The 114,682-nt window shown below is 46.1% G+C and carries 124 protein-coding genes and 5 tRNA genes (2 of these 129 running past the window's edge); 53 read left to right on the top strand and 76 right to left on the bottom strand.

Annotation, left to right across the window (positions count from 1 at the left end; all coding sequences use genetic code 11):
* The 6 genes from GT360_RS02030 to GT360_RS02005 form a co-directional block, all read left to right on the top strand.
* On the top strand, positions 1-711 hold the 3' end of the coding sequence (locus GT360_RS02030; RefSeq protein WP_164647279.1) for a methyl-accepting chemotaxis protein. 915 nt of this gene lie to the left of the window's left edge; only the last 711 of its 1,626 coding nucleotides appear in the window; the start codon falls outside the window, past its left edge; its stop codon occupies positions 709-711.
* A 231-nt stretch (positions 712-942) separates the two neighbouring features.
* Positions 943-1,018 (top strand) — tRNA-Phe (locus GT360_RS02025).
* Positions 1,019-1,072: 54 nt separating this feature from the next.
* A tRNA-Thr gene (locus tag GT360_RS02020) sits at positions 1,073-1,148 on the top strand.
* An 8-nt stretch (positions 1,149-1,156) separates the two neighbouring features.
* Positions 1,157-1,232 (top strand) — tRNA-Asn (locus GT360_RS02015).
* A gap of 51 nt (positions 1,233-1,283) precedes the next feature.
* Positions 1,284-1,359: transfer RNA gene (locus GT360_RS02010), tRNA-Thr, on the top strand.
* 8 nt (positions 1,360-1,367) lie between these two features.
* Positions 1,368-1,443 (top strand) — tRNA-Asn (locus GT360_RS02005).
* A gap of 274 nt (positions 1,444-1,717) precedes the next feature.
* On the opposite strand, the gene GT360_RS02000 is transcribed toward GT360_RS02005, so the two are convergent.
* The 8 genes from GT360_RS02000 to GT360_RS01965 form a co-directional block, all read right to left on the bottom strand.
* Positions 1,718-2,464, bottom strand: coding sequence for a 1-acylglycerol-3-phosphate O-acyltransferase (locus GT360_RS02000; RefSeq protein ID WP_164647278.1), 747 nt, complete (start codon positions 2,462-2,464; stop codon positions 1,718-1,720).
* Positions 2,465-2,525: 61 nt separating this feature from the next.
* Entirely contained in the window at positions 2,526-3,809 is a 1,284-nt protein-coding gene (gene murA / locus GT360_RS01995; protein WP_164647277.1) for a UDP-N-acetylglucosamine 1-carboxyvinyltransferase, read from the bottom strand.
* An 8-nt stretch (positions 3,810-3,817) separates the two neighbouring features.
* Positions 3,818-4,072 (bottom strand): BolA family iron metabolism protein IbaG, encoded by a 255-nt coding sequence (ibaG, locus tag GT360_RS01990; protein WP_164647276.1) that lies wholly within the window; start codon positions 4,070-4,072, stop codon positions 3,818-3,820.
* Between the two features lie 15 nt (positions 4,073-4,087).
* Positions 4,088-4,387, bottom strand: a complete 300-nt coding sequence (locus tag GT360_RS01985) for an STAS domain-containing protein (RefSeq protein WP_164647275.1) — start codon at positions 4,385-4,387, stop codon at positions 4,088-4,090.
* A gap of 2 nt (positions 4,388-4,389) precedes the next feature.
* Positions 4,390-5,022 carry an ABC transporter substrate-binding protein gene (locus tag GT360_RS01980; protein WP_394243690.1) on the bottom strand — a complete coding sequence of 211 codons (633 nt, stop codon included), beginning with the start codon at positions 5,020-5,022 and terminating at the stop codon, positions 4,390-4,392.
* Between the two features lie 5 nt (positions 5,023-5,027).
* On the bottom strand, positions 5,028-5,504 hold the full coding sequence (gene mlaD, locus GT360_RS01975; protein WP_164647273.1) for an outer membrane lipid asymmetry maintenance protein MlaD: 477 nt from the start codon (positions 5,502-5,504) through the stop codon (positions 5,028-5,030).
* A 4-nt stretch (positions 5,505-5,508) separates the two neighbouring features.
* Positions 5,509-6,252 carry a lipid asymmetry maintenance ABC transporter permease subunit MlaE gene (mlaE, locus tag GT360_RS01970; RefSeq protein ID WP_239502610.1) on the bottom strand — a complete coding sequence of 248 codons (744 nt, stop codon included), beginning with the start codon at positions 6,250-6,252 and terminating at the stop codon, positions 5,509-5,511.
* A 44-nt stretch (positions 6,253-6,296) separates the two neighbouring features.
* Positions 6,297-7,094, bottom strand: a complete 798-nt coding sequence (locus GT360_RS01965) for an ATP-binding cassette domain-containing protein (RefSeq protein WP_164647271.1) — start codon at positions 7,092-7,094, stop codon at positions 6,297-6,299.
* A gap of 191 nt (positions 7,095-7,285) precedes the next feature.
* Between GT360_RS01965 and GT360_RS01960 the strand changes: the two genes are divergently transcribed.
* The 12 genes from GT360_RS01960 (at position 7,286) to mgtE (ending at position 16,420) form a co-directional block, all read left to right on the top strand.
* A complete protein-coding gene (locus GT360_RS01960) occupies positions 7,286-8,251 on the top strand; it encodes a calcium/sodium antiporter (protein WP_164647270.1) in 966 nt (321 codons plus the stop codon).
* Positions 8,252-8,267: 16 nt separating this feature from the next.
* On the top strand, positions 8,268-9,239 hold the full coding sequence (locus GT360_RS01955; RefSeq protein WP_204274541.1) for a KpsF/GutQ family sugar-phosphate isomerase: 972 nt from the start codon (positions 8,268-8,270) through the stop codon (positions 9,237-9,239).
* On the top strand, positions 9,239-9,796 hold the full coding sequence (gene kdsC, locus GT360_RS01950) for a 3-deoxy-manno-octulosonate-8-phosphatase KdsC (RefSeq protein WP_164647269.1): 558 nt from the start codon (positions 9,239-9,241) through the stop codon (positions 9,794-9,796). Before GT360_RS01955 ends, kdsC begins: the two co-directional genes overlap by 1 nt.
* Positions 9,793-10,356: an LPS export ABC transporter periplasmic protein LptC gene (lptC, locus tag GT360_RS01945; RefSeq protein ID WP_164647268.1), complete on the top strand. Its 564-nt coding sequence runs from the start codon at positions 9,793-9,795 to the stop codon at positions 10,354-10,356. Before kdsC ends, lptC begins: the two co-directional genes overlap by 4 nt.
* Positions 10,337-10,834: a lipopolysaccharide transport periplasmic protein LptA gene (lptA, locus tag GT360_RS01940; RefSeq protein WP_164647267.1), complete on the top strand. Its 498-nt coding sequence runs from the start codon at positions 10,337-10,339 to the stop codon at positions 10,832-10,834. Before lptC ends, lptA begins: the two co-directional genes overlap by 20 nt.
* Before the next feature lie 3 nt (positions 10,835-10,837).
* Positions 10,838-11,563, top strand: a complete 726-nt coding sequence (lptB, locus tag GT360_RS01935) for an LPS export ABC transporter ATP-binding protein (protein ID WP_164647266.1) — start codon at positions 10,838-10,840, stop codon at positions 11,561-11,563.
* 46 nt (positions 11,564-11,609) lie between these two features.
* The gene (locus GT360_RS01930; RefSeq protein WP_164647265.1) at positions 11,610-13,091 is read left to right on the top strand and encodes an RNA polymerase factor sigma-54; all 1,482 of its coding nucleotides are present in this window, start codon (positions 11,610-11,612) and stop codon (positions 13,089-13,091) included.
* Between the two features lie 25 nt (positions 13,092-13,116).
* Positions 13,117-13,404: a ribosome hibernation promoting factor gene (hpf, locus tag GT360_RS01925; protein WP_164647264.1), complete on the top strand. Its 288-nt coding sequence runs from the start codon at positions 13,117-13,119 to the stop codon at positions 13,402-13,404.
* A 2-nt stretch (positions 13,405-13,406) separates the two neighbouring features.
* Complete coding sequence (gene ptsN / locus GT360_RS01920) at positions 13,407-13,853, top strand: PTS IIA-like nitrogen regulatory protein PtsN (protein WP_164647263.1); 447 nt, start codon at positions 13,407-13,409, stop codon at positions 13,851-13,853.
* A gap of 9 nt (positions 13,854-13,862) precedes the next feature.
* Positions 13,863-14,723, top strand: coding sequence for an RNase adapter RapZ (gene rapZ / locus GT360_RS01915; RefSeq protein ID WP_164647262.1), 861 nt, complete (start codon positions 13,863-13,865; stop codon positions 14,721-14,723).
* 3 nt (positions 14,724-14,726) lie between these two features.
* Complete coding sequence (locus GT360_RS01910) at positions 14,727-15,002, top strand: HPr family phosphocarrier protein (protein ID WP_164647261.1); 276 nt, start codon at positions 14,727-14,729, stop codon at positions 15,000-15,002.
* 62 nt (positions 15,003-15,064) lie between these two features.
* Positions 15,065-16,420, top strand: a complete 1,356-nt coding sequence (gene mgtE / locus GT360_RS01905; protein WP_164647260.1) for a magnesium transporter — start codon at positions 15,065-15,067, stop codon at positions 16,418-16,420.
* Positions 16,421-16,511: 91 nt separating this feature from the next.
* Here mgtE and pmbA read toward each other — a convergent pair whose 3' ends face one another.
* Positions 16,512-17,855 carry a metalloprotease PmbA gene (pmbA, locus tag GT360_RS01900; RefSeq protein WP_164647259.1) on the bottom strand — a complete coding sequence of 448 codons (1,344 nt, stop codon included), beginning with the start codon at positions 17,853-17,855 and terminating at the stop codon, positions 16,512-16,514.
* 109 nt (positions 17,856-17,964) lie between these two features.
* On the opposite strand from pmbA, the gene yjgA reads away from it, so the two are divergent.
* Entirely contained in the window at positions 17,965-18,489 is a 525-nt protein-coding gene (gene yjgA, locus GT360_RS01895; RefSeq protein WP_164647258.1) for a ribosome biogenesis factor YjgA, read from the top strand.
* A gap of 51 nt (positions 18,490-18,540) precedes the next feature.
* On the opposite strand, the gene GT360_RS01890 is transcribed toward yjgA, so the two are convergent.
* Together GT360_RS01890 and mpl are read right to left on the bottom strand one after the other, a co-directional pair.
* Positions 18,541-19,176, bottom strand: coding sequence for a flavin prenyltransferase UbiX (locus GT360_RS01890; RefSeq protein WP_164647257.1), 636 nt, complete (start codon positions 19,174-19,176; stop codon positions 18,541-18,543).
* Between the two features lie 3 nt (positions 19,177-19,179).
* The gene (mpl, locus tag GT360_RS01885) at positions 19,180-20,535 is read right to left on the bottom strand and encodes a UDP-N-acetylmuramate:L-alanyl-gamma-D-glutamyl-meso-diaminopimelate ligase (protein ID WP_164647256.1); all 1,356 of its coding nucleotides are present in this window, start codon (positions 20,533-20,535) and stop codon (positions 19,180-19,182) included.
* Positions 20,536-20,810: 275 nt separating this feature from the next.
* Between mpl and fbp the strand changes: the two genes are divergently transcribed.
* Positions 20,811-21,824 (top strand): class 1 fructose-bisphosphatase, encoded by a 1,014-nt coding sequence (gene fbp / locus GT360_RS01880; RefSeq protein ID WP_164647255.1) that lies wholly within the window; start codon positions 20,811-20,813, stop codon positions 21,822-21,824.
* 164 nt (positions 21,825-21,988) lie between these two features.
* Complete coding sequence (gene ppa / locus GT360_RS01875; RefSeq protein ID WP_164647254.1) at positions 21,989-22,516, top strand: inorganic diphosphatase; 528 nt, start codon at positions 21,989-21,991, stop codon at positions 22,514-22,516.
* A gap of 1 nt (position 22,517) precedes the next feature.
* Here the strand turns inward: ppa and GT360_RS01870 are convergent, their stop codons facing one another.
* The 4 genes from GT360_RS01870 to tamA form a co-directional block, all read right to left on the bottom strand.
* Entirely contained in the window at positions 22,518-22,916 is a 399-nt protein-coding gene (locus GT360_RS01870) for a DUF2799 domain-containing protein (protein ID WP_164647253.1), read from the bottom strand.
* A gap of 66 nt (positions 22,917-22,982) precedes the next feature.
* Positions 22,983-23,330: a gamma-glutamylcyclotransferase family protein gene (locus GT360_RS01865; protein ID WP_164647252.1), complete on the bottom strand. Its 348-nt coding sequence runs from the start codon at positions 23,328-23,330 to the stop codon at positions 22,983-22,985.
* A gap of 137 nt (positions 23,331-23,467) precedes the next feature.
* A complete protein-coding gene (gene tamB, locus GT360_RS01860) occupies positions 23,468-27,226 on the bottom strand; it encodes an autotransporter assembly complex protein TamB (RefSeq protein ID WP_164647251.1) in 3,759 nt (1,252 codons plus the stop codon).
* Positions 27,223-28,935: an autotransporter assembly complex protein TamA gene (gene tamA, locus GT360_RS01855; RefSeq protein WP_164647250.1), complete on the bottom strand. Its 1,713-nt coding sequence runs from the start codon at positions 28,933-28,935 to the stop codon at positions 27,223-27,225. Before tamA ends, tamB begins: the two co-directional genes overlap by 4 nt.
* 298 nt (positions 28,936-29,233) lie before the next feature.
* Here tamA and msrA point away from each other — a divergent pair, with 298 nt between their 5' ends.
* Positions 29,234-29,872, top strand: coding sequence for a peptide-methionine (S)-S-oxide reductase MsrA (gene msrA, locus GT360_RS01850; protein ID WP_164647249.1), 639 nt, complete (start codon positions 29,234-29,236; stop codon positions 29,870-29,872).
* Between the two features lie 28 nt (positions 29,873-29,900).
* On the opposite strand, the gene GT360_RS01845 is transcribed toward msrA, so the two are convergent.
* On the bottom strand, positions 29,901-30,095 hold the full coding sequence (locus tag GT360_RS01845; RefSeq protein WP_164649544.1) for a DUF1107 family protein: 195 nt from the start codon (positions 30,093-30,095) through the stop codon (positions 29,901-29,903).
* A 223-nt stretch (positions 30,096-30,318) separates the two neighbouring features.
* Between GT360_RS01845 and GT360_RS01840 the strand changes: the two genes are divergently transcribed.
* The 7 genes from GT360_RS01840 (at position 30,319) to GT360_RS01810 (ending at position 35,997) form a co-directional block, all read left to right on the top strand.
* On the top strand, positions 30,319-30,876 hold the full coding sequence (locus tag GT360_RS01840) for a YtfJ family protein (RefSeq protein ID WP_164647248.1): 558 nt from the start codon (positions 30,319-30,321) through the stop codon (positions 30,874-30,876).
* Positions 30,877-30,998: 122 nt separating this feature from the next.
* The gene (locus GT360_RS01835; RefSeq protein ID WP_164647247.1) at positions 30,999-31,295 is read left to right on the top strand and encodes a hypothetical protein; all 297 of its coding nucleotides are present in this window, start codon (positions 30,999-31,001) and stop codon (positions 31,293-31,295) included.
* 59 nt (positions 31,296-31,354) lie between these two features.
* Positions 31,355-32,017, top strand: coding sequence for a zinc uptake protein ZrgA (gene zrgA / locus GT360_RS01830; RefSeq protein WP_420825440.1), 663 nt, complete (start codon positions 31,355-31,357; stop codon positions 32,015-32,017).
* Between the two features lie 72 nt (positions 32,018-32,089).
* Positions 32,090-32,809 (top strand): ABC transporter ATP-binding protein, encoded by a 720-nt coding sequence (locus tag GT360_RS01825; RefSeq protein ID WP_239502572.1) that lies wholly within the window; start codon positions 32,090-32,092, stop codon positions 32,807-32,809.
* Positions 32,803-34,062 carry an ABC transporter permease gene (locus GT360_RS01820; RefSeq protein ID WP_164647245.1) on the top strand — a complete coding sequence of 420 codons (1,260 nt, stop codon included), beginning with the start codon at positions 32,803-32,805 and terminating at the stop codon, positions 34,060-34,062. The genes GT360_RS01825 and GT360_RS01820 overlap by 7 nt, the downstream gene beginning before the upstream one ends.
* 3 nt (positions 34,063-34,065) lie before the next feature.
* Complete coding sequence (locus GT360_RS01815) at positions 34,066-34,584, top strand: DUF3299 domain-containing protein (RefSeq protein ID WP_164647244.1); 519 nt, start codon at positions 34,066-34,068, stop codon at positions 34,582-34,584.
* A gap of 522 nt (positions 34,585-35,106) precedes the next feature.
* Positions 35,107-35,997, top strand: coding sequence for a TIGR03899 family protein (locus tag GT360_RS01810; protein WP_164647243.1), 891 nt, complete (start codon positions 35,107-35,109; stop codon positions 35,995-35,997).
* Positions 35,998-36,006: 9 nt separating this feature from the next.
* Here the strand turns inward: GT360_RS01810 and cysC are convergent, their stop codons facing one another.
* The 5 genes from cysC to cobA are packed head-to-tail and all read right to left on the bottom strand — an operon-like array spanning position 36,007 to position 41,669.
* The gene (gene cysC / locus GT360_RS01805) at positions 36,007-36,627 is read right to left on the bottom strand and encodes an adenylyl-sulfate kinase (protein WP_164647242.1); all 621 of its coding nucleotides are present in this window, start codon (positions 36,625-36,627) and stop codon (positions 36,007-36,009) included.
* Between the two features lie 15 nt (positions 36,628-36,642).
* Positions 36,643-38,367 carry an SLC13 family permease gene (locus tag GT360_RS01800; protein ID WP_164647241.1) on the bottom strand — a complete coding sequence of 575 codons (1,725 nt, stop codon included), beginning with the start codon at positions 38,365-38,367 and terminating at the stop codon, positions 36,643-36,645.
* A gap of 26 nt (positions 38,368-38,393) precedes the next feature.
* A complete protein-coding gene (gene cysN, locus GT360_RS01795) occupies positions 38,394-39,824 on the bottom strand; it encodes a sulfate adenylyltransferase subunit CysN (RefSeq protein WP_164647240.1) in 1,431 nt (476 codons plus the stop codon).
* Between the two features lie 17 nt (positions 39,825-39,841).
* Positions 39,842-40,750, bottom strand: a complete 909-nt coding sequence (cysD, locus tag GT360_RS01790; protein WP_164647239.1) for a sulfate adenylyltransferase subunit CysD — start codon at positions 40,748-40,750, stop codon at positions 39,842-39,844.
* Between the two features lie 58 nt (positions 40,751-40,808).
* Positions 40,809-41,669: a uroporphyrinogen-III C-methyltransferase gene (cobA, locus tag GT360_RS01785; protein WP_164647238.1), complete on the bottom strand. Its 861-nt coding sequence runs from the start codon at positions 41,667-41,669 to the stop codon at positions 40,809-40,811.
* 263 nt (positions 41,670-41,932) lie between these two features.
* On the opposite strand from cobA, the gene GT360_RS01780 reads away from it, so the two are divergent.
* Positions 41,933-43,897 carry a bifunctional 2',3'-cyclic-nucleotide 2'-phosphodiesterase/3'-nucleotidase gene (locus tag GT360_RS01780; protein WP_164647237.1) on the top strand — a complete coding sequence of 655 codons (1,965 nt, stop codon included), beginning with the start codon at positions 41,933-41,935 and terminating at the stop codon, positions 43,895-43,897.
* Between the two features lie 115 nt (positions 43,898-44,012).
* The gene (locus tag GT360_RS01775; protein ID WP_164647236.1) at positions 44,013-44,486 is read left to right on the top strand and encodes a GNAT family N-acetyltransferase; all 474 of its coding nucleotides are present in this window, start codon (positions 44,013-44,015) and stop codon (positions 44,484-44,486) included.
* Positions 44,487-44,494: 8 nt separating this feature from the next.
* Here GT360_RS01775 and GT360_RS01770 read toward each other — a convergent pair whose 3' ends face one another.
* On the bottom strand, positions 44,495-45,073 hold the full coding sequence (locus tag GT360_RS01770) for a LysM-like peptidoglycan-binding domain-containing protein (protein WP_164647235.1): 579 nt from the start codon (positions 45,071-45,073) through the stop codon (positions 44,495-44,497).
* Between the two features lie 173 nt (positions 45,074-45,246).
* On the opposite strand from GT360_RS01770, the gene GT360_RS01765 reads away from it, so the two are divergent.
* Positions 45,247-45,867 (top strand): BamJ family beta-barrel-assembly machinery protein, encoded by a 621-nt coding sequence (locus GT360_RS01765; protein ID WP_164647234.1) that lies wholly within the window; start codon positions 45,247-45,249, stop codon positions 45,865-45,867.
* 123 nt (positions 45,868-45,990) lie between these two features.
* Positions 45,991-46,470, top strand: coding sequence for a DUF2780 domain-containing protein (locus GT360_RS01760; RefSeq protein WP_164647233.1), 480 nt, complete (start codon positions 45,991-45,993; stop codon positions 46,468-46,470).
* An 89-nt stretch (positions 46,471-46,559) separates the two neighbouring features.
* Here GT360_RS01760 and rplQ read toward each other — a convergent pair whose 3' ends face one another.
* From rplQ to nsrR, 31 genes are all read right to left on the bottom strand, one after another.
* The gene (gene rplQ, locus GT360_RS01755; protein WP_031493230.1) at positions 46,560-46,946 is read right to left on the bottom strand and encodes a 50S ribosomal protein L17; all 387 of its coding nucleotides are present in this window, start codon (positions 46,944-46,946) and stop codon (positions 46,560-46,562) included.
* Between the two features lie 26 nt (positions 46,947-46,972).
* The gene (locus GT360_RS01750; RefSeq protein WP_164647232.1) at positions 46,973-47,965 is read right to left on the bottom strand and encodes a DNA-directed RNA polymerase subunit alpha; all 993 of its coding nucleotides are present in this window, start codon (positions 47,963-47,965) and stop codon (positions 46,973-46,975) included.
* A gap of 24 nt (positions 47,966-47,989) precedes the next feature.
* A complete protein-coding gene (gene rpsD / locus GT360_RS01745; RefSeq protein ID WP_164647231.1) occupies positions 47,990-48,610 on the bottom strand; it encodes a 30S ribosomal protein S4 in 621 nt (206 codons plus the stop codon).
* 27 nt (positions 48,611-48,637) lie between these two features.
* The gene (gene rpsK / locus GT360_RS01740) at positions 48,638-49,027 is read right to left on the bottom strand and encodes a 30S ribosomal protein S11 (protein ID WP_001118870.1); all 390 of its coding nucleotides are present in this window, start codon (positions 49,025-49,027) and stop codon (positions 48,638-48,640) included.
* Positions 49,028-49,045: 18 nt separating this feature from the next.
* The gene (gene rpsM / locus GT360_RS01735) at positions 49,046-49,402 is read right to left on the bottom strand and encodes a 30S ribosomal protein S13 (RefSeq protein ID WP_164647230.1); all 357 of its coding nucleotides are present in this window, start codon (positions 49,400-49,402) and stop codon (positions 49,046-49,048) included.
* 147 nt (positions 49,403-49,549) lie between these two features.
* Entirely contained in the window at positions 49,550-49,663 is a 114-nt protein-coding gene (gene rpmJ, locus GT360_RS01730; protein WP_000868186.1) for a 50S ribosomal protein L36, read from the bottom strand.
* Between the two features lie 39 nt (positions 49,664-49,702).
* Positions 49,703-51,037 (bottom strand): preprotein translocase subunit SecY, encoded by a 1,335-nt coding sequence (gene secY / locus GT360_RS01725; RefSeq protein WP_164647229.1) that lies wholly within the window; start codon positions 51,035-51,037, stop codon positions 49,703-49,705.
* A 20-nt stretch (positions 51,038-51,057) separates the two neighbouring features.
* Positions 51,058-51,492, bottom strand: a complete 435-nt coding sequence (rplO, locus tag GT360_RS01720) for a 50S ribosomal protein L15 (RefSeq protein WP_164647228.1) — start codon at positions 51,490-51,492, stop codon at positions 51,058-51,060.
* Between the two features lie 5 nt (positions 51,493-51,497).
* Positions 51,498-51,674, bottom strand: a complete 177-nt coding sequence (gene rpmD, locus GT360_RS01715; RefSeq protein WP_047047661.1) for a 50S ribosomal protein L30 — start codon at positions 51,672-51,674, stop codon at positions 51,498-51,500.
* A 7-nt stretch (positions 51,675-51,681) separates the two neighbouring features.
* Entirely contained in the window at positions 51,682-52,185 is a 504-nt protein-coding gene (gene rpsE, locus GT360_RS01710; RefSeq protein ID WP_005597103.1) for a 30S ribosomal protein S5, read from the bottom strand.
* 14 nt (positions 52,186-52,199) lie between these two features.
* Positions 52,200-52,553 (bottom strand): 50S ribosomal protein L18, encoded by a 354-nt coding sequence (gene rplR, locus GT360_RS01705; RefSeq protein WP_164647227.1) that lies wholly within the window; start codon positions 52,551-52,553, stop codon positions 52,200-52,202.
* Positions 52,554-52,562: 9 nt separating this feature from the next.
* Complete coding sequence (gene rplF / locus GT360_RS01700; RefSeq protein ID WP_164647226.1) at positions 52,563-53,096, bottom strand: 50S ribosomal protein L6; 534 nt, start codon at positions 53,094-53,096, stop codon at positions 52,563-52,565.
* Positions 53,097-53,108: 12 nt separating this feature from the next.
* Positions 53,109-53,501 (bottom strand): 30S ribosomal protein S8, encoded by a 393-nt coding sequence (gene rpsH / locus GT360_RS01695; RefSeq protein ID WP_164647225.1) that lies wholly within the window; start codon positions 53,499-53,501, stop codon positions 53,109-53,111.
* 29 nt (positions 53,502-53,530) lie between these two features.
* On the bottom strand, positions 53,531-53,836 hold the full coding sequence (gene rpsN / locus GT360_RS01690; protein ID WP_164647224.1) for a 30S ribosomal protein S14: 306 nt from the start codon (positions 53,834-53,836) through the stop codon (positions 53,531-53,533).
* Between the two features lie 17 nt (positions 53,837-53,853).
* On the bottom strand, positions 53,854-54,393 hold the full coding sequence (gene rplE / locus GT360_RS01685) for a 50S ribosomal protein L5 (protein ID WP_164647223.1): 540 nt from the start codon (positions 54,391-54,393) through the stop codon (positions 53,854-53,856).
* 26 nt (positions 54,394-54,419) lie between these two features.
* Entirely contained in the window at positions 54,420-54,737 is a 318-nt protein-coding gene (gene rplX, locus GT360_RS01680) for a 50S ribosomal protein L24 (RefSeq protein ID WP_164647222.1), read from the bottom strand.
* Positions 54,738-54,749: 12 nt separating this feature from the next.
* On the bottom strand, positions 54,750-55,121 hold the full coding sequence (gene rplN / locus GT360_RS01675; protein WP_006075569.1) for a 50S ribosomal protein L14: 372 nt from the start codon (positions 55,119-55,121) through the stop codon (positions 54,750-54,752).
* 162 nt (positions 55,122-55,283) lie between these two features.
* On the bottom strand, positions 55,284-55,538 hold the full coding sequence (gene rpsQ, locus GT360_RS01670) for a 30S ribosomal protein S17 (protein ID WP_164647221.1): 255 nt from the start codon (positions 55,536-55,538) through the stop codon (positions 55,284-55,286).
* Positions 55,538-55,729 carry a 50S ribosomal protein L29 gene (gene rpmC / locus GT360_RS01665; protein WP_164647220.1) on the bottom strand — a complete coding sequence of 64 codons (192 nt, stop codon included), beginning with the start codon at positions 55,727-55,729 and terminating at the stop codon, positions 55,538-55,540. Before rpmC ends, rpsQ begins: the two co-directional genes overlap by 1 nt.
* Positions 55,729-56,139 carry a 50S ribosomal protein L16 gene (gene rplP / locus GT360_RS01660; RefSeq protein ID WP_164647219.1) on the bottom strand — a complete coding sequence of 137 codons (411 nt, stop codon included), beginning with the start codon at positions 56,137-56,139 and terminating at the stop codon, positions 55,729-55,731. The genes rpmC and rplP overlap by 1 nt, the downstream gene beginning before the upstream one ends.
* Positions 56,140-56,150: 11 nt before the next feature.
* Positions 56,151-56,849, bottom strand: a complete 699-nt coding sequence (gene rpsC, locus GT360_RS01655) for a 30S ribosomal protein S3 (RefSeq protein WP_164647218.1) — start codon at positions 56,847-56,849, stop codon at positions 56,151-56,153.
* 16 nt (positions 56,850-56,865) lie between these two features.
* On the bottom strand, positions 56,866-57,198 hold the full coding sequence (gene rplV / locus GT360_RS01650) for a 50S ribosomal protein L22 (protein ID WP_164647217.1): 333 nt from the start codon (positions 57,196-57,198) through the stop codon (positions 56,866-56,868).
* Between the two features lie 10 nt (positions 57,199-57,208).
* Positions 57,209-57,487: a 30S ribosomal protein S19 gene (rpsS, locus tag GT360_RS01645; protein ID WP_004736729.1), complete on the bottom strand. Its 279-nt coding sequence runs from the start codon at positions 57,485-57,487 to the stop codon at positions 57,209-57,211.
* A gap of 21 nt (positions 57,488-57,508) precedes the next feature.
* Positions 57,509-58,333, bottom strand: a complete 825-nt coding sequence (gene rplB, locus GT360_RS01640; protein WP_164647216.1) for a 50S ribosomal protein L2 — start codon at positions 58,331-58,333, stop codon at positions 57,509-57,511.
* A 16-nt stretch (positions 58,334-58,349) separates the two neighbouring features.
* Entirely contained in the window at positions 58,350-58,652 is a 303-nt protein-coding gene (rplW, locus tag GT360_RS01635; RefSeq protein WP_164647215.1) for a 50S ribosomal protein L23, read from the bottom strand.
* Positions 58,649-59,251 carry a 50S ribosomal protein L4 gene (rplD, locus tag GT360_RS01630; protein WP_047047613.1) on the bottom strand — a complete coding sequence of 201 codons (603 nt, stop codon included), beginning with the start codon at positions 59,249-59,251 and terminating at the stop codon, positions 58,649-58,651. Before rplD ends, rplW begins: the two co-directional genes overlap by 4 nt.
* A gap of 17 nt (positions 59,252-59,268) precedes the next feature.
* Positions 59,269-59,898 carry a 50S ribosomal protein L3 gene (gene rplC, locus GT360_RS01625; RefSeq protein ID WP_164647214.1) on the bottom strand — a complete coding sequence of 210 codons (630 nt, stop codon included), beginning with the start codon at positions 59,896-59,898 and terminating at the stop codon, positions 59,269-59,271.
* 14 nt (positions 59,899-59,912) lie between these two features.
* Entirely contained in the window at positions 59,913-60,224 is a 312-nt protein-coding gene (gene rpsJ / locus GT360_RS01620) for a 30S ribosomal protein S10 (RefSeq protein WP_001181007.1), read from the bottom strand.
* A gap of 449 nt (positions 60,225-60,673) precedes the next feature.
* Positions 60,674-61,411, bottom strand: coding sequence for a 23S rRNA (guanosine(2251)-2'-O)-methyltransferase RlmB (gene rlmB, locus GT360_RS01615; RefSeq protein WP_164647213.1), 738 nt, complete (start codon positions 61,409-61,411; stop codon positions 60,674-60,676).
* Between the two features lie 15 nt (positions 61,412-61,426).
* Positions 61,427-63,901: a ribonuclease R gene (gene rnr / locus GT360_RS01610; protein WP_164647212.1), complete on the bottom strand. Its 2,475-nt coding sequence runs from the start codon at positions 63,899-63,901 to the stop codon at positions 61,427-61,429.
* A 101-nt stretch (positions 63,902-64,002) separates the two neighbouring features.
* The gene (nsrR, locus tag GT360_RS01605) at positions 64,003-64,425 is read right to left on the bottom strand and encodes a nitric oxide-sensing transcriptional repressor NsrR (protein ID WP_164647211.1); all 423 of its coding nucleotides are present in this window, start codon (positions 64,423-64,425) and stop codon (positions 64,003-64,005) included.
* Positions 64,426-64,554: 129 nt separating this feature from the next.
* On the opposite strand from nsrR, the gene hmpA reads away from it, so the two are divergent.
* The gene (hmpA, locus tag GT360_RS01600; protein WP_164647210.1) at positions 64,555-65,754 is read left to right on the top strand and encodes an NO-inducible flavohemoprotein; all 1,200 of its coding nucleotides are present in this window, start codon (positions 64,555-64,557) and stop codon (positions 65,752-65,754) included.
* Positions 65,755-65,861: 107 nt separating this feature from the next.
* Here hmpA and motX read toward each other — a convergent pair whose 3' ends face one another.
* From motX to kefG, 7 genes are all read right to left on the bottom strand, one after another.
* Entirely contained in the window at positions 65,862-66,497 is a 636-nt protein-coding gene (motX, locus tag GT360_RS01595) for a flagellar protein MotX (protein WP_164647209.1), read from the bottom strand.
* 221 nt (positions 66,498-66,718) lie between these two features.
* On the bottom strand, positions 66,719-68,035 hold the full coding sequence (locus tag GT360_RS01590; protein WP_164647208.1) for an adenylosuccinate synthase: 1,317 nt from the start codon (positions 68,033-68,035) through the stop codon (positions 66,719-66,721).
* A gap of 117 nt (positions 68,036-68,152) precedes the next feature.
* Positions 68,153-69,091 (bottom strand): isoaspartyl peptidase/L-asparaginase family protein, encoded by a 939-nt coding sequence (locus GT360_RS01585; RefSeq protein WP_164647207.1) that lies wholly within the window; start codon positions 69,089-69,091, stop codon positions 68,153-68,155.
* A 104-nt stretch (positions 69,092-69,195) separates the two neighbouring features.
* Complete coding sequence (slyD, locus tag GT360_RS01580) at positions 69,196-69,765, bottom strand: peptidylprolyl isomerase (RefSeq protein WP_164647206.1); 570 nt, start codon at positions 69,763-69,765, stop codon at positions 69,196-69,198.
* Positions 69,766-69,854: 89 nt separating this feature from the next.
* On the bottom strand, positions 69,855-70,049 hold the full coding sequence (locus tag GT360_RS01575) for a YheV family putative zinc ribbon protein (RefSeq protein ID WP_164647205.1): 195 nt from the start codon (positions 70,047-70,049) through the stop codon (positions 69,855-69,857).
* Between the two features lies 1 nt (position 70,050).
* Positions 70,051-71,856, bottom strand: a complete 1,806-nt coding sequence (gene kefB, locus GT360_RS01570) for a glutathione-regulated potassium-efflux system protein KefB (protein ID WP_164647204.1) — start codon at positions 71,854-71,856, stop codon at positions 70,051-70,053.
* The gene (gene kefG, locus GT360_RS01565) at positions 71,846-72,460 is read right to left on the bottom strand and encodes a glutathione-regulated potassium-efflux system ancillary protein KefG (RefSeq protein ID WP_164649542.1); all 615 of its coding nucleotides are present in this window, start codon (positions 72,458-72,460) and stop codon (positions 71,846-71,848) included. The genes kefB and kefG overlap by 11 nt, the downstream gene beginning before the upstream one ends.
* A 121-nt stretch (positions 72,461-72,581) precedes the next feature.
* On the opposite strand from kefG, the gene GT360_RS01560 reads away from it, so the two are divergent.
* The 6 genes from GT360_RS01560 to crp all read left to right on the top strand — a co-directional run bounded on the left by GT360_RS01560 (position 72,582) and on the right by crp (position 78,058).
* Positions 72,582-74,504 carry an ABC transporter ATP-binding protein gene (locus GT360_RS01560; protein ID WP_164647203.1) on the top strand — a complete coding sequence of 641 codons (1,923 nt, stop codon included), beginning with the start codon at positions 72,582-72,584 and terminating at the stop codon, positions 74,502-74,504.
* Entirely contained in the window at positions 74,501-74,977 is a 477-nt protein-coding gene (locus GT360_RS01555; protein ID WP_164647202.1) for a TIGR02444 family protein, read from the top strand. The genes GT360_RS01560 and GT360_RS01555 overlap by 4 nt, the downstream gene beginning before the upstream one ends.
* Positions 74,978-75,006: 29 nt before the next feature.
* Positions 75,007-75,984 carry a hydrolase gene (locus tag GT360_RS01550; protein WP_164647201.1) on the top strand — a complete coding sequence of 326 codons (978 nt, stop codon included), beginning with the start codon at positions 75,007-75,009 and terminating at the stop codon, positions 75,982-75,984.
* Positions 75,985-76,025: 41 nt separating this feature from the next.
* Positions 76,026-76,235 carry a YheU family protein gene (locus GT360_RS01545; RefSeq protein WP_164647200.1) on the top strand — a complete coding sequence of 70 codons (210 nt, stop codon included), beginning with the start codon at positions 76,026-76,028 and terminating at the stop codon, positions 76,233-76,235.
* 81 nt (positions 76,236-76,316) lie between these two features.
* Entirely contained in the window at positions 76,317-77,186 is an 870-nt protein-coding gene (locus tag GT360_RS01540) for a phosphoribulokinase (RefSeq protein WP_164647199.1), read from the top strand.
* Positions 77,187-77,425: 239 nt separating this feature from the next.
* Complete coding sequence (gene crp / locus GT360_RS01535; RefSeq protein ID WP_004410522.1) at positions 77,426-78,058, top strand: cAMP-activated global transcriptional regulator CRP; 633 nt, start codon at positions 77,426-77,428, stop codon at positions 78,056-78,058.
* Positions 78,059-78,150: 92 nt separating this feature from the next.
* Here the strand turns inward: crp and GT360_RS01530 are convergent, their stop codons facing one another.
* The 10 genes from GT360_RS01530 to GT360_RS01485 form a co-directional block, all read right to left on the bottom strand.
* Positions 78,151-78,954 (bottom strand): DUF1338 domain-containing protein, encoded by an 804-nt coding sequence (locus GT360_RS01530; protein WP_164647198.1) that lies wholly within the window; start codon positions 78,952-78,954, stop codon positions 78,151-78,153.
* A gap of 74 nt (positions 78,955-79,028) precedes the next feature.
* Positions 79,029-80,486, bottom strand: coding sequence for a succinylglutamate-semialdehyde dehydrogenase (astD, locus tag GT360_RS01525; protein WP_164647197.1), 1,458 nt, complete (start codon positions 80,484-80,486; stop codon positions 79,029-79,031).
* Positions 80,487-80,500: 14 nt separating this feature from the next.
* Entirely contained in the window at positions 80,501-81,520 is a 1,020-nt protein-coding gene (gene astA / locus GT360_RS01520) for an arginine N-succinyltransferase (protein WP_164647196.1), read from the bottom strand.
* A gap of 76 nt (positions 81,521-81,596) precedes the next feature.
* Positions 81,597-82,811: an aspartate aminotransferase family protein gene (locus tag GT360_RS01515; protein WP_164647195.1), complete on the bottom strand. Its 1,215-nt coding sequence runs from the start codon at positions 82,809-82,811 to the stop codon at positions 81,597-81,599.
* Between the two features lie 532 nt (positions 82,812-83,343).
* Positions 83,344-83,919, bottom strand: a complete 576-nt coding sequence (locus GT360_RS01510; RefSeq protein ID WP_164647194.1) for an aminodeoxychorismate/anthranilate synthase component II — start codon at positions 83,917-83,919, stop codon at positions 83,344-83,346.
* Between the two features lie 150 nt (positions 83,920-84,069).
* The gene (locus GT360_RS01505; RefSeq protein WP_164647193.1) at positions 84,070-85,545 is read right to left on the bottom strand and encodes a methyl-accepting chemotaxis protein; all 1,476 of its coding nucleotides are present in this window, start codon (positions 85,543-85,545) and stop codon (positions 84,070-84,072) included.
* Positions 85,546-85,547: 2 nt separating this feature from the next.
* Positions 85,548-86,399 (bottom strand): type 2 periplasmic-binding domain-containing protein, encoded by an 852-nt coding sequence (locus tag GT360_RS01500; RefSeq protein ID WP_164647192.1) that lies wholly within the window; start codon positions 86,397-86,399, stop codon positions 85,548-85,550.
* Positions 86,400-86,657: 258 nt separating this feature from the next.
* On the bottom strand, positions 86,658-87,620 hold the full coding sequence (gene pfkA, locus GT360_RS01495) for a 6-phosphofructokinase (protein ID WP_164647191.1): 963 nt from the start codon (positions 87,618-87,620) through the stop codon (positions 86,658-86,660).
* A gap of 277 nt (positions 87,621-87,897) precedes the next feature.
* Positions 87,898-88,806: a CDF family cation-efflux transporter FieF gene (gene fieF, locus GT360_RS01490; RefSeq protein ID WP_164649541.1), complete on the bottom strand. Its 909-nt coding sequence runs from the start codon at positions 88,804-88,806 to the stop codon at positions 87,898-87,900.
* Between the two features lie 129 nt (positions 88,807-88,935).
* Complete coding sequence (locus GT360_RS01485) at positions 88,936-89,439, bottom strand: CpxP family protein (protein ID WP_164649540.1); 504 nt, start codon at positions 89,437-89,439, stop codon at positions 88,936-88,938.
* A 202-nt stretch (positions 89,440-89,641) separates the two neighbouring features.
* Between GT360_RS01485 and GT360_RS01480 the strand changes: the two genes are divergently transcribed.
* The 7 genes from GT360_RS01480 to GT360_RS01450 all read left to right on the top strand — a co-directional run bounded on the left by GT360_RS01480 (position 89,642) and on the right by GT360_RS01450 (position 100,088).
* Positions 89,642-90,337 (top strand): response regulator, encoded by a 696-nt coding sequence (locus tag GT360_RS01480; RefSeq protein ID WP_164647190.1) that lies wholly within the window; start codon positions 89,642-89,644, stop codon positions 90,335-90,337.
* A complete protein-coding gene (gene cpxA, locus GT360_RS01475) occupies positions 90,334-91,710 on the top strand; it encodes an envelope stress sensor histidine kinase CpxA (protein WP_164647189.1) in 1,377 nt (458 codons plus the stop codon). Before GT360_RS01480 ends, cpxA begins: the two co-directional genes overlap by 4 nt.
* Positions 91,711-91,964: 254 nt before the next feature.
* Complete coding sequence (locus GT360_RS01470) at positions 91,965-93,179, top strand: tyrosine-type recombinase/integrase (RefSeq protein WP_164647188.1); 1,215 nt, start codon at positions 91,965-91,967, stop codon at positions 93,177-93,179.
* On the top strand, positions 93,176-95,269 hold the full coding sequence (locus GT360_RS01465) for a hypothetical protein (protein ID WP_164647187.1): 2,094 nt from the start codon (positions 93,176-93,178) through the stop codon (positions 95,267-95,269). Before GT360_RS01470 ends, GT360_RS01465 begins: the two co-directional genes overlap by 4 nt.
* Positions 95,266-98,049, top strand: coding sequence for a hypothetical protein (locus GT360_RS01460; RefSeq protein WP_164647186.1), 2,784 nt, complete (start codon positions 95,266-95,268; stop codon positions 98,047-98,049). The genes GT360_RS01465 and GT360_RS01460 overlap by 4 nt, the downstream gene beginning before the upstream one ends.
* Entirely contained in the window at positions 98,046-98,567 is a 522-nt protein-coding gene (locus GT360_RS01455) for a hypothetical protein (RefSeq protein WP_164647185.1), read from the top strand. The genes GT360_RS01460 and GT360_RS01455 overlap by 4 nt, the downstream gene beginning before the upstream one ends.
* Before the next feature lie 282 nt (positions 98,568-98,849).
* Positions 98,850-100,088, top strand: a complete 1,239-nt coding sequence (locus GT360_RS01450; RefSeq protein WP_164647184.1) for an ATP-binding protein — start codon at positions 98,850-98,852, stop codon at positions 100,086-100,088.
* Between the two features lie 87 nt (positions 100,089-100,175).
* On the opposite strand, the gene GT360_RS01445 is transcribed toward GT360_RS01450, so the two are convergent.
* A complete protein-coding gene (locus GT360_RS01445; RefSeq protein ID WP_164647183.1) occupies positions 100,176-101,252 on the bottom strand; it encodes an FRG domain-containing protein in 1,077 nt (358 codons plus the stop codon).
* 274 nt (positions 101,253-101,526) lie between these two features.
* Entirely contained in the window at positions 101,527-101,733 is a 207-nt protein-coding gene (locus GT360_RS01440) for a helix-turn-helix domain-containing protein (RefSeq protein WP_164649539.1), read from the bottom strand.
* 92 nt (positions 101,734-101,825) lie between these two features.
* On the opposite strand from GT360_RS01440, the gene GT360_RS01435 reads away from it, so the two are divergent.
* Both GT360_RS01435 and GT360_RS01430 read left to right on the top strand, forming a co-directional pair.
* Positions 101,826-102,371, top strand: coding sequence for a hypothetical protein (locus GT360_RS01435; RefSeq protein ID WP_164647182.1), 546 nt, complete (start codon positions 101,826-101,828; stop codon positions 102,369-102,371).
* Complete coding sequence (locus tag GT360_RS01430) at positions 102,365-103,744, top strand: DEAD/DEAH box helicase (RefSeq protein ID WP_164647181.1); 1,380 nt, start codon at positions 102,365-102,367, stop codon at positions 103,742-103,744. Before GT360_RS01435 ends, GT360_RS01430 begins: the two co-directional genes overlap by 7 nt.
* 68 nt (positions 103,745-103,812) lie before the next feature.
* Here the strand turns inward: GT360_RS01430 and GT360_RS01425 are convergent, their stop codons facing one another.
* The 3 genes from GT360_RS01425 to GT360_RS01415 form a co-directional block, all read right to left on the bottom strand.
* The gene (locus tag GT360_RS01425; protein WP_164647180.1) at positions 103,813-105,273 is read right to left on the bottom strand and encodes a hypothetical protein; all 1,461 of its coding nucleotides are present in this window, start codon (positions 105,271-105,273) and stop codon (positions 103,813-103,815) included.
* The gene (locus GT360_RS21800) at positions 105,224-107,782 is read right to left on the bottom strand and encodes a hypothetical protein (protein WP_204274540.1); all 2,559 of its coding nucleotides are present in this window, start codon (positions 107,780-107,782) and stop codon (positions 105,224-105,226) included. Before GT360_RS21800 ends, GT360_RS01425 begins: the two co-directional genes overlap by 50 nt.
* Positions 107,783-107,990: 208 nt before the next feature.
* Positions 107,991-108,455 carry a tRNA (cytidine(34)-2'-O)-methyltransferase gene (locus tag GT360_RS01415; RefSeq protein ID WP_164647179.1) on the bottom strand — a complete coding sequence of 155 codons (465 nt, stop codon included), beginning with the start codon at positions 108,453-108,455 and terminating at the stop codon, positions 107,991-107,993.
* A gap of 162 nt (positions 108,456-108,617) precedes the next feature.
* Between GT360_RS01415 and GT360_RS01410 the strand changes: the two genes are divergently transcribed.
* The gene (locus GT360_RS01410) at positions 108,618-109,076 is read left to right on the top strand and encodes a tRNA (cytidine(34)-2'-O)-methyltransferase (protein ID WP_164647178.1); all 459 of its coding nucleotides are present in this window, start codon (positions 108,618-108,620) and stop codon (positions 109,074-109,076) included.
* 76 nt (positions 109,077-109,152) lie between these two features.
* On the opposite strand, the gene GT360_RS01405 is transcribed toward GT360_RS01410, so the two are convergent.
* The gene (locus GT360_RS01405) at positions 109,153-109,686 is read right to left on the bottom strand and encodes an FxsA family protein (RefSeq protein WP_164647177.1); all 534 of its coding nucleotides are present in this window, start codon (positions 109,684-109,686) and stop codon (positions 109,153-109,155) included.
* A 364-nt stretch (positions 109,687-110,050) separates the two neighbouring features.
* On the opposite strand from GT360_RS01405, the gene aspA reads away from it, so the two are divergent.
* From aspA to GT360_RS01390, 3 genes are all read left to right on the top strand, one after another.
* Positions 110,051-111,502 carry an aspartate ammonia-lyase gene (gene aspA, locus GT360_RS01400; RefSeq protein WP_164647176.1) on the top strand — a complete coding sequence of 484 codons (1,452 nt, stop codon included), beginning with the start codon at positions 110,051-110,053 and terminating at the stop codon, positions 111,500-111,502.
* A gap of 151 nt (positions 111,503-111,653) precedes the next feature.
* Positions 111,654-112,973 (top strand): anaerobic C4-dicarboxylate transporter family protein, encoded by a 1,320-nt coding sequence (locus GT360_RS01395; protein ID WP_164647175.1) that lies wholly within the window; start codon positions 111,654-111,656, stop codon positions 112,971-112,973.
* A gap of 125 nt (positions 112,974-113,098) precedes the next feature.
* Positions 113,099-114,682: the 5' portion of a protein-disulfide reductase DsbD gene (locus tag GT360_RS01390; RefSeq protein ID WP_164647174.1), read on the top strand. The gene runs 222 nt beyond the window's last position; 1,584 of the gene's 1,806 nt are visible here — the first part of the coding sequence; the start codon lies at positions 113,099-113,101; its stop codon lies beyond the right edge, outside the window.

Below are 114,682 nucleotides of genomic sequence, written 5' to 3'. Positions count from 1 at the left end.
ATGGCCTCTTCTGCTAACAACGTGGCTGACTCTGCGAGTGAGACTGCGCAAAATACCGATGAAGCCGATAAACAAAGTCGAGCAACTCAATCCTTGATTCATAATACCGTTGATAATATTGAAGGGCTTGCTACTCAGTTGGGCGCGGCTAGCCAAGCAGTATCTGAACTCGATAACAATGTGAACGATATTGTCAAAGTCCTTGATGTGATCGGTGATATCGCTGAGCAAACCAATCTACTCGCCCTCAACGCAGCCATTGAAGCAGCACGTGCTGGCGAGCAAGGCCGTGGTTTTGCCGTTGTTGCTGATGAGGTGCGAAATCTGGCAGGGCGAACTCAAGACAGTACTAAAGAGATTCAATTGATGATCAATAACCTTCAAGAGGGCTCGCGAAATGCTATCCATACCATGGACATCTGTGCAGAAACCAGTCAGAACACGGTTACTGTCTCGCAAAATGCCTCTCAAGCTCTACAACAAGTGGTCACGGCCCTTGAGAACATCACTGGCATGAGCCATCAAATTGCCACCGCTGCAGCTGAGCAAACACAAGTGAGTGATGACATCTCACAACGCATCAATATGATTGAAGGCAGTGGCAATGAGCTCAATAACGTTGTATCAAGCACTTACAGCAGTACACAAACGCTCACCTCGTTGGCAAATGAACTCGAAAACTGGGCAGCCAAGTTCAACGTACAGAAATAACGGCTCTCCCCCGTAAATAATAGTCACTAAAAGCACGCATTTTTGCGTGCTTTTTTATCGATTAAATTTAAATTGAATGAACATCAACCACTATCTAAGCCATACAAGCACTGTAATGAGTGATTTAAAGTGGCAAAAATAGCTCTTCGAGTATAGAAAACCATCAAACAGTATTTTTTTTGTATTTTAGTGTTGACCTAAAAGTCGAAAAACCGTTTAATACACCTCGTCGCCCGGATAGCTCAGTCGGTAGAGCAGAGGATTGAAAATCCTCGTGTCGGTGGTTCGATTCCGCCTCCGGGCACCACAATTTCTTAGTTGTTGGTGCTTAGCACGAACAGTGAGTAAAAGAATATAGTGTGCCGACTTAGCTCAGTAGGTAGAGCAACTGACTTGTAATCAGTAGGTCACCAGTTCGACTCCGGTAGTCGGCACCATTCTTTGTTCCCCCTTAGTTCAGTTGGTAGAACGGCGGACTGTTAATCCGTATGTCGCAGGTTCGAGTCCCGCAGGGGGAGCCATTTTACAACGAATAGCTTTTTAGCTGTTCTATATTTAAAAAGATAAAGCGTGCCGACTTAGCTCAGTAGGTAGAGCAACTGACTTGTAATCAGTAGGTCACCAGTTCGATTCCGGTAGTCGGCACCATTCTTTGTTCCCCCTTAGTTCAGTTGGTAGAACGGCGGACTGTTAATCCGTATGTCGCAGGTTCGAGTCCCGCAGGGGGAGCCATTTTTAAGAAAACCGTATCTTTAGATGCGGTTTTTTTTCGTCTGGAATCTGTGAACGGTGAATATGTCGCATCCGGATGGCCGGCCCGTTCGGGTCCCGCAGGGGGAGCCACTTTTAAGAAAACCGCATCTTTAGATGCGGTTTTTTTTCGCCTAAAATCCCTCAATAATTATTCCCTGCTCAACCTCTTCCCTTTACTCGTAATCCAGGCAAAAAAAAAGACAGAAGCACTTGCCAGTACTCCTGCCTTTCTTATCAACTTGTGCTGTTCGCGTTAAGCTTTTGCTTCAATACCTTCAGCTTTATTTCGCTGTGCGACTTCTTCATTCAGCGCATTGAGCTTAGTTTCCATCTCATTGCGGCACACCTCAGCAAGCTTGCGTACCTCGCCCTTGTCGTAGCCCTCAGAGCTAATCGGTGGTAGCATTTCGACGATCACATGCCCATTGTTCCAGCGATTAAGCTTAATACCGTCAGTCGAGCTACATACAATAGGAATAATAGGCAGCTCGGCTCCGATCGCAGCATGGAAAGCACCGGTTTTAAATGACAGCAAACCACGACCACGAGAGCGAGTTCCTTCTGGGAACATCCACACAGAAACGTCACTACTCTTCATCTTATTGATCACCTGATCAATCGTGCCTACCGCTTTAGAGCGATTGGCGCGGTCAATAAGAATATTGCCACTCAGCCAGTAAAGTTGACCAAATAGAGGCATCCAAGCAATGCTCTTTTTACCTACCGTCACGACTTTTGGCGTCACCGCTGAAGACACGGTAAACATATCCCAGTTGTTCTGGTGGTTAGCCACGTAGATGTGCTGCCCACGAGTATAAGCATCTTCTGGAATACGTAGCTCTAGTTTAAAACCGAAGATAGGTGCCATTTTGTTAAATAGGCGACCCACATTAAACACATTCTTTGGATTGCGTGGGCTCAGTAAGCAGTATCCACAGCCAAAGACAAACATCACAACCGCAAACACAGCGACGGCGAAAATACGAAATAGTGCTACCATTATTCTCTCCAGGTACAACACGAAGAAGCCGAAACAGAGTTTCGGCTTCTAACATCAAGAATTAAGCGTTTTCGCTTTCTGTTGCAGTGTTAGCAACACGGGTGATATTGGCACCCAGCGCAGACAACTTATCTTCAATCTTCTCGTAACCACGATCGATGTGGTAAATACGATCAACAAAAGTTTCACCTTGAGCAATGCAACCTGCAATCACAAGGCTTGCCGATGCACGTAGGTCTGTCGCCATCACTTGAGCCCCACTCAAGCTATCTACGTCACCACACACGACCGTGTTACCTTCGATCTCTGCTTTAGCTCCCATGCGCATCAGCTCTGGTACATGCATAAAACGATTTTCAAAGATGTTTTCGGTGATGATGCCGCCGCCTTTCGCCATCATATTTAGCAACGTAAACTGAGCTTGCATATCCGTCGGGAACCCCGGGTGTGGTGCGGTACGAATGCTCACTGCTTTTAACTCGCGATTGGTCATATCGACACTGATCCAATCATCGCCAGTTTCGACATCCGCTCCAGCTTCTTCTAGCTTCGCTAACACCGCTTCGAGCAGGTGAGCGTGTGTGTTGCGACAAACGACTTTACCACCAGAAACAGCAGCGGCGACCAGGAAAGTACCCGTTTCAATACGATCTGGGACGACAGAGTGCTTACCACCACCAAGGCGCTCTACACCTTCGATAGTAATGGTATCCGTGCCCGCGCCCGACACTTTCGCGCCAAGAGCATTCAAGAAGTTAGCAGTATCTACAATCTCTGGCTCACGCGCTGCGTTATCAAGTACCGTCGTACCTTCAGCAAGTGTCGCAGCACACATAACCGTAATGGTTGCGCCAACACTGACCTTATCCATCACAACGTGAGCGCCTTTCAGGCGACCGTCTACACTGGCTTTTACATAACCGTCTTCCAACACGATCTTGGCACCAAGCTGCTCAAGACCATAGATGTGCAGATCAACAGGGCGTGCACCGATGGCACAACCACCAGGTAGTGACACCTGACCATGACCAAAGCGAGCAACCAATGGACCAAGAGCCCAAATAGAGGCACGCATTGTTTTCACCAAATCGTAAGGAGCGCAGTACTCATCAATGCCACTCGCATCCACATGGACTGAACCGTTACGCTTAACTTTTGCACCCAAACGAGAAAGCAGTTCCATCGTGGTATCGATATCACGCAGCTTGGGTACATTGGCAACTTCAACAGGCTCTTCCGCTAAAATGGAAGCAAATAAAATAGGCAGCGCAGCATTCTTTGCGCCTGAAATGGTCACTTCACCACTAAGTGGTTTGTCTGACCCAACAACTCGAAACTTTTCCATTGTAAACCTTATAGTGACATCAACTTCTTATCACGAGCCCACTCATCTGGAGTGTAGGCCTTGATAGAGACCGCATGAATGTCATTGCGTTGGATATATTCCATCAGAGGTCCGTAGATTAGCTGCTGCTTTTTGACACGGCTCATGCCGTCAAAGCAAGCGTCAACAGCGATAACTTCGTAGTGGCTCCCCTCGCCCTTTACATGCACTTCCTCTAGTTGCAACGCGTCTGCTAACAGCTGCTGTACTTTTGCACTATCCACAATTCACCTCTAAATCTAATTCTGTATGTGTTTCGCGAGCAATTTATCCACATTGCTCAAGCGAAAGAGTGTGCCTAAGTCTTTTGGCACAAAGGAGAGCATTATATGGCAATTTTCCGTTTTTGCATGCTCTAATAAGTGGATTAACATCACCATCCCGGCTGAATCTACCCGCTCTACTCGACTAAGATCAACCAAGTAGCCTTTTTCTGTTGGCTTCCAAGATGAAAGGGATGCCCACAAATCCGGCACAGTGAAGCGATCGAGCACTCCACTAAAGCAAATAACACCAGCGTCAATCGACCAGTTACTCATGACTAGTTTGCTGCTTTTTGTACAGGCAATTGAGCCTGTCGAGCCAACTCTTTAGTCACCGCAGGTAGCCCCTGACGACGCACTTCCCCCAGCCACTCAGACTGTTTGCTCGATAATAAGCTCACACCTTCAGCGATGATATCAAATGCCGCCCAGTCACCACTCTTCTCTTTACGAAGCTTAAACTCGAGTAAAATATTGGGATTTGGTGCATCTAAAATAGTCACTTTCACCCCAGTAATTCTGTCCGACTCCGCCACTTGGGGTGGCGCACCAAACTGTACCTGTTGTTCAGAGTATTGAGTGAGAATCTGAGCGTATGACGTCACCATATAGTCTTTAAATGCCTCAATGAACGCCAACACATCCTCACGAGGGTTTTTCTTCACCTCTGAACCCAATAGCTTAAGTGCGCTGTAGCGATAATTGACGTAAGGCAACAGCTCTTCTTCCACTACCGTCTTGAGATGATTTGGGTCTTGCTCTATCAAGGACTGGTCCTGACGAAGTCGCTCAAAAGACTTGTCAGCGACGGTCACTATCATTTGATAGGGATCTTTACGATCCACGTCTTGGGCTTGTGTGGCAAAAGCCAACAGAAACAGCATCAACGTGATTACTCTTTTCATCTTAATCCCCTCTACGACTCATCACCGCCAACGCGATAGATCATTTGGCCAATCAAATCTTCCAGCACTAAAGCCGATTTCGTGTCTTCAATAAGATCACCATCAACCAGCATCTCTTCATCATCGAAAACAAACCCCGGCACGAGGCTTAGGTATTGCTCACCAATAAGCCCTGATGTCAGTACCTGTACACTGGAGGTATCTGGAAACTGGTCATAACGCTGATCAATCGCCATGGTCACGACAGGTGTTAAGTTGGCTGGGTCTAAATCTATCGCAGTAATACGACCAATCACTACACCGCCCACTTTGACGGGTGCGCGTACCCGCAAGCTGCCTATATTGTCAAACTTGGCTTTCAGCGCGTAAGTATCCGCCCTTCCGATACTCTTTACGTCAGCGATTTGAAAGATTAATACTAAAATTGCCACAACGGCTGCGATGACAAAGCACCCCACTGCGAACTCTGTTTTTCTTGTATTTCTCATAACATCAATTACCAAACATTAAAGCCGTCAATACAAAGTCTAGACCGAGAACCAATAAAGAGGCGTTCACCACCGTTTTTGTTGTCGCTTGGCTAATCCCCTCAGAGGTTGGAACACAGTCGTAACCATTAAACAGAGCAATCCAGGTGACAGCAAAAGCAAACACCACAGATTTAATCAGCCCATTACCGATGTCATAGCTCAACTGCACCGAGGACTGCATCGCCGCCCAAAAACTGCCTCGATCGATACCCTTCCAATCGACACCGACGACTTCTCCGCCCCATATACCCACCACGATAAAAATGGCAGCAAGCATCGGCATCACTATCACTCCAGCCCAAAAACGAGGCGCGATGACCCTTCTAAGAGGGTCGACCGCCATCATCTCCATGCTTGATAGCTGCTCGGTCGCCTTCATCAAGCCGATTTCTGCCGTCAATGCAGAGCCCGCTCTGCCAGCAAAAAGCAGCGCAGTCACCACGGGACCAAGCTCTCGCAGTAGGGAAAGGGCCACCATCTGGCCAAGGTTGGTCTCTGCGCCATAGTCCACCAGCACTACGTAGCCCTGAAGGCTCAACACCATGCCAATAAAAGCACCTGAGACCACAATAATGGCGAGAGATTGCACACCGAGTGCGTAACACTGTTTAACGACAAGAGGGAAGCTCTTCATAAACTGAGGCTTGGCAAATAGCACCTGCAGTAACATCAACATAGAACGGCCAAGTGTCTGCACCACATGCATGGTGCTATTACCTATATGCTCAACTGACACCCACAACCATCGCCTCATAAAAATAACCCCTGCTCAATCGGTGGCGCAGGATAAGCAAATGGAACTGGCCCATCCGCCGCCCCATCCAAAAACTGACGGACTTTCTCATCAACGCTGTCGATCAATGCCTTTGGGGTACCTTGCGCTATAATTTTGCAGTCCGCCAGAATGTAAGCATAGTCTGCAATTTCAAACACTTCCGGCACATCATGTGACACAACGATGCTAGTAATCCCTAACGTACGATTTAGCTTGGCGATCAGCTCAACCAGCACGCCTTTCGTCATGGGGTCTTGACCAACAAACGGCTCGTCATACATTACGATATCCGGGTCAAGGGCGATCGCGCGGGCAAGCGCGACACGCCGAGCCATCCCACCCGAAAGCTCACTCGGCATCAGCTCTGCCGCGCCTCGTAACCCCACCGCCTCAAGCTTGAGCAGCGTTAGGGTGTGAATCAGTTTCTCATCAAGCTGGGTATGCTCTCGAATAGGAAAGGCCACATTGTCAAAAACGGATAAGTCGGTGAATAGAGCCCCTGACTGAAACAGCATTCCCATTTTTCCCCGCAGCCGATACAGGGCTCGACGATTGAGCTCAGACAAGTCGTGTCCCTCAACAACAACTCGACCACTATCTGGCAGTAACTGACCGCCAATCAGCTTAAGAAGTGTGGTTTTGCCAATACCTGAAGGACCGAGTATGGCAGTAATTTTTCCTCGTTCGATATCGAGGTTGAGCCGATCAAAAATCACTCGCTCACCACGATAAAAGGTCATGTTATCAACCGAGATATAAGATTTATCACTCATATGAGCCTAACCGTTCCCTGTTTTGCGAACTCATGTTTGTAGCATAAACCCTTTTTTTATATTTAGCCTCTCGACTATTCAATGATTTACATAAGCTGAGTGAATCAGAAATTAATTGACGCGGTTGCTTCACTTTTGCCCGACAAACGTTCAAAATTAGGCGTTATTATTTTAAAAACTTAGGGAACATCATGATTGAAGCAGTTGCTTTCCTTGTCCTCGGACTGATTTTTCTAGTCTGGAGTGCAGACAAGCTAGTCTTCGGTGCAGCGGCACTCGCGAGAAATGTCGGTATTTCACCGCTAGTCATCGGCATGACAATCTTAGCTATGGGCTCTTCTGCTCCCGAAATGATGGTTTCTGCAACTGCCGCTTTAGAGGGTAAAACTGACACAGCTGTCGGTAATGTGATTGGCTCAAATATTGCCAACATCGCCTTAATCCTGGGTATTACTGCGATGATTAAGCCTCTTTCCATCAGTTCAGCAGTGCTCAAACGCGAATTGCCACTGATGATCGTTGTCACTCTGATCTGTGGTGCTATCGTCTGGGACGGCTACCTAGGTTTTAGTGAAGGTATTCTGCTTGTTGTCCTATTCGCACTGTTTATTCTTACCATGCTCTACATTAGCAAAAAAGAGCAATCTAAGGGCGATGTCCTGCTAGAAGAGCAGGAGTCTGAAATCCCGGATGGTGTCAGTAACGGTAAAGCCGCAATGTGGGTTGTGATTGGCTTGATTATCTTGCCGCTTGCCGCTGACACACTCGTCAATAACGCGGTCGTTATTGCGACTTACATGGGTATGAGCGATCTGGTTATCGGTCTCACTATCATCGCAGTGGGAACGAGTCTACCTGAGCTAGCCGCATCACTGGCCGGCGTAATAAAAGGCGAAGACGATATGGCGGTAGGTAATATCATCGGCTCCAACGTTTTCAATATCCTCGCCGTAATGGGGATACCTGGCCTTCTAAACCCATCTATGGTGAGCGAGCTCGTGATGGGGAGAGACTACTGGGTAATGCTCGCGGTAAGTCTGCTGTTAGTCGTAATGGCTTTGGGCAAGTCACGCAGCATCAATCGCACCGAGGGTGTGGTACTTTTCCTCATTTTTGTTGGCTACCAAGCCTACCTCATCATGAACATGACAGCCTAAGTTGGTAATGTATATTATGTCTCAATTTGATTACAAATCAGTGGCAAACAAGGTCATTGATATTGAGCTTCAAGCTATCGAGCACCTCAAACAGTACGTAAACGACGACTTTACAGCCGCTTGTGAAATGATTCTTTCTTGTCAGGGCAAAGTTGTCGTGATGGGAATGGGTAAATCTGGGCATATTGGCAAAAAGATTGCGGCCAGCTTTGCCAGCACAGGCACCTCTTCTTTTTTTGTTCATCCGGGTGAAGCGGCTCATGGTGACCTAGGTATGATCGAGTCAGGTGACATTGTGTTAGCCATTTCAAACTCGGGGGAATCAAGTGAAATTCTTAGCCTGTTCCCTGTGTTAAAAAGGCTCAACAACAAGATCATCAGCATGACAGGTAAGCCTAGTTCTTCAATGGCAAATCTGTCTGATATCCACCTGCAAATTACGGTTCCTCAAGAGGCTTGCCCACTCGGCCTAGCGCCAACATCAAGCACAACGGCAACCTTAGTCCTCGGCGATGCATTGGCAGTATCTCTTCTCGAAGCTCGCGGCTTTACAGCACAAGACTTTGCTCTGTCGCACCCAGGGGGCGCACTAGGAAGAAAGCTTCTGCTTAAACTCTCGGATATCATGCACTCAGGCGACAAGCTGCCCAAAGTCACGGCAGATACTCTGATTCGAGATGCACTACTGGAAATCAGCCAAAAAGGCCTTGGCATGACTGCCGTGGTTGATGAAAAGCAACGCCTAACGGGTATTTTCACCGATGGTGATCTACGCCGAATTCTTGATAAACGCATCGACATTCACACCACGCAAATTGGTGAAGTCATGATTGCCAATCCGACATCTGTCTCGCCAGATCTACTGGCTGCCGAAGGGGTCAATATCATGCAGGAGAAATCGATTAACGGTTTGCTATTATGTAATGATGATGGCGAGCTGGTTGGCGCGCTTAACATGCTTGATATGCTGCGTGCAGGAGTGATGTAATGAGCACACAAATAGAGACTCTCTACGGCCCTGTGTCTAGCGACATTATTGCTATTGCAAAGCAGATTAAGCTGCTTATCTGTGATGTAGACGGCGTTTTTTCTGATGGCCTTGTCTACATGGGCAATGATGGCGAAGAGCTAAAAACGTTTCATACTCGTGACGGCTACGGTGTAAAATCGCTAATGAGCGCAGGCGTTGAAATTGCCATCATAACAGGCCGCCAATCAAAGATCGTTGAGAACCGCATGTCGGCACTGGGCATCAAGCTTATCTATCAAGGCCAAGATGACAAAATCAAAGCCTATCAAGATATTTGCAGTAAGCTGGACATTGCTCCTGAACATACTGGGTATATTGGTGATGACCTCATTGACTGGCCTGTGATGGAGCGTGTGGCTTTGAAAGTCTGTGTCGCCGATGGACACCCACTACTCGTTCAACGTGCCAATTATGTTACTAAGATCAAAGGAGGCCACGGCGCAGTGCGTGAGGTGAGCGATCTTATCCTGCAAGCGAAAGGAGAGCTGGAGCAGCATAAAGGACTGAGCATATGACCTTATCTCGAGCAGCGCACATACTGCTGGTGATGATTATCTTTTTTTGCGGCTACTATCTGCTGCAAGAAGAGGAGGGTTACGACATTCAGGTTTCTCCCGATGAAGAACTGCCGCTCTTTAGCGGAAAGAACATGTCGAATACGGCTTATACCCAAGACGGTGTTCGCAACTACGAAATAACCTCCACTCACTTAGAGTATTACGCCAAAAGTGGCGATACCGTTTTTGAGAGCCCTGTACTGCGCATCTACAAAGACGGTCAAGTGCTCGAGTGGGAAATTAGTGCTCGTCGAGCCAAGCTAAATGAAGACCATGTTTTGGTTCTCTATGACAAGGTGATTGCAAAGAACTTGCTACCCACCTCTAGCTTTGACACTATGGCGACAGAAAAACTGAATATTCAGCTAGATGCGCGGGATTTTTGGGCTGATCAAACGGTCAGACTCAATGGACCTCAATTTATCACTCGAGGCCAAGCGATGAAGGGTAACTTCAAAGACAACACCGCCACTCTCTATGAACATGTGCAAGGTAGATATGAAACTCTCACACCTTAGTCTTATGGCTTGCTTGATGATATCAGCACCCGCTCTCGCCTTATCAACCGACAGCGAGCAGCCGATCTACATCGACTCAGACAGCCAACAGCTTGATATGCAAAGCAACAAAGTGACCTTTGCTGGTGACGTAAAGTTGAAGCAAGGCAGCATCAATATCAATGCTGACAGAATTATTGTCACACGCGACCCTGCCGATGGCGCGATTAAAGAGATTGAAGCTTTCGGTCAATTAACGACCTTTTCCCAGCTAACTGATGATGGAAACACCCTCTATGGCGAAGCGGAAGAGCTCAATTACAACATGAGAACGGACGAGTTGCTCATGCTGAAAAGAGCCATGCTTTCTCAAGATGGAAGTCAAATTAGTGGTGATAAGATACGTTACAAAATATCGCAGCAAAAGCTCATCGCTGATGGCGCACAAACAGGCGGTCGCGTATCTACCGTTCTTCAGCCACCTGCTAAGAGTGAATAGTTAATGGCAGTATTAAAAGCAGAACACCTAGCAAAAAGCTATAAAGCACGCAAAGTGGTGTCTGATGTAAGTTTACAAGTCGAGTCTGGACAGATTGTAGGTCTCCTTGGCCCTAATGGTGCAGGAAAAACGACCTCGTTTTACATGATTGTTGGCCTGGTTGCCCGTGATGAAGGTTCAATTACGATCGATGACCAAGATATCAGTATCTTGCCTATGCATAGCCGCTCTCGCATGGGTATCGGCTACTTGCCGCAAGAGGCCTCTATCTTTCGCAAGCTTTCGGTTGAAGATAACATCATGGCGGTACTAGAGACTCGTGATGAGCTCTCACGCGAAGAAAAACAAGACCGTCTTGAAGATTTATTAGATGAGTTCCACATTCAGCACATCAGAAAAAGTGCTGGTATGGCACTCTCGGGTGGTGAGCGACGCCGCGTAGAAATTGCACGAGCACTCGCAGCTAACCCACAGTTTATATTGCTCGATGAACCGTTTGCTGGTGTCGACCCGATTTCGGTGATCGACATTAAGAAAATTATCGAGCATCTTAAGGAGCGTGGCCTCGGTGTATTGATCACCGACCACAACGTACGCGAGACTCTCGACGTGTGTGAAAAAGCCTATATTGTAAGTCAGGGACGTCTCATCGCAGAAGGTACACCGGATCAAGTACTGAATAATGCCGAGGTGAAACAAGTTTATCTTGGTGAGCAATTCCGTCTATGATTACAAGGAAGGGCGATAAAAATGACAATAAGGTGAGCACGACTGAATGAAACCTTCACTACAACTCAAGCTAGGTCAACAATTAGCAATGACACCCCAGTTGCAGCAAGCAATACGCCTACTGCAACTCTCGACGCTCGATCTGCAACAAGAAATTCAAGAAGCGTTAGACTCAAACCCTCTACTTGAAGTAGAAGAAGGGGGCGCTGACGACACTTCGGATGCTAACTCGACAGATAACACCGAGGCAAAAGCAAGCAGCAATGAGAGCGATGCAACTGCTGATGTTTCCGAGCCTGAGATGAAGGACAGTTCAGACCTTATTGAAAAGTCAGAAATCAGTAACGACCTAGAAATCGATACCACCTGGGACGATGTTTACAGTGCCAATACTGGCAACACTGGTATAGCGCTCGATGATGACGCGCCAATCTATCAGGGTGAAACGACGGAATCTCTGCACGACTACCTATTATGGCAGCTAGACCTGACTCCTTTCTCAGATACCGACCGCTCCATCGCGTTGGCTATTATTGAAGCCGTTGATGACTACGGCTACCTAACACTATCAACCCAAGAGATCCTCGACAGCTTCGAGAATGAAGAGATCGAACTCGATGAGATTGAAGCGGTCAAAAAACGCGTTCAGCGCTTTGACCCGCTAGGCGTTGCTTCGGCGAATCTGCAAGAGTGCTTGCTTTTACAACTCTCAGTGCTGCCACAAGATACGCCTTGGCTCGAAGAAGCCAAACTGGTTCTAACCGATCATGTTGACCAACTCGGTAATCGCGACTACAAATTGATCATCAAAGAAACAAAGATCAAAGAGCCGCAACTAAGAGAAGTATTATCACTGATTCAACAACTTGATCCTCGCCCTGGCAGCCGTATCACGCCGACGCATGCAGAGTATGTCATCCCCGATGTTTCGGTATTTAAAGACCATGGTAAATGGGTAGTCACCATCAATCCTGACAGTGCACCTCGCCTCAAGGTTAATCAGCAATACGCAGGAATGGCACGCGGCAACAGTGCGGATAGCCAGTACATTCGGAGCAATTTGCAAGAGGCGAAGTGGCTAATTAAGAGCCTAGAAAGTCGAAACGAGACGCTGCTCAAAGTTGCTAAATGTATAGTTGAACATCAACGCGATTTCTTTGAGTATGGCGAAGAAGCCATGAAACCAATGGTACTTAACGATGTTGCCATGGCGGTCGATATGCACGAATCCACCATTTCTCGCGTCACTACGCAGAAGTTCATGCATACACCTCGCGGCATTTTTGAACTGAAGTATTTCTTCTCCAGCCACGTCAGTACTGACAATGGCGGAGAGTGTTCATCCACTGCAATCCGAGCCCTAATTAAAAAGCTTGTGGCAGCTGAGAATCCAGTAAAACCACTAAGTGATAGCAAGATTGCAGCCCTACTCGCTGACCAAGGAATCCAGGTCGCAAGGCGTACGATCGCAAAATATCGCGAATCGCTAGGTATTGCCCCATCGAGTCAGCGGAAACGCCTGCTTTAAAGGCCCTAACTGAGAAGGAAAGTCTATGCAAATCAACCTTAATGGCCACCATGTTGACCTAACCGATTCACTGCAAGACTATGTGAACACCAAGTTCGAGAAACTCGAGCGATTCTTTGATCATATAAACAATGTTCATGTGGTTTTACGTGTTGAAAAAAACCGTCAAATCGCAGAAGCTACCCTTCACGTAAATCAAGGCGATATCCATGCGGCAGCTGAAGACGAAAGCATGTACGCGGCAATCGATGCCTTGGTCGACAAACTTGTCAGACAACTCAATAAGCACAAAGAAAAGCTAAGTAGCCATTAATAATGCAATTAAGCGAAGTACTCACTCTGGACTGCACGAAAAGTGCAGTCCCTTGCACGAGCAAAAAACGTGCACTAGAACTCATCAGCGAACTGGTCGCTGAAAAAACTGGCATTAGCTCTACAGAGCTATTTGAATGCATGCTCAGCCGCGAAAAGATGGGCAGTACTGGCATTGGAAATGGTATCGCCATTCCCCATGCTCGTATGCAATCAACAGATAACGCCATAGCCGTTCTCATTCAGTGCCAAGACCCTATCGAGTTTGATGCCATCGACAATCGCCCTGTTGATATCCTGTTTGCCCTCCTTGTACCTGATGCACAGTGTAAAGAACATTTAAAGACATTGTCATCAATGGCCGAGCGTTTAAATGATAAACAGGTTCTAAAACAACTTCGTAATGCTCAAAGTGACCAAGAGCTTTACGACATTATGATCAGTGGTTAAAGAACCGTCATGAGACTCATTATTGTCAGCGGCCACTCCGGGGCCGGGAAAAGCGTCGCACTGCGCGTCTTAGAAGATATTGGTTATTACTGTGTCGACAACTTACCCGTAGATTTGTTGCCCCCTTTTGTGGAGTCCATTAAAGAGAGTAAACAGAATGTCGCGGTCAGTATTGATATTCGCAACCTACCGGAAAACACGGCCGATCTTGAAAAGCAGATCGACGCTTTCAAATCTCAAGCCGACCTTAATGTCCTGTTTTTAGATGCCTCTAAAAGCACGCTACTTAAACGCTATAGTGAGACTCGCCGACTACATCCACTATCGCAAAAAAGCACTCGCCTCTCTCTTGAGCAAGCAATAGACAAAGAGAAAACGCTACTTGCTCCCATCAAAGAGATGTCCGATCTTGTCATCGATAGCAGCGACAAATCACTGCATGAACTCAGTGAAACCGTTCGTCTGCGCGTTGAAGGCCGTGATCGCAAAGAGCTCGTCATGGTCTTTGAGTCGTTCGGCTTCAAATATGGCCTACCCTCTGATGCTGACTATGTGTTTGACGTACGCTTTTTGCCAAATCCACACTGGGTTCCAGAGCTGCGACCGATGACAGGTCTCGATGCACCAATCCGCTCTTTCTTAGAACAACATCAAGATGTGCTTGAACTTAAGCAGCAGATTCAAGGCTTTGTAGAGCGCTGGCTGCCTGCGCTGGAAATTAACAATCGTAGCTATGTAACTGTTGCTATCGGCTGTACAGGTGGCAAACACCGCTCCGTCTACCTCACTGAGCAGGTAGGTGAATACTTCAAGCAACTTGGTAAAACCGTACAAATTCGCCATACCTCGCTTGAGAAAAATACAGGTTAAACCATGACTCATACTCAAACCGTTCGAATTGAGAATCGTCTCGGCCTACACGCCCGTGCTGCGGTCAAGTTAGTCGAGCTAGCACAGGCTTACTCTGCTACGATTACCATTCGTAACCCAGAGGGCAAAGAAGCGATCGCCGACAGTGTTATGGGCCTGCTGATGCTTGAATCCGCACAAGGTCAAGACGTCACCATCATGGCTGAAGGCGAGCAGAGTGAAGAGGCACTCAATGCCATCTGCAATCTAATTCAGCACAAGTTTGATGAAGAAGATTAACTCTCTCAAAGAATTAAGCTAAAATTCAACGCATTAAAAGAATCTAAATTTAGGGGGAATCTATGGGCGAACAAATAGAATTCGACCAAGCTCATCAAACCCTCCAAGAAATCTCTGAAGCATTAGAAAACGGTCGCTTTGTTCATGTAAGACGTCAGCTACAGGACATGGAGCCGGAAGATATTGCCCACCTTCTTGAGGCCTCTCCACGTAAAAGCCGTGATGTTCTTTGGCAATTAACCGACCCTGAAGACTACGGTGAAATCCTCGACGAGCTGAGTGAAGATGTCAAAGATGCGCTTGTGTCCAAAATGGCACCCGAGACCCTTGCTGAAGCGACAGAGGGCATGGACACCGATGACGTTGCTTACGTACTGCGAAGCCTTCCTGATGATGTCTCACGTGAAGTCCTTGACCAAATGGACACAGCAGAGCGCCTGCGCGTTGAAACTGCACTGTCATACCCAGAAGACACTGCCGGTGGCTTGATGAACACCGACGTTATCACCATTCGTGGTGACGTTGTTGTGGATGTGGTTCTACGCTACTTGCGTATGAAAGGAGAGCTGCCGGAGGCCACTGATGCCTTGTATGTCATCGATGAAGAGAGCCTGCTGATTGGCCACCTTCCACTGACGAGCCTTCTCACCGCTCAGCCCGATACGCCAGTAACCGAGGTGATGGATGACGCGGATGAAGCGATTTCGGTGATCACCAGTGCCTCCGATGTCGCGAGTCTGTTCGAGCGACGCAACTGGGTTTCTGCGCCAGTCATTGATGAGAACTTACACCTCGTTGGCCGTATCACGATCGATGACGTAGTCGATGTTATCCGTGAAGATGCCGAGCACTCAATGATGAGTATGGCGGGTCTAGATGATGACGAAGATACCTTTGCACCGGTCGTTAAATCCGCCCGTAAACGTAGTGTTTGGCTTGGGGTAAACGTGTTAGCGGCGCTCGCGGCAGCCTCGGTTTCCAACATGTTTGAAGCCACGCTAGAGCAGATGGCTGCGATTGCCGTTTTGATGACCATTGTTCCTTCTATGGGCGGGGTAGCCGGTAACCAAACCGTTGCCCTAGTAATCCGAGGCCTTGCACTTGGTCACATCGGTGATGCCAACAAACGCGAGCTTCTAATGAAAGAAGCGGCTATCGGTCTTCTCAACGGTATATTGTGGGCGTTGATTATCGGTGCGATCGTGATTGTCTGGAAAGGGGAGTGGATGCTTGGGGGCATTATTGCCGCCGCGATGCTGACTAACCTTCTGGTTGCTGGTGTTGCAGGTGTGACCATCCCTATTCTGTTGAAGAAGATGAACATCGACCCTGCCTTAGCCGGCGGTATGGCCCTCACAACCTGTACTGATGTGATCGGTCTTTCCGTCTTCTTAGGTCTCGCGACCCTATTTATCTAAGGCTTTGATGCAATCAATCAAAAACCCCTGATAGTCACCTATCAGGGGCTCTCTTATTCAACTGCTCGACAGCCGCTATGGCTTTATACCATTATTCGCCTGCGATTTTCATCGACTCCAACAAAATTGAGCCAGTCTGAATTTGCGAGCGCTCTTCGACATCAGTGCCCACAGCAACGATATTACTCAGCATCTCTTTCAAATTACCTGCGATGGTGATCTCCGAGACAGGGTATTGGATAACGCCATTTTCAACCCAGAAACCTGCCGCGCCACGAGAGTAGTCACCTGTCACGGTATTCACGCCCTGCCCCATGACCTCAGTCACCAATAAGCCCGTACCCAGCTCTTTGAGCATCTGCTCGTAACTATGACCGGTCGATTTCACAAACCAGTTATGAATACCGCCCGCATGACCCGTTGGGTCCATCTTCATTTTACGCGCGGCATAGCTGGTAAGAAGATAAGTTGCCAATACGCCATCAGTGATGATCTGACGATCTTGAGTCACAACACCTTCACTATCAAATGGGCTGGATGCCAAGCCACGCAGAACATGTGGCTTCTCTTCAACTTGGAACCAATCAGGAAGAATCTTCTCTCCTAAATGATCGAGCAAGAATGACGCTTTGCGGTATAGGTTACCGCCACTGATCGCCATCACAAGGTGACCCATTAGGCCGGTTGCTACATCAGCAGCAAACATCACTGGGTATTCACCCGTCGGCACACGGCGAGGGTCAAGACGGTTAACGGTTTGCTCAGCGGCTAAACGGCCGACTTTTTCTGGCGACCACAGCGCATCTTTGTGGCGAGCGACGGTATAGCTATAATCACGCTCCATTTCACCACTGTCACCCTGGCCAATCACACAGCAACTAATGCTATGACGACTGCTTGGATAGCTTGCTAGCAGGCCATGACTATTGCCGTAGACCTTAACTCCATAGTGGCTATCATAGCTAGCACCATCACTTTGTTTGATCTTGCTATCAAATGACAGCGCAGCCTCTTCCGCTTGAATAGCAAGTTTCGCTGCGTAGTCTGGATCAGGCGTCTCTGGGTGGAAAAGATCAAGATCGGGGATCTCTTTGACTAAAAACTCTTTATCTGCCGGCCCTGCACACGGATCTTCCGAGGTGTACTGAGCGATATCAAGTGCGGCTAATACCGTTTGCTCAATCGCAGCTTCACTTAGATCTGAAGTAGATGCACTTCCCTTGCGTTGACCGCGATATACGGTAATCCCGAGCGCACCATCACTGTTAAACTCAACGTTCTCAACCTCACAGCCGCGCGTTGATACGCTCAGACCTGTTGACTTACTGATCGCAACTTCCGCCGCATCAGATTGCTTTGAGGCAAGCTCTAAGGCTTTGGCGACTGCACTTTCCAAGTGTTTACGTTGCTCGGCAACTTGCTGTTTTACATCCATCTTCATTTCATCAGTTTGCTTTTATTAATCCAAGAATAACAAGAATTTCGCTTTCTCCCCACGATTGTTGTTAAAATACCTCTATAGATCGATAAAAAAGGCATTGAACATGGCTCGTAAGAATCAAAAAGCGCCCTGGGAACCAGAAGAAGAGATTATCTGGGTAAGTAAAACCGAGTTGAAGCGTGACATGGAAGAGTTACAGAAACTAGGTGAAGAACTGGTCAACCTGAAACCATCAGTGCTGGAAAAGTTTCCACTGAGTGATGACCTTCGTGATGCAATCAAAGATGCGCAACGCTTCAATAAAGAAGCTCGCCGTCGCCAGATTCAATACATTGGTAAGATCATGCGTAATGAAGATCCAGAGCCACTGCAAGCCGCTCTGGACAAAGTGCGTAACAAGCACTCTCAAGCAACGGCTGAACTGCACAAGCTTGAGCTACTTCGCGACCGTGTTGTCGAAGAGGGTGACAGTGCAATCTCTGATGTGATGGCGCAGTTCCCATCGGCGGACCGTCAACGTCTACGTCAACTTGCTCGACAAGCGGCGAAAGAGAAGAAAGCAGACAAACCTGCTAAGGCATTCCGCGAGATCTTCCAAGTGCTCAAAGAGCTTAACGAAGACGCGTAATTATCCGTTCCCCGCTCACAACGCGGGGATTTTTTTGCCTAGAGTATGACTTCACGAGCGTTGACCGTAGCCCCAGCGAGGCACTAGCCCCTGTTCAACACCTAAATGATCTAAGATGCGTGCCACCATAAAATCAATCAGATCATCGATCGTTTTGGGCTGATGATAAAATCCAGGGGCAGCAGGCATAATGGTCACCCCCATTTGCGACAGCTTGTGCATGTTCTCAAGGTGTAAGGTCGAGAACGGGGTTTCTCTTACCACCAGCAGCAGTTGACCGCGCTCTTTTAACACCACATCTGCCGCGCGCTCGATCAGGTTATCCGACATACCATGAGCGATCGCCGCAACACTACCTACCGAGCACGGGCAAACCACCATCTGTTTCGGTGCTGCTGAACCCGAAGCAACCGGTGAAAACCAGTCCTCTTTACCACACACCACCAATTTATCTGCCGGGCATTTTAGATGTTCAACCAGAGCTTTGTGCGCCGCGTCGGGGCCACTTGGCAGCTTTAAGCCATGCTCAGTAGCCAGCACCACTCGCGCCGCTGAGGAGATGATCAGATAGACTTGATAGTCAGCGGCTAATAAGCACTCAAGAAGGCGCAGTCCATAAGGAGCGCCAGAGGCTCCTGTGAATGCGAGTGTGAGCGCTTTATTGTTTGCTTGAAATTGGGTTGTCACAAATTACTTCTCTTTTAGTGCGTGTAGGAGCTTGCCATGAATGCCCTCAAAGCCACCATTGCTCATCACTAGGATATGATCACCCTCTTGAGCTTTGGCAACAATCTGCGCCACAAGATGATCAATATTCTCACTGGTATAAGCCTCCTGTGAGCACTGCTGAGCCACATCGTCAACCGACCAATCGATTGAATCAGGCTGAAAGATAAAGACACTGTCTGCGGCAGAAAGAGAAGTGGCTAACGTCTCTTTGTGCACACCACGCTTCATGGTTGCGGATCTCGGCTCGAGTACTGCAATAATCTTATCTGCCCCGACCTTGTTACGTAGGCCGCCCAAAGTCAGTTCAATGGCTGTAGGATGATGGGCGAAATCATCATAAACCGTGACACCATTGACTTCACCCTTAAGCTCTAGACGACGTTTGGTGTTGATAAACTTGCCGAGCGCCTCACAGGCATGCTCTGCCGCGACCCCCACATGACGCGCTGCTGCGATCGCCATCAGCGCATTGTCCACGTTATGATCACCCACCAAGTCCCAATTGACTTGCCCAACAGTATCTCCCTGGTAAATCACTTCGAACTGACTGCCATCTTTCATCAGCTTGCTCGCCCGCCAATCACCTAGCAAGCCCGTGGACTCTGTTTCACTCCAGCAACCACGAGACAGAACATCTTCAATAGCGCTATCCGCTTTTGGTGCGAGTATGCGACCGTTACCAGGAACGGTGCGCACCAAGTGATGGAATTGACGTTTGATCGCTTCAAGATCGTCAAATATATCCGCATGATCAAACTCTAGGTTATTCATGATCAAAGTGCGTGGGCGATAATGAACAAACTTAGAGCGCTTATCAAAAAAGGCGCTGTCATACTCGTCTGCTTCCACCACAAAGAACATACTCTCACCCAGACGAGCAGACAGTCCAAAGTTACCCAGCACGCCACCCACCAAGAAACCCGGTTTGTAGCCACACTCTTCTAAGATCCAAGCAAGCATACTGGAAGTGGTAGTTTTTCCATGTGTACCAGAAACGGCTAGCACCCAACGGTCATGCAACAGAAACTCTTGCAGCCATTGCGGCCCTGAGGTGTAACGCAGGTTACGATCGAGCACATACTCGACACACGGGTTGCCGCGACTCATCGCATTGCCGATCACCACCAAGTCCGGTGCAGGTTCAAGCTGTGCTGGGTCATAACCTTGAATAATCTCAATACCCTGCTCTTCAAGCATGGTGCTCATCGGTGGGTAAACATTAGCATCTGAGCCTGTCACCTTATGACCAAGCTGGCGAGCTAGCATCGCCGCGCCACCCATGAAAGTGCCACAAATACCTAAGATATGAATGTGCATGATCGCCATCCCTGTCGATAGATTGAATTACAGCCATGATACGCGCTAATTCGGTATGAAAACGAACTCTCACCTAAAAATGGTAAACGCAAACGTTCAACTGCACAAAAAATAGACGAACAAACCAAATAATCATACAAATTGCAGGTTTGGGTAATTTATTCAATTCTCGTAATAAAAATTAAACTCTAATATTAACAGGTGAGCTTGATTCCCCATCAAGAGGCGACGCGGCTCCTCCATCTCCCCCTAAAATTAAGAGTTAAGGATCTAACATGTCAGGATTACGCACTTTAGGCGAATTCGTTGTCGAGAAACAGGCAGACTTTCCCCATGCCAGCGGCGACCTATCGTCTCTACTCGCGTCTATTCGTCTTGCTGCAAAAATCGTTAACCGTGAAATCAATAAAGCAGGCTTAGTTGATATCACGGGTGCAGTGGGCACAGAAAATGTTCAAGGCGAAGCTCAACAAAAGCTAGACCTTTACGCGAATGAGAAGTTCAAAGCAGCACTGGAAGCTCGTGACCAAGTTTGTGGCGTCGCAAGTGAAGAAGAAGATGAAACAGTCAGCTTTGACCGTGACAAAAACCAGCATGCAAAATACGTGGTGTTGATGGATCCACTTGATGGTTCATCAAACATTGATGTCAATGTGTCTGTGGGTACTATCTTCTCAATCTACCGTCGTGTATCGCCAGTAGGTACACCACCAACGCTGGAAGACTTTCTGCAACCAGGCCACAAGCAAGTGGCTGCGGGCTACGTGATCTACGGCTCTTCAACCATGCTTGTTTATACCACTGGTGCGGGCGTGAACGGCTTTACTTATGATCCTTCACTGGGCACTTTCTGCCTTTCTCATGAAAACATGATGATCCCTGACGTTGGCAAGATCTACTCGATCAACGAAGGTAACTACATCCGTTTCCCGAAAGGTGTAAAGAAGTACATCAAATACTGCCAAGAAAATGTGCCTGAAGATGGCCGTCCTTACACTTCTCGCTACATTGGCTCACTGGTCTCTGATTTCCACCGCAATCTGCTCAAAGGTGGTATCTACATGTACCCAAGTACTCAAAGCCACCCTGATGGAAAACTGCGTCTACTATACGAGTGCAACCCAATGGCATTCCTTGCTGAACAAGCGGGCGGTACGGCATCTGACGGCAAACGTCGCATCATGGATATTGACCCGAAAGAACTGCACGAGCGTGTACCCTTCTTCTGTGGTTCAAAAGAGATGGTAGCAAAAGTCGAACAGTTTATTGCAGAGAATCCTGAAGACTAATCTCCTAAAGACAAACTGCAGTTCTATGCAAGGGGCATCCAAACGGATGCCCTTTCTTTTATCTAGATGATCATCTTTGTGGTGAATTTGTCGCTCTAGTGAAATCTCATCTATAACTATCAGTACATGTTCATAATTCTACTGTTTGAAAAGGATGTTTCTCTATGAGCCTAAACCATGTTCCTGCTGGCCCTTCCCTACCTGATGACATCTACGTCATCATCGAAATCCCTGCTAATGCAGACCCAATAAAATATGAGGTAGATAAAGATTCCGGCGCGGTATTTGTTGATCGCTTTATGTCTGCACCGATGTTTTATCCATGTAACTATGGTTATGTGAACAACACCCTTTCACTTGATGGCGATCCTGTCGATGTATTGGTGCCTACCCCATACCCACTCATGCCAGGTTCAGTGATCCGCTGTCGTCCAGTCGGAGTGTTGATGATGACGGATGAATCTGGAGAAGATGCCAAAGTGTTTGCAGTGCCGCACACGAAGATTTCAAAAGAGTATGACGATATCAACGATGTCGGAGATATTCCTGCCCTTCTCAAAGCACAGATCACTCAGTTCTTCGAGCGCTACAAAGAACTAGAGGCAGGAAAGTGGGTCAAGGTTGATGGATGGCGGGATGCAGCAGCGGCAAAAGAGGAGATACTCACCTCTTTTGAACGAGCTAAAAAGTAGATCAGTAAAGTCTGCCGTGGGTGTTGGCGTTGTAACCCCACTCTGCGGCAGTCTGCCCTGATACATATTTCTGGTAATACTTAGGATCTATGTGGTCACAGACCCCCAGATAGGTGTTCCCACTTAAGCCAAGCTCAAAGGCACTTTGCTTACAGTATTCACTTCTGCCTTCCTCGTAGCCTTCACTGTATGCAGTGTAAAGTTCCGGAGTAAAATACTGATCATTGTCCAGCTCACTTAAGCGTTGCTGCGTCAGTTTGACCCAACCTTTTTCCCCCTGCTCTAGACCATATGCACGCCAGTCCGTTGCTTGGGAGCTCATCGGTGTTTCAAGTGCCGCACATCCCATGAGTAAGATAGACACCGCTAGACTCATTAACACTGAAAAACGAAATCTCATCACTAACTCTCCTGCACCTATTCAAGTATTTCCACAGAAACACTTACGTAAACACATTGCGATGGTTCATACTCGCTGAAACCAGTCTCCCGAAGCGATTTCAACATCAAGCTCCGCTGGCTGCTGATAAAGATAAATCCAAGCAAGCCCGAACGGCGTCATCATTGTTTCGCGGCGATACTCAACCGGCACATCCTCTAACAGATCAAGCTTGGCAAGCACCTCATCATCAACCCAATAGACTTCACCTTGTATACTGCTTCGGCCTGGCACAACTGCTGGGTAAGCACCAAGGTCATACAAGGCATACTCAGGCAGCGTTTCGCACATCCCAAGGTATTCACTCTGCTCGATAAAGTGGTGATTGCTTTCCCCTTTGCGTAACGTGCCATAAACAAAGACTAAGTGCTGCATACTGTTTTCCCTAACCCGCATCTCTGACTATTAAATCAACTATAGCAAAGTTTATCGGTTCAATAAGTCACAAGATTTATACCGCCATACGGCTCACTGTATCACCAAGTGAATGCGCTGCGTCTTAAGGCTCAAGCCTAATCAAACTCGAACTGATAGAGCACATCAACGGCACTATCTAGGCCTGATACTACCTCAATGTACAGGTCTTTCATTATGCGATATCGCACCGTAAACTCACCGACTGAATCAAAGATACCCACACCATATTTAACTTGTAAGCCAGGTAAGATATAACCACTCACCGTCACTTGTGAATCATCCCCAGTACCGGCAGTATCGAGTTGCAGATCTTGCACGCCAAAGGCTTCACCGATCTCACCCACCACTTTACCGCTGCGCGCCAAACTCAAGCCGATTAAGGTCGTTGTAATGGCGTTGCCTCCAGACTCACCATCGATATCTTGCCCACGTAGCAGGTAAGAAAGCGCGTTTGCTTGAGGCATCGCTGGCTCTGAGAAGATCTCCACCACAGGCTCATCTGCAGGACCAGTAACACGAATACCCGCAGTCACATCATCTTCGGTATTGTCAGGGTTTCGTATCGCCGTGATCACAATATAGGGCTGGTCAACCGGGCCATTCATCAAGATCTTACCCTCATCAATCAAGAGGTCTTGACCAAATGAGCGATAGTAACCATCCAAAATATTCACTTCACCATTAACCACGGGACCTTTGTCGCGCTGAGCAACATTAAGATTACCCACTAAGCTACCATTCAAACCAAAAGCAGAGAGCTTAAAGTCATCGCCGATATGGATATTGACATCCGTCTCTAGCGCAAATGGAATGGTTGAGTCCTCTTCTTCAGGCTCGAGGTTCTCATCAAGAATAACTTGATCGCTTGAGACACTCACCGCTGATTCAGGCAAGCTTTGTACATCGATTCGCGCCCATGGCAGATGAATATCCCCCTGAACCTTGGCTTGTTTCGGAGACATCGAAATCGTCATATCTGGCTCAACACGTACCTTGACCATGGGTGGTACCTCCACCACAAGGCCGTCGGCGAAAACACGAATGTCGCTGTGCCAATATGCGAGATCTTGCCAATCGGCATCTCCTTTAACGTTTAAATCGCCCTCTGCGGTCTGTATCAAGGCGTCGAGCGTGGCCTGATAGCCATTGAAGTTTAAGTTGAGCTGGCCTTGTTTGATGGATACAGGAGAGATCTCACCGCTGAGTGCCATTTGGTCCACCTTGAAATAGCCGTTTGCTCGCGGCTGCATCAATGGACCAGAGATTTTGATATCCGCCTCAATATTAGCCTTCAACTCACTATACGGACCAACAATCGGAGCGAGAAAATCGAGATTGAATGGCGTAAGTTTCAGCTCACCATCGAGAGTGCGATCATTAGCCAATACATCGGGAATGGTGACCTGTCCGGTAATATCACCATTATCCTCAATATCAATTTGCCAATCCGCATCTACACGATTATCAACAAACGTCGCATTAAGCGTCGATTGTTGCCACGCCACGTTTAAAGGCTCATCAAGCTTTTGTGTCACCGAACCCGGTGCTAGAACTACCTGTGCTTTAACCTGAGGCACTTTGCCATCATTCCAGCGAGCCTCAACATTTGCATCAACTGAACCGTTGAGTTCCGTTTCTTGCGGTAAGTATTGCGCGAGTTGAGAAAAGTCGAATTTATTCACCGATAAAGAGACATCACCCGCTTGCTTTGACACCTCAATATCTTTATCAAGACAAACTGACGAGGATGACTGCACCCAACAGTGATCACTTACTTTAGCCAATGCCGCACCAATATCAGCATAGATATCGACTGGCTGTTGAGTGCGCCATAGGCCTTGCTCTATGGTAACTTGAACATCATTCAAAGTGCCCTGCCAGGTGTTTGCTTGCTGGTTAAAATCACCCGAGAGGGCAAGTATGAGACCAACGACCTCTGAGTCTAGGTCCACATCGAGGCGATGCTCTGTGAGCGTGCCGTCCAAGTTAACGTCAAGTGAGGGTGCTTTAAAATCTTCGTAGGCCAAATCCTGTGCTTGTACACGCAAAGACACTGCTGGGTCACTTGCTGGTAACAAGCTCCCTTTCACCGACAAAGATTGCAAGCCAGCGAGGGTTTGCCATTGAACTGACTCTGCACTCAAATCCACGTTCACTTCTGGATTGGCGAGTTCACCACGCAGATAAACGTTCCCCTTTGCCGAACCTGTCAAATCAGGCACCGACTTTGCCAAAGTGGGCAACTGCAGGTCGATATCCAATGCCCAGTTTTTATCTAAGATCCCTTCGACACGCAATTGGTTCGGCCCGTGACCAAGCTGTAACCCGGGCGTATCTAGTTGATACTCTCCACTTCCTGCTCGATCTGATGCTTTCAAGCTGCCGAGTAACTCTAGAGGGTATTCTCGGATGATGCCCTGCACATCCAGTGTTGGTAAATCGATATACCAACCACCAGCATCTGTTAGCCCGCCAGTTGTCACTAGTTTACCAGATAAATTCCCTTCCGCTTCTGGCCAGTAAAGTCCGGGCTGAATCGTGGTTAAATCAACATCCGCTTGCCAAGCCACTAAGTCTTCCCACTGGCTAGCAACTTGCCCCTCAATGCTGCCGCCTAAAGTATCAACCTTGATGTAATTCAGATCGATATCAGACAGTGTTCCTTTACCATCAAGCGATACTGCAAGATCAGGAATACCGGTTCCTGTTACGCTCCCGCTGAGCTTTGCTTGGTAAGCTTCGAGTGTTCCTGAGCCTTGTAAGTGAGTAACCACTACGCTGTAGTCACCTTTTCCAACAAGTGGCCACTGAACATTGGAGTCTTTTATCTCTACAGTAAATGGCATCGTTGGTTCGAGTGGTTTAACGTCGCCATTGAGTTGGATGTTATTTTCCCCTTGTGTGGTTAATGAAAGAGCTAACTCTCCTACACTACCTTCGAGTGTCAGGCTGATTTTCTCGCCAGCCGCCATCTCCAGCTTGGCTGTCGCATCCAATTGAGCGCTTAAAGGGTAATCATCTTTGAGCTCAACGCTCGCTTGTAACTGTGCTTCAACCTCATCAATGTCCAGTGCCAGCTTATCAAGCTCTACGCTGTGCCCTTTGGCACGTCCAGCGAGCCCCAAATGATGCACCACAAACGGTGTCTCAGACTGCAGTGTAAAATGGTTGATGTCGACTTGCTCAATCACCACCTCAAGAGGAATCCAAATCTCTGGTAGAGAGATAGATTCCGTGTTTTCTTGCTCAGGCTGAGTCGACTCTGCAGCACTCTCACCTTCTGATTCAGCAAGCGTCACCGATGATTTTTCCAGTAACGTAGTCGTTAATGTCGCGACATCTCCCTCAAACGATGCACCTGAAGTAAACGTCTGCCATTCCACTTGCGTGCCATAGATATCGAGCTGAATGTTAGTAAGTGCCAACTTAGTTATAGTAATTGGTAGCGGCGTGGATACTTGTGTAATCGGATCGGAGGGTTCAGATTCAGGCTCTGGGCTTATGGCTACATCAGAGAGTGCTAATCGAAGTTCATCCGAACTCAGCTCATCGATGCAAATAGCTGGAGATAGAAAGCAGCGATGATCAATCGCAAGCGTAAGCTTGTTGGCGAAAAAGTCGACACCTAACTGCTCATCTTTAAACTCAACGCCCTGAAGGCTAAAGCGAGGAAAAAGTGTACCACTGGCCTGCTGTACTTTCAGCGCAGGCAAGGCTTTTTCCGCGCCCCATAAAATCGTGTTGAGGCCACTATTGGTGAACAGCAGAAAGCCCACTGCTGCGAGCGTAACAACGATTAAGCTAGTGATGGATACGGAAACCCACTTCGTCACCGTGACAGCTTTACGCATCATAAGTCTGGCCCCAGCGAGAAGTGAATTCTAAAATCATCCTTTGCTGACTCATGCAAACCCCAAGCAAAATCAAAACGAATGGGGCCGACTGGTGACACCCATCTAATCCCAACACCCGCACCATCGTGCCATTCTGGGGTATCATTAAAAGCATCACCAATATCGTAGAATACTGCTCCCCACCAGTTACCAGTCACCCGGTACTGATACTCTAAAGAGCTGGTCACTATGTATTTAGCACCGGTCAGAGCGCCACTGTCATCAGTGGGAGATACCGACTCATAACCATAGCCACGGATACTGTTGTCGCCACCCGCAAAGAATCGCAATGACGGAGGTAAGCTCTCAAACTCATCAGGGAAGTTGGCACCACCATCAAGACGGAATATACCGCGATGGTTTTTGCCAGCACTGCGAATAAAGGTCGTGCCAGCTAATAAGCGTACGACGCGTGTCTCCGACAATACGGCTGGATCACCATACTCTAGGGTTATCGACTGCTTGTCGCCCCAAGTTGGCATCGCACCACCTCGAACCCGTGTGCGTGTATAAGTCACACCTGGCAGTAGGAATTGACTGGTATCATCCTGCAAACCCTGGGTAAAGCGCTCATAAAGGTAGCGCACATAAGCGGTTCGGTGCCAGCCACCATCGAGTAACCAATGACGCTCTACCGATAAATTAGTCTCAACACTTTCAGTGTCTCGATTATCCAGAATCTTCATCCCAAACTGCAGTCGATAGTAGTCGTTTAAGACATCTTTGAGAGGAATGTTATACCCCGCAGTGACCGTCTGCTCGGGTACGGAAAGAGACACGCTCGAATCAAAGCTATGACCGCGTGAGTTCACCCACGGTTTACTCCATTTTACTGAGCCACGAACCCCGACATCGGTAGAATAGCCAAGACCTGTCTCAATTTTGTTCTTCGATTGAGGAGCAAGTGATACCTTCATGGGTATTTCTCGACCTTTGCCTAAATAACTCAATTCTGGCTCGACAAACACCGATGAAAACCAATCGGTATTGGATAAGTTTTGGTTAAACTCACCAACTTGTGTCGCTTGATAGGGCTTTGACTCTTCAAATGGCTGCAGAGAACGTACGCGCTCCTCATCAATTTGGCTGCCATTAATGCTTGTTGCGCCAAAATGGTAACGAATCCCACTGTCGAAATGCAGGCGAATAAACGCTTGGTTTTTACTCGGTGCCACCTCTAGGCGGCTGACCTTGTAGTCAGCATCAAAATAGCCTTTTTGCAGCGCAAGATTTCGAATGCTCGATTTCAACGAATCATATTGACCGTGATTGAGTTTGACACCAAGTTTAAGTGGCGAATTGCGGATGATATTCTTAAAGTCCTCGTCCTCGTTGGCCTCACCAAGCAGCTGGATATCGAGCTCTTTAATGCGAACAGGATTTCCCTGATCAATCGTTACGATCAACTCGTCTTTACCCTCATCGACGCGACTGGAAATAATCGGGTTATAGTAACCAAGGGCATTAAGAGATTCTGTCGCCATACTTTCCACCCGCGCGCGAAAGCGTAAATCAGTAGAGTACTCATCTTTACTGATCGAGCTTAAGTAGACCTCTAGATTGGTAAGCTCCTCACCTTTAAGGCCATTGATTGAAAGGCTTGCTGCCCAAGAGGGCAAAGAAAAAGCAAGCAGCGCAGAAAAAGACAGTATTACTCGCGACGATGTCATCCGGTTGAGCCCTAAAAGCGGAAAAATAAGACTAATGTTGATTGCATTTTATACATTTTATTTTTTGTAGCGCCTGGTACCAACACTCGTATGTAGTATTGGGTACATCAACAGCAACATGAGTTGCACTGAGCGCGTAATATAGTATCGTCTATAACATGAGAAGTCTGTAGTAAACAGGCCTCAAACAAGTAACATTCGGTAGTAACTTATTGTTTTTATAAATAGGTAATAATAAAAATATTCAACCGAGTTTCACTATCAGCCATTAAGCTTGCGACTCGCACAAGGAAGCACTATGTCGGACAAAACAGTAATGATCAGCCCAGAGAAAGCACTCCCTGGGCGCCCAACCCCGCTGAAAATCGAGGATATTCACTTTGTAAATCAGAGCAGTATGAGTGCAGATCCTACAGCAGAACAAGCAGAGGTTCTGGTGGGTATGGGCTGTTTTTGGGGGGCTGAGCGCCTGTTCTGGAATTTAGATGGCGTGGTATCGACATCCGTGGGTTACAGCGGCGGTTATACTGAAAACCCAACTTATGAAGAAGTGTGCTCAGGCCAAACTGGCCATGCGGAAGTGGTTAGGGTGATTTATGAGCCTTCAACGTTATCGCTCAAACAGCTTCTTACCCATTTTTGGGAAAGGCATGACCCAACACAGGGCATGCAGCAAGGTAATGACGTGGGTACACAATACCGCAGTGCGCTTTATGTATACGACCAGAATCAAATGAACGAAGCGTGTGATTCTAAAGATGAGTACCAATCTCTGCTTGGTTCAGATGCCACTAAGCAAATCACTACTGAAATATTGCCCGCTGGGAAGTATTTTTTTGCCGAAACCTACCACCAGCAATATCTCGCTAAGAATCCAGAAGGATACTGTGGTTTAGGCGGCACTGGTGTTTGCTTCCCGCCTTCGCTCGCAAATTAATTCTCAATTTGAGAAGAGTGATTGCTGACTACATGTCAGCAATCACTCCGTTGATCTCTTTGTATACCGCTAGTTTGTGGGAGTTTTTGACATCAGGCAGCAGCACTTTACCGTTATCAAACTCAAATCCACCCACACCTTGGATAACAAACTGTCCTTTGAACAGTGTCTTAACAAACCTTGCGACCTGAATCGGTCTATATTGTACAAACTCGCGCAACATGACTAACCTCAACTTCCTTATTGCCTCTGCATCTTGCATGTGCAGATGGACTGACCATTGAAACATCCAGCGACAACTCCTGCCGGACCTGTCAAACTATTCAAAAATCATTGTGCATTAATAATGCCAGTTTTTATTTTTCTACTATTTTAAAGATAACACCAGACGGATGTTATCAGATTTAACAAAACAATAGCATTTCTTTAATTAAAGGAAGAAAAGAATGAAAATCAAATCTTTGCTCTCTACCCTTTTGATCGCAGCCCCACTTTCTGTCGCTGCTCACAACCTTGAAGTTGATGGAACATTGCATGCTGTAAAGATCAATAAAGTGGGTGAGCTCCTACTCGATCAGGATAAGATCAAGTACCAGAGTTGGAACACGGAACAGATGCTAGGAAAAGTACGCGTGATTCAGGCAATTGCTGGCCGTAGTGCGGCTAAAGAGATGAATGCCCCACTCATGGCAGCAATCACAGCGGCTGACTTCCCTGAAAATAGCTACCAAACCACCACCATTATCAACCAAGATGATGCGCTTTGGGGGACCGGGTCATTTGTCAAATCATCGGCTGAGGACAGCAAAAAGGAGTTTCCTTGGTCATCTATGGTTTTAGACACGGATGGTTTAGCGGCTGCGGCCTGGCAACTGGAAGAGAAATCTTCAGCAATTATTGTTCAAGACAAGTCTGGTCAAATCCTGTTTGTCAAAGAAGGCGCATTGAGCGAAGCAGAAATTAGCACGGTGTTGACACTGATTCGAGAAAATCTCGAGGGTTAACACCTCCTGACAATTTAATCGACTATATGAATAGAATTAATATCAGACTTTCATCTTAGTGTATTGAAAAGGCGCTATCGTTATAATATAACGTTAGCGCCTTCTTTTTGAGATAACTCACTATGCCACATCGACAATTTGTAACCTTGCGTACAAAGCTGTTTGTCGTATTGTGTCTCTCGATCGTGTTTGGTCTCACCGCTTTGGTGATAGAGCACCATGCTCACCTAGAGGACCACGATCACCACCATTGTGAGCTTTTACACTGCGTCAAAAACCTTGTCGCCAGTCACTATACCCTGTTTACCCCCCCGACCAATCCGCCGATTGGGCCATCACTACTTCAACACTCTGACGCAATCGTTGTTCCAGACTCTGTTGCCAGAGCGCCGCCTCATTTTTACCTCTTTATGACTTGAGCGGATATTATCCGCAATTCTGCACTATATTTATGAATAAAATTATGGATTTAAAAATGATGAAGATGAAAAAACTCAACGCAATTACACTAGCAACGCTATCTTCTTGTGCACTGTTTTCAGTAGCAGCACAAGCCAACGATGAATTTCGCCAACATGGTGCACATGTTCATGGTGAAGTTGAGTTTAACGTCGCACAAGATGCCAATGAGCTCCTAATTGAAATTGTCGCCCCAGGAGCAGACGTTGTCGGTTTTGAACGTGCACCAGAAACCGATGCAGAGAAACAAGCTCTGCAACAAGCGATTGCGACACTAGAGCAACCAGAGCAGCTATTTAGTTTCCCTGCCAATGCAAACTGTGCTCTAGAATACAAATCGGTATCTCATACATTGGGTGGCGATGAGCATGATGGTCACGATCATGATGAGCACAAACATCACGACCACGATGAACACAAACATCACGACCACGATGAGCATAAGCATCACGACCATCATGACCATGACCATGACCATGACCATGACCATGCTCACGACGGACACGGTGAATTCACAATTGAATATCACTTCGAATGTGGAAACATCGAGAATCTAACCCAACTTGAAACAAGCTGGATGGAGAAGTTTGAACAAACACATAAAATTTCGGTCAATATCTTAACTGACCGTGTTCAAGGTGGTGCAACGTTAGAAGGCTCTTCTAACCGTTTCTCACTTTAATCGCCATCAGTCGCTATAAATGGGTGGCACTACGCCACCCTTCTTCTCATTGCTCTGTGTATAAGTAACTCAATGATGCCACAAACAACCACTGACCTATCCAATGTCATCGATCTGGAAAATGTGACCTTTCGCTGGTCTCCGGACGCAAAACCGACACTCCAAATCGATCAATTGGCCATAACTCAGGCTGAGCATACCTTTATCAAAGGCCCAAGTGGATGCGGTAAATCCACTCTACTCTCCTTACTGACGGGCATTAATGCTGCGGAATCAGGTAAGGTCGCGGTACTTGATAATGACCTAACTCAACAAAGTTCACGTCAAAGAGATCGCTTCCGTGCAGATCATATCGGCTATATATTTCAACAGTTTAATCTTCTTCCTTATTTGAGTGTGGTAGAAAACGTGGTGCTTCCATGTCAGTTTTCAGCGCACCGAAAGAGCAATATTCAAGGCTCTCTTGACGCAACAGCACGACACCTGCTTGAAAGGCTGCACCTGCCGAATGAATTACTCAATAAGCCCGTCATTGAGCTCAGCATTGGCCAACAACAGAGAGTCGCGGCAGCGCGTGCACTTATCGGCGAACCAAAGCTCATTATCGCAGATGAGCCAACCTCAGCCCTCGACTTTGAAAATCGCACCGCCTTTATCGAGCTATTGATGGAACAAGCGACCGAAGCACAATCCACACTGGTGTTTGTCAGTCATGACCCAACACTAGAGCCACTATTCAAACGATCTATTCAATTGCAAGATATCAACACAGCAGGAGAACGCACATGCTAGCAATCAGCACTCTTGCTTGGAAAAGCCTAAAAAATCGTAAAGCAACGGCCCTTCTCACCGTATTAACAGTCGCCATCTCGGTTATTCTGTTGATGGGGGTCGAGCGTATTCGTACTCAAGCAAAAACCAGTTTTGCCAATACGATTTCGGGTACCGATCTCATCGTTGGGGGACGTTCTGGGCAAGTTAACCTTCTCCTCTATTCTGTATTTCGCATTGGTAATGCCACCAACAATATTGACTGGCGTAGCTATGAAGAGTTCAGTCAACACCGCGCAGTAGACTGGACCATCCCCATTTCTCTTGGCGATTCTCATCGAGGTTTTCGTGTCATGGGCACCAATCATGACTACTTTACCCACTACCAATTTGGTAGCCGTCAACACCTTGAACTAGCCGAGGGCAGAGAGTTCGATGGTTTATTTGAGGCCGTTATTGGCGTTGATGTGGCGCGCAGTCTCGGCTACAAAATCGATGATGAGATTATCATTGCCCATGGACTCAGCGATGTCGCGTTTAGTCGCCACGATAACCTTCCATTTAAGATCGTCGGTATATTCAAACCAACAGGCACGCCGGTAGACAAAACCATACATGTCTCATTAGAGTCGATTGAAGCGATTCATGTTGGTTGGGAGTCTGGGGCCCTTCTTGGTCCAACGCCAACTAAAGCAGAGCTAGAAACCTTAGATTTTCAACCCAATCAAATTACCGCGATGCTTGTGGGTCTAAAGTCACGAATTCAGACCTTTGCTCTGCAAAGAGAGATCAATACATACCCACTTGAACCGCTCAGCGCTATTATGCCTGGTGTCGCCTTACATGAGCTATGGGGAATGATGTCTGTAGCTGAACAGGCATTAATGGTAGTATCCGTGTTTGTTGTCGTTGCCGGTTTATTGGGTATGCTGAGCAGTTTGCTTACTAGCTTACAAGAGCGACGTCGTGAAATGGCCATTCTTCGAGCAATGGGCGCAAGACCACGCCATATTTTGATGCTGCTGGTCAGTGAAGCAAGTGCGCTAACGTTCGTGGGCATCGCGACTGGCCTTGCGGGTCTTTATGCCCTTCTCGCGATTGCGGGACCGATTATCCAACAGCAATATGGAATCGCTATCGAACTGACCATGATCTCAAGTTACGAATGGATGCTATTAGGCTTTGTTCAACTTGCAGGTGTGATTATTGGGTTCATCCCAGCTATTCGTGCATATCGTCAATCACTCAGTGATGGTATGACTATAAAGGTATAGAAAATGCTTAAACAAATATCTGCAGCTCTGCTGTCTCTAACAATACTGTTCGTTCCCGGCTTAGCTTCTGCTGCAAGTAGTGAAGAAGCACTGACCCTAGACTGGCTTGATCTGGTTCCAGAGGATGAGCGCCAACAGTTTTCAAATATGGGCATGCCACTGCCTGCACACGACGAGTCGTCACCATTGGCAGCCCAACAACAAAAAATTGGTAGCGTTCGCCCTGAACTGAATGGTAGTAAGGTACGCATCCCTGGCTTTGTCATCCCACTTGAGGGAGATGCCAATAAGGTGACAGAGTTTTTACTCGTTCCTTATTTTGGGGCTTGTATTCACGTACCACCACCACCACCAAACCAAATCATCTACGTAAACTATCCTGAAGGGGCACCTGTTCAGCAACTATGGGATGTCATTTATGTGGTTGGCACGTTAAAAACTGAAACCGTCGACCATGAGTTAGCAGAAACGGCGTATGTGATTGAAGGGATGGGTATTGAAGAGTACGACGACATGTATTAAATCTCAGTAACTGTCAACCTGAAACCTAAAAAGCCTCATCAAAATGAGGCTTTTTGCTGTCTGGTGCTAGTGCTGTTGCGTCTAGTCATATTTAGTGATCGTTCACTTACTAAATAAGTACTGAGACAGAAATGCTAACACCAGTACATAGCCAATGATTAATAGCGCCACTGACATAGAGCGGCGCACCTTATGCATACTCGGTATATTCATATCGCCCCCTCAATCCTGTTAAATTTTAACAAAATGTTATCATTTGAGCCAGCCGTAATTTTGCATAACATGATCTATCAAACCATGGAGCAAAAGGCCTGAGTGCAAATCTGAGTAACCTGAGAATGTTCTTCCGCACACTTCACTCTACACCAATGTTAAATGGCTGTTATAAGTGCAGTTTTGTATCGTTAGCCCAGATTCACCTTTAGATGCACCGATAGAGCAAATAGCGATATACTGGTGCTCAATTGTTCAACATGAAGCATAATTGCCCATCCGGGTCGATAGCTCAACGAGAAGGCACCAATGAGCCAAGACAGCAAAAATATCACCGTGGTGGTTGAAGAAACCAAAGCCCAAGATAAAAAGAAAAGTTATATCAAAGAGAGTGGTAAGCAGATCCTGGCTATTGCAGAGGAGCATGGGCTTGATGCTCAGTTGAACAACGAGCAAATTGACACAACAGCACTTGAACGTGCTTTGCAAAGAGAAAGAAAGCGCAGAGAACTGCGTCAAAAGAACCTCGAAAGTATCATGAAAGCAGCCTACGGTAGCTGTAAAAATGAAAGTGCTGGGCAGCCTGACCCTGATTGGTTACACCGTTTCTTCGACATGGCACAAGAAATACATAGCCCTATGATGCAGAAGTTATGGGCTCAAGTGCTAAAGCGCGAGGTAACAAATCCAGGATCGACATCGATGAAGGCACTGCAAATCTTGCACGACATGAGCCCGAAAGAAGCGCAAATCCTTCAACGAGCCGCATCGCTCGCTTGCAGCTTTGGCAGTGACTCGAGCAAAAAGTTATTCATCGGGGTAAAAACTAAGGGGAGCATTTTTACTCTTGGTAAGCGTATTTCAACCCACACTGTCAGTTTAGGGGCACATCAACTTCCCTACTCCAGCCTGCTCGTGTTAATGGAGCTTGGTTTAGTTCATGCTAGCGAACTGGAGTCTGGTGAAATAGAGATGGCAGCTCCGCTCCCAATCCTCTACCAGGGGCGACAAATGACCCTTCAAACACATCAAAAGTCGACTACCTTGCTCTACTATCGCTTCACTCCAACCGGAAATGAGCTGTGCCGTCTATTAGGTAACAAACCTAATAACGATTATTGGGAACAGGTCACTTTGCTATTGCAGCAGACCTTTGCTATCCATTCAGATAACAAAGGTAGCGTAAACCACAGCGCCTAATTGGCGCTATTAAAGTCTAATAATGCCTTTTTGATCCAATGACTCAATCATCAAGTCCACCAGCAGGGCAACATCGAGCTCACCGGCCGGTAGGTCAATTTCAGGAGACTCTGGCGCTTCATACAGCGAATCAATACCGGTGAAATTTTTTATCTCGCCCGCTCGTGCTTTTTTATACAAGCCTTTCGGGTCGCGCTGCTCGCAAATCTCAAGCGGTACATTAACAAACACTTCAATGAACTCCCCCTCTGGCAGCAACTCTCGCACCATCTGACGTTCACTGCGATGAGGTGAGATAAAGGCTGAAAGAACAATAAGACCAGCATCAGCCATAAGCTTAGCCAACTCACCTATTCGGCGGATGTTCTCTTTGCGGTCACTGTCTGAAAAACTCAGGTCTTTACATAAGCCATGACGCACATTGTCGCCATCCAGTAAGTATGTGTGATAACCCAGTTGGGCGAGCTTGGTTTCTAGCGCACCAGCAACGGTCGACTTGCCCGCTCCTGAGAGGCCAGTAAACCAAAGTACAGCAGGTTTCTGTTTTTTAAGGCCTGATCTAAATGCCTTGTCGATAGCATGCTGATGCCACACGATGTTTGCATCTTGAGTTTCAACAGTTGCACTCATTTATCTTAAATCCTTTTAAAATGGGAAAAACATAGGGATCAACGCTAACACCAGCACGGAATACACCAGCGAGATGGGAAGCCCTATTTTTACGTAATCAGTCAACTTATAACTGCCAACGCTATACACTAATAGATTCGTTTGATAGCCATACGGAGAAATAAAGCTGGCACTCGCACCAAATAATACCGCCATAATAAAAGGCATTGGATCAACGCCATAGCCAAGAGCCAGGCTATACCCAAATGGAAAAGCCAATGCCGCAGCCGCATTATTCGTGATTAATTCAGTCAGTATCATGGTCACCAGATAGGTGGCAACCAATGCCCCCATCGCTCCATATCCATTAAATACTTCAATGAACATTTCACCAATACGTTCCGACAATCCGGTTGATAGCATTAATTGCGCGATTGATAGTGCCGCCCCCACAATGATCACAATGTCACTAGGAAAACGGCGACGAATATCACTGACCTGAATGGTTTTAGTCAGTAACAAAGCGATGAGATAAACACTCAACCCCTTAATAATGGGCAGAACATTAAGCAGTGCAGCGGCAATAACTCCAGCAAAGCCCAATAGCACCATTGCAGACTTATTTCCGTCCATCTTTGCAGATGAACCAAGCTCTTGAACAAAAACAAACTCTTTACGGTGAGCCTTGATCTCACTCTCAAAGCGTTTTCCAGGTACCACGATTAAGGTATCACCAGCGGTAAGCTCCACAGAGCCAAGACCGCCCTCCAACCTTTCATGGCCACGACGAATCGCAACAACGACCGCGTCAAAACGATCACGAAATCGACTGGATTTTAGCGTTTTACCACAAAAGCTTGCTGACGAACTTACCACCAATTCATTGAAGTTCTGACCATTCAGGTGGTGTTGGCCAAACAGTGTCATACCAGGAATTTCCGTCAGTGTGGCAACGCTCTCTACATCACCACAAAACAGCAACCTATCCCTAGCCTCTAAGATGAACTCAGGGTTAACCGAAGGCACGCTTTTCCCGTCGCGAATCACCTCCGCAAGGAAAAGCTTGCGCAAAGCTCGTAGGTTATTTTCGCTAATGCTACGCCCAACCAGTGGTGAGCCAGGCTCGACTCTCGCTTCCAAAAAGTAGGGCAAATCATCTTGACTGTACTCATCGTAATCAGGCAATAAATAGCTCAACGGAATTAAGATACCAACGCCACCTACCAATACTGCTAAACCAATGATGGTCGGCGAAAAAAAGCCTAAGCTCGGCAAGCCTGCATCTTCAACAAAACTATTAATAATTAGATTGGTTGAAGTCCCTATCAACGTCAGAGTTCCACCCAAGATTGCAGCGTAGGAAAGTGGAATCAGTAGCTTCGAAGGCGCATGTTTGCGGTTGCGTTTAATTGCCCCAATAAGAGAGACAACCACCGCTGTATTATTAGTAAACGAAGAGAGCAGTGCGGTTGACACGCCAAGCTTAGCGACAACGGTGCCTAGCCCTCCTTCAGAGATACTGTGGCTAACCCAACTGATTAGCCGCGTTTTCTCTAGTGCAACCGACGAGAGAATCAACAACACAAGTGTGAGCAAAGAGGGGTTGGTAAAGTTGGCTGCCAACGACTCCACATCGATCAAACCGAAGATAAACGCTAGGAACGCTGCCCCAGCGAATATATAACTTGGTTTGATACGAGTCACTAATAGGCAGGTGACAATCCCCAGTAATACTGATAGTACAAATCCTTGCTCCCACATTAGCTATCCCTCGCCATGCACCTTTACTAAGACTTCAACAGCTTGCTGATGTCTTGTGCGCCCCAATGAGGGAAGTGTTTACGAATCAGAGTATTGAGTTCGACTTCAAAAGCTGAAACGTCACCTGCTTGTTGCGTCACTGCATCCAAACTTTCACGAACAAGACCCGCACCGACTGTCACATTGGTCAAGCGATCAATAACGATAAAGCCACCTGTGTCTGCGCAAGACTGATAAGCATCCAGCGCCACTGGCTCAGTGAGTGTCCATTCGCACAAGCCGATACCATTGAGCGGCAGCTTCTGGGCATCAAAGCTCGACAGGTTATTAATATCGTATTGATGACGGACTTCAATAAGCTGACCCACCGTTTTTTTGCCGGCAATCTTAAGGTCATACTCACGCCCTGGCTCTAAAGCACTTTCGGTCATCCAAACAACATCCGCTAGCAGATGGTTGGTTGACGTCACTTGCGCCTTATCAAGAACAATCAGATCACCACGACTAATATCGATCTCATCTTCCAGTGTGATTGTGACCGCTTGACCTGCATAAGCCTGCTCAAGGTCACCATCAAACGTTACGATACGTGCCACCTTAGACTCTTTGCCTGATGGCAGTGCTTTGATGGCATCACCAACTTTGACTGAACCTGATGCAATCGTGCCAGCAAAGCCACGAAAATCGAGGTTTGGTCGATTCACATATTGTACAGGGAAGCGGAACGCACCCTGCTCGAGTGATTTGTTCACTTCAACCTTTTCAAGCAGATCGAGTAGTGATGCGTCCTGATACCAAGCCATCTTATGGCTTTTATCCACCACGTTGTCGCCCTCTAACGCTGAAATAGGAATGATCTGAATATCAATATTGCCACTCAAGTTTTCAGCAAAGGCCAAGTAGTCACGCTTGATCTGCTCAAAAGTTTCTTGAGCGTAGTCCACCAAATCCATCTTGTTTACCGCAACAACAAAGTGCTTAATTCCGAGTAAATCAGAGATGAAAGAGTGACGGCGTGTTTGATCCAAAATCCCTTTACGCGCATCAATCAGGATAACCGCAAGATCACACGTTGAAGCACCTGTCGCCATATTACGGGTGTACTGCTCGTGTCCGGGCGTATCGGCGATAATAAATTTACGTTTTTGTGTAGAGAAGTAGCGATACGCGACATCAATCGTGATCCCCTGCTCTCGCTCTGCTTGCAAACCATCAACCAACAACGCAAGGTCCGGCCTTTCACCCGTGGTTCCCACGCGTTGTGAGTCAGAGTGAACCGCCGCTAATTGATCTTCATAAATCTGCTTTGAATCGTGGAGCAAGCGGCCAATTAACGTACTCTTGCCATCATCGACGGAACCACAGGTCAGAAAACGCAGCAGCGATTTGTGTTGGTGTTGGGTAAGATAGCCTTCAATTCCTAGCTCGGCTAGCTGAGCTTCTACAGCACTGTTCATTGTCTTTCCTTAGATCCTTAGAAGTAACCTTGACGTTTTTTCAGTTCCATTGATCCTGATTGATCGTGGTCGATCGCTCGCCCCTGTCGTTCACTGGACGTGGCGACTAACATCTCTTCAATTATCTCTGTCAGGGTGTCAGCCTCAGATTCAATCGCGCCAGTTAATGGATAACAGCCAAGCGTTCTAAAGCGCACGCTCTTGTTCTCCACTTTTTCATCTGGTTGAAGCTTCATTCGATCGTCATCAACCATAATCAGCATGCCGTCGCGCTCGACCACAGGGCGTGGTGCAGCAAGGTACAGCGGCACGATTTCAATGTTCTCAAGATAGATGTATTGCCAAATATCCAACTCGGTCCAGTTTGATAATGGGAAGACACGAATACTCTCTCCCTTGTTAACCTGACCGTTATAAGTGCGCCATAACTCTGGTCGCTGATTTTTTGGATCCCAGGTGTGGTTCTTATCACGGAATGAATAAACTCGTTCTTTTGCACGAGATTTCTCTTCATCACGGCGAGCACCACCAAAGGCTGCATCGAAGCCATACTTATTTAATGCTTGTTTCAAGCCCTGAGTTTTCATGACATCCGTGTGCTTTGATGAGCCATGATCAAAAGGGTTGATGCCAAGTGCTAAGCCTTCAGGGTTTTTATGTACCAAAAGATCAAAACCATATTTCTTCGCGGTGCGATCTCGAAACTCGATCATTTCACGGAATTTCCAGTCCGTGTCGACATGCAGCAGTGGGAAAGGGATTTTCCCCGGATAGAAGGCCTTGCGCGCCAAGTGAAGCATCACTGATGAGTCCTTACCTATCGAGTACATCATGACCGGGTTGTCGAACTCTGCAGCAACTTCACGAATGATGTGAATGCTCTCTGCCTCGAGCTGTTTGAGGTGTGTTAAGCGTTGTTGATCCATAACGTTTCTTCCTTGTAAGCCAAAAGGCCTAGTGACTCTCTAAATCGTTAGTCAAAAATTATAATGAGTTGGCAATCGCACTATTGCTGAAGCGAGTACCAAATAAAAACCAGTCCAACTTTTGAGACAGACTGACCACCTCACCCACCACAATCAGGGCTGGAGAGGCCGCATTTTTTGCCGTTGTTGAAAGTTGGTCGAGCGTGCTGACCCAAACTCTCTGCTCTTTTTGAGTCCCCCTTTCTATAATGGCAATCGGTGTACTTGCACTGCGGCCATACTCTATTAACTGTTGTGAGATATAGTCAGATTTCATCAATCCCATGTAGATCACCAGAGTTTGATTGCCTCGAGCTAGCGTCGACCAATCCAACTGATCATCTTTGTCTTTGAGATGTCCCGTAATAAACATCGCCGATTGGGCATAGTCTCGATGAGTTAACGGGATCCCTGCATAGGCCGTCGCACCGGCCGCTGCGGTAATACCAGGGACGACTTGGAAAGAGATTCCAGCGTCAGCTAACACTTCTAGCTCTTCTCCACCACGACCGAAGATGAAGGGGTCACCGCCTTTAATCCGAACGACTCGATAATTCTGCTCGGCAAAGTCAACCAACAGCTGATTGGTTCTCTCTTGAGGCACACTATGATGCCCGGCTCGTTTTCCAACACAGACCAAAATAGCGTCACTGGGCACAAGCCCCATGATCTCATTCGAAACGAGATAGTCATAAAGCACGACATCCGCTTGCTGAAGCAAATTCATTGCTTTTATTGTTAACAGCTCTGGGTCACCTGGTCCCGCCCCGATAAGGGCGACCTCTCCGGGCTGTAATTGAGTAGCAGCAATGCGCGGCTGCTCATGATTAGATACCAGCTTTAATAAGCCAGAAGAGATACTCGACTGTTCCGTTGCCATGTAATTGCGATCCGTTGCTCAAGAATGGCTCTCATTATGGCGATGTCTTTATATTACCTGAAATTCTAAAATTTCATTTTTTATACATAAAGATGATAAGAGAAGAGAGATAGAGATAAATGTTCTTCATTTAATTCACAAATTTTTGCCTTCAAGACGATCTTGTTCACAATAAAAACTGCAATAGACACAGATCCAGCACTAAAATTGGTACATTACACGCGTTCCAAACCCTTCCCTTCTTATTTTGCTTGGAGGCAATAATGACACTTGCAGCAAAACCTCTTTCTATCGCGGTCTTGACCGGTATGCTGACTATGGCTGGCCCTGCGATGGCAGATACGATCAAACTGCGTATTATCGAAACGACTGACATCCATACCAACGTTATGGACTACGACTATTATCGTGATGCTCCATCAAAACAGATCGGTTTATCTCGCGCAGCGACATTGGTAAAAGAAGCAAGAGCAGAAGTAGAAAACAGTGTCTTAGTAGATAATGGAGACCTTATTCAAGGCAGCCCAATGGGTGACTACATGGCGGCTAAAGGGGTAAAACCTGGCGACATCCACCCAGTATATAAAGCGATGAACTTGATGGACTACGATGTGGCAAACATCGGTAACCACGAGTTCAACTTTGGTCTAGACTTCTTGGCAGCAACGCTTGAAGGCGCGAACTTCCCATACATCAGTGCTAACGTTTACGATAAAAAGACTGGGGAGCACTATTTTAAACCTTACCTCATTCAGCCATACCAGTTCAAAGATGAGAATGGTAAAGAGCACAAGGTAAACGTTGGTTACATCGGTTTCGTACCACCACAAATTATGGTTTGGGATAAGGCGAACTTGGAAGGCCAAGTGCTCGCTCAGGATATTAAAGAGAGTGCTGAGCAGCTTGTTCCTGAAATGAAAGCGCAAGGCGCTGATGTCATCATCGCGATCCCGCACTCTGGTATTTCGACAGATCCTTACAAGCAAGGGGCTGAAAACTCGACCTTCTACTTGTCTGAAGTGGAAGGGATCGATGCGATCGCCTTTGGCCACGCGCATGCCGTATTCCCAAGCAGCGACTTTGCCAATATTCAAGGCATTGATGTTGAAAAAGGACAAGTTAACGGCGTCACTGCGGTAATGCCTGGTCGTTGGGGTAGCCATGTGGGTATCATGGATCTCGTATTGAAACAGTCTGATGGCAGCTGGTCTGTGGTCGATGGTCGCGCAGAAGCACGTGCTATCTACAATAAGTCTGAGCAAAAATCATTGGCTGCCGCTGATCAAGCGATCGTTGCAGCAGTTGCTGATGATCATAAAGGTACACGTGATTTTGTGAACCAACCTATCGGTAAGGCAAGTGATGTCATGTACAGCTTCCTAGCACTAGTTCAAGACGATCCTACCATTCAAATTGTTAACCTTGCTCAAACAGATTATGTTGAGAGAATGATCCAAGGCGACCCAGATCTCGATGGTATTCCTGTTCTCTCTGCTGCCGCACCATTCAAAGTGGGCGGACGTAAAAATGATCCAAATAACTTTACCGAGGTTGAGTCAGGTCAGCTGACTTTCCGCAATGCGGCGGACCTTTACCTCTACCCAAATACACTAGTCGCACTAAAAGTGACGGGTCACGAGGTAAAGGAGTGGCTAGAGTGTAGTGCAGGTCAGTTCAATACCATTGATGCTAACTCTAGAGATCCACAAAATCTGATCAACTGGGATGATTTCAGAACCTACAACTTCGATGTCATTGATGGTGTTGAGTATCAAATTGATGTGACGCAGCCTGCAAAGTACGACGGTGGCTGTAATGTCATTAACGAAGCCTCTGAGCGTATCGTAAATCTGACCTTCCAGGGTAAGCCTATCGATACTAAACAGGACTTCATCATTGCGACCAATAACTACCGTGCGTTCAGCAATGCATTCCCTGGCACCGGAGAAGAGTTCATAGCCTTTGAAGCGCCAGATGAGAACCGCACTGTATTGTCAAACTACATTTCTCGCGTGAGTGCAGAAAAAAGTGAGGTGGTACCAAGTGCCGATAACAACTGGTCATTTGCGCCAATTAAGACCGATACCACACTTGATATCCGCTTTGAAACTTCACCAAGTGAAAAAGCTGCGAAGTTCATTAAAGAGCGCAGCGTCTACCCTACCAAGCGTGTTGCAACTGATGAAGTCGGTTTCGCTATCTACAGTATCGACCTGACGAAAGAGTAAATCCGCTACATGTCGTAGTTTCTTCTGTCAAAGAAGCTAAATCGAAAGCAGTTCGGCTTTTGTCGAACTGCTTTTTTTATTACCCTGAATTTAAACTTCTTGGTACCTAATGAAGATGGAAAAAAAAATTAACCTCAAGTGGCAAACGTTAAGTTTTGAACAGCTCGACACACACTCCCTATATAACCTTTTAAAATTAAGAGTTGATGTATTTGTTGTAGAGCAGAACTGCCCTTACCCAGAACTGGATGACAAAGACCACCATTCTGAGGTAAGACACCTGATAGGCAGGATAGACGATGAGATTGCGGCTTACTGCCGAATATTACCAGCAGGGGTGAGCTATCCCTCTCCAAGCATTGGCAGAGTGATTGTCGCAGAAAAATATCGTGAGTTTAAACTTGGCCATAGCCTATTAGAAAAAGCAATCAACGCTATTGGCCTGCTATGGCCGCAATGCAACACCATCGAGATAGGAGCGCAGCAGCACTTAGAGGCATATTACCAAAAGCACGGTTTCAAGCGGTGCAGTGAAATGTATTTCGAAGACGGTATCCCACACATTGACATGGTGAAACACCAGGGGTAATTGGATGTCTACTTGCTGCGACCAAAGCCGCCATCAGAAAGCCGGAAAAAGATCACCGCCCCCTTTGATGAATCAAGCTGAATAATATCGAGCTCACCCTCTGGCGTGCGTTTAAAGCGAACCAACTGCCCTTGTCTCAAACGACTTAGAGGCTGATCTTCACCCTCGATTTTTACCAACGCGTTGAGGTCAGCCATTGGAAACCCTTGATTACGGAACACCGCAGCGAGAGTATCCCCCTGCTTCACCGTATAGTCCTGCCAAGCGGGCTCAACACCTTGCTCTGCAGTCGCTTGCTCTCTGGTGCTTAAACTCTGGGTATTTATGGGGATCTCCATACGACTTGCTGCGGGCATCACCACCGTTTCAGAAGCATCCTTTGAGCCTGATGGCAATAACAACAGGACAACCACGAACGGTACCAAAACCATCAATACTCGACGATGTAAGAGTGGCAAACGCATCCATAGAGGCTCTATACGCTGTTTAGTCGATACCAACTTAGAGCGCCAATCAAACGATTGAAGCCTTTGCTTTACTGATTCTAATGGATCTTGCTGTTGGCGCTTTTTGCGACGACGATTCATCCCATCTTTTCCCTAAAACTACCGCCAAACCAAATCGGCTTATATCCTGTCAGTATATCCAAAGATAATCATCAAAGTCACCTCTGATAGTTTGAACTTAGCACTGTTTCACGCTTGATTGACACAAGATACCTGTTATCCTTTTCGGTTCAACTAACAAAGAGAGTGACAGAATGTCTGAAGTTAAATTTGAAACTGTAGAGCAAAAAGCTAGCTACGGTATCGGTCTTCAAATGGGCCAACAACTTGCTGGTTCAGGTCTAGAAGGTCTAAACGTTGATGCAATCGCAGCAGGTATCGCTACTGCGCTAACTGGTGACATGCCAGCAATCGAAATCGATGAGATCAACAATGCACTTCAAGAGCTTCACACTCGCGTAGAAGCAGCACGTCAAGAAGCAGCAAAAGCAGCGTCTGCTGACGGTGAAGCGTTCCTAAAAGACAACGCTCTACGTCCAGAAGTAACAGTACTGGAGTCAGGCCTTCAATACGAAATCATCACTGAAGGTACAGGTGAAATCCCAACTTCTGACAAGCAAGTACGTGTTCACTACCACGGTGAGCTAACTGACGGTACTGTTTTCGACAGCTCAGTTTCTCGCGGTCAACCTGCAGAGTTCCCAGTAACGGGTGTTATCAAAGGTTGGGTTGAAGCTCTACAACTAATGCCTGTTGGTTCTAAGTGGAAACTATACATTCCTCAAGACCTAGCATACGGCGAGCGTGGCGCAGGTGCTGCTATCCCTCCATTTGCAGCTCTAGTATTCGAAGTTGAACTACTAGACATCCTGTAATCATTCACAGGTCTTTCTAAAGCGACGCTATTGCGTCGCTTTTTTTTGTCTAAACTGTAGAAACAACTCTAACAACAACAGCGTCAGACAAAAATCATAGGCGTAAGCCATCAAGGAGAGACCATGAAGAAGACAACTTACCTGTGTGCATCCCTGCTCATTGTATCAACCAACAGTTTTGCATTTCTCGATTCTCTTGAGAGCAGCGATGAAGACAGCACCAGCGATTTAATGGGCATGGCCAGCAGTGCAATGTCCGATAGTGCGTCATCCCCCCTCGCCGATCTATTATCCGATCAACTGTCTGTTTCTCCAGAACAAGCCGTCTCTGGTTCAGGCGCGTTACTCTCTCTGGCACAGAGCCAACTCTCGTCAGAGAACAGCAGTGAGCTCATGTCTTTGATCCCTGGCTTATCAGATATGGGTGGTATCACCAATATGCTGGGTTCGATTGAGAACCTCGATGCGGTGAATAGTGCGTTTGAAGCGGTAGGCTTAGATTCATCAATGGTCAGTCAGTTTGCGCCGGTGATTCTAAGTTATCTGACAGAACAAGGGGCAAGTGAAGGATTGCTGAGTGCGTTAGGGGGCTTATGGCAATAGTGTATCTTGCTGATAAATTTCTTCATCATTCACAGGATACAAAAAAGCCGAGCATAAATGCTCGGCTTTTTAGCTAAACGAAACTGAGATTACTCAGCTGCTGCTTCTTCAGATGCTTCTGGGCGATCTACAAGCTCAATGTAAGCCATTGGAGCTTTATCACCAGCACGGAAACCAGCTTTTAGGATACGAGTGTAACCGCCCTGACGAGCAGCAAAACGTGGACCTAATTCGTTAAATAGTTTTGCAACTACTTCGTTATCACGAGTACGTGCAAATGCTAGACGACGGTTAGCAACACTGTCAGTCTTAGCTAGTGTAATCAAAGGCTCAACTACACGACGTAGCTCTTTTGCTTTTGGCAAAGTAGTCTTGATAACTTCATGACGTACTAGAGAGCTAGCCATATTGCTGAACATCGCTTTGCGATGTGAGCTGTTGCGGTTGAGTTGACGACCACTCTTACGATGGCGCATGACCTAATCCTTCTAACTAGTATCGATTAATCTTCAGCGATAGACGCTGGTGGCCAGTTTTCTAGGCGCATGCCCAGAGAAAGACCACGTGATGCAAGTACGTCTTTAATCTCAGTAAGAGATTTTTTACCAAGGTTTGGCGTTTTAAGTAGCTCAACCTCAGTGCGCTGTACAAGATCACCGATGTAGTGAATCGCTTCTGCTTTCAGACAGTTAGCAGAGCGAACTGTTAGTTCAAGATCGTCTACAGGACGCAGTAGGATCGGATCGAATTCTGGCTTCTCTTCCTTCTCCTCAGGTACACGTACATCACGAAGATCTACGAACGCATCCAATTGCTCAGCAAGAATAGTTGCTGCGCGACGGATAGCTTCCTCAGGCTCAAGAGTACCGTTCGTTTCCATATCGATAACAAGCTTGTCCAAGTCAGTACGCTGTTCAACACGAGCTGCTTCAACCGCGTAGGCAATTTTGTCTACTGGGCTGTAAGTCGCGTCTACTAGCAGACGACCAATTGGACGCTCATCTTCTTCAGTATGGATACGAGCTGAAGCTGGAACGTAACCACGACCACGTTCTACTTTGATGCGCATAGCGATCTCAGCATTGTCATCAGTTAAGTGACAAATTACGTGTTCAGGGTTTACGATCTCTACATCACCATCATGGGTGATGTCACCTGCAACCACAGGGCCTGAGCCTGATTTGTTCAACGTAATAAACACTTCATCTTTGCCTTCGGCAACGCGAACAGCAAGACCTTTAAGGTTAAGAAGAACTTCAAGAATATCTTCCTGAACACCTTCTTTAGTGCTGTATTCGTGTAGTACGCCTTCAATCTCTACTTCTGTTACAGCACAACCTGGCATAGAAGATAGTAGAATACGGCGAAGTGCATTACCAAGAGTATGGCCGAAACCACGCTCTAATGGCTCAAGAGTTACTTTTGCGTGAGTCGTGCTGATTTGTTCGATATCAACAAGACGTGGCTTAAGAAATTCTGTTACAGAACCCTGCATTGTGTCCTCTCTTTAGTTTAAACCTTACTTAGAGTAAAGCTCGACGATCAATTGTTCGTTGATGTCAGCAGATAGATCTGAACGCTCAGGCATACGCTTGAATGTACCTTCCATCTTACCAGCATCTACTTCAATCCAAGTTGGTTTTTCACGTTGTTCAGCAACTTCTAGAGCCGCTTTAACGCGAGCTTGCTTTTTAGCCTTCTCGCGAATAGATACAACGTCGTTAGCCGCAACTTTGAAAGAAGGAACATTTACAACGTTACCGTTAACTAGGATAGCTTTGTGGCTAACTAGCTGACGAGATTCAGCGCGAGTAGCACCAAAGCCCATACGGTAAACTACGTTGTCTAGACGACCTTCTAGAAGCTGAAGTAGGTTCTCACCAGTGTTACCTTTAAGGCGAGCTGCTTCTTTGTAGTAGTTACGGAATTGTTTTTCTAGAACGCCGTAGATACGACGAACTTTTTGCTTCTCACGAAGCTGAACGCCATACTCAGATAGACGACCGCGACGAGCGCCGTGTACACCTGGTGCGTTATCAATTTTACACTTGGTATCGATCGCGCGTACACCAGACTTAAGGAATAAGTCAGTACCTTCGCGACGGCTAAGCTTCAGCTTAGGACCCAAATATCTTGCCATGATTCTTCTCCAATTATCCTAGAAACGTTATACGCGACGTTTCTTAGGTGGACGACAACCGTTATGAGGGATTGGTGTAGCATCAACGATGTTTGTGATGCGGAAACCAGCTGCGTTCAGTGCGCGAACAGTAGATTCACGACCTGGACCAGGACCCTTAACCATAACTTCCAAGTTCTTTAGACCGTATTCTTTAGCCATTTCAGCACAACGCTCAGCAGCAACCTGTGCAGCGAACGGAGTAGACTTACGAGAACCACGGAAACCTGAACCACCTGCAGTAGCCCATGCTAGAGCGTTACCTTGACGGTCAGTAATAGTTACGATTGTGTTATTAAAAGAAGCATGGATGTGCGCAACACCGTCTGCAACTTGTTTGCGAACGCGTTTACGCGCGCGAGTTGGTTGTTTAGCCATTGTACTCTACCTTCCCGATTATTTCTTGATCGGCTTACGCGGACCCTTACGGGTGCGAGCGTTGGTTTTAGTACGCTGTCCACGTAGTGGTAGACTGCGACGATGACGAAGACCACGGTAACAGCCAAGGTCCATAAGACGCTTGATGTTCATTGATACTTCACGACGTAGATCACCTTCTACAGTGTATTTAGCTACACCATCACGCAGTTGATCGATCTGCTCATCAGATAGTTCACTGATCTTAACATCTTCAGCAATACCCACTTCAGCTAGGATAGCTTGAGAGCGAGTCTTACCGATACCGTAGATCGCAGTTAGTGCGATTACAGCATGTTTTTGATCAGGAATGTTAATGCCTGCTATACGGGCCATTATTCACTCCTAGTGTTTCATAAAAGAATTAGCCGCAGCAAAGCCCGTTATGGATACGCTGCGGGATACTACTTCTTTTGCACGCAAAAGGTAGGGCGAGTAATATACTCGTCGCTACCTTACATTTCAAGTAAAAATTTCTGCTAATTAGCCTTGGCGCTGTTTGTGCTTTGGCTCACTGCAAATCACGCGAACAACACCGTTGCGCTTGATTACTTTACAGTTACGGCAGATTTTTTTAACGGAAGCACGAACTTTCATTGCTAAACTCCGTAATTGAACTCTGAAGTTACCGCCGGATTAACGGCCGTAACCTTTCAGATTCGCTTTTTTCAACACAGAATCATATTGTTGTGACATCATATGAGTCTGTACCTGTGCCATAAAGTCCATGATAACAACTACTACGATTAGTAGAGATGTACCGCCGAAGTAGAAACGTACGTTCCACGCGACCATCATGAACTCGGGAATCAGACAGATAAAGGTAATGTATAACGCACCCGCAAGGGTTAGTCTAGTCATTACTTTATCAATGTACTTAGCTGTCTGCTCACCTGGGCGGATACCGGGTACGAATGCACCTGACTTCTTCAAATTATCTGCAGTTTCACGCGGGTTGAAAACCAACGCCGTGTAGAAGAAGCAGAAGAAGATAATTGCTGCTGCATAAAGCATAACATACAACGGTTGACCTGGGCTAAGAGCCAATGACACGTCAGTTAACCAACCGAACGCGCTGCTCTCACCGTTTTGACCAAACCACTGAGCCAATGTTCCTGGGAACAAAATAATGCTCGATGCGAAGATTGCAGGAATTACACCAGCCATATTAATTTTCAATGGCAAGTGAGTGCTTTGTGCTGCAAATACCTTACGACCTTGTTGACGCTTCGCGTAGTTAACAACGATTCGACGTTGACCACGCTCCATGAAAACAACGAAGTAGATAACAGCAAAAGCGAGTACTGCAATCAACAACAGAAGAAGTACATGCAATTCACCTTGACGCGCCTGCTCGATTGTTTGACCGATTGCCGATGGCAATCCAGCAACAATACCTGCAAAGATCAGAATGGAAATACCATTACCGATTCCGCGCTCTGTAATTTGTTCACCTAACCACATCAGGAACATGGTGCCGGTTACTAAACTTACGGTAGCAATTAGCGTAAACATGGTTTGGTTGATAACAACCAGATTGTTGACCATGTTTGGTAGGCCAGTTGCAATACCAATAGCTTGGAATGTTGCAAGTACGAGCGTGCCGTAGCGTGTATATTGGCTAATCTTACGACGGCCAGCTTCACCCTCTTTCTTGAGTTCAGCTAACGCTGGGTGAACTACAGTCAACAGTTGGACAACAATCGAAGCCGAAATATACGGCATGATGCCCAACGCGAATATAGATGCACGCTCAAGAGCACCACCGGAGAACATGTTAAACATTTCAACGATGGTACCTTTTTGCTGTTCGAACAAATCGGCAAGTACAGCCGCATCAATACCAGGTAGTGGTACGAAAGAACCTGCACGGAATACTAGAAGAGCCCCTAATACGAATAGAAGACGCGACTTCAACTCCGCTAATCCATTTTTCGCACTACTAAAATCTTGTCCTGGTTTTTTAGCCATCTGTACCTTTCCTACGAAGATTATTCTTCGATTTTACCGCCAGCAGCTTCGATTGCAGCTTTAGCGCCTTTAGTCACGCGTAGACCTTTAACAGTCACAGCTTTGTTAATTTCACCAGAAAGAACAACTTTTACAAATTCGATGTTCTTAGTGATGATGTTAGCTGCTTTAAGGCTGTTAAGATCAACTACGTCACCTGTTACTTTCGCTAGCTCAGCTAGACGAACTTCAGCAGACACTAGGCTCTTACGAGAAGTGAAACCGAATTTAGGTAGACGCTGTTTCAGAGGCATCTGACCGCCTTCAAAACCTGGACGAACTGAACCGCCAGAGCGTGACTTTTGACCTTTGTGACCACGGCCACCTGTTTTACCAAGGCCAGAACCGATACCACGACCTACGCGCTTCTTAGAAGGCTTAGAACCCGCAGCCGGTGATAGAGTATTCAAACGCATTCTGATTACTCCTCAACTTTAACCATGTAGTAAACCTTGTTGATCATGCCGCGTACTGCAGGCGTGTCTTCAAGTTCTACTGTGTGGTTGATTTTACGAAGGCCAAGACCTTTAAGACACAGTTTGTGCTTAGGTAGGCGACCAATTGAGCTTTTAGTCTGAGTTACTTTAATAGTTGCCATTGTGTTCTTACTCCGAAATAGATTCAACAGTTAGACCACGTTTAGCAGCAACCATTTCTGGAGACTTAACGCTACCTAGTGCATCGATCGTAGCACGAACGATGTTGATAGGGTTCGTAGAACCGTATGCTTTAGATAGTACGTTGTGTACACCAGCAACTTCTAGTACTGCACGCATCGCACCACCTGCGATAACACCAGTACCTTCAGCAGCAGGCTGCATGTAAACTTTAGAGCCCGAGTGGCGACCTTTCACTGGGTGGTGAAGTGTGCCTTCGTTAAGCGCGATCGTAGTCATGTTACGACGTGCTTTTTCCATTGCTTTTTGAATCGCTGCAGGTACTTCACGAGCTTTGCCGTAACCGAAACCTACGCGACCGTTACCGTCACCAACTACAGTTAGTGCAGTAAAGCTCATGATTCGACCACCTTTAACCGTTTTAGAAACACGGTTAACTGCGATTAGCTTTTCTTGCAAATCATTCGCTTGAACTTGTTGTTCTTTAGCCATCTTCCAACCCTACCTTAGAATTTCAGACCAGCTTCGCGAGCAGCTTCTGCTAGCGCAGCCACACGGCCGTGGTATTGGAAACCAGAACGATCGAATGCAACAGCAGAAACGCCTTTTTCAAGAGCGCGCTCAGCAACAGCTTTACCTACTGCCTTAGCTGCGTCGATGTTACCAGTGTATTTCACTTGCTCACGGATCGCTTTTTCTACAGTAGAAGCAGCTGCGATAACCTCAGAGCCGTTTGCCGCGATAACTTGTGCGTAAACGTGGCGAGGAGTACGGTGTACTACCAGGCGAGTTGCACCAAGTTCTGCAATCTTACGACGTGCGCGTGTAGCACGACGGATGCGAGATGCTTTCTTATCCATAGTGTTACCTTACTTCTTCTTAGCTTCTTTAGTACGCACATTTTCATCTGCGTAACGAACACCTTTACCTTTGTAAGGCTCAGGCTCACGGTAAGAACGAATGTCAGCCGCAACTTGACCAACTAGTTGCTTGTCACAACCAGTGATAACGATTTCAGTTTGGCTTGGACACTCTGCTTTGATACCTTCTGGAAGTTCGTGCTCAACAGGGTGAGAGAAGCCTAGAGTTAGAGCTACAGCTTTGCCTTTGATAGCAGCACGGTAACCTACACCCTTAAGTGTTAGCTTCTTAGTGAACCCTTCAGTAACACCAACAACCATGTTGTTAACTAGAGCGCGAGCAGTACCTGCTTGAGCCCATGCGTTAGCAACACCTTCTTTAGGACCAAAAGTAAGGTTGTTTTCTTCCTGAGCGATAACTACTGCGTCGTTAAGAACGCGTGATAGTTCGCCTTTAGCACCTTTTACAGTAACTTCTTGGCCGTTTAGTTTCACCTCTACGCCAGCTGGAATAGCGACAGGTGCTTTAGCAACACGAGACATATTCTACTCCTATTACGCTACGTAGCAGATGATTTCACCACCAAGACCTGCTTTGCGAGCAGCACGGTCTGACATAAGACCCTTGGAAGTTGAAACAACAGCAACACCAAGACCACCCATTACAGAAGGAAGTTGATCTTTCTTCTTGTAAACACGTAGGCCTGGACGAGAAACACGTTTAAGTTGCTCGATAACTGGTTTAGCTTGGAAGTACTTAAGAGTAACTTCTAGCTCAGGTTTTGCTCCGCCTTCAACAGCGAAGTCAACGATGTAACCTTCAGCTTTAAGTAGTGCAGCAATTGCAACTTTAAGCTTTGAAGAAGGCATTTTAACAGCAACTTTGTTTGCTGCCTGACCGTTACGAATACGGGTCAGCATATCCGAAATCGGATCTTGCATGCTCATATGATTTACTCCAAATGATTAAGTGGCAATTACCAGCTAGCCTTACGAAGTCCAGGAATCTCGCCTTTCATGCAAGCTTCACGAACTTTGATACGGCTCAAACCGAACTTACGTAGGTAACCGTGTGGGCGACCAGTTTGGTTACAACGGTTGCGCTGACGTGCAGCACTTGAATCACGAGGAAGAGATTGCAGTGTAAGAACCGCATTCCAACGATCTTCTTCAGATGCATTTACATCGCTGATGATAGCTTTAAGAGCCGCACGCTTTTCAGCGTACTTAGCTACAAGCTTTGCACGCTTTGCTTCGCGTGCCTTCATAGAATTTTTAGCCATAACAGTAACCCTTCACCTTACTTACGGAATGGGAAGTTAAAGGCAGCCAGCAGAGCACGGCCTTCCGCATCAGTACCAGCAGACGTCGTAACAGTGATGTCTAGACCGCGTACTCGATCAACTTTATCAAAGTCGATTTCCGGGAAGATGATTTGCTCGCGAACGCCCATGCTGTAGTTACCGCGACCGTCAAAAGACTTAGCGCTAACACCACGGAAGTCACGTACACGTGGAAGAGCGATGTTAATCAAACGCTCAAGAAAATCCCACATACGTTCGCCACGCAAGGTTACTTTACAACCGATTGGGTAGCCTTCACGAATTTTGAAACCTGCAACAGATTTACGCGCTTTAGTGATAAGTGGCTTTTGACCAGAGATCGTTGCCATATCCGCAGCTGCGTTTTCTAGAAGTTTCTTATCGTTGATTGCTTCACCCACACCCATGTTAAGGGTGATCTTTTCGATTCTAGGGACTTGCATGACGCTTGTGTAGCCGAACTCTTTGGTAAGCTCAGCGACTACAGACGACTTGTAGTAATCATGCAGTTTCGCCATAGTAGAACTCCAAATTACTTCTATAATTAATTAGAAATGGTTTCGCCGTTAGACTTGAAGAAACGAACTTTCTTGCCGTCTTCAATACGGAAACCAATACGGTCAGCTTTACCAGTAGCTGCGTTGAAGATTGCCACGTTAGAAGCGTCGATTGCTGCTTCCTGCTCTACGATACCGCCTTGGATACCCATAGCTGGAACAGGTTTCTGGTGCTTCTTAACTAGGTTGATACCTTCTACGATAACTTTACCAGTTGCTAGAACCTTAGTTACTTTACCTTTCTTGCCTTTATCTTTACCAGCAAGAACGATTACTTCGTCATCACGACGGATTTTAGCTGCCATCTTTAGTGCTCCTTATAGTACTTCTGGAGCCAGTGATACAATCTTCATGAATTTCGCGTTACGAAGTTCACGAGTCACTGGGCCAAAGATACGAGTGCCGACTGGTTGCTCAGTAGTGTCGTTCAACAATACACAAGCATTACGGTCGAAGCGAATGACAGAACCGTCTGGACGACGTACGCCTTTACGGGTGCGAACTACTACCGCCTTCAGAACATCACCTTTTTTAACTTTACCGCGAGGAATTGCTTCTTTCACAGTAACTTTGATGATGTCGCCGATGTGTGCGTAACGACGGTGTGAGCCACCCAGAACCTTAATACACATTACCTTGCGCGCGCCAGAGTTATCTGCAGCGTCAAGTGTACTTTGCATTTGGATCATTGTTAGTGCTCCGCTAAATATTAAAACTAGACCCTCTCGGGTCGGGCTGCCTCTTTAAAAGGGACGCGAATTGTACCACCCTTTTTTGTGATTGGGTAGACAAAAAATAAGCGGCCCCAAAAAAATATTTGGAGCCGCTTAAATATCATAGAATTAGCAAGATTAAATCTTCGCTTTTTCTACAACTTTTACCAAAGTCCAAGACTTAGTCTTAGACATTGGACGACACTCACGAATTTCAACAGTATCGCCTAGGCCACACTCGTTGTTCTCGTCATGTGCGTGAACTTTAGTCGTGCGCTTTACGAATTTACCGTAAATTGGGTGCTTAACCATGCGCTCGATAGCAACAGTGATAGACTTGTCTGCCTTGTTGCTAACTACACGACCAAATGAAGTACGGATTTTGTCGCTCATTATGCGCCTGCCTTCTCAGTCAATACGGTTTTAACACGTGCGATATCACGACGTACAGCTTTAAGAGTGTGAGTTTGCTGTAGCTGACCAGTTGCAGCTTGCATGCGCAAGTTGAACTGCTCACGTAGCAAATTCAATAGCTCAGCGTTAAGTTCTTCAACGCTTTTTTCGCGTAGCTCTTGTGCTTTCATTACATCACCTGCTTAGTTACAAATGTTGTTTTGATAGGCAGTTTACGAGCCGCTAGGCGGAACGCTTCACGTGCCAACTCTTCAGATACGCCGTTCATTTCGTACATAACCTTACCTGGCTGGATTTGTGCAACCCAGTACTCAACGTTACCTTTACCTTTACCTTGACGAACTTCAAGAGGTTTTTCAGTAATCGGCTTGTCTGGGAAGATACGAATCCAGATTTGGCCTTGACGTTTGATGTGACGTGTCATAGCACGACGTGCCGCTTCGATTTGACGAGCAGTAATACGGCCACGGCCAACAGCTTTAAGACCGAATTCGCCGAAGCTTACTTCAGTACCTTTAGCTAGACCACGGTTACGACCAGTCTGAACCTTGCGGAACTTAGTACGTTTTGGTTGTAGCATCGTTCGACTCCTTACTTACGGCCTTTACGCTGCTTCTTAGGCTTATCGCCTTTAGGCTCTACAGCGTTAGCTGCAGGCATACCGCCAAGAATCTCACCTTTGAAGATCCAAGTCTTAATGCCGATCACACCGTATTGAGTGTGAGCCGAAGAAGTTGCGTAATCAATGTCAGCACGTAGAGTGTGTAGAGGCACACGGCCTTCACGGTACCACTCTGAACGTGCAATTTCAGCGCCGCCTAGACGACCACTTACTTCCACTTTGATACCTTTAGCGCCTAGACGCATTGCGTTTTGTACCGCGCGCTTCATAGCACGACGGAACATAACACGACGCTCTAGTTGAGACGCGATGCTATCACCAACTAGCTGTGCATCAAGCTCAGGCTTGCGTACTTCAGCGATGTTGATTTGAGCTGGTACACCTGCAATTTTAGCTACAGCTGCACGTAGTTTCTCAACGTCTTCACCTTTCTTACCGATTACTACGCCTGGACGAGCAGTGTGAATAGTCACACGAATGCTCTTAGCAGGACGCTCGATAACGATACGTGATAGTGACGCTTTCGCTAGTTCCTTAGTAAGGAACTGACGTACCTTGAAGTCGCCGTCTAGGTTGTCAGCGAAATCTTTGGTGTTAGCAAACCATGTAGCATTCCAAGGCTTAACGATGCCAAGACGAATACCATTAGGATGTACTTTCTGACCCATTGCTTATCTCCTAGTCTTAAGCGTCTGCAACAACAACAGTGATGTGGCAAGAACGCTTCAAGATACGGTCCGCACGGCCTTTAGCACGAGGCATAATACGCTTCATGATAGGGCCTTCATCTACGAAGATTTTAGCGACATTTAGATCGTCGATATCTGCACCTTCGTTGTGCTCAGCGTTCGCGATTGCTGATTCAAGAACTTTCTTGATTAGTTCAGCAGCTTTTTTGTTGCTGAAAGTCAAGATTTCTAGAGCTTGATCAACTGACTTGCCACGGATTTGATCCGCTACAAGGCGAGCTTTCTGTGGAGAAATGCGAGCAAAGTTATGTTTAGCTAAAGCTTCCATTATCTACTCCCTATTTCTTCTTAGCTTTCTTATCCGCAGCGTGGCCGCGGTAAGTACGAGTTGGTGCGAATTCGCCCAGTTTGTGACCGATCATTTCTTCGGTTACGAATACTGGTACGTGCTGACGACCATTATGGACAGCGATGGTCAAACCGATCATCGTAGGGATGATCATTGAGCGACGGGACCAAGTCTTAATAGGCTTTTTGTCTCCGCTTTCCACCGCTTTCTCTACCTTCTTCAGCAAGTGTAGGTCAATAAATGGACCTTTCTTGAGAGAACGTGGCATGGCGATTCCTCTTTAAATAGATTACTTGTTACGACGACGTACGATGTACTTGTCAGTGCGCTTGTTCTTACGAGTCTTAAAGCCTTTAGTTGGCTGACCCCAAGGAGATACTGGATGACGACCACCAGAAGTACGGCCTTCACCACCACCGTGTGGGTGGTCTACTGGGTTCATCACAACACCACGAACGGTTGGACGAACACCGCGCCAGCGGTTAGCACCAGCTTTACCTAGTTCACGTAGCATGTGCTCAGCATTACCAACTTCACCGATTGTTGCACGGCCTTCTGATAGTACTTTGCGCATCTCACCTGAACGTAGGCGTAGAGTTACATATGCACCGTCGCGAGCGACGATCTGTGCGTATGCACCTGCAGAACGAGCAATTTGTGCACCTTTACCAGGCTTAAGTTCAACACAGTGTACAGTTGAACCTACTGGGATGTTGCGCATTGGAAGTGTGTTACCAGCTTTAATCGGTGCATCAACACCAGATTGAATTTGGTCACCAGCAGCAATGCCTTTAGGTGCGATGATGTAGCGGCGCTCACCGTCTGCGTACAGAACTAGAGCAATGTTTGCGCTACGGTTTGGATCGTATTCTAGACGCTCAACTTTCGCTGGGATGCCATCTTTAGTACGTTTGAAGTCAATTACACGGTAGTGGTGCTTGTGACCACCGCCGATGTGACGTACTGTGATACGACCGTTGTTGTTACGACCACCGTTCTTAGAGTTTTTCTCTAGAAGTGGTGCGTATGGCTTACCTTTGTGAAGGTCAGCGTTAACAACTTTAACTACGTGACGACGACCAGGGGAAGTCGGCTTACATTTAACAATAGCCATTGTTTAACTACTCCTGTTATTCCGCGCCGCCAACGAAGTCAAGATCTTGACCTTCAGCCAAAGTAACGTACGCTTTCTTAACGTCGCTGCGGCGACCTTGGCGTAGACCTTGACGTTTGGTCTTACCCTTAGTGATAAGAGTATTTACAGACTTAACTTCAACTTCAAATAGCTTTTCTACAGCTGCTTTGATCTCTTTCTTAGTTGCATCTTTAGCTACTTTGAAAACGATAGTGTTCGCTTTCTCAGCTGCCATAGTTGCTTTTTCAGAGATGTGCGGGGCACGTAGAACTTTTAGGATACGCTCTTCAGTGATCATGCTAGCATCTCCTCAACTTGCTTAACTGCTTCTGCAGTAATAACAACTTTGTCGAACGCGATTAGAGAAACTGGGTCGATACCAGCAACGTCACGTGCGTCAACTTTGTATAGGTTACGAGCAGCTAGGAATAGATTCTCATCTACTTCGCTAGTCACGATAAGCGCGTCTGTTAGCTCAAGCTCTTTAAGCTTAGCTACAAGCTCTTTAGTCTTTGGTGCTTCTACTGAGAAGTTATCAACAACGATTAGACGCTCTTGACGAACAAGCTCAGAAAGAATGCTCTTCATAGCACCACGGTACATTTTCTTGTTTACTTTTTGGCTGTGATCTTGTGGTTTCGCAGCAAAAGTAACACCACCTGTACGCCAGATTGGGCTACGGATTGTACCAGCACGTGCACGGCCAGTACCTTTTTGGCGCCATGGCTTAGCGCCACCGCCAGAAACTTCTGAACGTGTTTTTTGAGCACGAGTACCTTGACGAGCACCTGCTGCATATGCAACAACTACTTGGTGTACAAGAGCTTCGTTAAACTCACGTCCGAAAGTAGCTTCGGAAACAGTTAGTGCATCAGCACCTTTAACCATTAGTTCCATTACTTACTCCTGAGACGTTATGCTTTAACAGCTGGTTTAACGATCACGTTGCCGCCAGTTGAGCCTGGAACTGCACCTTTAATAAGAAGCAAGTTGCGCTCAGCGTCAACACGTACGATCTCTAGGTTTTGAGTCGTTACACGCTCAGCACCCATGTGACCTGCCATTTTCTTGCCTTTGAACACGCGACCTGGAGTTTGACATTGGCCAATTGAACCCGGTGCACGGTGAGACAATGAGTTACCGTGAGTCATATCTTGAGTAGAGAAGTTCCAACGCTTAACAGCGCCTTGGAAGCCTTTACCTTTAGATGTACCAGTAACGTCTACTTTCTTAGTTTCGTTGAATAGTTCAACTGTTAGCTCAGCGCCAACTTCGAACTCTTCACCGTTTTCCAAACGGAATTCCCAAAGACCACGACCAGCTTCAACACCTGCTTTCGCGAAGTGACCTGCTTCTGGCTTAGATACGCGGTTAGCTTTCTTAGCACCAGTAGTTACCTGGATTGCTGAGTAGCCGTCAGTTTCAAGTGTACGAACTTGAGAAACACGGTTTGATTCTACTTCAACAACAGTTACTGGGATAGAAACGCCTTCTTCAGTAAATACGCGGGTCATACCCACTTTACGACCGATTAGACCAATCATTCTTCTAATCTCCCTTAACCTAGGCTGATTTGAACATCAACACCAGCTGCAAGGTCTAGACGCATAAGTGCATCTACAGTCTTGTCAGTTGGCTCAACGATGTCGATCAGACGCTTGTGAGTACGGATTTCGTACTGATCACGCGCATCTTTGTTAACGTGTGGAGAGATAAGAACAGTGAAACGCTCTTTACGAGTAGGTAGTGGGATTGGACCACGAACCTGTGCGCCAGTGCGCTTAGCCGTTTCAACGATTTCCGCAGTAGAAGCGTCGATTAGTTTGTAATCGAAAGCTTTTAGGCGGATACGAATACGTTGGTTCTGCATGAGACAGAGCTCCAATTATTAATTACACAAACAATATCGCCACTCAGACTCGCTAAGGCGAGAGAATGTACGATTGATTTATGTGAAACCGTAGCCTCCAAGATTAGGAAGCATTGTCAGTTAATTTTCGATTAACTCTTTCCATCCGAAGACAGAGAACTAATTGTATTAACTGCGAACATAAGCTGAGTCTACATTACTAAGCACTTACCGTAATAAGTAAAGCTTACTCCTCAATGCTCATTGGTTCACAACTGGCTTAACCAGTGGGGCGTATTATACAGATCACACTTTGGCATGCAAGCACTGTTTGAAAATTAAACGGAACAAATTTTAGTGCTTGTTTAGGTGGGGTTTTGATAGTGGTCTTAACAGGAAAAATACGCCGACTTTATTACTGAGAGTCGAAATAAGTCGGCGCTAATAGTGGGTATGGTAATACCTGGTGTTTAAGCCGAGCGCTGACGTACCGCTTCGAATAGACAAATACCCGACGCTACCGATACGTTCAGACTGGAAACACTGCCCGCCATCGGGATCTTAATTAAGTCATCACACGTTTCGCGCGTAAGACGGCGCATGCCATCCCCTTCAGCGCCCATCACGATAGCGAGTGGGCCAGTGAGCTTCGCCTGGTAGATATCGTGCTTTGCTTCACCTGCAGTGCCCGCAATCCATACCCCTTGCTCTTGCAGAGCGCGCATCGTTCGAGCTAGGTTAGTGACACGAACCAGTGGCACCGTTTCTGCTGCGCCGCACGCCACTTTACTGACCGTGGCAGTCATTGGTGCAGACTTGTCCTTAGGAACAATCACGGCTGCAACACCTGCCGCATCTGCATTTCGCAGACAGGCACCCAGGTTATGTGGATCAGTCACACCATCCAGGATAAGCAGTAGCGGCTGCTCTTGGCTGGCTAAAATAGCATCAAGATCATTCTCGTTAAGCTGTTTCGCCGGCTTAACTCGGGCCATAATCCCTTGGTGGTTTGCCCCTCGGGCTTTGTCATCTAGCGTTTTGCGTGTCATCTGTTGAATTGAAACACCACAAACCTGAAGCTCGTTAAGGATTGGCATCAAACGGTCATCTTGACGACCTTTTAAGACAAACGCTTCAATTAAACGCTCTGGCTCACGCGCAAGGACTGCCTTAACCGCGTGAATACCATATATAAACTCGTTACTCATGTTCTGCTCTCTAAACTATTTCTGACCACGGCTATTAGGGTTCGGCTTGCTCGCCTTTTTCTGACGTACCTTTTTGCCCTTGCTCTTTTTCTTCGCTTTCTCTGCTCGTCCCTTACTATCATTCGCCTTGGAACCATCAGGTCTGATCGTCGGCTCAATCAAAGGGACAGCTTTGGTGCGTGAACCTGCCTTGGTCGCAGCGCGTTTTTTCGCTTTCGCTTTTTTCTGCGCATCAGCTGCGCGTTTCTTCGCAGTTTTTCCTTTGCCGCGTAGCTTACGACTTGTCTCAACTAATTCAAAGTCAATTTGCTTATCGTTTAAGTTGACCGATAGCACTTTCACTTTCACCGCATCGCCAAGACGGTATATCAAGCCAAAACTCTCGCCAATAAGACGCTGGCCGATTGGATCATACTGATAGTAGTCATTGGCTAGGTTAGATATATGCACTAATCCATCGATATGTAGGTCACTCAGTCGAACAAAGAAGCCGAAGCTGGTGACATTGGCAATCACACCCTCTAGCTCTTCACCCACATGGTCTTGCATGTATTCACACTTAAGCCAATCCGCCACTTCTCGAGTCGCATCATCAGCTCGACGCTCTGTCATTGAGCACTGCTCACCAAACACATCCATATCGTCGAATGAGTAATGGAAGCCCCCAGTAGGCGTCCAACGGTCTTTGTTCGTTCCTGCTTGTTTAGCAATGAGATACTTAATCGCTCGGTGCAACAACAAGTCGGGGTAACGACGAATTGGCGATGTGAAGTGGGCATATCGCTTTAGAGCCAAACCAAAGTGACCTGCGTTATCAGCGTTATACACTGCTTGCTTGAGTGAACGAAGCAGCATGGTTTGAATAAGCTCTTTGTCTTGTCGCTCGCTGATTTTGTGTACCAGCTCGGCATAATCTGTCGGAGAAGGCTCCAATCCGCCTTTCAATTCAAGTCCAAGCTCACCCAAGAAGTCTCGGAATCCCTGGAGCTTCAATTCACCAGGAGATTCGTGGATACGATACAGCGCAGGCTCTTTTGCTTTCTCCACCAACGAAGCCGAAGCGATGTTGGCGAGAATCATACACTCTTCGATGATCTTGTGCGCGTCATTACGAATGACAGGCTCAATACGGTCGATCTTACGCTCTGCATTAAAGATAAACTTGGTTTCAATCGTCTCAAACTCAATCGCCCCGCGGTTATCGCGCGCATGTTTGAGCACCTTATACATTTTGTGGAGCTCTTGTAGGTGCGGAACGAGTGGCTCATAGCGAGTTGCAAGCTCTTCATCACCCTCTAATATCGCATTCACTTTGTTGTAAGTGAGACGGGCATGCGAGTTCATTACCGCTTCATAATGCTTATAGCCGGACAACTTACCCGTTGATGAAATGGTCATCTCACATACCATACACAAGCGATCCACTTGTGGGTTTAGCGAACACAAGCCATTAGAAAGAACTTCTGGCAGCATTGGCACAACTTGCGACGGAAAATAAACCGAGTTGCCCCGCTCTACCGCTTCTTTATCCAGTGCCGTATCCGGACGGACGTAGTAACTCACATCAGCGATGGCCACCCATAAGCGCCAGCCGCCACTTTTTTTAGCTTCGCAGTAAACTGCATCATCAAAGTCTCGAGCATCTTCACCATCGATCGTGACTAATGGCAGCTCACGGAGATCGACACGCCCGACTTTCGCTTCCTCTGGAACTTCTTCCCCCAAGTTAGCAATCTGCTTTTCTACTTCTTGAGGCCACTCATGAGGAATTTGGTGAGTACGAATCGCGATTTGCGTTTCCATACCCGGCGCCATGTTTTCCCCCAGAACTTCAACGACTTTGCCCATCATGCCTCGAGAGCGAGAACCACGGTCGGTAATTTCGATGACAACAACATTACCCATACGAGCGCCTGCCTTGTGCTCATTTGGGATTAAAATATCTTGGCTGATGCGCGAATCATCTGGCACGACGTACGAGTAGCCATACTCAAGGAAGAAACGACCGACAATTTGCGTGTTACGCTCTTCTAACACTCGTACTAAACGGCCTTCACGACGTCCACGTTTACTGTTGTCTGTTGGTTGTACTAGAACATAGTCACCATGAATGAGGTTCTTCATCTGATGATGCGGCAGAACGACGTCATTATCTTTACCGACACTACCATCTGGCCTCACCCAGCCATGACCATCTTTGTGGCCGATAACATAACCTTTTACCATCTCTAGCTTCTCTGGCAATGCGTAGCACTGGCGGCGAGTGAAGACCAATTGACCATCTCGTTCCATGGCTCGCAGACGACGGCGTAGGCCTTCGTATTGCTCTTCACCATGAAGCTCTAGGGCATCGAAAAGATCATTACGATTCATCGGTACACCAGCACGCTCAAGGAACTCTAGAATGTACTCTCGACTTGGAACTGGGTTTTCATAATTCTGCGATTCACGATCAGCAAAAGGGTCTTGATGGTTATTATTATCAGACATAGGCAGGCCTAATTAGTTAGGGGGATATGGAGCTAGTATAACATAGCTAACTCCCAGAAATGATTTAGGAAAGTCACGTCCACAAAGCGCAGACTCAATGGTTACAACTCTAGCAGAGTAATGAGCTCAGCGTTGTCAGAAATAAGAGATTTAATGGTGCAATCATCGAGCTCAGCAAGAAAAGCTAACTTTGCTTGATTTAATCTATCTTTAAGACGGCAGGCAGGGGTGATATGACAAAAATCACCGGAGCAGTCCACCAGCTTCATCGGTTCCATATCTCTCACAACACCACCCACAGTGATTTGATTTGCTGGCTTGAGCAATCGGATACCACCATTTTTACCACGAACGGTTTCGATGTACTCCAGCTGCCCTAAACGATTGATCACTTTGACCATATGATTACGCGAAACACCGAAAAGCTCAGTGACACGAGTAATATTGGTCAGTTCACCCTGCGGTAATGAAGCAAGGTAAATCAGGGTTCTTAGGGAGTAGTCAGTAAAACTGGTTAAGTGCATATCGCTTTCCTCAATAGGGGCGAGATATTAAAGCTTTTCTTACGTAAAAGATATATGTAAGATGCAAGTATAACATATATTAAAGATACACGTTTAAAGCAGTCTTATAAATTTACAGAGGAAGCCATCATGCTTAGCAACAACACCATTAGTATCGTTAAGTCAACCGCGCCACTTTTAGCTCAAACCGGCCCTAAACTCACTGCTCACTTCTACGAGCGAATGTTTCGTCACCACCCCGAACTCAAAGATACCTTTAACATGAGCCACCAGCGAGAGAGTGACGCAAGCAGCGGTGCTCAACGTGAGGCTCTATTTAATGCCGTCTGCGCTTACGCCAACAACATCGACAATTTAGAAGCGCTGCTGCCAGCGGTTGAAAAGATTGCCCAGAAGCATACAAGTTTCCTCATTACTCAAGAGCAGTATGCGATCGTTGGCCAACATTTACTTGCAACGATTGATGAGCTGTTCTCGCCAGGGCAAGAGGTCCTAGACGCGTGGGGAGAAGCTTATGGGCTGCTTGCCGACATTTTCATTCAGCGCGAAGAGCAAATCTATCAAGAAAACGAGCAGCGTCATGGTGGCTGGCGTGGTCAAAGAGAATTTGAACTGGCGGAAAAAATCGTTGAAGCAGAATTTATTACCAGCTTTGTCTTCAAACCGACTGATGGCGGTCAAGTTGTTGAGTACAAACCAGGCCAGTACATCGGTATTTACATCAACTCTTATTTACTAGAGAACCAAGAAATCCGCCAATATAGCCTTTCATCCGCTCCTCACGCTGACCAATACCGAATCTCAGTCAAACGTGAAGGTGATGGCAAGGTCTCTAACTTCCTACATGAGCACTTAAAGGTTGGAGACAAAGTCATGCTTGCTCCACCTGCGGGTGATTTCTTTATGGATGTGACACCTGACACTCCGGTTGCTCTTATTTCAGCTGGTGTCGGCTTAACCCCAATGCTGTCGATGTTGGAGAGTTTGAAAAGCCACCAAGCATCAGTGACTTGGCTGCATGCTACTGAAGACGGTCAACAGCATGCATTCAAAAATGAAGTCATGCACGTAATTGACACGCTCGATCAAGGCTCTAGCCACATTTGGTATAACAACCCAAAAGAGGCAGACAAGGCGGGTGAAGATTTTGACACTTTAGGCTTAATGGATATTGCACATCTAAAAGACACATTGCGACAAGAGAATACGCAGGTCTATTTCTGTGGTCCTGTCGGCTTTATGCAAAACATCGCGAGCCAACTGCTAGAAATAGGACTGACAACAGATCAAATTCACTACGAATGCTTCGGTCCACATAAAATCATCTAGCTTTAGTGACCAGTACGCGAAATTCGCCAATAAGCAAAGCCCCCGCTAGGCAGAGCCTAGCGGGGGCTTTTAACAAATCACAGGTTTCTATTGGCAACTACGCCGTGTCACCAGCGTGTTTCGCGCATTTTTGCTCGCGCAATAACATTGTCGGGCATGCGCTGCTCTAGTCCTTGCCTCAACATTGAAATGCGTCGGTGAGTTCGTTGATCGGCAGTCACCGAATTATATAGCCAGCGATAGGCGTCTTCATAGTCAAGTGGACTACCAAAGTCACGCAAAAGTAACTCAGCGAGCTGGATCCGCGCATTGAGATTGCCCATCGAAGCCGCCTCTCTTAGGTAGGGAATCGCCCGCTCTCGATCCTGCTGCACTAGAGTGCCACGAGAGTAATAACGACCTAGCTGTTCAAGCGCTGTTGGCAAGCCTTGATGAGCTGCGTTTTCCATATAGTACAAACCAAGCTCAACATCCTGGTTTACACATACGCCCCATGCCAGCATATCGCCATAGAGAAACTCGTAAGAAGGCAAGCTAATACGCGTTGCTCGCGCGACAATATCTTCCACAAGCTGACAGTTGTCAGCCTTGACGCGTTCAAGGTGCTTGTTCTGTTCGATCAGTTTAATCAGCTCAGCTTCACTGTATATTGGCACTGGCTCGCCAATGTCACTACTATTCGCGAGCGCCCACTGACTACTCAAGGCCAACAACAGAGAAGCGGCTACCCTTCGTAGCTTCATCGCCTACTCTCTCATTCTGTCACTGTTGTCATTGCTATTAATAAAGCAAGGTTTGATCAGTTTATCGACTGATGCTAGCAAAGCTTTAAACAAAATTTGCCATGTGCGGCAATAAATTGCCATTACAGTCACGAAAGAAATAAGAAGTGAGAAAAAGGATAGATACGAAAACAACAAAGCCAGCATAACGCTGGCTTTGAACATACTGAACGTCTTAGAAATTAAGCGTTGTATGGGTGTACTTTGATGATTGTCTCGTTACGGTCAGGACCTGTAGAGATAATATCAACTGGAACACCAGTTAGCTCTTCGATACGCTTGATGTAGTCAAGGGCCGCTTGAGGTAGTGCATCGATCGTCTTCGCACCAAACGTCGTCTCAGACCAACCTGGCATTGTTTCGTAGATTGGCGTTGCTTCTTCAAATGACTCAGCTGCCATTGGAGAAACCTCAAGAACAGTACCGTCGGCCATCTTGTAACCTGTACAGATCTTGATCTCTTTAAGACCATCAAGAACGTCTAGCTTAGTTAGACACATACCTGTTAGAGAGTTGATTTGGATTGCACGACGCATTGCAACCGCATCGAACCAACCTGTACGACGTAGACGACCCGTTGTCGCACCGAACTCGTGACCAACGTCACCAAGGTGCTTACCCACTGGGTCTTGCTTGTCTAGGCCATCGTATAGCTCAGTTGGGAAAGGACCAGAACCAACACGAGTACAGTAAGCCTTAGTGATACCAAGGATGTAACCAATGTGGCGAGGACCAAAACCAGAACCAGCCGCAACACCGCCAGCCGTCGTGTTAGAAGACGTTACGTATGGGTATGTACCGTGGTCGATATCAAGCAGTGTACCTTGAGCGCCTTCGAACATGATCTTGTCGCCGCGCTTACGTGCTGCGTCTAGTTCGTCCGTTACGTCCATAACCATAGAAGTTAGAAGGTCTGCGTAGCCCATGCACTGCTCAAGAACGTCTTCGTAGCTTACTGTTTCCGCTTTATAGAAGTGCTCTAGTTGGAAGTTATGGAACTCCATGACTTCTTTTAGCTTCTCAGCGAACATTTGCTTATCGAAAAGGTCGCCAACGCGTAGACCACGGCGAGCAACTTTATCTTCGTATGCTGGACCGATACCACGACCCGTTGTACCAATCGCTTTTTTACCACGAGCGATTTCGCGCGCGTTATCAATAGCGATGTGGTAAGGAAGAATTAGAGGACAAGCTTCAGAAACGAAAAGACGCTCGCGTACTGGAATACCGCGCTCTTCTAGAGGCTTCATTTCTTTAAGAAGTGCTTCAGGCGATAGAACAACGCCATTACCGATAACACATTTTACGTTATCGCGTAGGATGCCTGATGGAATTAAGTGAAGAACGGTTTTTTCACCGTCAATTACAAGAGTGTGACCTGCATTGTGACCGCCTTGATAGCGAACCACATATTTTGCATCTTCAGTTAAAAGGTCAACGATTTTACCTTTACCTTCGTCACCCCATTGGGTGCCTAGAACGACTACGTTATTTCCCATCTTTCCAAGTCTGATTGCTAGTTAAAAAAGGATTCTAGCATTGAATCGGTGACTATGCAGTCATTTTTTAATCATAGAACTGCAATCTTTGTCTAAATCGTTGATCTTGTATGATCATTAATCTTGATCTGCGTAGATCCTAATCTTACATTTTCCGCGAGGGTCAATGCTCGCTCTGTACATACCTGAACTGTTCATCGCAAAGTAAGCATTTCCGGACTTATCCATTGCGATTAAGCCCCCTTCACCACCACGATCTTTCAGCTCTCCTTGGATAATATGGTCGGCAGCTTGTCCTACCGTTTCATTTAAGTAGCGAACTCTAGCGGCAAGATCCGCTGCGACATTCTCTTGTAAGAAGTACTCCCCCATCCCTGTGGTTGATACCGCTACGACTTGGTTTTCAGCCCAAGTTCCAGCGCCAATGACAGCCGAGTCGCCCACGCGACCATATTGTTTATTGGTAATTCCCCCCGTACTGGTTGCGGCAGCAAGATCACCGTATTGATCGAGAGCGACGGCACCGACTGTTCCATACTTGTTATCATCAGGGTACCGGAACTCCGATAACGCAAACAGTCCTTTCTCTTTCATACTCTGTAGCTGATCGTATCGACGGTCTGTATAGAAATAGTCTTGTTCGGTATATAAAAAGTCATGCTCGAAAGCAAAGCTCTCAGCCCCTTCGCCAATCAAGAATACGTGTTCACTGTCCTCCATCACCGCCTTAGCAAGTTCAATGGGATTACGGATGTGTTTTACCCCTGCAATCGCCCCAGCGTTTTTACCTTTACCACTCATAATCGATGCATCCATCTCAACCATTTCTCTATGGGTGAGTACAGAGCCTCGTCCAGCATTAAAGTGAGGGCTGTCTTCTAGCACCTTAACCGCAGCGGTGACAGCATCAACGGCGCTGCCACCAGAGGACAGAATATCTTGCCCTGCGCGCACTGACTTCTCTAGTGCAGCCTCAATCTCTCGCTGCAGTTCCGGTGTCATCTGTTCACGCAAAATAGTTCCGGCGCCACCATGGATAGCGATAGAAAAAGGCATAGTGACTCCTAAGAGAAAATTAGAAATGAGCTTTGATTATGAAGCGATAGATAAAAAAAACGCAAGCCGTTTGGCTTGCGTTTGAGATTTGGTTTAGCGTGAGATTAGTGACCGCCGCAGCAGTCGTCACCGTTACCACAATCACCTTTGCCACCACAGCACTCATGATCATCTTCGTGATCATGGCCGTGACCGCCACAGCAGCCACCTTCTTTGTGAATATGGCCGTGAGCCACTTCTTCTTCTGTTGCTGCGCGAGTTGCAACAACTTCAACGTCAAATGTTAGAGTTTGACCAGCTAGCATGTGGTTACCATCAACAACCACTTCGTCACCGTCAACTTCAGTCACTTCTACAGGGATTGGACCTTGATCCGTATCAGCAAGGAAACGCATGCCAACTTCGATTTGATCCACACCTTGGAATACGTTTGCAGGAACGCGCTGAACAAGACCTTCGTTGTGCTCACCGTAAGCATCTTCAGGTGCAACCGTTGCTGAGAACTTGTCACCAGCAACTTTACCTTCTAGCTCTTTTTCAAGACCTGTGATTAGGTTGTTGTGACCGTGCAGGTAATCAAGCGGCGCATCAACTGTCGACTGATCAACAACCACACCGTCTTCTGTTTTTACTTGATAAGCTAGGCTTACTACCACGTTCTTTTCGATATTCATAACTGCTCCAAGGCGGTTAGACTGAACACATCGCTCAGACATAAAATTTAGATTCCCCGCTATTATGGGGATCAAAAATGGAAACTCAATCAGTCTGGCTTAAAAATACCGATCATTTGTTGTTCTGGTTGCGAGCTCTGCTCCAGTGATTTTGGCTTGCGCTGTTGGGTGTGCTGACACTCAACACACTCTACCCACTCAATATTGTTGTCGATCCACCAACGTAAAGTATCGGTCTCTTTACACTCCGGACATGCCGCTCCTGCGATAAATCTTTTTTTCATTCTACTCTTCACTTTTCCAATAATGGCGCGAGTGTTTGTCATCATCCATCTCACGACCAAATATCTCTTCTAGCTCTTTACGAGCCTCTTTGGCTCTTAGCGCAAGTTGCTGCTCATCGTTATGCTGGGGGAGTAATTCTTTGAGCATGGCGTTATCGAGCTTCCGAAAGTGAGCCTCAGCGCGCTTGGCTTGATAAGGGTGCATCCCAAGCTCTATCAGCGTCTGTCTACCTAAATCCAGAGCACTATGGAAGGTCTCTCGTGAATAGCCAGTCACGCCAGCGTTGAGCAATTGATAAGCTTCAACACGACTGCGGGCACGAGCCATGATTTTTAGATTAGGGAAATGATGTTTGCACAGCTCCACAACCTGTAAGATTTCATCTGGCGAGTCGGTACAGACGATCATGGCTTCTGCCGTTTCAGCTCCAGCTGCGCGCAACAAATCAAGCTGAGTCGCATCACCGTAAAATACTTTATAACCAAAACGCCGCAAAAGCTGGATTTGGCTGGCATCACTCTCCAATACCGTTATCTTAATTTTGTTTGCGTACATCAAACGACCGACCACTTGGCCAAATCGACCAAAGCCAGCGATGATGACGCGCGGCTGCTTATTAATGACACCAGGCGCTTCCTGCTCTTCACTGTTGGCGTTCAGTCGACGCGCATACCAATAACTTTGAGCCATTAACGCTAACGGTGTCGTTACCATTGAGATACTGACCACCAATAGCAAAAATGCCATCAAATTAGCATCCAATAACCCTTGCACACTCGCCGCAGTGAAAATAACAAATGCGAACTCACCACCTTGACTGAGGATCACGGCCATTTTACTGCGAGCTTTTGAGCTCACACCCGATAGACGTGCAAGCCAATAAGTAATCAGCGCCTTCGCGCAAACCAACACTGCCACCGCCAACAGCACTTGCAGTGGCATCTCAAACAGTAACCCGAGATTCACAGCCATGCCCACTGCAATGAAGAACAGACCGAGTAGCAGCCCCTTAAAAGGATCGATGGCTATCTCTAGCTCATGACGGTACTCACTTTCTGCCAGCAGCACCCCCGCCAAGAAGGTGCCAAGCGCCATCGAAAGCCCAAGCTTTTGCATGGTGAGCGCGATACCAACGACGACTAAAAGAGCGGCAACGGTAAAGAGCTCTTTTACACCACTTAAAACCACATAACGAAACAAGGGGCGCAGGAGAAAATGACCGCCGACAACCAGGGCTACCACGCTTGCGAACACCCACAATGCGTCCAGCCAGTTACCTGATGTATTGCCTGCCAACAGTGGCAGCAGAGCCAACATAGGGATCACCGCAATATCTTGAAATAGCAGTACGGCAAAGCCTGATTGCCCAGCCTCTTTTGCTGTCAGCTCTTGCTCTTCTATCACTCGCAGCGCAATCGCGGTAGAAGACAGTGCCAATCCCATACCAATGGCTAGGCTCGTTTGCCAACTTAAACCGCAAGCCAGACCAATCATCGCAATCACCGCAGAGGTGACACCCACTTGGGCTCCCCCTAATCCAACAATAGGACCGCGCATCTGCCACAGCTTCTTGGGATTAAGCTCAAGACCAATCAAGAACAGCAGCAGCACCACACCAAACTCTGAGAAGTGCAAAATAGCGTCAACGTCACTGATCAGCCCAAGTCCCCATGGACCGATCATGCCCCCCGCTAAGAGATAACCAAGAACCGAGCCTAACCCTAAGCGCTGTGCGAGCGGCACCATAACCACGGCAGCCGACAAAAACACAACGCTACTTGTTAAAAATTCACTCTCAAGCGCCATGCTGACCTCCCGCCCATTGACTGACATCAACTAGCCACTGTCGGTAGGCTTGCCCATGGGCATACCGCTCTTGGTCTGAAACATTATGCGACCAATATAAAACCAGAGGATCGATCCACTCCATCAAACAAAGAGCGGCCACCAGCTCAAAGGGTTGGAGGATCTGTTCTAGCGGGTACTTGTTGTAACCTTTGACACCAAACGCCTCCTCTTTACCACCAGTGGTAATCACATTGCGCCACACTTTGCCTTTCAAGGCACAATCTCCGCCAAAGGCAAATCCTTTACCCAGCACGCGATCCAGCCACTCCTTCATGAGTGCTGGACAAGAATACATATAGAGAGGGTGCTGAAACACAATCACGTCATGCGTAGACACCAACTGATGTTCGGCTTTAACGTCGATGAAAAAATCTGGATAGACGGCATAGAGATCGTGAATCGTGACGTGTTCTAGATCTTGAATCGCCTCTATTGCGGCCTGATTAGCAATAGATTGATCAGATTCTGGATGGGCATAAATGACAAGCACCCTCAGCGGTGACTGGGGTGTATTTGAATCTTGTTGAGACGATAGACTGAGATCTTTACTCTGGTGGGTCATTCCTTGCCCTGCTTCTTTTTCCTTTATCGCTCTCATCATACCCGAATTTGAGATAGAATCGACTTTTCTCCTGCCCATCCAGGCAGTCTGTATTCTGGTTGCCATTAAGAACGAAAACGCCATGATCACCTTTACTGATATTCAACTACTCCGTGGTGGAAAACCACTTCTAGACCAAGCATCTGCCACTATCCACCCGGGAGATAAAATAGGCCTGGTTGGCAAAAACGGCTGTGGTAAGTCGACCCTCTTTGCCTTAATGAAAGATGAACTTTCTATCGATGCTGGCAACTTTGTACAGCCTAAGCACTGGGAGTTAGCATGGGTTGCGCAGGAAACGCCGGCACTCGATCGCAGTGCTATTGAATATGTTATCGATGGTGATCGCGAATATCGTCTATTAGAAAAACGCCTTGCCGAAGCAGAGCAAGCGGACAACGGTACACTTGTCGCAGACTTACACGGGCAAATAGAAACGATTGGTGGCTACACGATTCGCGCCCGCGCAGCAGAGCTACTCGACGGTCTTGGTTTTAGCCAAGACCAGATGCTGTGGAACCTAACCCAGTTCTCTGGTGGTTGGCGTATGCGTCTTAACTTGGCGCAAGCGCTGCTGTGTCGCTCTGACTTACTCTTGCTCGATGAGCCAACCAACCACTTGGACCTTGACGCTGTGATGTGGCTCGAGCGCTGGCTACAAAGCTATCCTGGCACACTTGTACTGATCTCGCACGACCGTGATTTCCTCGACCCTATCGTGACACGCATCATTCACATCGAGAATGAAAAGCTTAACGAGTACACGGGTAACTACTCTTCGTTTGAAGATCAGCGTGCGCAGAAGCTCGTTCTGCAACAAGCGATGTTCCAGAAGCAGCAGAAACAGATGGCGCACATGCAAAGCTATATCGATCGCTTCCGCTACAAAGCCTCAAAAGCTCGCCAAGCACAGAGTCGTATCAAAGCATTGGAGAAACTTGAAAAAGTGCTACCCGCACAGTTTGATAACCCATTCAGTTTCGAGTTTCGTGAACCTGCAGCGCTACCTAACCCAATTATGATGATGGACGAAGTCGCGGCGGGTTACGATGACAATCTGATCCTTGAAAAGATCAGACTTAACCTAGTACCGGGAAGCCGTATCGGTCTGCTGGGTCGTAACGGCGCAGGTAAATCAACGCTTATTAAGCTCCTTTCTGGAGAGCTTAAGCCACAAGGTGGTGAGCTGACTTACTCGCAAGGGGTGAAAATTGGTTACTTCGCCCAGCATCAACTCGAAACTCTACACCCGGAAGAGACGCCACTGCAGCATATGATGCAGATCGCCCCTAATCACACCGAGCAACAACTGCGTGATTACCTTGGTAGCTTTGGCTTCCAAGGAGACAAAGCGCTGGACAAAGTGGCGCCGTTTTCCGGCGGCGAAAAAGCGCGCCTCGTATTGGCTCTGATCGTATGGCAAAAGCCAAACCTACTGCTACTCGATGAACCCACCAACCACCTTGATCTCGATATGCGTCAGGCGCTAACGCTTGCATTGCAAACCTTCGAGGGTGCAATGGTGATTGTCAGCCACGATCGTTACCTGCTACGTGCGACCACGGATGACTTATATCTGGTGCACGATAAGCAAGTGGCCCCCTTTAATGGCGATCTGACGGATTATTATAAATGGCTGACGGAACAGCAAAAAATAGAGAAAAAAGAGGCGCAATCGGCTCAACCCGCCAAAGACAGCAGCCAAAGTGCTGCCGCGAAGAAGGAGCAGAAGCGTCGTGAAGCAGAATTCCGTAAACAGACGGCACCTATTCGCAAAACCTTGACAAAACTCGAGGAGAAAATGGATAAGTTAGGCACCGCTGTCGCACAAGCTGAACAACAATTATTAGACAACAGCCTGTATGAAGCGGAAAACAAAGCTAAACTTAACCAAGTACTTGCTGATCAGGCCAGCGCAAAATCTCAACTTGAAGAGATCGAGATGGAATGGATGGAGCAGCAAGAGACGCTTGAGCAGATGGAACAGGAATTCAACGCAGTATGACCAATCAGCAGGCACATCAACTTCTCACCATGGAGCAACTGTGGCAATTTAGCCTTGAGTACTACTCAAGCCGAGAAGTGAAAGATGCCTGCCTAACCCTGCAGAACCAGTATCACGGTAATGTGAATCTTCTCATATTACTGAAATGGCTCGATGAACATCACTTTTCGATTCAAGAGAAAGATTGGCATCGAGTCGAGCAGTCCCTTGGTCGCACCGAGGCACTGCTCCATCACTATCGAGAGCTACGTAGAAAGCTCAAAATCGCCGTTAGCGATACACTGTACAGAGAAGCCCTACAGTTTGAATTACAACTAGAAAAACAACAGCAAGCCGACCTTGTAGACTGTATCAATCACCTCTCTTTAAAGTCGAGAGATGAACACAGCCTAACCCAGATGTACTGCCACCTACTCGGTGCCGATCATTTACAAGCGGCCTTTGCTAAGCCAGTGGATGTGTTGCTCAACTGAGCAACCGATAGAAGCAAGGACTGTAGTATATGCCACAATTTATCGCCGCAACGGGTCTCAAGAACCCTCACGCTCAAACGCTATTCCCTCGAATGATTCGAAAGAAAGCCTTATTCGAGCCGCAATGGCAAACCTTAGACACACCAGACGGTGATTTTCTTGACCTCGCTTGGAGCGAAGACCCTCACTCAAATGAGGTGAAAAATAAACCGCTGTTTGTGCTGTTTCATGGCCTCGAAGGGTGTTTTTATAGCCCCTACGCAAACGGCCTAATGAAAGCCTTTGCTGATGATGGATGGCTGTCGGTGATGATGCATTTTCGCGGCTGTAGCGGTAAACCCAACCTACAGGCTCGCGCTTACCACTCTGGTGAAACTGACGATGCGCGCTTTTTTCTCAAGCACCTACGCACTCAATTCCCCGATAATAAGCTTGTTGCGGTAGGCATCTCGCTTGGTGGTAACATGCTGGCTAACTATCTTGCCAAATACCAGGACGAGTCTTTGATTGACGCGGCAAGTATTATTTCTGCTCCCCTTGATCTCGCCGCCTGCTCAAATCGAATCGAACAAGGCTTCTCTAAGCTCTACCGAAATTATCTTTTAGGCTCCCTTAAGCGTAATGCAATGCGCAAGCACCACTTGATCAAAGGCGAGTTAAAGATCACTTACCAGAACATTAAGCGAGTGACTCGCCTGCAGGAGTTTGATGACTTGATCACTGCGCCTCTGCATGGATTCAAAGACGCTCAAGACTATTATCAGCAATGTTCCGGGATCAATCACCTCAAAGAGATCACCACACCAACGTTGATCATTCACGCCAAGGATGATCCCTTTATGACCGAAGATGTGATCCCAAAATTTATCCTGCCAGACAATATCGACTATCGCCTGTTTGAGCATGGTGGTCATGTCGGCTTTCTCAGTGGCAGCTTGCTAAAACCGACATTCTGGCTTGAAGAAGCGCTACCAGCCTATTACGAATGTCTGTCAAAATCGGCATAATAGCTGTCAATACAGTTTGATCATGAAGTGGAGAAGTATTGATGATCATCCCATGGCAAGAAATTGAGTCAGATACTCTCGATAACCTGATTAAAGAGTTCATTCTTCGTGAAGGGACGGATTACGGTGAGTATGAGGTTTCTTTAACCGAGAAAATCGAGCAAGTTCGCAAACAAATTGAAGCGGGCGACGCGGTTATCGTCTTTTCTGAACTGCATGAAACAATCGATATCCAAACTCGAAAATTCTAATCCCTGACCTCGCCATTTGGACTTTGGTGCGCTAAGGTTAATTTTCTTAAAAATCATAACTATTAAATAGACAGGTACGTCATGTCAGCCAAGCATCCGATTATCGCGGTGACCGGCTCCTCTGGTGCAGGAACCACCACAACGTCAGAAGCCTTTAGAAAGATGTTCAATATGATGGACGTCAAGCCCGCGTGGGTGGAAGGCGATAGCTTCCACCGTTTTACTCGCCCTGAGATGGACGTAGAGATTCGCAAAGCGCGTGAGCAAGGCAAACACATCAGTTACTTCGGGCCACAAGCCAACGACTTTAAAGCGCTGGAACAGTTCTTTGCTCGCTATGGCGAGGAGGGGCAAGGTGAGGTGCGTCGCTACCTGCACTCTTTTGATGAGGCGGTACCGTACAACCAGATGCCCGGCACGTTCACTCCTTGGCAGCAGCTCCCTGATGATACTGATGTTTTGTTTTACGAGGGGTTACATGGGGGAGTCGTCGATGGTGACGTGAATGTCTCTAAACACGTCGACTTTCTGATCGGCATGGTGCCGATTGTTAACCTGGAGTGGATCCAGAAGTTTGTGCGTGATACCCGAGATAGAGGCCACTCGCGAGAGGCGGTGATGGACTCTATCGTGCGCTCGATGGACGATTATCTTAACTACATCACCCCACAGTTCTCTCGTACTCACATCAACTTTCAGCGTGTCCCAACCGTCGACACGTCAAACCCGCTCAATGCGAAGGGCATTCCAAGTCTGGATGAAAGTTTTGTGGTGATTCGTTTACGTGGGATAAAAAACGTCGATTTCCCTTACCTGCTCGCCATGATTGATGGCTCATTTATGTCGCGTCACAACACACTTGTTGTACCCGGAGGCAAGATGAGTTTTGCGATGGAATTGATCGTCAGACCCATCCTACAACAGCTAATAGAAACCGGGAAAATAGGTTAACTGCGACCGATAACCAGAGAACCTTGTCAGTACGTGATCAGGTGCACAGAATCTGAGTAAATTTCGGTCGTATTACCCCGTTAAAATCAAGAAATCGCACAAGAAACACGTTACTATCTTGTCTGAATTACGAGATAGCTTGCAGCATGTGTCTTCAGCACTTATGCTACTAGGCCTAGTTAAAGCGCTTAGCGCAATAAGGAAAGCAGCAAGCGTACCCTGCAGAGGAAGATATATTTATGGTTCTAGGTAAACCTCAAACCGATCCAACGTTAGAGTGGTTTCTTTCACACTGTCATATTCATAAGTACCCATCAAAGAGCACGCTAATTCACGCAGGTGAAAAAGCTGAGACTTTGTACTACATCGTCAAAGGCTCTGTAGCAGTACTTATTAAAGACGAAGAAGGTAAGGAAATGATCCTTTCTTACCTTAACCAAGGTGACTTCATTGGTGAACTCGGTCTTTTCGAAGAAGACCAAGAGCGTACTGCTTGGGTACGTGCAAAATCGCCATGTGAAGTAGCTGAGATTTCATTTAAGAAGTTCCGTCAACTTATCCAAGTTAACCCAGATATCCTAATGCGCCTTTCAGCGCAGATGGCAAGCCGCCTACAAGTGACTAGCCAAAAAGTGGGTGACTTAGCATTCCTAGACGTAACTGGTCGTATCGCTCAGACGCTACTAAACCTAGCAAAACAGCCTGACGCAATGACTCACCCAGACGGCATGCAAATCAAGATCACTCGTCAAGAGATCGGTCAGATTGTAGGTTGTTCACGTGAAACCGTTGGTCGTATCCTGAAGATGCTAGAAGAGCAGAACCTAATTTCTGCACACGGTAAAACTATCGTGGTCTACGGTACTCGTTAATTCTCATCGAATTGCGAACAGCAAAGTATCAATAAAAACACCAAGCCTCGGCTTGGTGTTTTTTTTTATCTGTGCGACACAACTTCACTAACCTAGCTATTCGTACTCTCAAAGATTTTATCGGCTGAGGCCGCCACAAAACCAGAATAAAGCTCTCCACTCGCTGTCGGGTAGCGCTTGGCAAACTCATAAAAGCCCCCGGGGATCTCAAACTCACCATCAGTAAAGGCGACACGGACTCTATCCGCCATCGTTGATGACTGCTCTAGCAGCACTTCGGGTGTTCCTTTTACCTCACCACCAGATTCATTGATAACAAAGCCAGATTCTCTGAGTTGATTATTAACCTCAACCACCTCTTCAAACGCATTGAGCTGATTGACGCTGACCGTAAAGTGGTTGGCACCATAGCCATGAGCGGCAAACCAAGAGGCGTACTCACTCTCTTTCGCAAGCTCAAGATAATCTTGATGTGAAAGGCTCCATAATCGACCGGCAAAAAGAAACGCTGGGCTAAGTAACTGATTGGCGTCTAATTGCGCCACCAAACGTGCAACGATGGCTTGCAACTGAGTGGAACACTCTTCCACTTTTAGCTCACTAATAAACACTTTAGGGAGTGCGGGATCAGTGTGTTCATAATGCTTGGCCAGCAACTTTTTGCTCTCAAATACGTAGTCTCCCCCTTCTTTATAGCCTAGAGCAAGAAAGGGCTTCGCTAGGGTTTCTATCCCTAAAGGGGCGATATTAAAGGTTCGCAAAGCAATATGATCATTGATCAGCGGCGTCTCTTCTTCAAGCAGTTGATGAACTTGCTGCGCTGAAGGACAAAGGCGAGTGATGTAGTCTTGCCAAAGCTCGGCAAATAACTGCTCGACAGTGAAAGCGGGGGTCATACTCTCTCCTTGTATCGAAGGGTGAAAGGTTGGGCAGCCGACTGACTGCCCTCAGCGTGTGACGGTTTGGTTATTTATAGTGTTAGGCCAGGACTCAATGTCGCGGGTAAAAGAGGCTCACTGCCCTCCATTGAAGCCATAGGATACGCGCAGTAGTCTGCGGCATAATAGGCGCTTGGACGCAGGTTGCCGGAAGCACCAGGCCCACCAAATGGTGCATCACCACTCGCCCCCGTCAATTGACGATTACGGTTAACAATGCCCGCACGAATGTGCTCTACAAAATATGCCCATTCCCCCTCATCGGTTGAGATAAGACCTGCCGATAAGCCGTATCGAGTATCGTTGGCAAGCTCGACCGCTTGCTCTAGAGTTTGATAACGAATCACCTGCAGTATCGGGCCGAAATACTCTTCATCAGGTAGGTCATCGATAGCTGTGACATCAAGAATCGCGGGAGTAACAAAGGCATGACCAAGCGATTTCGCTGCTAGCAGTGACTTAGCACCCAGTGACAGCAAACTCTCTTGTGCTGCGAGGATATGCTCTGCAGCTTGCACTGAAATCTGTGGCCCCATAAATGGCGCTGGCTCAGCAAATGGCTCGTCAATCGCTATCGCCTGAGTGGCACTTATCAGCTTATCAAGCAGTGCATCCCCTGAAGCGCCTTCTGGAACATAAAGGCGACGTGCACATGTACAACGTTGGCCTGCACTTATGAAGGCCGACTGCAAAATGGTATACACAGCAGCATCCAGCTCGCCGTAGTGCTGCGAAATAACCATAGGGTTATTCCCCCCCATTTCAAGCGCCAGCATCTTATCAGGTTGACCAGCAAACTGACGATGTAGAATGTGGCCAGTATTCGCACTGCCAGTAAAGAGTAAACCATCAATCCCTTTCGCTTGTGCCAAGGCTACCCCCGTCTCTTTACCGCCCTGTACTAGGTTAATCACACCTGCTGGCAACCCAGCTTCTTGCCACAATCGCATGACAAATTCGCCCGTTAGCGGAGTGAGATCTGAGGGCTTGAACACAACGGTATTACCAGCAAGCAGCGAAGGTACAATATGGCCATTAGGTAAGTGCCCCGGGAAGTTGTAAGGCCCGAATACCGCCATAACACCCAACGGTCGATGACGCAAAACGATCTGATTGCCATTTGCCTCACGTTGTTGCTCACCTGTACGCTCGTGGTAAGCTCGGATAGAAATCGCCACCTTACCCGCCATAGCAGCAGCTTCAGTGCGTGTTTCCCAAAGTGGTTTACCCGTCTCTTGAGCGATCACTTCCGCTATCTGCTCTGCACGCTCTTTTAGTTTGTTAGCAAAAGCCAGCACCACAGCTTCGCGCTGTGAGAAAGTCAATGTCTTCCATGATAAAAAAGCCGTGCGAGCGGCTGTGACCGCGGATTCTACTTGTGCTGGTGTGGCACTATCCCCTTGCCAAATCACCTCGCCATCATAAGGGCTCGCCGATTGCATTGCATCGCCTTGACCTGCAATCCATTCACCTGCTATCCAATGTGTCATTGCCGTACTCCTTATTACTGCGCGTGCATTCTGACGTAATCACCCTCTTGCACTTGTAGTGCTTGGGCAACATTAGGGGCTAAAATGACTGAGCATTCCTCTTGATCATAAGCCGCCTTAGCAGCAGTGGCTCTGAAGTTTTCAAACGAGGTATTGGCAATTAAGAAATCCTTTGAGCTTGAGTGTTCAGCCACATGCACTTTGGCACGGAAAGAGTGACGAACCGTTTCAATATGCTGCAAATCACATTCAACCGTTGGACCCGCATCGAAAATATCGACATAGTTACGACAGGTGAAGCCCTCTTTCTCCAGTAATCGCAGTGCGGGCTTGGTGTTTTCATGCACTTTGCCAATCACCGCTTGTGCTTCTTTACTCAACAGATTGATATAGATAGGTAACTTCGGCATTAAATCGGCAATAAAGCCCTTCTTACCAATACCCGTCAGATAGTCGGCAAGCGTAAATTCAATCGAGAAGAAGTGCTCTTGTAGCCATTTCCAAAACGGAGAGTTACCGTCATCATCAGAAACACCACGCATCTCTGCGAAGATCGTCTTTGAAAAACGTTCTGGGTGCTCCGCCATCATCAAAAAACGACACTTCGACATCAAGCGGCCATTAAGGCCTTGGCGAAAACTAGGGCGCAAAAACAGCGTACAGATCTCTGAGCAGCCAGTGTAGTTGTTTCCAAATGTCAGAAGCTTAACGACATTATTGACGCCGAGCTTAGGTGAAGAGTGGACAACGGTGCTGATATGATAGGAATAGAAAGGGACATCCCACCCTATCGAGGCTTCTATCCCGGTACAACCTGCCACCTCTCCAGTTTCACTATCAAAGCCCACCATGAGATACCCTTCATCACCCGGCTCCGTCACACTCTCTTTACCAAATGAGTATTCCGAGTGGGTGATACGATTCGTCAGCAACTCTTCGTTAACGGGTAGTGACGTGAAACCATGACCCGACTCAACGGCACAAGTGTGCAGGGCCTCATAATCAGACATACTGATTGGACGAACTACAAGCATCGTTACTCCCTCCTGATGCTGTTGAACGCTTTAGGAGTGCGATGAGAACACATCGCACTCAGAACAAGCGATATTTTTAGGAGACCAAACTCTCCAAAGCTTTATCAAGTCGAGCTAATCCTGCGTCGACTTCTTCTTTTGTAATAACCAGTGATGGTGTGAAACGCACGACATTCGCACCAGCGACCAATACCATCAAGCCTTGTTGGCCAGCCGCGACTAATACATCGCGTGCGCGCCCTTGCCAATCTGCATTCAATGCCGCGCCAAGCAATAGGCCTTTGCCACGGATTTCAGAGAAGAGATGGTATTTATTGTTAAGCGCTTCTAAGCCTTCACGGAACCATGCCTCGCGCTCTTTAACGCCAGCAAGCACCTGTGGGTCACTGACAACATCTACCACGGCTTCTGCGACTGCACACGCCAATGGGTTACCGCCATAGGTTGAACCGTGGGTACCCACTTTCATGTGCTCTGCCAGCTTCTCAGTGGTGAGCATGGCACCAATTGGGAAACCGCCACCCAGTGATTTAGCAGTGCTAAGAATATCCGGCGTAATGCCTAATCCTTGGTACGCATAAAAATCACCCGTACGACCATTACCCGTTTGCACTTCATCAAAGATAAGTAGCGCATTATGTTTATCACACAATTCTCGAACCGCTTGAACAAACTCTGGCGTCGGAGGAATAATCCCGCCCTCGCCTTGCAGTGGTTCCATCATTACTGCACAAGTACGATCTGAGATATGAGCCTGTAGCGCATCAATGTCGTTGTAAGGCAGGTGAGTCACATCGCCCGGCTTTGGACCAAATCCGTCAGAGTAGGAGGCTTGCCCACCCACAGTGACCGTAAAGAAGGTACGACCATGGAAGCCTTGTTTAAAGGCAATAATCTCGGACTTCTCTTCGCCATACACATCGGCCGCATAACGACGAGCGAGTTTAAGGGCTGCTTCATTGGCCTCTGCGCCAGAGTTAGCGAAGAAGACTTTATCCGCAAAGCTCACTTTGGTCAGTTTACTCGCCAGACGAAGCGCCGGCTCGTTGGTCATGACATTACTTAAATGCCAAATTTTACTGCCCTGATCTTGCAGTGCCTTTACCATTACGGGGTGACAATGCCCCAAGCAACTTACGGCGATACCACCAGCAAAGTCGATGTATTCATTGCCCTGCTGATCCCATACTCGTGCCCCTACCCCTCTCACTGGAATCATCTCCATCGGGTTATAACAAGGCACCATTACTTGATCAAAATCTTTGCGTTGTACGCTTTTTTCCACTGTCATTGCACATTCCTTTTAGAAACCGCATGCGCATTCGCTTGCGTAGCAAACCACCCCGTTTGAACCCTCACTTTAATCATAGTCGCAATCAAGTGTGTTAGTTCAATACCACCTTGGGGAATTATGTTTTGCATTTCGACACATGCCGCATTGTATTTACATTTAATTAACCTTTTCAATAGAGGATAATTCTGTTTTAGTTATTGCAGGTTACTATAAATTCAATAATTAAACATAAATATTCACTATTACCTGCATTATTATTCGGATAGCGTTAATATGCAAATACTGTCATCGACTAATACATAAACATTATTTGTGAATAAAAGCTGCGACCATGGGTTAAGAAAAGTGATGCACTTTCGCGACTGGAAAAGAGATGGCGAATTTCTATGCAACTCACTAAACCTGCTTTTCTACTAGGAACGCTTGGTAACGAAGGGGGGACTATTTGCAAGGCGCATAGACTTGCAGCGCCGAAAGGGGGGAATTTGAGCCTATGATTTGTCAATATTAGTGATATAAATCACAACTTTCACTGCAAGAAATTCGCAAGTAATGCATGACCTTGCTCAGTTTTAATTGACTCTGGATGAAACTGCACCGCATGAATGGGTAAGGTCTTGTGCTGATAACCCATGATTTCGTCAAACTCACCCTGCTCATTGAGCGTCCAAGCAGTGACATCAAAACAGTTAGGCAACGAGTCGGCTTTGACAACCAGTGAGTGGTAGCGAGTGACTGTCAGCGGGTTATTTAAACCAGCAAACACACTTTGATTGGTGTGAGTGATCGGAGAGGTTTTACCATGCATCACCTGCTTTGCTCGAATCACTTCACCACCGAACGCTTGAGCGATGGCTTGATGTCCAAGGCACACACCTAAAATCGGCAACTTACCGCTAAAGTGCTTAATCGCTTCAAGCGAGATACCCGCCTCATTTGGCGTGCATGGCCCTGGAGAAATGACCAGATGCGTGGGCGCTAGCGCCTCAATCTCAGCGATGGAAATCTCATCATTTCGCACCACTTTAACCTGTGCACCCAACTCACAAAAGTACTGATATAAGTTGAAGGTGAAAGAGTCGTAGTTGTCGATAATGAGTAACATGATATGCCAAGATAAATGTGCAGATGATTAACCAGCGGTATTGTCCTATCTCTGAAGTGAAAGGCAAGTAAATTATCCTACTGGTACTTAACTCAAAAACGAAAAAGCCGGAGTCGATGTACTCCGGCTTACACTTAGGAATGACTAAAATCAGTATTTAAAACGTTCAATTTGCCCAGACAACTGACGACCTACCGCCACCAACTGACCAACGACTTCTTCCGCATGACCACTGTCTTGCTCTAACTGCTCAGCGCCCTGCTTAAGCGCAGACATATCATTACTCACTAGCTGAGTCACGTTTGATTGCTCTTCACAAGCACTTGAAATCATGATCACCATATCGTTGATGCCGGTCATTTCAGTCGCGATTTGCTCTAGGGCAACACCCGTCTGCTGTGCTTGCTCCATCGTTTGGTCAACCATGCCTTTGCTCGACTGAGTCACATTAAAAGAGGCATCTGCACGCTGTTGTAGCTCTTCAATGATGCTTTCTATCTCTGTGGTAGAGTCATGCGTCTTACTTGCAAGTGCACGCACCTCATCCGCAACCACAGCAAAGCCTCGGCCACTTTCACCTGCACGTGCAGCCTCAATCGCAGCGTTAAGCGCTAATAGGTTCGTTTGTTCTGCAATGCCTTTGATCACATCCAACACACTACCGATGTTGTCACTGGTTTGCTTTAGTGCAGACACTTCTTCCGCCGTCTGCTCTAGGTTGCGCACCAATAAGCCGATATTTCCGATGTTATCCTCAATCGCTCGGCGACTCTGCTCTGCAACATCACATGCCCCATTCGCTTTGCTCACGGTAGATTCGGTACTCTTAGCAATCTCTTGCGTTGCCAAGTCTAAATGAGAAATATTGGTCGCTGAGCTGCCTGTTAGATCCATTTGCTGACGGTTGGCAGTGCGACTGCGTTCCATCATTGCTGTCACTTCTGAAGAAGCCGCATCAAGGGAGTTAGACGCCACACTCATATCTTGAATAATGGCCTGAATCGTCTCAATAAACGCATTAAAACGTGTTGATAGCTGACCAATCTCATCTTCACGATCAACGGGGATACGTGAAGTAAGATCACCGCCACCTGAAGCGATGTCACCCAATACGTTGTTTACGCGTTGTAGTGGTTGTAAAACTAGGCGCTGCAGAACGACAACCGAAGCTATCCCCACCAAAGAAATGGTGACGATCATGGTCAAAATCGTTTGCCACATAGAGCGCTCTAGTGTCTCAGAAATCAAACCATCTGAGATACCGACTTTCACTTCACCAATTGACTCACCTTCCCAACTCAGTGGGATAGATAGGCTTTCGCTCGCCGTCTGTTTCGTCGCTGTGCGCGCTAACTCACGGTTACGATGGTCAACCACTTCCATTGAAGCCACCATTTGATTGCCCTTGAACGAATCTATAATGGATTGAATCACTGCACGGTCATAGACGTAGACCGGCTCTTGCAAAATAACGCCAATTTGCTGGCTTAGGTTGGCTTTCTCTAGTTCAAATTCTTGTTTTAGGTTACCACTGTTGACTGAGTAAAGAACAACAGAGACCAACACACCAACTAAGGCAAGCAAGAGAGTAAGAAAAGTTAATGTTTTTGCGGTAATAGATTTCATAGTTACTGTGCCCCTTTCAGTGGGTCATACCAAAACTGGTTTGGGATATTTCGTGTTGCAGGTGAAACATTGGGATTGTCTAAATCGAAAATGGTGCGATCTTGCAGCTTAGCCAGGCGCAGAGCCTGAGCGACTTCGTTGTCATTGAAGAACAAACGTTCATACGTGCCATCTTCAAACATTTCGTACAGAATATCCTGGATATGGGTAGCGAGTTCTGGGTTGCTCTTTGCCGTAAAGAAGAAGAACGGCATTGTGTAACGCAGCATCACATACTCATCCACCGCTAGGTTGTACTCTTTCTGTGCAACAACTTCGGTAAATGGTTCAAAGACCCCTCTAGGGAAGTAATCGCAACGGCCACCTTCTAACATAGGAAACATGTTTGGGTATTTGAGGCTTTGTGCGGTTTTGATGCCATTCGCTTCGAGGATATCCGTATCAGGCCAAGCACGTCCCTGACAAGCGGTCAATGACTTAAGCTGATTGATGCGTGTCACGCCAGCAAAAGTATTGGTTTTATCAGAACGAACAAGACCTAACCGCATACCTAGCAAGCCACGATAAATTGGAAAGTAAATCGGACTCATTTTGCTTTCGTTATCAAGTGACGTCGCCACATAGGTGATATGTAAGTGACCACTATCCAAATCCTCTATCATCTTAGTGGTATTTGGGTCACCCGCATTACCATAGTAATGACTCAAACTGTCAAAACGATCGCTACGTTGAACAATTTCTTCAAATACGGATTGCATCAACTTATCTTCTCCCGGCTTTCCCGGAACAAGCAATGGCTCGGCTTGTATTGATACTGCCAATGACAGCAACAGCAAGCCTATTATTTTGTTCATCTTGTCTCCCCCCGATAAACAATAAAGTGTAACTTTTTACCGTATCGGCAACGGAATGCAGAACTTAAACAAATATTTAATATAATTTCGACAAATGCTTTTAATTAAAAACATTCCTTTGCCAATGCCTCCACAGATAAAGAACAACGACTCCTATTCGTTCTCTAAACCATGCGCCTTTAGTTGTATAACGACAAAACAGGGCGCAAAAAAAAACGCAGACCGAAGTCTGCGTTTTCATCTCAAAAGCTCACCGCTTTAGAATAGCTCTTCTGCCACTTGGAACAGATCATCACGCGGTGGGTTTTGCATGTTCTCGATACAATCGATGATATCGTGGTGCACAAGCTGCTCTTTTTGGATACCAACACAACGACCACCTTCGCCCTCAAGCAATAGGTGAACTGCATAGTTACCCATGCGAGAAGCAAGAACGCGATCGAATGCCGTCGGACGACCACCACGTTGGATGTGGCCAAGCACCGTTGCACGAGTCTCACGACCTGTTGCCAATTCGATCTCTTTCGCTAGCTCGTTTGCATCCATCATTAGCTCAGTAAGTGCAATGATTGCATGCTTCTTACCTTTCTTAATGCCATCTTGGATGTTGTTGATCAGCTTCTCTTTGTCTAGGCCGGTTTCTGGAGTAATGATGTACTCACAACCACCTGCAATCGCAGACATCAGAGTAAGATCACCGCAGTGACGACCCATGATCTCAACGATTGAGATGCGTTGGTGCGATGAAGACGTATCACGCAGACGGTCGATGTTATCAATCACCGTGTTCAGTGCCGTTAGGTAACCGATCGTGTAGTCGGTACCGGCGATATCGTTATCGATAGTGCCTGGTAGACCAATACATGGGTAACCCATTTCCGTTAGTTTCTTCGCACCCATGTAAGAGCCGTCACCACCAACAACAACCAGTGCGTCAATACCGTGCTCTTTCAGGTTCTCAATCGCTTTTTGACGAACTTCTACTTCTTTAAATTCAGGGAAACGCGCTGAACCTAGGAAAGTACCGCCTTTGTTAATTACATCTGAAACGCTAGAGCGGTCCAGTTTTTTGATTCGGTTTTCATATAGGCCTAGGTAACCGTCGTAAACGCCGTATACCTCTAAACCTTTAGTAAGTGCCGTACGAACCACGCCGCGAACTGCAGCGTTCATACCTGGTGCGTCACCGCCACTTGTCAAAACACCGATCTTCTTAATCATGCTCACCCTCGACTTTTGGGAATCTAATTTAATTTATTATGTATTCGCTAAGTACAATCCTCGGCCTCAGCGATTACGTTATCCTTTACGTAATGATATCTATGTTACTCGGTTGCACTGTGAATACTAGTTCGAAATACAGTTGCACCCAGCATTATAATTTTGTTGGTAAAATTATTACTGAACTCATCATTGAGTTCGTTGATTCACATCAGAATCGTGAATTTTTCTCCACACAGTATAGAGATGTTTGTAATAAAACACCTCATCCTTGTTTCTACCACCCCTTGGCTTTCTGTTCTCGTTCAGAACTCAGCACCACCGAGTAGGGATCTTGGTGAATGATAATGTCTGATTCGGGGAATAACTCAAGCAGTCTCTCTTCCACTCGATCGGAAATTTCATGTGCCTGAATAAGCGGCATGGTGTCTTCTAACTCAAGGTGAAGCTGAATAAAACGTGTTGGCCCAGACAAGCGCGTGCGAACTTGGTGTACGCCAAGCACTCCCTCCTCTAAACGACAGGTTGCGTGGATCTGTTCAATCTCACTATCCGGCAATTTATGATCCAGCAAGGTCTGAATCGCCTCGCGCACCATTTTGAATGCGCTAAATAAGATAAAAGCACCAATACCGATAGCAAAAATCGCATCGGCTTGGGTAAAGCCAAACCAGCTTAATCCTAGCGCCAGCATGATCGCGGCATTCATATAGAGATCGGACTGATAGTGTAAAGAGTCTGCTGCGATCGCCTGGCTGCCTGTTTCCTTGACAACATATTGCTGGAAGCGCACCAAACCAAGGGTGATGATCATAGCAAACAGGCTGACGTAAACGCCGAGCTGAGGAGAGTCAAGCTCATGGGGCCTAAAGAGACGATCGATACCAGTCAGTATCAAGAAACATGCGGAGCCAGAAATAAACATCGCTTGCGCCAGTGCGGCGAGAGACTCTGCCTTGCCGTGGCCAAAAGTGTGCTCTTTGTCTGCGGGTTGCAGCGCGTAGCGAACCACCAATAGATTGACAAGGGAAGCGGCGATATCGAGTAGAGAGTCGATAACCGAGGCTAGTAAACTGACAGAGCCTGTCATCCACCAGACGATTACCTTGATAATCAGTAGAAAAGTCGCAACCGCAGTTGCTGCATAAGCCGCCATAGTCACCAGGCGGGCGTACTCTTTTTTCATCATCCATAACAGAGTTAAGTATCCTGACGAAAGATTATACCCCTAAAGTGATGTCTTGTTATTAAAAAAATGACCGATTTAACGCAGTTAAATCGGTCATTCAAACAAGCTTTCGATCACATTGAGCAGTTAGCCGTTAGATTTAGCTTTGCGTTGTTTCTTCTTATCCATTTTCGCCTTGCACTCTTGCATACGCTCTTCTTGCGCGTCAATGAACTGCTCGCGCTGCTCAGGTGTCAAGATTTGCAACATCTCATGCTTTTTCTCCATCATCGCAACGCGGCGTTGAGTCTGCTTTTCAACCATAGTTGAAGCAAGCTCTTGCGCTGCTGCTTGATCAAAGCTATCGCTAAGCATCAAGGCTTTCATTTGTGCTTTGTGCGCATCGCGCTCTGCTTGGTTCACGTCACGATTGGCTTTACGCTCTTCACGCTGTGCTTTGTTCGCTTCTCGAAGTTCTTTTAGCTGAGCCTGTTGCTCTTCAGTCAGGTCAAGCTGTTTTAGCACCGCTCTATCACCACCACACTTACCACCGTGTCCACCATTTGGGCCGCCAAAAGCCCACGCGCTCGCTGCGCTTAGAGATAAAGGAAGAACAGCTGCAGCTACCAACCATTTATTTACTTTTTTCATCATTGTGTCCTCATTCTGTTGTTCAGTTATCGCCCCTTGGCGCTTGAGTTAAGATTAGCCCCTGCTAAGTAAAGCAACGTTTAGCGAACGTAAAGAAAAGTAAATAGAGCGTAAAGCTCTCAACACGTTAGCGTGTTTATCAGTAAACTAAGTAGTAGACAGCAATGATGTATTAGACGAACACTGTGTAGGGCGAGTCACTATGAACCATATTCTCTTGATTGATGACGATACTGAGCTAACGTCACTACTGACTGAAGTATTGACCTTTGAAGGCTTTCAGATCAGTGAGGCCAATGATGGCGAAGCAGGGCTCGCGCTTTTGGACGAGAACATAGATTTAATCTTACTCGATGTGATGATGCCAAAACTCAATGGCATCGAGACTCTAAAGCAGCTTAGAGCGAATTGGGAAACTCCGGTACTCATGCTGACTGCAAAAGGGGAAGAGATCGATCGCGTCATCGGTCTCGAGCTTGGCGCAGACGACTACTTACCTAAGCCATTCAGTGACCGTGAGCTACTTGCACGTATCAAAGCGATTTTGCGTCGAACCGCAAAAGAGCCCGCAAAGAAAAGTGGCACGAAAGACTGTCACGAGTACCTCAATATTGTCACCTACCCAGGTAAGCTAGAGGCGTATCTCGACGAACAACTTCTTGACCTCACCACGACGGAGTTCGCGCTACTGGATTACTTCCTGCAATATCCTGGCGATGTTCTCACCAAGGAAGTGCTGAGCCTAGAAGTACTTGGCAAGCGCCTTTCTGCTTTTGACCGAGCCGTCGACATGCACGTGTCTAACTTACGTAAAAAGCTCACTCAGTCGGGAGAAGGACGTACCCTGATCAAGACCTTACGAGGTCGCGGCTATATGTTAGTTGAGGCCGATTCATGAAGCTTCCAAAGTTCAGTAGCCTGTATGGGCGAATATTCGCCATCTTTTGGTTCACCATCATGTTGGTGGTGATCGCCGTGCTTTCTCTGCCTCACCTAGATCCACGTAAAGTGCGTGAGCTCTCAACTGAGCATGCTGAGCGTTTAGAACGATTGGCACGTAATGTCGAGAACCACTATCGGATGACCCAAGATCTTAACGTGATCATTGATGACTTCAATAAGGAGCTCAACAAGAATCGTCATCGAAAGCCGTCGCTTTATCTGGCAGACAGTGAAGGCAATATCTTAACTCAAGGTGACCGTTCCGATTACAAACGCAAGGTGCTCAAAAACTTTGTCTCTAGCACCGACTTTCCCAACACTGCGCAACAAAAACTCTACGGACAGTGGATGCTTGCAGGCCCAGTAAAGGTTGAATTAGCCAACCAACCACTGCAACTGTATATGGGGTTACGCTGGAATGAGCCACCGCCCTACCTAATTCGCCTGTTCGATAAACCTTTTCAGTTACTCATCGTGGTCATGGTTGTCAGTACACCCCTGCTGCTGTGGCTCGCTTGGGCAATCAGTCAACCAGCGCGCCGACTAGAGCAAGCTGCGCGGCGCGTTGCAAAAGGGGAATTTGTTGAGGACCCTAAGCTTGAGCAGGGAACGCGCGAGTTTCGTCAGGCAGGCCAGAGCTTCAACCAAATGGTTGATGCTGTGAATTCCATGATCTCGGGTCAGCAGCGTCTGTTGTCTGATATTTCTCATGAGCTGCGCTCTCCTCTTACTCGCTTGAGAATGGCTTCAGCATTGGCGCAGCGCAAACAAGGTGAAAGCAGCGAACTGACACGTATTGATACCGAAGCACAGAGGCTCGAACAGATGATCTCTGAGCTGCTGTCGCTCTCTCGCATGCAAATGGACTCTCACCTAAGTCGAGAACTGCAGCCCTTGAGCAGTCTATGGGAAGGTCTGCTTGATGACGCTCAGTTTGAGGCGGAGCAATCTGGCAAAGCGCTTAGCTTCAATGCTATCCCCGACAAGAGTATCTCGGGGAGTCCCAAATTGCTGATCAGCGCGGTTGAAAATGTCATTCGCAATGCCATTCGCTATGCCGACCAAGCCATCGAGGTCAGCTTCAGCATCACAGGAGAGCGCGTCACTATTATGGTGGATGACGATGGCCCGGGTGTGCCCGACGAACAGCTCGATCAAATTTTCCGGCCCTTCTACCGCGTCTCAACCGCTCGCGACAGAGACTCGGGCGGTACGGGACTTGGTTTAGCCATTACAGAAAATGCCGTCAGACAACACAGCGGAAAAATACACGCTCAGCGCAGCAATCTCGGCGGACTCAAGGTCACCATCACGCTGCCGCTGGCTTAGCTTACTTGCAGCAAAAACAGCGACAGTGCTATTCTTCTCGCATCTCGGGGCAACGAAAATCGTGCCCCTTCTCAATTCAACGGTGAACCCGGCTACTATGTTTGACATTGCTCTTTACGAACCTGAGATTGCGCCTAACACAGGTAAAATAGAAACCCATACCGAACTGTAATTTTTTTAGGGTATTTTTGGCGTATTGGAGCAATTAGCTCTAGTCTTAAAAAAGTTAGTAAGCTGTCTCTGTGTGGTTTGCCATGTACAAAGACCTTTTTCATAATTTCAAACTAGACGGTATCGACATAGATAAGATATATCTATTTTCTGACGATAATCGTGAACCAATTGTTTTGCCCTGTTTATGGTCAATACATATTGCTATCAAACAAGAAGTGTGGGGTTGGCATACTACCGGTAACCGAAGTTCTTATGGCAATGCAATTACACGCAAAAGACAAAGAAACGTAAAGACTACCTTCAAGGCAGAGCCCGCAACAGAAAATACACTTGTCAATTATATAGGGCACGTATACAAGTTACTTAAGTACATAAATAGCCTGCCCGACCTGAGTATTCACCACACTGAAAACATAACCACACGCTTTCTAAACCATTACCTAAATCAGGTATTACCAAACAGTCTATCATCCATAACCTCTCTCAAGGCACATCAGTCGGGCATTGCAGCATATTGTAACTTTTTATGTGCTCTTGGAGTTTGGCCCAAAGACCAAAATAGGCCGACAACGATTTACAAGAAGACAATACAATGGATGGCAGAAAAGGATACTCGGCCTCTCAAAATTAGTTATGTCGCAACTGATGAATACAACGACCTGTTACGCAATTGTACTTGTGCTCGTGACAAACTGATATTGCAAATGGGATACGAAGTTGGCCTACGAGCAGAAGAAAACTGTGGATTGGAACTTAATGACCACGGTAAGCACCGAGGCCTAATATCAATATTTGAAGAGTTGAAATCTCGTCCTGAAAAGATGGTTTGGGAGTACGTAATACGAGGGAAGTACACCAAGGGAGGTAAAACTGGTGTAATCTATTTTGACCGAGAACTACTCGAGAGTATGAAAATATACCATGACGGAGAGCGAGCAACTACCGTAAACGATTCTAGTCAGGTAAGTACACAAACCTTATTTGTTCGTAATGATAACGTAGGAAAGGGGCTCCCTATAAGTGCGAAGCAAGCCACAACAACCTTTAGACGAGTAAGAGCATTAGTCCCCTATCTAAACCAAGCACTTAGTTATCACGATCTTAGGCACTCCTTTGCCACCCAACTATATCACCAAGAACTACAATCCTCCGAGGGGCAAGAAACACGCTCTGAAAGTGCTGCTCTAGAAGTAGTTCGACAACGCCTTCGCCACAGCGAAAACTCAAAAACTGTATATCGTTATATCCGTCTACATATGGTAATGCTTAACAGAGAAGCTATGGTGAATGCATGAGTGTTGATTACTCAAAGCGCTCTGTAAACATGTTTGATGAAGCTCTTCCCCCTCTGCCATCAAAACTCAAAGCTATACCAACTCGTCTGATTATAAACAACAGAGCCATACATCTCGCAAACCCAAATCGCCACGCAAGGCTTGTTTTCCAAGCTATCCATAATGCAGTCCTTTCCGATTGGTGGCAACAAACATTGAATTCGGTCACTCAGAGGACATACGTTACACAAATTTCATGCTTTACAAATTGGCTGAACGACCAAAAATTAAACGATGCAAGGATATTTCACCTACTTGAGGATTATCAAACATATCGAATAAATCAAAATGAACTCTTGCCGCAATCTACAGGTACTAAAGATATCAAAATCCTACTGGAAGAAGGGGCGGCTTCAGATACTTTTACACCCGAAGAGCAGCGATTTATACGCTTATTGGTAGAAAGTACCGGTATATTGAAAGGAGAGGAACCGACACCTTTTACCTTGAGCGGTTGGTTTACAAATATAGACTGGTTGAGACCTTTAGTCGGCGATAGTAACTGGTTAGCATTAGAGAGCCCGAAGCGTCTTATGGGAAGCTTTAGTGTCACAGTAGCTTGTTCGTTACTGTGGATCTTGCAGATAAAATCAGCAATCTTTAAGCTAATGCAAAAGTATCCACATATTACTGAAATAGGTAAAGGGCTTACTTCACGTCAACGTAACTTCAAGCATTGCAGAGAGTTGCTAGTAACTTTAATACAGCACTCTAACGAACTCCCAGAAGGCGCAGTAGAGCTGCTACTAGCTGACTGTCTTAACCCCAACGTACTCAAAACATACAATGAACGAATACGCGATGGTAAAACTATTGGACTCAAGATTAAAGTAGGCTCTTGCTATCAAAACACATTCATACAACCACATATATTTCATCCTGACTATATAACAAGTCACTCTCGAATAGAGCAACTTCTAATGGCTTGGTTATGTGCTTGGCAAACTGTACAACCGACCGATGTACGAAAACTAAAGAGCAATAATTTTTATATTCATTATAACAAATACCATCGCCCGATAAGTGTGCAGTGCGCCTATTATAAAGGCCGGAGTAGCATTCAAGAACCACAAATTTTGGATAGCTCACTCATTGAAGCAAAAGCAATAATTGCGTACTTGGAAACATTACCAGATGATGAAGTGGCTATCTGCCCCATTGGAGGCTCTGTATCGTTCACGCCTACATCAAACTACTCAATTCCTGGACTGTTAACTAGGATATGGGAAACGCCAACTCTATCAAAGTTGATAAACACTCGCCTCAAGGCACGTTCCTCAAGCGATCTTTTCCGCCACCTGTATCTGTGTATGATAAGAAATAGCCAAGAATCCTATGCAGCGTGGTATTTAAAAGAACTAGAAAAACAACAGCAAACAAGTTATGAACTTTATCGCGAAAAAGTATCTCGACCATTGCCTATATCACTATTTGGCCTCGCAGCTATAAAAACCAGTTCAATTCAAGCACGCAGTGACAAATACCGTGATAGTGACCTGATAAACACAAACTCACATTCAGCAGGAGTAGAGAAGACCAACTACATGACAGACAAGAACAAAGAGTGGGTCAACTTAAATGGAAGAATAACTCGAATAGTTCTTGATGACATCGAAAACCATGTATTCAAACTGAATATTGATGCTGCACTTAGCCAGGCTCGCGAGCGAAATCTGCAAACAAAAATTCAGAAAATATCTAGCAATCAGAATGTACAGATAAATCCATTAGGTCAGGTTATCACTCCATCTGCGGCAGGAGTAATAAAAAATGGAGAACCAGATATGTATGTTGTGTGGGATACCCCAGAAACCGTAGTCTACTTTCTACATTATCTTTCCGAAGCGGAACGTCAGGCAAATCGACTTATCCAAAATGCGTTGCAGTTCTTTGAGCGAACGGTCTTACCTGATGCAGAATGGATGTCTTTGTTACTGAATAACCGTATAAGTCCTGAAGTAGTCAAAGAGGGGACTGAAAAATATAAACAACTCCATAAAGTTCTACCACCACTATTTGAGGCGCAAATATACGGAGGCGTGGGCACGTGATCACACCAATTCCTTTACCACCTGATGCAAATCATAATGCATACCTGACTCATGAACTGCAGCAACGCCTCAGAAACATGGGCTCTCAAAGTGACCTACATCAGAACCTGTGGTCTTTTGCTCATGGTGTAACTCTAAACTTCTCTGGGTTACGTAACTTAGAAGAAAACCAACCAGAGTGGTGTGGTATGCTTGGAGTACAACCTTGCTGGCTAGCCAAACTACTGTTCCTTGATATTGCGCGAACGTATCAGAATGTAGGTTTTTTAAGAAAAATATACGCTTCTATATGCAAATGGATTTTTTGGCTCGCTGAACACGAACCACCCCAAAAGTCTACTTATCCCAAAAAACTAAAGCCACTTATTCCGGCACGTCAACTCGATCTAATCACACTTTTTGAATACCAAATCAAACATAGCATTACCCAAAGTGGCACATTAGAGCGTCGCTTGACACCATGTTGTTGGCAAGATGTGTCAAATACATATACACGTGAATGGCATTTTACACTACGTCAACTAGGTTTAGAGCCGATAGGATTTAATACTGTCTATTCGGATAAAGTGCGGCTTAAATCTTGGAAAAAAGCTATTGATAATGTAACTGATGGAGAACTCACATACGCAGACTGGAAAAAAGGAAATACTTTAAATCGACTATCACTAGATTACGGCCGATACTACATAGAACACTGCCATCACTTCTTTAATAAAAACATATCCCTAGCAACAGCACTAAAGCTAACCCTAGAGGATATTGAAACTATTGCTAATTTAGCTGACATTTCCATAAGTAGTGCAATACCAACTGTTCATCACTTCCTTCAGGGCAAGACGATTCATGAACTACCACGTGGAATCACACATAAAAGTAACACCCGACGATATTTGAGCGATGATACATTAAACAGAATTAGATCAGCAACTGAGAGTGTTTTTGAACAGCATTTACGGCCTTTGATGGCAAGTGAAGCAATGCTTAAAGACTCAGAAATCCGGGCACTCGCCAAACATCTTAGCATTGATTGCACTGACTACAGCGAATTAGAGTGGATTCGTCAGCTTGTAAAAGTGTACCTTCCAAAACTAGACCATCAACACATATTAATCCCAGACGAATTAAAAGTACTGCACACTAAATGGATAACAGAAATCACGGGACCAAAACTTGATTTGACTAATAATTCAGAGCCTCTCGATAATTGGATAGCAGCACGATGGAAAAAACACTTTACTGAAGTCGATGTTAAACTTCCGACGACGAGATGGTTCAGCGATTTGGGTTTAGTCATTAAAAATGGCCAGAAGTCTACCTATCTTAATACGTTTATTAAGTTGGTAGGTGATGCTGGCCTAACCTACGTCGTAGCCATTACAGGTTGGCGTGAATCCGAGTTTGGCTGGTCACTGAGAGACATCAAAATCACTAGAAACTTCGATGGACTTGATCAACATACTTGTCCATGGAGACATAACGTCAAATGGGTCATCCCTAAAACTCATGGTAAAGTCAAAATCAGCAGAGAGATAACTCAAAGCACATATGAAGTAGCACGACAGCTATCACTACTCACACAGTCAGGTGAATCAAAGCCGTGCCTTTACCCTACACATAACAAGTTCATCAATTTCCCTGAAAAATCTGGAGAATTTGTCAAACGACGCATCAAGTCGATGTGGCAGCACTTCGTAGACAACTACGCCCCTTTCGTCCAGTTAGATAAAATCCATGCTTTCGATGAACTCAAAAGTCTTGCTCGGCACCAAATATTAACGTTTGAAGAACAGCGAAATCTTCAGCGGCTAGCCAAAGATAGTACATCAGAGAGCTGGAATAACTTTCAACAAGATACGTTACTCGTTGAAGCTCACCGCAGAGCACGTAGAGAGAGAGACCGAGTAACCTTTCTCTTTTCTTATAGCGATCGAAAAAAACTACTAGAACGATATATTAGCGGTCAGTTACCCGACCACATTATGCAACTAATGGATAGATATCTTTCCATTTCTACTAAACAAGATATTCTACATAGAGCTCAGACGACTGGCTTTTCAGCGCTTTACACCAGACATATAGTCAATGAAATTGTGGAAGATTGCCGTTACCCCAGCCCCCACGCGTTCAGACATATTTGGGCCGAGGCGGTGTACAGACGCTTTGATGGTGACGTTGGGTGGATGATACGTTCTCAATTCAAACATATTAACCAAAATATGTGGTTGACATATATCCGTGACAAGGATAATAGACGTCAACATGACACTGTAAAGCGGAGAGTTATTTCTTCTTTGCTAAAAAATCACCTACATAAAGCAGGAAAAGGGTTTGCTGGGAAACTAGACATCCTATTGCGCAGAGTGTTGTTCAAGACGCAGGTAACCACCACTAAAAACATCGAGAGTGTCGTAGAAGACTTCGCGGAAAAAGAGATCCTAGATATAAAGGCTAACCCTTGGGGTTTTTGTATACTACTCAAACGCAATCAACACAAAGCTAAATGCTCTGTTAATGGCATTCTCCAGAGGCAAAACGCCTGTCCTGGGCTATGCCTTGGATGCATAAACAACCTAACTCAGAAAGGTAATATACAAGGAATACTCCTTGGGATCGCTAACGACGTAAAGCTCCTTCACACACAACAAGTACCAGCCGCATGGCGCGCACCATCAATACAAACCGTCTTTAACGCAATCAAGCATCTAAAACGCCTTGGAGCCGCCCCGACTATCATTGATAGCCTACAAAGTGCTATAGAAACAGAAGGTAAATCGATATGAGCCTCGAACTGTTACAGCAACAAGCCGAATACGAAAGCAAACAAAAACCAGAAAAGTTACCAAACTGGGTATCATCCAGTAATAAATCTATTGATGCCTGGTATTGCCTTAAATCACTTGAATCACTTTGCCAGGAATATATCAATACACACCGAAAACCATCTGACTTTTCCAAAACAAGCCTATGGCAGATCCGCGTGAGTCATGTTGCTAAAGCAATAAATGTAAAGCCCGCCACTCTTGACATGGCTAAAGGCTCCAAGTGGGCTTCAGGGTTTCGCAGTGCACTGGATGCTAGCAACAAAAGACTATTAGAAGATAAAGAAAAACGAGTTGGTAGTTATTTAAGAGCAAAAGGGAAAGGCAATGCATCAAAAACTCACGATGAACTTGTCAAAAAATGCCAGAAAATTCAAAAAGAGTTAGAGGATGAGAAACAAAGAAACGCGGAAGAATTATGGTCCAATCGGCTATCAGAGTTATCTCTTCCTGTCCGACAGTTATTAGGACTTAACTAGTAAAAACAATTGTTCCGATTTCAGCTCACACACTGGATTTACCAAAGCAACAAGAAGCGAAGTGACTTAGGTTATCGCACACAGGTGCTTTGACAATTCTCGAACGAGAATTAAAAACGTATTAGCTGTAGTAAACCATACTTGATCTTACACACCTACCCGTTAGTTACGACTAGATCGTACAGTCTGGTTTTTTCTCAATGATAGTAAACCACTGTTTCAATAGAACAAAATCGATCGTATGATACCAATAACAAGAATCAGAACTAATTGGCTAGAATAATGAACATATTCAATCTTGAGCACGAGAAACGAATCATAGAATCGAGGGTAAGAGACATCTACACCCCCTACCAGCCGATCATGACATATGACTTGTTTTTTGGGCGTCAAAACGAAGTTCATAGCATAATTCAACAGCTCAACACTCCGGGTCAACACTCGGTGCTGTTTGGAGATCGAGGTGTAGGAAAAAGCTCCCTAGCCAACATCGCTAGTGAACTACTAAAGCCTCTCAAGAATAATCAACTGATCAAGAAACGTTGTGATAGTAGTGATACCTTCTTGACTATCGTCGAGAAACTACTGATAAAAGTCGGAGTGGATTTACAGATTAGCTCAAGCGAGCAAGAGTGCCAAGACACCCAAAAAGGCGGGGTGAAACTTGTTCTGAATGCAGAGTTAGAGTCAAAAAACACTGACAAAGTAATGCTCAAGGGCTTTACGGAAAGAGCGATTTCCCCAAGTTGGGTAGCAGATAAGATCAAGGACATTAACGCGATCTTTCTTCTCGATGAAATTGATGTGATTGCTAAAGAAGAGAAGTGGAAAGTAGCAGAGCTTATTAAGCAATTGAGTGATGAAGGTTCGCCTCTCAAGTTTTTGGTTGTGGGAATCGCTGAGACATCAAGTGAACTTACGCACGGACACAAGTCTGTTCAACGTTGTCTTAAAGAAACTCATTTAAAAAAGCTATCAACAGAGGAAGTCCGTCAGATTATTACTGAAGGCGCGAAGAAACTCGAACTAGAATTTTCTACGTCAGCAATCAGGAAAGTCGAAAAAGTGAGTGCTGGCTATGCTCATTTTGCACATTTACTTTGCTTAAAATCAGCTGAAGCTGCGATAGCAGAAAGCCGTAAAGAAATCAGCCTAGGTCACATACAAGCAGCTACCGATGACGCTTGTGGTGATGCAGAAGGATCACTCAGAACGCTTTATAACGAAGCTATTCGTTCTGCAAATACTGAAGAGTTTAAAAAGATTCTTATTGCTGCATCTTCCATTACTGAAGATGAATTCAAGGCATCTAAACTTCGAGGCGCTTACGAGCGACTTTGGGGAGTAGAAATAACTCAAGGTTGGTTAAACAACTACTTGCAGAAAATAGTATCTGATAATGATGACACTATTCTAAGAAGGTTAGCTAAAGGCGTTTATAAGTTCAACGATCCAAGAATGCCAAGCTATATTAGGCTTGCCAACTTAACAATGCTTCCTGATGGCGATATCAACTTCTGATTAGCAGCCTCAGTCTACTCAAAACATTCCACTTTACCCCGTATTACGTACGGGGTTAAAACAGACACCTCACTTAGCAACAAAGCACTACATTGGTATCCTTTTATAACTCATATATATTTGATCCATCTCTTCAAAACTATACTTTCTATCAGAATTCAAAGATTCTCGAACCTTTGAGCTAAATTCTTCGCTCAACTCTTGCCGTCTCAAATCCAGAGCTATCTTATGCTCTTGAACGAAGTTGCATTGAAGTGAAGAACCGTGAAGGTCTGGAAACATACTAGAGTAATCAATGCCCATATGGGATAGGTCGTTGAGTATAAGTGCTCTTTCACAATCAGGGATCATATGTTTGACCAAAAGATTTAATTCTTTGAATGAATCAAACTGTTGCTCTAAAGTTTTGCCGGTAGGAATTCTAGTTAATAGTCCACACTGAGAAAGCAATCGTTGATTAAACTCTAAAGCTGGATCGTAGACTTCAAATGCTAATCTAGAATCTTTTGAAGCTAGCTCTACGACTGTATCTATACTCAAGCTGTAAATAGCGCGAAAGCCAGTACTGCTTCTCTCTGGTGAAGCAAACGCAAAAAATACGGCATAATATAGTGCTGTAGTCCAATCAACATAAGGTGTCGCCAAGCCATAATGCTGGCCTAATGCCCATAAGGCTTCGTCAGTAATGTTGTTAAAAGGTAGGCGCCCTCGAGAAGTGAACTTAAAATTATTTAGATGGGCATGTTCAAGTTCCTCAGGTGTGTAATAGCCTTCTAAGTCACTATAAATTCTGGTTAATGAACTAGTCACATCCCATGCGCTGTCTCTTTGTCCGCGGAAAACTACTCTTTCGATGTCATTATAGAACTCTCGGCTCACATAATCCTTAAAGGAATCCCAACTGGGATGCTCTACCAAATTAACTTTGTAGTGCTTATTTTTGTGATATACCCATTCATTTAAATCTGAAGTAGGTTCATACGTACTGGTAACGCTCACATACTCACTGGAGTAAAGCCTTCCATTCGTTGTTTCAAGATCCCACTTGATTCCCATTTCTCTCGATAACACCAAAAACTCAGATGTAGTAAAAGAATATTGATCCTGCTCTACTCTAGGGAAGATATCTATAAGTAGTAGATCTATATGTCTATCGTAATGCATGCTCCCTCCCTATCGCTTTAAAACCCAAGTTAAAAAATGTACTGGTATTTGATTTAACAACCTTATGAATCACCAAGCATAGCATGGGAACGACTTCGGGAGATGATAAGTAGATCACCTTGAGGAAAGTATGCAACCAGTAGAAATCTACCGAAATTTTCATAAATATAGCAATTCAACACGCCAAGAATATGATGTGACTTTTTACCCACTGTAAATGCATTGCTTATATCTAATATCATTGGGCATTTATTCAGAATAAATCAGAGAAACCTTAAGGTAGTAACTCTTTCACGTCACACTCCAAAATACTAGCGAGCTGATAGGCTTTTTGAAGAGTAATATTAACCTCGCCGCGTTCAACCCTACCAATGTAACTCCTATCAATATCTGCAAGTAAAGCCAGTTTATCTTGAGAAATAGACCTATCCTTGCGCATTCTGCGTAGGTTCGCTCCAAAATCTTTCGCTAAGTCTTTCATTTTATATGGACTCAAAAAATGAAAACTATCTTCTCTTGATGCAGACATTGCCACGGACTATAATCCGCATTTTATAAGCAATGGTTCCCAACATGAGTGAAAAATACCTGATTAATCGTGATATCTATGGAGTCATCACTTCACCCTCAATGAACGAATTTCAGGCCGCTCAGGTTAGGGAACTAATACAAAAAGCTTCTAATGCTTACGACGATTCAAACAATACTAGAGTTTTGGTGGCTAGACATTTAAACAAGCTTGAGCGCATAGGTGCCCTGACAAGTACTGGTGTGCGCCAGAGTAAAAAGTACAAAAAGACAGCCTCTTTTGATGAATTCAACTTTGTTCTTAAAGACAAGCGAAGTCGCTCAACGACTAGTAACGTAAATGAGCCATCAGTTTCAAAGCTTAAATCAGAACTGATAAAAGAAAAAACAGACATTGAGACCGAATTAAGAATTGCTTTGGCTGAAGTCGAAGAGTATCGAGGCTTGATGAATCGTTCCTCTGAACTAACCCAAATACTCAACGAGCCTTATGCTTTAGCTGCCACCAAAACAGCATCATTAGTAGCAAAACTCAATGTTTGGTCGAAAGCAATTAAACTAGTTTCAGAAAAAGAGATAAAGGTATGCTAAGGCTATGGCAAAAAGACTGTGTAAAACTAGCTAAGCAAAAGTTTCATCATGGGCAGAGACACTTTTTAGCTCAGGCAACCCCAGGGGCTGGTAAGACAATTATGGCAGCGACTCTCGCTGAGCAAATGTTCGCTGAAAAAAAAATTGATTTCGTACTCTGCTTTGCTCCTTCAACATCAGTATCTCGAGGAATTAGAGATACATTTTCACGCATACTTGACTGCAGTTTCAAAGGAAAGATCGGTGAAAAAGGAAAAGTAGTAACTTACCAATCATTACGATTCTTTGATCGACGATTTTGGGTCGCGCTTTCAAAATACAAAGTACTTTGCATATTCGATGAGATACACCACTGTTGTGGAAATTCAGAGGGTAATTGCAACTCTTGGGGGTACCACGTCCTTACAGATATTCAAACAGCTGCTACCTACACACTTGCTTTGAGTGGCACACCATGGCGCTCAAATGATACTCCAGTAGCTCTTGCATCTTACAGCACTCCCGACGGCAGAATCGTTTGTGACTACAACTATTCAATGGCCCATGCTATCCGAGATAAGGTCTGCAGAAAACCTACTATCGCACTCATCGACTGTGAACAATTAACGGTTGGTGACAAAACGCACACTGAATCTTTTAACTCTCTCAGCCATTTTCTATCCAGTGATAACTTTAGTTACCAATCAATACTTAATGATGATGATGCCCTTGAGTACATTCTGAGTAAGTCGGTTGACAAGTTAAAAGTGATAAGAGAAGAAACTCACGATGCTGCTGGCTTAGTAGTTGCTTCATCAATAAAACATGCTTTGAAAATTTCTCGCAAGTTAGAAATAGACTTTCAACAATCTGTAGTTGTTGTGACGCACAAAAATAAGAAATCACACAATATAATCAATGGATTCAATGAAAGTGATACAAAGTGGATTGTTAGCGTTGGAATGATCAGTGAGGGGACTGATATTCCAAGACTCCAAGTATGTTGCTACCTAACAAATGTAAAAACAGAACTCTACTTCAGACAAGTTCTGGGACGCATATTACGCTTGACTCAGGGTTCTAACCAGGAAGCTTGGTTCTATACATTCTCCACACCAAAAATGGTAGAGTTCGCCGAGGACATAGAGTCCGAAATACCACAAAGCTGCATGTATCTGAAAATGTCACCCGCTATTGATTCTAGTACGCATGACTCTATAAGTACGTTAAGCAACCCGATAGAGAGTAAAACTACGCAGGAACTATCTGATATAATTTGGAAAGGTGGAATTAAAGATATATTACAAACATCAAAAAGTGACCAAAGTCACACATGCCTACTTTCGCTAAACGAATTTAATCAACGTGTAATTGAAGCTTTTCGTGAGCTCTAACTCTGCGCCCCCCTTACCCAAGCATACTAAACATGAGCTGGTTGTACATATTGACATTTTACAATTTCTTACCTTGAGTACGAACTGGGTTTAGGAAAGCCTCCCCTTATGATGATAACAATCAATAAGGTATTGTTCGAACCATTAGGGTGAGGAAAAACCGCTACATCTTCTTCAAAACTCCCTAATGGTTCAGTTTTTGGAGAAGACTCTAAAACGGCTAAAACTCCAACTTTCTTACCCAAAGCTAGAGCATAACTGGCTGTTTGGTCGAAGTACTTTGCGAAATCTTTGGGGTACAGTGTTCTTTTATGTTCAACCTTTAGTTCAATAGGAATATCACAATACGTCAGATCTGTAATACCACCAGCAGCCTCTAAGTGGCTATGCAAGTTCTCACCAATCTCAACTCGACTACTAAGCAGTTCAAGAACTTTATCTTGAAAAACTCTCTCTGAAGTTTTCTCTGGAAACATACCTTGCTTTAGTGCTTGAGCATAGATATTACCGAGCCCTCCCAAGATTGTCATAACATTTGCCAAGTCACTTTCATTGTGAATATGCAACGCTCTTAATTCGTTCCTCAGCTTAATCAGATGCTTATCTATGTGAGAAAACCCAGAGATAGGATTGCAATCTATATCCGTCCCTTCCAATAGCAACCTTCTATGACCAACGATCTCCACTTTCTCATTTTGTTGAGAACCAGTGAATTCTGCAGCATAAAGGAACTCATAAGGTCTTGAACCAAAAGAGTGGGCGACTTCCAATACAGCTCTACCTGTATCTCTCAAGACAAACGGCTCCGCTCCCTCTGGTTTTTCAAAATTAAAAGTAGGTAACCACTGTCTTTCTCTCGCATCGATTGTTACTGGTGTAAGCAACAAGTTCGTCGCATCTGCTGGCCAATTGGAAACTCTAACCTCCAAAGTTAAGTCATATGAAGTACCAGGTTTAAGGTAATTAAAGTTCTTTGCTGGTTGCCCATCGATATCAAATTTTAAGAAAGCGACGTTAATTTTCTCTCTCGAAGAGCTTTTCCTATGTATCGAAGAACTTGAGGCTACAGACATTTTTTTTACCCTTGAGAACAAAAGTAGTGGAAGGTCCCAACGAGAAAAAAGTTCACAGACTGAATCAAGCTCATCTATATCACTAATCTTACTGATACTATCGATAAACTCTACGAATAACGTATCTTCTTCAGTAGCTAAAGATTCATCAAACTCTGAAACCTTCAATTTCGCTGAAGTCAAAAACCTTTGAGAATCTGGAGCAGCACTTCGAATAGATTGCTTCCACTTAGCAAGGAGAAGGAATACTGATACAGAAAACAGAAAGCGACGATAGCTGTTCTCTGCATCACCATCGCCAAGTGCATCGACAACTTCCCTAAGTTGAAGGTAAGCACTTTGGAGAGACTCAATATTGCCAGGTGCTGGTTTTAAGGCCTTTTCGATACAATCGAGTACTACTACTCTAGAAGTTAAAGCCTGGTGGAACATTTCGAAATTTGGCTCGCTCTTCATACTCTTTCTCCAAATCGTGCACTAAACTTTGCCATTTTTGTGTACTTTCACTGCTTAAATTGCCAACTTTTATTTCTGACTCAATCTGCAATGCAGTAGCAACCAAGTCAGTCTGAATACGCCATAATTGATTACGTGGTTCTTCCGGTATCCCTTTCAAGAGGTCATTAAATAGCTTTGCGCCGATAGCACTATCTCCTGACACTGAAAAAGCTGCCGCATATGTAATAGCCTCTATAAAGTCCTTAGGATGTAGCGGTTTTAGTTGTTCTAAAGCACATACTAGTTCTTCTGTACTATTTGAAAGCTCTTGCTTAGAGCTAACCAATATAGTTTCCTTACACTCTCTTATTGATATACCACGCACATAACTATCTTGAACTGCTTTCAATATTACTTTCAGAAAGTTAGGTAGCTTTTTAAGGCCAAAGCTAGGTGTACTTACCGCATAGTACAAAGCTCGACCTTCTTGCTTAAGCAAAATTGCTGAAAGCATTTGACCATATGCACCTTCAATCTCAGCTTCTGTGAGACACAATGAAACCAACAAGTTAATACAGTCAATCAGAAATTCTTCGTCATTTTCATTCGAATATACTATTACCAAATTACGTAAGCGGTCCTTCAAAAGCTTGCGCTTACCTTCTGGAAAAGCCCTATGCATAAGAGTCCACACTGCCCTCTTATGAACCATTGTATAAGGGTCACTTAATGCAAGTGAATAAGCATCGAAGAACAGGTTTGGGAAGTACTTTATTACGTCAAATGGAACATACTCCCATGCATCAATTGCACTAGCCCTGACCAATACGCTCTCATCCATTAGAGCACCATACCAGTCAGATAAAACCAAGTTTAAGCTACTAACTCCTGTTACCATTTTGGTTATATGGGTTATCATACACCCACGCATCTGCTCCTGATTTTTAGGCAGTTTTCTATAGAGACTTAAGAAGTCTTCAATCCCCTTTTGGCCTCTGCACTTAGCACCCAGCGCAGCTAGGTTAACTAGTGACGACTGTAATGAGCTAATTTCCCTTTTCTTATTGCTTTGCTCTATTCTATCTGAGAAAGAATAGGGGACTTCAAGGGCCCCTTCTTTGCCGACATGCTCATACTTTTCAGACAAGGTAGCAGCAGCACCTATTAGATCATCAAAACTATCTAGAGCTAACGTTGAAAGTTCAGATTTGGTATATCTAAACGTATCTAAGGCTCTGTTCCTGTGATTATCAGGGCTTTCGATGGCTGCCCATAATAATCTTTTAAAAGCAACTTTATGGACATCTTCTATTCGAGTATCAGACTTAACAAGTCTAATTGCAGAGTCGTATATTCTGTTTGATTCATCAAACCCCACTGGATCATTATCTGTTAAGTAGCTCTGGATAACTTTATCGGTTGATTCTGGTATTTGTAATAGGCATAGCGAGGCTGCTTTTCTGAGAAAATGAATAACATTACTATCGCTTCCCTCTTCTGGCAGTAGTAGGCGACGGCGCATCAGCAATGCCACTATATCTCTCAAAAAATGGGTAAGTAGAGAGCTATCATTTATACCTATTAGTGCTCGGGTAGCCGTCTGTATACTAATAGATTCTTTTCGACTAAAAAGACGACTCAGAGCTTCAGTTAAGTCAGTTTTTCTAGCATCAAACAACCGTTTTAACGGGTCAGAATCTACTTGTCGTAATTGGTCAGAGAAGATAAATGGGTCTGGGGCAGATTTTGTGGCTAAAAGAGCAAAACCTCTAAGGGCTATTTCAAGCTGGTTCACCCTTAACGTATCAACATTACTTAAAACTACATTTATTGTTGAAGGAGAGATAGAGCTCCTTTGAATTAGGAATAGGGCTACAGGAAGTTTTTTTGCTTCATCAATACAAGCATTTAGTAACGCATTTGCCGCATGAGTTGAGTATGGTAGATAATCATCACCCACTACAGCTTGCAATAATAGGTCTACAATACGAGGAGTAAAAACTTCTGGGGCCAAATGAGCAAACTTTTCAAGTCTTGGATCATCCGATGCTATACCGTCTACGTCCAGCTCATCCAACAAATCAAGAACAAATGTCTCTTCAAAGCTTAACGTTGGTCGAAGCTCTAACCGCTTAAGCCGGCGTTCATTTTGGGCCTTCTTCTTTAATTCTGCATGTTGAATCGCTTGGAGTTTTCTTTTCTCCTCTTCTTGCATCCTTGGAACAATAAACTCCAGAATGTTGGGCACTCCGACAGGAACCCTTTCTTTACAATCTATACAACTACTCTTATAGAAACTATAAATACTATCTTGAAGCAACCAAGAGTAAGTAGTTGACTGCTTCGAATACTTACACTGCATACCCATATGTCCAATGGGTAGACCTGTCTCAGCCTCGAGCATTCCTATTCCACCAGAACGACAAAACTCTGCATGTTCACACCAGTTGCTAAGCAAATTCAGTGCCTGACCATTCTGCCGTCCGGCTTCGTACGCTTCCCGCATTTTATCATCTAAGTCATCCAAGACTAACTACTCCAAAGCTGGTTTACACGTCCCAAGCAAGATGCCACTAATGGCATATTAAATAAAACCTTCTGTAATTCAACTCGCTAGTATGGACTTTGACAACAAATAGGTCTGCAATATCTAATAATGCACTCCACAATCGAGTATATACTGTCAATACTCAGTCAACCTGACATTAACGTCAGTTGCATATTAGGATCGAATTTTATTCCCCCCCCTGAAACCCCAACTGTCGCCATGCTTCATATGTTACAACTGCGACAGAGTTTGAGAGGTTCATACTTCTCGCCTCTGGCAACATAGGAATTCTTATACGCTGCTTTTCAGGGATAGCGTTCCGCACATCATCTGGTAGACCTGATGTTTCTGCACCAAACAGCAGCACATCACCTTCTTGGTATTGCGGTTCATTATGAGGACGAGACCCCTTTGTAGTTAAAGCGAAAATCCTGCGAGATCCCATCGCTGCCAGAAATGCATCGTAATTTTGATGAACAGTTACTCTCGCTAGATCTCGATAGTCCAAAGCAGCACGGCGAAGTTTTTTTTCTTCTAGATCGAAACCAAGAGGTTCTATTAGATGCAAGTGGCATCCATTATTACTAGCTAATCTAATAATATTGCCGGCATTTGCAGCAATCTTTGGGGTAAACAAAGCTATATGAAACATCTGACACAAACCAATTCTGTTGGAAGAAGAGCGTTGAAACACACTCAGGTTTGGAAAATTATACACGGAATTTTGTTAGGTCGCTTTTTTTAGGTAAAGCCGCAGTAGCATTTAGGCTCGACACACTGAAAAGTAAGCAATAGTCCATTCGAACCTAAAAATATGAAGTCTTTTTTAGTCGCTATAATTGCTGACATTATTAGACTTTCCGCTAACTGCGGCGCCAACCTTCACCTCATCGAGCCTCTGGGTTTTGATCTGGAAGAGAAAAAGGTACGCAGAGCGGGTTTGGACTACCATGATCTTGCCCGTGTAACGCGTCATAAAAGCCTCGCGGCGTTTATCGAATATCTAGAGCAGCGCGATAGCCAATACCGTATCTTTGCCTGTACCACCAAAACCACGGGTCATCATATCGATGCCAACTACCAAGCAGGAGATGTGCTGTTATTTGGTCCAGAGAGTCGCGGTTTACCCGCCAATGTGATTGAAAGCCTGCCAATGGAACAGCGCATCCGTATCCCAATGATGCCCGATGCCCGTAGCTTAAACCTCTCCAACGCCGTTGCCATCATCGCTTTTGAAGCATGGCGACAAATGGGCTTTAAAGGAGCGGTGTAAGCACGGCACACTGAACCGCTGGCAAAAAAAATGGCGTACCCGTTGGGCACGCCATTTTTCGTTCTAAACCTCAGTGTTAGTTAAGACGGTTATTGTTTTCATCGTCTTTCTTTTCGTACTCACCTTCAAAGGTATTACCCTGCTGATCTTGGTCACGCTCAAAAGGGTTACCTTGAGAAAATGGGTCATGGCCATCAAACGGCCCTTGCTGAAAACCACCACCAAAGCTACCCGATTGAAAACCGCCGGCTTGGTTTACGACGACTTTGGTCATTAGATATTTAGCCAAAGCGGCACGAGGCGCTGGCAACAGCACAATCATACCCATGGCGTCGGTCATGAAGCCCGGTGTCAGTAGCAACACACCACACACTGCTAGCATCACACCCTCTAAGATCTGCTGAGCGGGCATTTCTCCTTGCTGCAAGCGAGATTGAACGGACATTAACGTCTGAATGCCTTGCGAACGCACTAACGACGCCCCGACGACTGCAGTCAGCAGTACCAAGGCTATGGTAGGCCACATGCCTATCACCCCACCGACCTGCACAAAAAGAGCAATCTCGATGATGGGTACAAAAATAAACGCTATCAATAAAATCGGAAACACACTTCCTCCTAGGTAACCCTGTAAGTGTAAGACAATTTGTATCCCTACGGGCTATTGTTTTCATTCGCTCCCTAATAACTCTGGGCGCTGGGCAAATTAATCAAGACTGTCATCCCTATTATGCGAGAAAAACCACTTTGGAAGTCGAGTTTTTCGCGCCAAGCAGCAAATTAACAGCCCGAAACAAAATAAGCGGCAAAATAGTGATCAAAATTACTATTTTTAACCATTTGTTTCAGTATCATTGGCGGGTGGAAATCGAGGACTGATTTCCAGCCACTTATTCTGTTGAACGGATTCATAAAAAGCAGAGTTGGCTAACAATAATTATATTTGTTAGAACAATTATCTGAGGATCCCGGACATGGTCAAGACAAACACTTGCAATAACCAAGCTCAACCAGCCACCCGTGTCGAAGAAGATCTACTGGGGCAACGTCATGTCCCTGCGGATGCTTACTATGGCATTCACACGCTACGCGCGATTGAAAACTTCAATATATCCAATGTGACCATTTCTGACGTACCTGAATTCGTCAAAGGCATGGTCATGACCAAAAAAGCCGCAACCCTTGCCAATAAAGAACTTGGCGTAATCCCTAAAGACGTTGCCAATTACATTATTCAAGCTTGTGATGTGATTATTGAGACCGGCAAATGTATGGATCAGTTCCCATCGGATGTATTCCAAGGCGGTGCGGGCACTTCGGTAAACATGAACACCAACGAAGTGATTGCCAACGTTGCACTAGAGCTGATGGGTGAAGAGAAGGGGCGTTATGACCTCATCAACCCGAACGACCATGTGAATAAGAGTCAATCGACGAACTGTGCATACCCTACTGGTTTCCGAATTGCAGTATTCAACAGCGTACGCCAGGTGATTGAAGCGATTGAATACCTAAAAGGTGCCTTCGATGCGAAAAGCAAAGAGTTCAAGAGCATTCTGAAAATGGGTCGTACTCAGCTACAAGATGCGGTGCCGATGACGGTAGGGCAAGAGTTCCGTGCATGGTCTGTAACCCTCAATGAAGAGATCAAAAACCTTGATTACACCTCAAAGCTGCTTCTCGAAGTTAACCTAGGTGCGACAGCGATTGGTACAGGTCTAAACGCGGCTCAAGGCTATCAAGAGTTGGCGGTAAAACACCTTGCTAACGTGACGGGCTATGAGGTTGTCGCAGCAGAGGACTTGATTGAAGCGACCTCTGACTGTGGTGCTTATGTCATGACCCACGGTGCGCTTAAGCGTCTTGCCGTTAAACTTTCTAAGATTTGTAACGATCTGCGCCTACTCTCCTCAGGCCCTCGCGCAGGCTTGAATGAGCTTAATCTACCAGAGTTGCAAGCAGGCTCATCCATTATGCCAGCCAAAGTGAACCCAGTCGTTCCGGAGGTAGTCAACCAGGTGTGCTTCAAGGTGATGGGTAATGACAACACCATCTCTATTGCTGCTGAAGGTGGTCAGCTACAACTAAACGTAATGGAGCCTGTGATTGCTCAGAGCATGTTCGAATCTCTGTCTATTCTGACTAATGCCTGCATTAACCTGCGTGACAAGTGCGTCAGCGGAATCACAGTCAACAAAGAAGTCTGCGAAAACTACGTCTACAACTCTATCGGCATCGTGACTTACCTAAACCCATACATCGGCCATCATGAAGGCGATATTGTCGGCAAGATCTGTGCTGAGACAGGTAAGAGTGTGCGTGAAGTGGTACTAGAGCGTGGACTACTGACGGCAGAAGAGTTGGATGACATTTTGTCTGTTGAAAACTTCATGCAGCCAACCTATAAGGCAAAGCGTTACGAGTAATTTATAAAACAGGCTTCCGAGTGAAGCCTGTTTTATACCCTCTGCTGCTCTAGCCTAGCCGTTTAGCGCCAGTGCAGCAGGATATCAATAAGAAAAAGAAGCCACTTAGCTCAACCTACAACAACGAAATAACACAACACAGGAGTTAAACATGTTCTTTATAGAGTTTGCCGTGGTACTGATATGTATCTTAATCGGTGCTCGCATTGGTGGTATCGGTCTTGGTGTCATGGGTGGTGTCGGCCTTGCGGTGCTCACCTTCGGGTTTGGTCTTGAGCCGTCAAGCCCACCGATTGACGTGATGCTGATGATCATGGCTGTCGTGGCTGCTGCTGCAGCAATGCAAGCGTCTGGCGGTCTAAACTACATGATCAAGATTGCTTCAAAGATCTTGCGTAAGAACCCAAAACACATCACGTTCATCGCTCCAATGGTGACTTACTGCTTTACTATCATGGCGGGTACCGGTCACGTTGCTTACTCAGTACTTCCCGTTATCGCTGAAGTGAGTCGTCGCAGTGGTGTTCGTCCTGAGCGCCCTCTGGGCATGGCGGTTATCGCTTCTCAGTTTGGTATCGTAGCCAGCCCGATTGCAGCGGCCGTTGTTGCGTTGGTGGCGTTTCTTGAGCCACAAGGTATCACCCTGGGCACGGTGCTAGCCGTAACCATTCCTGCAACGTTCTTTGGCCTAGCAACCGCTTGTGCCATCGTCAACAAGCTAGGTAAAGAGCTCAAAGATGATCCTGAATACCAGCGTCGTCTGCAAGACCCTCACTACCGTGCAGAGATGGAAGGCTCAGATACTCAAGACCCAGCAGAGATTGAAGTCTCGCCAACAGCGAAGAAATCGGTTGGTCTGTTCCTGTTCGGCTCTCTCATTGTGGTGTTGATGGGGGCATTCCCGGGCCTGCGCCCTGCCTTTGATGGTTCACCAATGGGTATGGCACACACGATTGAAATCGTCATGCTTTCAGTGGCCGCTCTGATCGTTCTGATCTGTAAACCAGACGGCATGGAGATCACTCAAGGCTCTGTATTCCACGCGGGTATGCGCGCTATCGTGGCGATCTTTGGTATCGCTTGGTTGGGCAACACGCTCGTTGCTGGACATGGTGATCTGGTTAAAGAGACCGTTTCTGGCTTGGTGGAATTTGCCCCTTGGACATTCGCCTTTGCTCTATTTGTACTCTCTGTCATGGTAAACAGCCAAGGTGCCACCACCGCAGTTCTTGTACCTGTAGCGATCACGATCGGTCTGCCACCAGAAATTATCATTGCAACCTTCGTTGCGGTTAACGGTTACTTCTTCATTCCAAACTACGGCCCAATCATCGCGTCTATCGACTTTGATACCACGGGCACGACGAAGATTGGTAAATACATCTTTAACCACAGCTTCATGGCTCCGGGCCTACTAAGTATGTTCTTTAGTATCCTCTACGGCCTACTGCTGGCGAGCGTTATCGTCTAAGCATTCTCGTTTTCACACCCGCTCCGCCGAGCGGGTGTTTTCTTTTGTGCCCTTTGAAACTAATTCCTTCTACATACGGTCTGATGAGTTAATATACATATATATCAACTTAGCAGCCGGACATCATGCGCGTCGTATTCTCTCTTTTTGTTCTACTTATCAGCTTTTTGAGCATGCCTGCATGGGCGTTTTTCTCAGACAATAGCTCGTCAGAACTGAGCTTTGGTCAGAGTGAAAACCGCTTTGTGCCTGTTGATGAGGCTTTTCCGTTCAATGCGCTACAACAAGGACATCGCGTCTTCATTGACTGGCAAGTAAAAGAAGATTACTACCTCTATCAAGAGCGCATGAACATCACGGCAGATAACGTGACGCTTGAACCTTACCAACTCACTGCGGGCGAGCCCTACCACGATGAATTTTTTGGTGATGTTAATATCTATACCACCCCACTGTATCTCGAGCTAAACCTAGCTGACTACCAGCCAGGGGCTCAGTTGATTGTCCAATATCAAGGCTGTGCGAAATCTGGCTTTTGCTATCCACCTGAGACGAGAGTGATTGATATAGGCTCGTTTACTAATGGTACACAGCAGGCAGGAGCCGCTGCGACAAGTGAGACTCAAGTACCACAAACGAACCTGACCGATCTCTCAACGTCGAGCAACCAAACTGAAAACCTCGCGAATACGCTAGGAGATAACTGGTGGACACCGCTGCTATTTTTGATCCTCGGCGTGGGTCTTGCCTTTACACCGTGTGTCCTACCCATGTACCCAATCTTAACGAGCATTGTCTTGGGTCAAGGGAAAATCTCAGCGAAGAAAGCACTTGGGCTGTCTTTTATCTATGTGCAAGGCATGGCGCTGACTTACACACTTCTTGGCCTCGTCGTTGCCTCTGCAGGCCTGCAGTTTCAAGCGGCGATGCAGCACCCGGCTGTACTCATTACCCTTAGTGCTTTGTTTGTGGTGTTATCACTATCCATGTTTGGGGTATACACCTTGCAACTGCCCGCCAGTGTACAAACCTGGCTTAATAACCTAAGCAACAAACAGCAAGGTGGCAGTGGCTTTGGTGTGTTTGCTATGGGGGCTATCTCAGGTTTAGTGTGCTCGCCTTGCACCACGGCGCCTCTGTCTGGTGCGCTGCTCTATGTTGCTCAAAGTGGTGACTTACTCACCGGTGCCACCGCACTTTATGCCTTGGCTTTGGGGATGGGGATTCCTCTCATCTTAGTGGCTGTGTTCGGTAACAAGCTTCTGCCAAAAGCGGGCGAATGGATGGATACCGTCAAGGTGATGTTCGGCTTCGTGCTATTGGCGGCGCCACTGTTCTTACTTGAACGCATTTTACCCAGCCTTTGGGCCTCAATTCTGTGGACCACACTGGGTATCGCTGCATTTGGCTGGCTCTACCACATCAAAAACAAGCTCGCCTTTGGCAGTTGGAAACAAAGTCTCGTAGGTATCGTCGCAGTGTTAGGACTTGTCGCTTCGCTGCAACCGGCGCTCAACCATTGGTTTGGCGGTTCTGTCACATCACAAGCGCAGGTAGAGTTTATCCAAATTGAGACCGTAGAGGACTTACAGCATCAACTGATATTAGCGAAACAAAATAACCAACCGGTTATGCTCGACTTCTATGCCGACTGGTGTGTGGCATGTAAAGAGTTTGAAAAGTACACCTTCCATGAAGCCAATGTTGAA

Source organism: Vibrio astriarenae, assembly GCF_010587385.1.
Lineage (GTDB): Bacteria > Pseudomonadota > Gammaproteobacteria > Enterobacterales > Vibrionaceae > Vibrio > Vibrio astriarenae.
Note: the sequence above shows the minus strand (reverse complement) of the source record. Positions and strands in the feature narration are given on the sequence as shown.

Bases quoted from the DNA above. Each gene is read 5' to 3' on its own strand.
- GT360_RS02000 (WP_164647278.1), bottom strand. From the start codon at position 2,464: ATGGTAGCACTATTTCGTATTTTCGCCGTCGCTGTGTTTGCGGTTGTG.
- murA (WP_164647277.1), bottom strand. From the start codon at position 3,809: ATGGAAAAGTTTCGAGTTGTTGGGTCAGACAAACCACTTAGTGGTGAA.
- GT360_RS01985 (WP_164647275.1), bottom strand. From the start codon at position 4,387: ATGAGTAACTGGTCGATTGACGCTGGTGTTATTTGCTTTAGTGGAGTG.
- mlaD (WP_164647273.1), bottom strand. From the start codon at position 5,504: ATGAGAAATACAAGAAAAACAGAGTTCGCAGTGGGGTGCTTTGTCATC.
- mlaE (WP_239502610.1), bottom strand. From the start codon at position 6,252: ATGCATGTGGTGCAGACACTTGGCCGTTCTATGTTGATGTTACTGCAG.
- GT360_RS01965 (WP_164647271.1), bottom strand. From the start codon at position 7,094: ATGAGTGATAAATCTTATATCTCGGTTGATAACATGACCTTTTATCGT.
- GT360_RS01960 (WP_164647270.1), top strand. From the start codon at position 7,286: ATGATTGAAGCAGTTGCTTTCCTTGTCCTCGGACTGATTTTTCTAGTC.
- GT360_RS01955 (WP_204274541.1), top strand. From the start codon at position 8,268: ATGTCTCAATTTGATTACAAATCAGTGGCAAACAAGGTCATTGATATT.
- kdsC (WP_164647269.1), top strand. From the start codon at position 9,239: ATGAGCACACAAATAGAGACTCTCTACGGCCCTGTGTCTAGCGACATT.
- lptC (WP_164647268.1), top strand. From the start codon at position 9,793: ATGACCTTATCTCGAGCAGCGCACATACTGCTGGTGATGATTATCTTT.
- lptA (WP_164647267.1), top strand. From the start codon at position 10,337: ATGAAACTCTCACACCTTAGTCTTATGGCTTGCTTGATGATATCAGCA.
- lptB (WP_164647266.1), top strand. From the start codon at position 10,838: ATGGCAGTATTAAAAGCAGAACACCTAGCAAAAAGCTATAAAGCACGC.
- GT360_RS01930 (WP_164647265.1), top strand. From the start codon at position 11,610: ATGAAACCTTCACTACAACTCAAGCTAGGTCAACAATTAGCAATGACA.
- hpf (WP_164647264.1), top strand. From the start codon at position 13,117: ATGCAAATCAACCTTAATGGCCACCATGTTGACCTAACCGATTCACTG.
- ptsN (WP_164647263.1), top strand. From the start codon at position 13,407: ATGCAATTAAGCGAAGTACTCACTCTGGACTGCACGAAAAGTGCAGTC.
- rapZ (WP_164647262.1), top strand. From the start codon at position 13,863: ATGAGACTCATTATTGTCAGCGGCCACTCCGGGGCCGGGAAAAGCGTC.
- GT360_RS01910 (WP_164647261.1), top strand. From the start codon at position 14,727: ATGACTCATACTCAAACCGTTCGAATTGAGAATCGTCTCGGCCTACAC.
- mgtE (WP_164647260.1), top strand. From the start codon at position 15,065: ATGGGCGAACAAATAGAATTCGACCAAGCTCATCAAACCCTCCAAGAA.
- pmbA (WP_164647259.1), bottom strand. From the start codon at position 17,855: ATGGATGTAAAACAGCAAGTTGCCGAGCAACGTAAACACTTGGAAAGT.
- yjgA (WP_164647258.1), top strand. From the start codon at position 17,965: ATGGCTCGTAAGAATCAAAAAGCGCCCTGGGAACCAGAAGAAGAGATT.
- mpl (WP_164647256.1), bottom strand. From the start codon at position 20,535: ATGCACATTCATATCTTAGGTATTTGTGGCACTTTCATGGGTGGCGCG.
- fbp (WP_164647255.1), top strand. From the start codon at position 20,811: ATGTCAGGATTACGCACTTTAGGCGAATTCGTTGTCGAGAAACAGGCA.
- ppa (WP_164647254.1), top strand. From the start codon at position 21,989: ATGAGCCTAAACCATGTTCCTGCTGGCCCTTCCCTACCTGATGACATC.
- GT360_RS01870 (WP_164647253.1), bottom strand. From the start codon at position 22,916: ATGAGATTTCGTTTTTCAGTGTTAATGAGTCTAGCGGTGTCTATCTTA.
- GT360_RS01865 (WP_164647252.1), bottom strand. From the start codon at position 23,330: ATGCAGCACTTAGTCTTTGTTTATGGCACGTTACGCAAAGGGGAAAGC.
- tamB (WP_164647251.1), bottom strand. From the start codon at position 27,226: ATGATGCGTAAAGCTGTCACGGTGACGAAGTGGGTTTCCGTATCCATC.
- tamA (WP_164647250.1), bottom strand. From the start codon at position 28,935: ATGACATCGTCGCGAGTAATACTGTCTTTTTCTGCGCTGCTTGCTTTT.
- msrA (WP_164647249.1), top strand. From the start codon at position 29,234: ATGTCGGACAAAACAGTAATGATCAGCCCAGAGAAAGCACTCCCTGGG.
- GT360_RS01845 (WP_164649544.1), bottom strand. From the start codon at position 30,095: ATGTTGCGCGAGTTTGTACAATATAGACCGATTCAGGTCGCAAGGTTT.
- GT360_RS01840 (WP_164647248.1), top strand. From the start codon at position 30,319: ATGAAAATCAAATCTTTGCTCTCTACCCTTTTGATCGCAGCCCCACTT.
- GT360_RS01835 (WP_164647247.1), top strand. From the start codon at position 30,999: ATGCCACATCGACAATTTGTAACCTTGCGTACAAAGCTGTTTGTCGTA.
- zrgA (WP_420825440.1), top strand. From the start codon at position 31,355: ATGAAGATGAAAAAACTCAACGCAATTACACTAGCAACGCTATCTTCT.
- GT360_RS01825 (WP_239502572.1), top strand. From the start codon at position 32,090: ATGATGCCACAAACAACCACTGACCTATCCAATGTCATCGATCTGGAA.
- GT360_RS01820 (WP_164647245.1), top strand. From the start codon at position 32,803: ATGCTAGCAATCAGCACTCTTGCTTGGAAAAGCCTAAAAAATCGTAAA.
- GT360_RS01815 (WP_164647244.1), top strand. From the start codon at position 34,066: ATGCTTAAACAAATATCTGCAGCTCTGCTGTCTCTAACAATACTGTTC.
- GT360_RS01810 (WP_164647243.1), top strand. From the start codon at position 35,107: ATGAGCCAAGACAGCAAAAATATCACCGTGGTGGTTGAAGAAACCAAA.
- cysC (WP_164647242.1), bottom strand. From the start codon at position 36,627: ATGAGTGCAACTGTTGAAACTCAAGATGCAAACATCGTGTGGCATCAG.
- GT360_RS01800 (WP_164647241.1), bottom strand. From the start codon at position 38,367: ATGTGGGAGCAAGGATTTGTACTATCAGTATTACTGGGGATTGTCACC.
- cysN (WP_164647240.1), bottom strand. From the start codon at position 39,824: ATGAACAGTGCTGTAGAAGCTCAGCTAGCCGAGCTAGGAATTGAAGGC.
- cysD (WP_164647239.1), bottom strand. From the start codon at position 40,750: ATGGATCAACAACGCTTAACACACCTCAAACAGCTCGAGGCAGAGAGC.
- cobA (WP_164647238.1), bottom strand. From the start codon at position 41,669: ATGGCAACGGAACAGTCGAGTATCTCTTCTGGCTTATTAAAGCTGGTA.
- GT360_RS01780 (WP_164647237.1), top strand. From the start codon at position 41,933: ATGACACTTGCAGCAAAACCTCTTTCTATCGCGGTCTTGACCGGTATG.
- GT360_RS01775 (WP_164647236.1), top strand. From the start codon at position 44,013: ATGGAAAAAAAAATTAACCTCAAGTGGCAAACGTTAAGTTTTGAACAG.
- GT360_RS01770 (WP_164647235.1), bottom strand. From the start codon at position 45,073: ATGAATCGTCGTCGCAAAAAGCGCCAACAGCAAGATCCATTAGAATCA.
- GT360_RS01765 (WP_164647234.1), top strand. From the start codon at position 45,247: ATGTCTGAAGTTAAATTTGAAACTGTAGAGCAAAAAGCTAGCTACGGT.
- GT360_RS01760 (WP_164647233.1), top strand. From the start codon at position 45,991: ATGAAGAAGACAACTTACCTGTGTGCATCCCTGCTCATTGTATCAACC.
- rplQ (WP_031493230.1), bottom strand. From the start codon at position 46,946: ATGCGCCATCGTAAGAGTGGTCGTCAACTCAACCGCAACAGCTCACAT.
- GT360_RS01750 (WP_164647232.1), bottom strand. From the start codon at position 47,965: ATGCAGGGTTCTGTAACAGAATTTCTTAAGCCACGTCTTGTTGATATC.
- rpsD (WP_164647231.1), bottom strand. From the start codon at position 48,610: ATGGCAAGATATTTGGGTCCTAAGCTGAAGCTTAGCCGTCGCGAAGGT.
- rpsK (WP_001118870.1), bottom strand. From the start codon at position 49,027: ATGGCTAAACAACCAACTCGCGCGCGTAAACGCGTTCGCAAACAAGTT.
- rpsM (WP_164647230.1), bottom strand. From the start codon at position 49,402: ATGGCCCGTATAGCAGGCATTAACATTCCTGATCAAAAACATGCTGTA.
- rpmJ (WP_000868186.1), bottom strand. From the start codon at position 49,663: ATGAAAGTTCGTGCTTCCGTTAAAAAAATCTGCCGTAACTGTAAAGTA.
- secY (WP_164647229.1), bottom strand. From the start codon at position 51,037: ATGGCTAAAAAACCAGGACAAGATTTTAGTAGTGCGAAAAATGGATTA.
- rplO (WP_164647228.1), bottom strand. From the start codon at position 51,492: ATGCGTTTGAATACTCTATCACCGGCTGCGGGTTCTAAGCCTTCTAAG.
- rpmD (WP_047047661.1), bottom strand. From the start codon at position 51,674: ATGGCAACTATTAAAGTAACTCAGACTAAAAGCTCAATTGGTCGCCTA.
- rpsE (WP_005597103.1), bottom strand. From the start codon at position 52,185: ATGGCTAAAGAACAACAAGTTCAAGCGAATGATTTGCAAGAAAAGCTA.
- rplR (WP_164647227.1), bottom strand. From the start codon at position 52,553: ATGGATAAGAAAGCATCTCGCATCCGTCGTGCTACACGCGCACGTCGT.
- rplF (WP_164647226.1), bottom strand. From the start codon at position 53,096: ATGTCTCGTGTTGCTAAAGCACCTGTCGCTATTCCAGCTGGCGTAGAG.
- rpsH (WP_164647225.1), bottom strand. From the start codon at position 53,501: ATGAGCATGCAAGATCCGATTTCGGATATGCTGACCCGTATTCGTAAC.
- rpsN (WP_164647224.1), bottom strand. From the start codon at position 53,836: ATGGCTAAAAATTCTATGAAGGCACGCGAAGCAAAGCGTGCAAAGCTT.
- rplE (WP_164647223.1), bottom strand. From the start codon at position 54,393: ATGGCGAAACTGCATGATTACTACAAGTCGTCTGTAGTCGCTGAGCTT.
- rplX (WP_164647222.1), bottom strand. From the start codon at position 54,737: ATGGCAGCTAAAATCCGTCGTGATGACGAAGTAATCGTTCTTGCTGGT.
- rplN (WP_006075569.1), bottom strand. From the start codon at position 55,121: ATGATCCAAATGCAAAGTACACTTGACGCTGCAGATAACTCTGGCGCG.
- rpsQ (WP_164647221.1), bottom strand. From the start codon at position 55,538: ATGAGCGACAAAATCCGTACTTCATTTGGTCGTGTAGTTAGCAACAAG.
- rpmC (WP_164647220.1), bottom strand. From the start codon at position 55,729: ATGAAAGCACAAGAGCTACGCGAAAAAAGCGTTGAAGAACTTAACGCT.
- rplP (WP_164647219.1), bottom strand. From the start codon at position 56,139: ATGCTACAACCAAAACGTACTAAGTTCCGCAAGGTTCAGACTGGTCGT.
- rpsC (WP_164647218.1), bottom strand. From the start codon at position 56,849: ATGGGTCAGAAAGTACATCCTAATGGTATTCGTCTTGGCATCGTTAAG.
- rplV (WP_164647217.1), bottom strand. From the start codon at position 57,198: ATGGAAGCTTTAGCTAAACATAACTTTGCTCGCATTTCTCCACAGAAA.
- rpsS (WP_004736729.1), bottom strand. From the start codon at position 57,487: ATGCCACGTTCTCTCAAGAAAGGTCCATTTATTGACCTACACTTGCTG.
- rplB (WP_164647216.1), bottom strand. From the start codon at position 58,333: ATGGCTATTGTTAAATGTAAGCCGACTTCCCCTGGTCGTCGTCACGTA.
- rplW (WP_164647215.1), bottom strand. From the start codon at position 58,652: ATGATCACTGAAGAGCGTATCCTAAAAGTTCTACGTGCCCCGCACATC.
- rplD (WP_047047613.1), bottom strand. From the start codon at position 59,251: ATGGAACTAATGGTTAAAGGTGCTGATGCACTAACTGTTTCCGAAGCT.
- rplC (WP_164647214.1), bottom strand. From the start codon at position 59,898: ATGATTGGTCTAATCGGTCGTAAAGTGGGTATGACCCGCGTATTTACT.
- rpsJ (WP_001181007.1), bottom strand. From the start codon at position 60,224: ATGCAGAACCAACGTATTCGTATCCGCCTAAAAGCTTTCGATTACAAA.
- rlmB (WP_164647213.1), bottom strand. From the start codon at position 61,411: ATGAGTAACGAGTTTATATATGGTATTCACGCGGTTAAGGCAGTCCTT.
- rnr (WP_164647212.1), bottom strand. From the start codon at position 63,901: ATGTCTGATAATAATAACCATCAAGACCCTTTTGCTGATCGTGAATCG.
- nsrR (WP_164647211.1), bottom strand. From the start codon at position 64,425: ATGCACTTAACCAGTTTTACTGACTACTCCCTAAGAACCCTGATTTAC.
- hmpA (WP_164647210.1), top strand. From the start codon at position 64,555: ATGCTTAGCAACAACACCATTAGTATCGTTAAGTCAACCGCGCCACTT.
- motX (WP_164647209.1), bottom strand. From the start codon at position 66,497: ATGAAGCTACGAAGGGTAGCCGCTTCTCTGTTGTTGGCCTTGAGTAGT.
- GT360_RS01590 (WP_164647208.1), bottom strand. From the start codon at position 68,035: ATGGGAAATAACGTAGTCGTTCTAGGCACCCAATGGGGTGACGAAGGT.
- GT360_RS01585 (WP_164647207.1), bottom strand. From the start codon at position 69,091: ATGCCTTTTTCTATCGCTATCCATGGTGGCGCCGGAACTATTTTGCGT.
- slyD (WP_164647206.1), bottom strand. From the start codon at position 69,765: ATGAATATCGAAAAGAACGTGGTAGTAAGCCTAGCTTATCAAGTAAAA.
- GT360_RS01575 (WP_164647205.1), bottom strand. From the start codon at position 70,049: ATGAAAAAAAGATTTATCGCAGGAGCGGCATGTCCGGAGTGTAAAGAG.
- kefB (WP_164647204.1), bottom strand. From the start codon at position 71,856: ATGGCGCTTGAGAGTGAATTTTTAACAAGTAGCGTTGTGTTTTTGTCG.
- kefG (WP_164649542.1), bottom strand. From the start codon at position 72,460: ATGACCCACCAGAGTAAAGATCTCAGTCTATCGTCTCAACAAGATTCA.
- GT360_RS01560 (WP_164647203.1), top strand. From the start codon at position 72,582: ATGATCACCTTTACTGATATTCAACTACTCCGTGGTGGAAAACCACTT.
- GT360_RS01555 (WP_164647202.1), top strand. From the start codon at position 74,501: ATGACCAATCAGCAGGCACATCAACTTCTCACCATGGAGCAACTGTGG.
- GT360_RS01550 (WP_164647201.1), top strand. From the start codon at position 75,007: ATGCCACAATTTATCGCCGCAACGGGTCTCAAGAACCCTCACGCTCAA.
- GT360_RS01545 (WP_164647200.1), top strand. From the start codon at position 76,026: ATGATCATCCCATGGCAAGAAATTGAGTCAGATACTCTCGATAACCTG.
- GT360_RS01540 (WP_164647199.1), top strand. From the start codon at position 76,317: ATGTCAGCCAAGCATCCGATTATCGCGGTGACCGGCTCCTCTGGTGCA.
- crp (WP_004410522.1), top strand. From the start codon at position 77,426: ATGGTTCTAGGTAAACCTCAAACCGATCCAACGTTAGAGTGGTTTCTT.
- GT360_RS01530 (WP_164647198.1), bottom strand. From the start codon at position 78,954: ATGACCCCCGCTTTCACTGTCGAGCAGTTATTTGCCGAGCTTTGGCAA.
- astD (WP_164647197.1), bottom strand. From the start codon at position 80,486: ATGACACATTGGATAGCAGGTGAATGGATTGCAGGTCAAGGCGATGCA.
- astA (WP_164647196.1), bottom strand. From the start codon at position 81,520: ATGCTTGTAGTTCGTCCAATCAGTATGTCTGATTATGAGGCCCTGCAC.
- GT360_RS01515 (WP_164647195.1), bottom strand. From the start codon at position 82,811: ATGACAGTGGAAAAAAGCGTACAACGCAAAGATTTTGATCAAGTAATG.
- GT360_RS01510 (WP_164647194.1), bottom strand. From the start codon at position 83,919: ATGTTACTCATTATCGACAACTACGACTCTTTCACCTTCAACTTATAT.
- GT360_RS01505 (WP_164647193.1), bottom strand. From the start codon at position 85,545: ATGAAATCTATTACCGCAAAAACATTAACTTTTCTTACTCTCTTGCTT.
- GT360_RS01500 (WP_164647192.1), bottom strand. From the start codon at position 86,399: ATGAACAAAATAATAGGCTTGCTGTTGCTGTCATTGGCAGTATCAATA.
- pfkA (WP_164647191.1), bottom strand. From the start codon at position 87,620: ATGATTAAGAAGATCGGTGTTTTGACAAGTGGCGGTGACGCACCAGGT.
- fieF (WP_164649541.1), bottom strand. From the start codon at position 88,806: ATGAAAAAAGAGTACGCCCGCCTGGTGACTATGGCGGCTTATGCAGCA.
- GT360_RS01485 (WP_164649540.1), bottom strand. From the start codon at position 89,439: ATGAAAAAAGTAAATAAATGGTTGGTAGCTGCAGCTGTTCTTCCTTTA.
- GT360_RS01480 (WP_164647190.1), top strand. From the start codon at position 89,642: ATGAACCATATTCTCTTGATTGATGACGATACTGAGCTAACGTCACTA.
- cpxA (WP_164647189.1), top strand. From the start codon at position 90,334: ATGAAGCTTCCAAAGTTCAGTAGCCTGTATGGGCGAATATTCGCCATC.
- GT360_RS01470 (WP_164647188.1), top strand. From the start codon at position 91,965: ATGTACAAAGACCTTTTTCATAATTTCAAACTAGACGGTATCGACATA.
- GT360_RS01465 (WP_164647187.1), top strand. From the start codon at position 93,176: ATGAGTGTTGATTACTCAAAGCGCTCTGTAAACATGTTTGATGAAGCT.
- GT360_RS01455 (WP_164647185.1), top strand. From the start codon at position 98,046: ATGAGCCTCGAACTGTTACAGCAACAAGCCGAATACGAAAGCAAACAA.
- GT360_RS01450 (WP_164647184.1), top strand. From the start codon at position 98,850: ATGAACATATTCAATCTTGAGCACGAGAAACGAATCATAGAATCGAGG.
- GT360_RS01445 (WP_164647183.1), bottom strand. From the start codon at position 101,252: ATGCATTACGATAGACATATAGATCTACTACTTATAGATATCTTCCCT.
- GT360_RS01440 (WP_164649539.1), bottom strand. From the start codon at position 101,733: ATGAAAGACTTAGCGAAAGATTTTGGAGCGAACCTACGCAGAATGCGC.
- GT360_RS01435 (WP_164647182.1), top strand. From the start codon at position 101,826: ATGAGTGAAAAATACCTGATTAATCGTGATATCTATGGAGTCATCACT.
- GT360_RS01430 (WP_164647181.1), top strand. From the start codon at position 102,365: ATGCTAAGGCTATGGCAAAAAGACTGTGTAAAACTAGCTAAGCAAAAG.
- GT360_RS01425 (WP_164647180.1), bottom strand. From the start codon at position 105,273: ATGAAGAGCGAGCCAAATTTCGAAATGTTCCACCAGGCTTTAACTTCT.
- GT360_RS01415 (WP_164647179.1), bottom strand. From the start codon at position 108,455: ATGTTTCATATAGCTTTGTTTACCCCAAAGATTGCTGCAAATGCCGGC.
- GT360_RS01410 (WP_164647178.1), top strand. From the start codon at position 108,618: ATGAAGTCTTTTTTAGTCGCTATAATTGCTGACATTATTAGACTTTCC.
- aspA (WP_164647176.1), top strand. From the start codon at position 110,051: ATGGTCAAGACAAACACTTGCAATAACCAAGCTCAACCAGCCACCCGT.
- GT360_RS01395 (WP_164647175.1), top strand. From the start codon at position 111,654: ATGTTCTTTATAGAGTTTGCCGTGGTACTGATATGTATCTTAATCGGT.